103 protein-coding genes, 4 tRNA genes, 1 other RNA gene, 2 pseudogenes and 1 riboswitch are annotated in these 106,731 nt (G+C 66.5%); of the genes and pseudogenes, 58 read left to right on the top strand and 52 right to left on the bottom strand.

The features are described from left to right. Nucleotides 1-119: 119 nt before the first annotated feature. Both ACWRN3_RS17340 and ACWRN3_RS17335 read right to left on the bottom strand, forming a co-directional pair. On the bottom strand, nucleotides 120-548 hold the full coding sequence (locus ACWRN3_RS17340) for a metallopeptidase family protein (RefSeq protein ID WP_255174272.1): 429 nt from the start codon (nucleotides 546-548) through the stop codon (nucleotides 120-122). Between the two features lie 9 nt (nucleotides 549-557). Further along, nucleotides 558-1,529, bottom strand: a complete 972-nt coding sequence (locus tag ACWRN3_RS17335) for a DMT family transporter (protein ID WP_476741400.1) — start codon at nucleotides 1,527-1,529, stop codon at nucleotides 558-560. A gap of 70 nt (nucleotides 1,530-1,599) precedes the next feature. On the opposite strand from ACWRN3_RS17335, the gene ACWRN3_RS17330 reads away from it, so the two are divergent. Next, nucleotides 1,600-2,292, top strand: coding sequence for a DsbA family protein (locus tag ACWRN3_RS17330; RefSeq protein WP_476741399.1), 693 nt, complete (start codon nucleotides 1,600-1,602; stop codon nucleotides 2,290-2,292). Nucleotides 2,293-2,332: 40 nt separating this feature from the next. Here ACWRN3_RS17330 and ACWRN3_RS17325 read toward each other — a convergent pair whose 3' ends face one another. Continuing rightward, the gene (locus ACWRN3_RS17325; protein WP_476741398.1) at nucleotides 2,333-3,349 is read right to left on the bottom strand and encodes a PHP domain-containing protein; all 1,017 of its coding nucleotides are present in this window, start codon (nucleotides 3,347-3,349) and stop codon (nucleotides 2,333-2,335) included. A 164-nt stretch (nucleotides 3,350-3,513) separates the two neighbouring features. Between ACWRN3_RS17325 and ACWRN3_RS17320 the strand changes: the two genes are divergently transcribed. The 9 genes from ACWRN3_RS17320 to ACWRN3_RS17280 all read left to right on the top strand — a co-directional run bounded on the left by ACWRN3_RS17320 (nucleotide 3,514) and on the right by ACWRN3_RS17280 (nucleotide 8,475). Beyond that, nucleotides 3,514-3,586 (top strand) — tRNA-Glu (locus tag ACWRN3_RS17320). A 91-nt stretch (nucleotides 3,587-3,677) separates the two neighbouring features. Further along, nucleotides 3,678-3,751: transfer RNA gene (locus ACWRN3_RS17315), tRNA-Asp, on the top strand. A 48-nt stretch (nucleotides 3,752-3,799) separates the two neighbouring features. Then, nucleotides 3,800-3,875: transfer RNA gene (locus ACWRN3_RS17310), tRNA-Phe, on the top strand. 551 nt (nucleotides 3,876-4,426) lie between these two features. Further along, on the top strand, nucleotides 4,427-6,019 hold the full coding sequence (locus tag ACWRN3_RS17305; RefSeq protein WP_476741397.1) for a glycoside hydrolase family 68 protein: 1,593 nt from the start codon (nucleotides 4,427-4,429) through the stop codon (nucleotides 6,017-6,019). A 198-nt stretch (nucleotides 6,020-6,217) separates the two neighbouring features. Next, nucleotides 6,218-6,667, top strand: a complete 450-nt coding sequence (locus ACWRN3_RS17300; RefSeq protein WP_255174277.1) for an Asp23/Gls24 family envelope stress response protein — start codon at nucleotides 6,218-6,220, stop codon at nucleotides 6,665-6,667. Continuing rightward, nucleotides 6,664-6,855: a hypothetical protein gene (locus ACWRN3_RS17295; protein ID WP_159633655.1), complete on the top strand. Its 192-nt coding sequence runs from the start codon at nucleotides 6,664-6,666 to the stop codon at nucleotides 6,853-6,855. Before ACWRN3_RS17300 ends, ACWRN3_RS17295 begins: the two co-directional genes overlap by 4 nt. Beyond that, complete coding sequence (locus ACWRN3_RS17290) at nucleotides 6,852-7,232, top strand: hypothetical protein (protein WP_476741396.1); 381 nt, start codon at nucleotides 6,852-6,854, stop codon at nucleotides 7,230-7,232. The genes ACWRN3_RS17295 and ACWRN3_RS17290 overlap by 4 nt, the downstream gene beginning before the upstream one ends. Further along, complete coding sequence (locus tag ACWRN3_RS17285) at nucleotides 7,229-7,867, top strand: hypothetical protein (protein WP_476741395.1); 639 nt, start codon at nucleotides 7,229-7,231, stop codon at nucleotides 7,865-7,867. Before ACWRN3_RS17290 ends, ACWRN3_RS17285 begins: the two co-directional genes overlap by 4 nt. Then, a complete protein-coding gene (locus ACWRN3_RS17280) occupies nucleotides 7,864-8,475 on the top strand; it encodes a hypothetical protein (RefSeq protein ID WP_476741394.1) in 612 nt (203 codons plus the stop codon). Before ACWRN3_RS17285 ends, ACWRN3_RS17280 begins: the two co-directional genes overlap by 4 nt. A 34-nt stretch (nucleotides 8,476-8,509) precedes the next feature. Here ACWRN3_RS17280 and ACWRN3_RS17275 read toward each other — a convergent pair whose 3' ends face one another. Beyond that, the gene (locus tag ACWRN3_RS17275; RefSeq protein ID WP_476741393.1) at nucleotides 8,510-10,318 is read right to left on the bottom strand and encodes a glycoside hydrolase family 13 protein; all 1,809 of its coding nucleotides are present in this window, start codon (nucleotides 10,316-10,318) and stop codon (nucleotides 8,510-8,512) included. A gap of 140 nt (nucleotides 10,319-10,458) precedes the next feature. Between ACWRN3_RS17275 and ACWRN3_RS17270 the strand changes: the two genes are divergently transcribed. The 5 genes from ACWRN3_RS17270 to ACWRN3_RS17250 all read left to right on the top strand — a co-directional run bounded on the left by ACWRN3_RS17270 (nucleotide 10,459) and on the right by ACWRN3_RS17250 (nucleotide 15,145). After that, a complete protein-coding gene (locus tag ACWRN3_RS17270) occupies nucleotides 10,459-11,748 on the top strand; it encodes an ABC transporter substrate-binding protein (protein ID WP_476741392.1) in 1,290 nt (429 codons plus the stop codon). 7 nt (nucleotides 11,749-11,755) lie between these two features. Then, complete coding sequence (locus ACWRN3_RS17265) at nucleotides 11,756-12,793, top strand: carbohydrate ABC transporter permease (RefSeq protein WP_476741391.1); 1,038 nt, start codon at nucleotides 11,756-11,758, stop codon at nucleotides 12,791-12,793. Continuing rightward, nucleotides 12,790-13,689, top strand: coding sequence for a carbohydrate ABC transporter permease (locus ACWRN3_RS17260; RefSeq protein ID WP_476741390.1), 900 nt, complete (start codon nucleotides 12,790-12,792; stop codon nucleotides 13,687-13,689). Before ACWRN3_RS17265 ends, ACWRN3_RS17260 begins: the two co-directional genes overlap by 4 nt. Beyond that, nucleotides 13,686-13,934: a hypothetical protein gene (locus tag ACWRN3_RS17255; protein ID WP_307431160.1), complete on the top strand. Its 249-nt coding sequence runs from the start codon at nucleotides 13,686-13,688 to the stop codon at nucleotides 13,932-13,934. Before ACWRN3_RS17260 ends, ACWRN3_RS17255 begins: the two co-directional genes overlap by 4 nt. Nucleotides 13,935-14,089: 155 nt before the next feature. After that, on the top strand, nucleotides 14,090-15,145 hold the full coding sequence (locus tag ACWRN3_RS17250; protein ID WP_324643989.1) for a LacI family DNA-binding transcriptional regulator: 1,056 nt from the start codon (nucleotides 14,090-14,092) through the stop codon (nucleotides 15,143-15,145). A gap of 20 nt (nucleotides 15,146-15,165) precedes the next feature. Here ACWRN3_RS17250 and ACWRN3_RS17245 read toward each other — a convergent pair whose 3' ends face one another. Next, nucleotides 15,166-16,050 carry a DUF8083 family protein gene (locus tag ACWRN3_RS17245; protein ID WP_255174285.1) on the bottom strand — a complete coding sequence of 295 codons (885 nt, stop codon included), beginning with the start codon at nucleotides 16,048-16,050 and terminating at the stop codon, nucleotides 15,166-15,168. Nucleotides 16,051-16,084: 34 nt separating this feature from the next. Further along, nucleotides 16,085-16,891 carry an exodeoxyribonuclease III gene (locus ACWRN3_RS17240; RefSeq protein WP_324643990.1) on the bottom strand — a complete coding sequence of 269 codons (807 nt, stop codon included), beginning with the start codon at nucleotides 16,889-16,891 and terminating at the stop codon, nucleotides 16,085-16,087. A gap of 160 nt (nucleotides 16,892-17,051) precedes the next feature. Here ACWRN3_RS17240 and ACWRN3_RS17235 point away from each other — a divergent pair, with 160 nt between their 5' ends. From ACWRN3_RS17235 to ACWRN3_RS17220, 4 genes are all read left to right on the top strand, one after another. Next, nucleotides 17,052-18,176, top strand: coding sequence for an enoyl-CoA hydratase/isomerase family protein (locus ACWRN3_RS17235; RefSeq protein ID WP_476741389.1), 1,125 nt, complete (start codon nucleotides 17,052-17,054; stop codon nucleotides 18,174-18,176). Then, nucleotides 18,169-19,194: a 3-hydroxyisobutyrate dehydrogenase gene (mmsB, locus tag ACWRN3_RS17230; RefSeq protein WP_476741388.1), complete on the top strand. Its 1,026-nt coding sequence runs from the start codon at nucleotides 18,169-18,171 to the stop codon at nucleotides 19,192-19,194. The genes ACWRN3_RS17235 and mmsB overlap by 8 nt, the downstream gene beginning before the upstream one ends. Beyond that, on the top strand, nucleotides 19,191-19,967 hold the full coding sequence (locus tag ACWRN3_RS17225; protein WP_476741387.1) for an enoyl-CoA hydratase: 777 nt from the start codon (nucleotides 19,191-19,193) through the stop codon (nucleotides 19,965-19,967). Before mmsB ends, ACWRN3_RS17225 begins: the two co-directional genes overlap by 4 nt. A 119-nt stretch (nucleotides 19,968-20,086) precedes the next feature. Beyond that, the gene (locus ACWRN3_RS17220) at nucleotides 20,087-20,755 is read left to right on the top strand and encodes a DedA family protein (RefSeq protein WP_255174290.1); all 669 of its coding nucleotides are present in this window, start codon (nucleotides 20,087-20,089) and stop codon (nucleotides 20,753-20,755) included. A gap of 17 nt (nucleotides 20,756-20,772) precedes the next feature. On the opposite strand, the gene ACWRN3_RS17215 is transcribed toward ACWRN3_RS17220, so the two are convergent. The 5 genes and pseudogenes from ACWRN3_RS17215 to ACWRN3_RS17195 all read right to left on the bottom strand — a co-directional run bounded on the left by ACWRN3_RS17215 (nucleotide 20,773) and on the right by ACWRN3_RS17195 (nucleotide 24,276). Next, complete coding sequence (locus tag ACWRN3_RS17215; protein WP_255174291.1) at nucleotides 20,773-21,558, bottom strand: MerR family transcriptional regulator; 786 nt, start codon at nucleotides 21,556-21,558, stop codon at nucleotides 20,773-20,775. A gap of 68 nt (nucleotides 21,559-21,626) precedes the next feature. Further along, nucleotides 21,627-21,962, bottom strand: coding sequence for a hypothetical protein (locus tag ACWRN3_RS17210; protein ID WP_476741386.1), 336 nt, complete (start codon nucleotides 21,960-21,962; stop codon nucleotides 21,627-21,629). Between the two features lie 121 nt (nucleotides 21,963-22,083). Further along, entirely contained in the window at nucleotides 22,084-22,287 is a 204-nt protein-coding gene (locus tag ACWRN3_RS17205; RefSeq protein ID WP_013599688.1) for a cold-shock protein, read from the bottom strand. Between the two features lie 132 nt (nucleotides 22,288-22,419). Then, a complete protein-coding gene (locus ACWRN3_RS17200) occupies nucleotides 22,420-23,046 on the bottom strand; it encodes a response regulator (RefSeq protein ID WP_255174292.1) in 627 nt (208 codons plus the stop codon). Continuing rightward, a pseudogene (locus ACWRN3_RS17195) lies at nucleotides 23,043-24,276 on the bottom strand (sensor histidine kinase). Before ACWRN3_RS17195 ends, ACWRN3_RS17200 begins: the two are co-directional and overlap by 4 nt. 197 nt (nucleotides 24,277-24,473) lie before the next feature. Between ACWRN3_RS17195 and ACWRN3_RS17190 the strand changes: the two are divergent. Both ACWRN3_RS17190 and ACWRN3_RS17185 read left to right on the top strand, forming a co-directional pair. Next, nucleotides 24,474-25,046 (top strand): GlcG/HbpS family heme-binding protein, encoded by a 573-nt coding sequence (locus ACWRN3_RS17190; protein ID WP_476741385.1) that lies wholly within the window; start codon nucleotides 24,474-24,476, stop codon nucleotides 25,044-25,046. A gap of 9 nt (nucleotides 25,047-25,055) precedes the next feature. Continuing rightward, nucleotides 25,056-25,745, top strand: a complete 690-nt coding sequence (locus ACWRN3_RS17185) for an ankyrin repeat domain-containing protein (RefSeq protein WP_476741384.1) — start codon at nucleotides 25,056-25,058, stop codon at nucleotides 25,743-25,745. 126 nt (nucleotides 25,746-25,871) lie between these two features. Here ACWRN3_RS17185 and ACWRN3_RS17180 read toward each other — a convergent pair whose 3' ends face one another. The 4 genes from ACWRN3_RS17180 to ACWRN3_RS17165 are packed head-to-tail and all read right to left on the bottom strand — an operon-like array spanning nucleotide 25,872 to nucleotide 29,971. Further along, nucleotides 25,872-27,056: an acetyl-CoA acetyltransferase gene (locus tag ACWRN3_RS17180; RefSeq protein ID WP_476741383.1), complete on the bottom strand. Its 1,185-nt coding sequence runs from the start codon at nucleotides 27,054-27,056 to the stop codon at nucleotides 25,872-25,874. Beyond that, nucleotides 27,053-27,724, bottom strand: a complete 672-nt coding sequence (locus ACWRN3_RS17175; RefSeq protein WP_476741382.1) for a CoA transferase subunit B — start codon at nucleotides 27,722-27,724, stop codon at nucleotides 27,053-27,055. The genes ACWRN3_RS17180 and ACWRN3_RS17175 overlap by 4 nt, the downstream gene beginning before the upstream one ends. A gap of 37 nt (nucleotides 27,725-27,761) precedes the next feature. Then, a complete protein-coding gene (locus tag ACWRN3_RS17170) occupies nucleotides 27,762-29,201 on the bottom strand; it encodes a short-chain fatty acid transporter (RefSeq protein WP_476741381.1) in 1,440 nt (479 codons plus the stop codon). Between the two features lie 53 nt (nucleotides 29,202-29,254). Further along, the gene (locus tag ACWRN3_RS17165; RefSeq protein WP_324643998.1) at nucleotides 29,255-29,971 is read right to left on the bottom strand and encodes a CoA transferase subunit A; all 717 of its coding nucleotides are present in this window, start codon (nucleotides 29,969-29,971) and stop codon (nucleotides 29,255-29,257) included. A 161-nt stretch (nucleotides 29,972-30,132) separates the two neighbouring features. On the opposite strand from ACWRN3_RS17165, the gene ACWRN3_RS17160 reads away from it, so the two are divergent. Next, a complete protein-coding gene (locus ACWRN3_RS17160; protein WP_324643999.1) occupies nucleotides 30,133-30,930 on the top strand; it encodes an IclR family transcriptional regulator in 798 nt (265 codons plus the stop codon). A 103-nt stretch (nucleotides 30,931-31,033) separates the two neighbouring features. Here ACWRN3_RS17160 and nadE read toward each other — a convergent pair whose 3' ends face one another. Further along, the gene (nadE, locus tag ACWRN3_RS17155; protein WP_324644000.1) at nucleotides 31,034-31,888 is read right to left on the bottom strand and encodes an ammonia-dependent NAD(+) synthetase; all 855 of its coding nucleotides are present in this window, start codon (nucleotides 31,886-31,888) and stop codon (nucleotides 31,034-31,036) included. A gap of 75 nt (nucleotides 31,889-31,963) precedes the next feature. Between nadE and ACWRN3_RS17150 the strand changes: the two are divergent. From ACWRN3_RS17150 to ACWRN3_RS17130, 5 genes and pseudogenes are all read left to right on the top strand, one after another. Further along, nucleotides 31,964-33,223: pseudogene (locus ACWRN3_RS17150) on the top strand (FAD-dependent oxidoreductase); the annotation flags it as partial. Between the two features lie 48 nt (nucleotides 33,224-33,271). After that, a complete protein-coding gene (gene pyrE / locus ACWRN3_RS17145; RefSeq protein ID WP_200830744.1) occupies nucleotides 33,272-33,856 on the top strand; it encodes an orotate phosphoribosyltransferase in 585 nt (194 codons plus the stop codon). A 143-nt stretch (nucleotides 33,857-33,999) separates the two neighbouring features. Then, nucleotides 34,000-34,746, top strand: a complete 747-nt coding sequence (locus ACWRN3_RS17140; RefSeq protein WP_476741380.1) for a GAF and ANTAR domain-containing protein — start codon at nucleotides 34,000-34,002, stop codon at nucleotides 34,744-34,746. Nucleotides 34,747-34,828: 82 nt separating this feature from the next. Then, complete coding sequence (locus ACWRN3_RS17135; protein WP_255174303.1) at nucleotides 34,829-35,449, top strand: hypothetical protein; 621 nt, start codon at nucleotides 34,829-34,831, stop codon at nucleotides 35,447-35,449. A gap of 69 nt (nucleotides 35,450-35,518) precedes the next feature. Next, nucleotides 35,519-36,559, top strand: a complete 1,041-nt coding sequence (locus ACWRN3_RS17130) for a thioesterase domain-containing protein (RefSeq protein ID WP_476741379.1) — start codon at nucleotides 35,519-35,521, stop codon at nucleotides 36,557-36,559. On the opposite strand, the gene ACWRN3_RS17125 is transcribed toward ACWRN3_RS17130, so the two are convergent. After that, entirely contained in the window at nucleotides 36,556-37,392 is an 837-nt protein-coding gene (locus tag ACWRN3_RS17125) for an HAD-IIA family hydrolase (protein ID WP_255174305.1), read from the bottom strand. The two genes, ACWRN3_RS17130 and ACWRN3_RS17125, sit on opposite strands and share 4 nt — an antisense overlap. Nucleotides 37,393-37,463: 71 nt before the next feature. Between ACWRN3_RS17125 and ACWRN3_RS17120 the strand changes: the two genes are divergently transcribed. From ACWRN3_RS17120 to ACWRN3_RS17110, 3 genes are all read left to right on the top strand, one after another. Continuing rightward, nucleotides 37,464-38,120: a TrmH family RNA methyltransferase gene (locus ACWRN3_RS17120; RefSeq protein WP_210411303.1), complete on the top strand. Its 657-nt coding sequence runs from the start codon at nucleotides 37,464-37,466 to the stop codon at nucleotides 38,118-38,120. A 189-nt stretch (nucleotides 38,121-38,309) separates the two neighbouring features. Next, nucleotides 38,310-39,329 carry a class II fructose-bisphosphate aldolase gene (gene fbaA / locus ACWRN3_RS17115; protein ID WP_476741378.1) on the top strand — a complete coding sequence of 340 codons (1,020 nt, stop codon included), beginning with the start codon at nucleotides 38,310-38,312 and terminating at the stop codon, nucleotides 39,327-39,329. Next, nucleotides 39,330-39,752, top strand: a complete 423-nt coding sequence (locus tag ACWRN3_RS17110) for a DUF3151 domain-containing protein (protein WP_255174307.1) — start codon at nucleotides 39,330-39,332, stop codon at nucleotides 39,750-39,752. It abuts the gene before it with no gap. Between the two features lie 123 nt (nucleotides 39,753-39,875). Here the strand turns inward: ACWRN3_RS17110 and ACWRN3_RS17105 are convergent, their stop codons facing one another. After that, the gene (locus ACWRN3_RS17105; RefSeq protein WP_476741377.1) at nucleotides 39,876-40,505 is read right to left on the bottom strand and encodes a uracil-DNA glycosylase family protein; all 630 of its coding nucleotides are present in this window, start codon (nucleotides 40,503-40,505) and stop codon (nucleotides 39,876-39,878) included. Between the two features lie 211 nt (nucleotides 40,506-40,716). After that, nucleotides 40,717-41,925 carry a cobalamin-independent methionine synthase II family protein gene (locus tag ACWRN3_RS17100; RefSeq protein ID WP_476741376.1) on the bottom strand — a complete coding sequence of 403 codons (1,209 nt, stop codon included), beginning with the start codon at nucleotides 41,923-41,925 and terminating at the stop codon, nucleotides 40,717-40,719. Between the two features lie 13 nt (nucleotides 41,926-41,938). Then, a riboswitch (SAM riboswitch) is annotated at nucleotides 41,939-42,043 on the bottom strand. Nucleotides 42,044-42,261: 218 nt separating this feature from the next. On the opposite strand from ACWRN3_RS17100, the gene ACWRN3_RS17095 reads away from it, so the two are divergent. The 5 genes from ACWRN3_RS17095 (at nucleotide 42,262) to ACWRN3_RS17075 (ending at nucleotide 47,224) form a co-directional block, all read left to right on the top strand. Continuing rightward, on the top strand, nucleotides 42,262-43,326 hold the full coding sequence (locus ACWRN3_RS17095) for a M14 family zinc carboxypeptidase (protein ID WP_476741375.1): 1,065 nt from the start codon (nucleotides 42,262-42,264) through the stop codon (nucleotides 43,324-43,326). A gap of 234 nt (nucleotides 43,327-43,560) precedes the next feature. Continuing rightward, nucleotides 43,561-44,850 carry an adenylosuccinate synthase gene (locus ACWRN3_RS17090; RefSeq protein ID WP_476741374.1) on the top strand — a complete coding sequence of 430 codons (1,290 nt, stop codon included), beginning with the start codon at nucleotides 43,561-43,563 and terminating at the stop codon, nucleotides 44,848-44,850. A 191-nt stretch (nucleotides 44,851-45,041) separates the two neighbouring features. After that, a complete protein-coding gene (locus tag ACWRN3_RS17085; protein WP_476741373.1) occupies nucleotides 45,042-45,413 on the top strand; it encodes a YegP family protein in 372 nt (123 codons plus the stop codon). A gap of 294 nt (nucleotides 45,414-45,707) precedes the next feature. Next, complete coding sequence (locus ACWRN3_RS17080; RefSeq protein ID WP_255174312.1) at nucleotides 45,708-46,259, top strand: RNA polymerase sigma factor; 552 nt, start codon at nucleotides 45,708-45,710, stop codon at nucleotides 46,257-46,259. Beyond that, on the top strand, nucleotides 46,256-47,224 hold the full coding sequence (locus tag ACWRN3_RS17075; RefSeq protein ID WP_476741372.1) for a hypothetical protein: 969 nt from the start codon (nucleotides 46,256-46,258) through the stop codon (nucleotides 47,222-47,224). Before ACWRN3_RS17080 ends, ACWRN3_RS17075 begins: the two co-directional genes overlap by 4 nt. Before the next feature lie 61 nt (nucleotides 47,225-47,285). On the opposite strand, the gene ACWRN3_RS17070 is transcribed toward ACWRN3_RS17075, so the two are convergent. From ACWRN3_RS17070 to ACWRN3_RS17040, 7 genes are all read right to left on the bottom strand, one after another. Next, entirely contained in the window at nucleotides 47,286-47,780 is a 495-nt protein-coding gene (locus ACWRN3_RS17070; RefSeq protein WP_476741371.1) for a CoA-binding protein, read from the bottom strand. Next, entirely contained in the window at nucleotides 47,777-49,129 is a 1,353-nt protein-coding gene (locus ACWRN3_RS17065) for an O-acetylhomoserine aminocarboxypropyltransferase/cysteine synthase family protein (protein WP_476741370.1), read from the bottom strand. The genes ACWRN3_RS17070 and ACWRN3_RS17065 overlap by 4 nt, the downstream gene beginning before the upstream one ends. Beyond that, nucleotides 49,129-50,319 (bottom strand): dimethylsulfone monooxygenase SfnG, encoded by a 1,191-nt coding sequence (gene sfnG, locus ACWRN3_RS17060; protein ID WP_324644012.1) that lies wholly within the window; start codon nucleotides 50,317-50,319, stop codon nucleotides 49,129-49,131. Before sfnG ends, ACWRN3_RS17065 begins: the two co-directional genes overlap by 1 nt. Next, a complete protein-coding gene (acs, locus tag ACWRN3_RS17055) occupies nucleotides 50,316-52,268 on the bottom strand; it encodes an acetate--CoA ligase (RefSeq protein WP_476741401.1) in 1,953 nt (650 codons plus the stop codon). Before acs ends, sfnG begins: the two co-directional genes overlap by 4 nt. Then, the gene (locus ACWRN3_RS17050; RefSeq protein ID WP_255174317.1) at nucleotides 52,259-53,161 is read right to left on the bottom strand and encodes an ABC transporter permease; all 903 of its coding nucleotides are present in this window, start codon (nucleotides 53,159-53,161) and stop codon (nucleotides 52,259-52,261) included. The genes acs and ACWRN3_RS17050 overlap by 10 nt, the downstream gene beginning before the upstream one ends. Continuing rightward, nucleotides 53,161-54,210, bottom strand: coding sequence for an aliphatic sulfonate ABC transporter substrate-binding protein (locus tag ACWRN3_RS17045; protein ID WP_476741369.1), 1,050 nt, complete (start codon nucleotides 54,208-54,210; stop codon nucleotides 53,161-53,163). Before ACWRN3_RS17045 ends, ACWRN3_RS17050 begins: the two co-directional genes overlap by 1 nt. A gap of 137 nt (nucleotides 54,211-54,347) precedes the next feature. Beyond that, the gene (locus ACWRN3_RS17040) at nucleotides 54,348-55,163 is read right to left on the bottom strand and encodes an ABC transporter ATP-binding protein (protein ID WP_324644015.1); all 816 of its coding nucleotides are present in this window, start codon (nucleotides 55,161-55,163) and stop codon (nucleotides 54,348-54,350) included. A gap of 317 nt (nucleotides 55,164-55,480) precedes the next feature. Between ACWRN3_RS17040 and ACWRN3_RS17035 the strand changes: the two genes are divergently transcribed. Then, entirely contained in the window at nucleotides 55,481-55,906 is a 426-nt protein-coding gene (locus tag ACWRN3_RS17035; RefSeq protein WP_255174320.1) for a CoA-binding protein, read from the top strand. A 24-nt stretch (nucleotides 55,907-55,930) separates the two neighbouring features. On the opposite strand, the gene ACWRN3_RS17030 is transcribed toward ACWRN3_RS17035, so the two are convergent. Beyond that, nucleotides 55,931-56,965: an isopenicillin N synthase family dioxygenase gene (locus tag ACWRN3_RS17030; protein ID WP_476741368.1), complete on the bottom strand. Its 1,035-nt coding sequence runs from the start codon at nucleotides 56,963-56,965 to the stop codon at nucleotides 55,931-55,933. A gap of 45 nt (nucleotides 56,966-57,010) precedes the next feature. Between ACWRN3_RS17030 and ACWRN3_RS17025 the strand changes: the two genes are divergently transcribed. The 5 genes from ACWRN3_RS17025 (at nucleotide 57,011) to ACWRN3_RS17005 (ending at nucleotide 59,651) form a co-directional block, all read left to right on the top strand. Continuing rightward, nucleotides 57,011-57,424, top strand: a complete 414-nt coding sequence (locus tag ACWRN3_RS17025) for an MmcQ/YjbR family DNA-binding protein (RefSeq protein ID WP_476741367.1) — start codon at nucleotides 57,011-57,013, stop codon at nucleotides 57,422-57,424. Then, a complete protein-coding gene (locus ACWRN3_RS17020) occupies nucleotides 57,417-57,965 on the top strand; it encodes a DUF1990 family protein (RefSeq protein ID WP_476741366.1) in 549 nt (182 codons plus the stop codon). The genes ACWRN3_RS17025 and ACWRN3_RS17020 overlap by 8 nt, the downstream gene beginning before the upstream one ends. Continuing rightward, complete coding sequence (locus tag ACWRN3_RS17015) at nucleotides 57,962-58,282, top strand: putative quinol monooxygenase (RefSeq protein ID WP_255174324.1); 321 nt, start codon at nucleotides 57,962-57,964, stop codon at nucleotides 58,280-58,282. The genes ACWRN3_RS17020 and ACWRN3_RS17015 overlap by 4 nt, the downstream gene beginning before the upstream one ends. 15 nt (nucleotides 58,283-58,297) lie before the next feature. Further along, nucleotides 58,298-58,591, top strand: a complete 294-nt coding sequence (locus tag ACWRN3_RS17010; protein WP_159633515.1) for a DUF503 domain-containing protein — start codon at nucleotides 58,298-58,300, stop codon at nucleotides 58,589-58,591. A gap of 208 nt (nucleotides 58,592-58,799) precedes the next feature. After that, nucleotides 58,800-59,651 (top strand): hypothetical protein, encoded by an 852-nt coding sequence (locus ACWRN3_RS17005; RefSeq protein ID WP_476741365.1) that lies wholly within the window; start codon nucleotides 58,800-58,802, stop codon nucleotides 59,649-59,651. Between the two features lie 77 nt (nucleotides 59,652-59,728). Here ACWRN3_RS17005 and purL read toward each other — a convergent pair whose 3' ends face one another. From purL to purS, 3 genes are read right to left on the bottom strand one after another with little or no spacing between them, the layout of a single operon-like run. Next, nucleotides 59,729-62,038 carry a phosphoribosylformylglycinamidine synthase subunit PurL gene (gene purL / locus ACWRN3_RS17000; protein ID WP_476741364.1) on the bottom strand — a complete coding sequence of 770 codons (2,310 nt, stop codon included), beginning with the start codon at nucleotides 62,036-62,038 and terminating at the stop codon, nucleotides 59,729-59,731. Continuing rightward, a complete protein-coding gene (gene purQ / locus ACWRN3_RS16995; RefSeq protein WP_159633509.1) occupies nucleotides 62,035-62,808 on the bottom strand; it encodes a phosphoribosylformylglycinamidine synthase subunit PurQ in 774 nt (257 codons plus the stop codon). The genes purL and purQ overlap by 4 nt, the downstream gene beginning before the upstream one ends. Nucleotide 62,809: 1 nt before the next feature. Beyond that, on the bottom strand, nucleotides 62,810-63,061 hold the full coding sequence (gene purS / locus ACWRN3_RS16990) for a phosphoribosylformylglycinamidine synthase subunit PurS (protein ID WP_015935902.1): 252 nt from the start codon (nucleotides 63,059-63,061) through the stop codon (nucleotides 62,810-62,812). A gap of 269 nt (nucleotides 63,062-63,330) precedes the next feature. Here purS and ACWRN3_RS16985 point away from each other — a divergent pair, with 269 nt between their 5' ends. Together ACWRN3_RS16985 and ACWRN3_RS16980 are read left to right on the top strand one after the other, a co-directional pair. Continuing rightward, the gene (locus tag ACWRN3_RS16985) at nucleotides 63,331-63,516 is read left to right on the top strand and encodes a hypothetical protein (RefSeq protein ID WP_159633506.1); all 186 of its coding nucleotides are present in this window, start codon (nucleotides 63,331-63,333) and stop codon (nucleotides 63,514-63,516) included. A 249-nt stretch (nucleotides 63,517-63,765) separates the two neighbouring features. Continuing rightward, nucleotides 63,766-66,897 (top strand): S8 family serine peptidase, encoded by a 3,132-nt coding sequence (locus tag ACWRN3_RS16980; protein ID WP_476741363.1) that lies wholly within the window; start codon nucleotides 63,766-63,768, stop codon nucleotides 66,895-66,897. 90 nt (nucleotides 66,898-66,987) lie between these two features. Here ACWRN3_RS16980 and ACWRN3_RS16975 read toward each other — a convergent pair whose 3' ends face one another. The 4 genes from ACWRN3_RS16975 to ACWRN3_RS16960 all read right to left on the bottom strand — a co-directional run bounded on the left by ACWRN3_RS16975 (nucleotide 66,988) and on the right by ACWRN3_RS16960 (nucleotide 69,351). After that, the gene (locus tag ACWRN3_RS16975) at nucleotides 66,988-67,320 is read right to left on the bottom strand and encodes a subtilase-type protease inhibitor (RefSeq protein WP_476741362.1); all 333 of its coding nucleotides are present in this window, start codon (nucleotides 67,318-67,320) and stop codon (nucleotides 66,988-66,990) included. Further along, nucleotides 67,317-68,240, bottom strand: coding sequence for a 3-methyladenine DNA glycosylase (locus ACWRN3_RS16970; protein WP_476741361.1), 924 nt, complete (start codon nucleotides 68,238-68,240; stop codon nucleotides 67,317-67,319). The genes ACWRN3_RS16975 and ACWRN3_RS16970 overlap by 4 nt, the downstream gene beginning before the upstream one ends. Beyond that, nucleotides 68,227-68,802, bottom strand: coding sequence for a serine protease inhibitor (locus ACWRN3_RS16965; RefSeq protein ID WP_476741360.1), 576 nt, complete (start codon nucleotides 68,800-68,802; stop codon nucleotides 68,227-68,229). Before ACWRN3_RS16965 ends, ACWRN3_RS16970 begins: the two co-directional genes overlap by 14 nt. A gap of 75 nt (nucleotides 68,803-68,877) precedes the next feature. Further along, the gene (locus ACWRN3_RS16960) at nucleotides 68,878-69,351 is read right to left on the bottom strand and encodes a MarR family winged helix-turn-helix transcriptional regulator (RefSeq protein WP_324644022.1); all 474 of its coding nucleotides are present in this window, start codon (nucleotides 69,349-69,351) and stop codon (nucleotides 68,878-68,880) included. A gap of 78 nt (nucleotides 69,352-69,429) precedes the next feature. Here ACWRN3_RS16960 and ACWRN3_RS16955 point away from each other — a divergent pair, with 78 nt between their 5' ends. Continuing rightward, nucleotides 69,430-69,666 carry a hypothetical protein gene (locus ACWRN3_RS16955; protein WP_255174332.1) on the top strand — a complete coding sequence of 79 codons (237 nt, stop codon included), beginning with the start codon at nucleotides 69,430-69,432 and terminating at the stop codon, nucleotides 69,664-69,666. A gap of 117 nt (nucleotides 69,667-69,783) precedes the next feature. Next, nucleotides 69,784-69,999, top strand: a complete 216-nt coding sequence (locus ACWRN3_RS16950; protein WP_159633488.1) for a hypothetical protein — start codon at nucleotides 69,784-69,786, stop codon at nucleotides 69,997-69,999. Between the two features lie 83 nt (nucleotides 70,000-70,082). Here the strand turns inward: ACWRN3_RS16950 and ACWRN3_RS16945 are convergent, their stop codons facing one another. From ACWRN3_RS16945 to ffs, 4 genes are all read right to left on the bottom strand, one after another. Beyond that, entirely contained in the window at nucleotides 70,083-71,441 is a 1,359-nt protein-coding gene (locus tag ACWRN3_RS16945; protein ID WP_224024744.1) for an aspartate kinase, read from the bottom strand. A gap of 221 nt (nucleotides 71,442-71,662) precedes the next feature. Continuing rightward, nucleotides 71,663-72,262, bottom strand: coding sequence for a recombination mediator RecR (gene recR, locus ACWRN3_RS16940; RefSeq protein WP_141158226.1), 600 nt, complete (start codon nucleotides 72,260-72,262; stop codon nucleotides 71,663-71,665). 73 nt (nucleotides 72,263-72,335) lie between these two features. Next, nucleotides 72,336-76,121, bottom strand: coding sequence for a DNA polymerase III subunit gamma and tau (locus ACWRN3_RS16935; RefSeq protein ID WP_476741359.1), 3,786 nt, complete (start codon nucleotides 76,119-76,121; stop codon nucleotides 72,336-72,338). Between the two features lie 21 nt (nucleotides 76,122-76,142). Further along, nucleotides 76,143-76,239: signal recognition particle sRNA small type (gene ffs / locus ACWRN3_RS16930), an RNA gene on the bottom strand. Nucleotides 76,240-76,631: 392 nt separating this feature from the next. On the opposite strand from ffs, the gene ACWRN3_RS16925 reads away from it, so the two are divergent. Continuing rightward, nucleotides 76,632-76,716 (top strand) — tRNA-Ser (locus ACWRN3_RS16925). A gap of 78 nt (nucleotides 76,717-76,794) precedes the next feature. Here the strand turns inward: ACWRN3_RS16925 and ACWRN3_RS16920 are convergent. Beyond that, nucleotides 76,795-77,730, bottom strand: a complete 936-nt coding sequence (locus ACWRN3_RS16920) for an oxygenase MpaB family protein (RefSeq protein WP_476741358.1) — start codon at nucleotides 77,728-77,730, stop codon at nucleotides 76,795-76,797. A 185-nt stretch (nucleotides 77,731-77,915) separates the two neighbouring features. Between ACWRN3_RS16920 and ACWRN3_RS16915 the strand changes: the two genes are divergently transcribed. From ACWRN3_RS16915 to ACWRN3_RS16905, 3 genes are all read left to right on the top strand, one after another. Then, nucleotides 77,916-79,550 carry a M23 family metallopeptidase gene (locus ACWRN3_RS16915; RefSeq protein WP_476741357.1) on the top strand — a complete coding sequence of 545 codons (1,635 nt, stop codon included), beginning with the start codon at nucleotides 77,916-77,918 and terminating at the stop codon, nucleotides 79,548-79,550. A gap of 52 nt (nucleotides 79,551-79,602) precedes the next feature. Continuing rightward, the gene (locus ACWRN3_RS16910; protein ID WP_476741356.1) at nucleotides 79,603-80,115 is read left to right on the top strand and encodes a glutathione peroxidase; all 513 of its coding nucleotides are present in this window, start codon (nucleotides 79,603-79,605) and stop codon (nucleotides 80,113-80,115) included. 159 nt (nucleotides 80,116-80,274) lie between these two features. Further along, nucleotides 80,275-81,204 (top strand): phosphodiesterase, encoded by a 930-nt coding sequence (locus tag ACWRN3_RS16905; RefSeq protein ID WP_255174335.1) that lies wholly within the window; start codon nucleotides 80,275-80,277, stop codon nucleotides 81,202-81,204. An 85-nt stretch (nucleotides 81,205-81,289) separates the two neighbouring features. On the opposite strand, the gene ACWRN3_RS16900 is transcribed toward ACWRN3_RS16905, so the two are convergent. Then, complete coding sequence (locus tag ACWRN3_RS16900; protein WP_476741355.1) at nucleotides 81,290-82,927, bottom strand: stealth family protein; 1,638 nt, start codon at nucleotides 82,925-82,927, stop codon at nucleotides 81,290-81,292. A gap of 76 nt (nucleotides 82,928-83,003) precedes the next feature. After that, nucleotides 83,004-83,933: a hypothetical protein gene (locus tag ACWRN3_RS16895; RefSeq protein WP_476741354.1), complete on the bottom strand. Its 930-nt coding sequence runs from the start codon at nucleotides 83,931-83,933 to the stop codon at nucleotides 83,004-83,006. Nucleotides 83,934-84,081: 148 nt separating this feature from the next. On the opposite strand from ACWRN3_RS16895, the gene ACWRN3_RS16890 reads away from it, so the two are divergent. Beyond that, complete coding sequence (locus ACWRN3_RS16890; RefSeq protein WP_026264985.1) at nucleotides 84,082-84,381, top strand: type II toxin-antitoxin system VapB family antitoxin; 300 nt, start codon at nucleotides 84,082-84,084, stop codon at nucleotides 84,379-84,381. After that, the gene (locus tag ACWRN3_RS16885) at nucleotides 84,374-85,048 is read left to right on the top strand and encodes a LytR C-terminal domain-containing protein (protein ID WP_476741353.1); all 675 of its coding nucleotides are present in this window, start codon (nucleotides 84,374-84,376) and stop codon (nucleotides 85,046-85,048) included. The genes ACWRN3_RS16890 and ACWRN3_RS16885 overlap by 8 nt, the downstream gene beginning before the upstream one ends. A gap of 9 nt (nucleotides 85,049-85,057) precedes the next feature. On the opposite strand, the gene ACWRN3_RS16880 is transcribed toward ACWRN3_RS16885, so the two are convergent. Together ACWRN3_RS16880 and ACWRN3_RS16875 are read right to left on the bottom strand one after the other, a co-directional pair. After that, nucleotides 85,058-85,708, bottom strand: a complete 651-nt coding sequence (locus ACWRN3_RS16880; protein ID WP_159633458.1) for a TetR/AcrR family transcriptional regulator — start codon at nucleotides 85,706-85,708, stop codon at nucleotides 85,058-85,060. A 35-nt stretch (nucleotides 85,709-85,743) separates the two neighbouring features. Next, complete coding sequence (locus ACWRN3_RS16875) at nucleotides 85,744-86,442, bottom strand: DsbA family oxidoreductase (RefSeq protein ID WP_476741352.1); 699 nt, start codon at nucleotides 86,440-86,442, stop codon at nucleotides 85,744-85,746. Nucleotides 86,443-86,656: 214 nt separating this feature from the next. Here ACWRN3_RS16875 and ACWRN3_RS16870 point away from each other — a divergent pair, with 214 nt between their 5' ends. Both ACWRN3_RS16870 and ACWRN3_RS16865 read left to right on the top strand, forming a co-directional pair. Next, nucleotides 86,657-87,718 carry a glycosyltransferase family 4 protein gene (locus ACWRN3_RS16870; protein ID WP_476741351.1) on the top strand — a complete coding sequence of 354 codons (1,062 nt, stop codon included), beginning with the start codon at nucleotides 86,657-86,659 and terminating at the stop codon, nucleotides 87,716-87,718. Between the two features lie 57 nt (nucleotides 87,719-87,775). After that, the gene (locus tag ACWRN3_RS16865; RefSeq protein ID WP_324644031.1) at nucleotides 87,776-89,956 is read left to right on the top strand and encodes an amylo-alpha-1,6-glucosidase; all 2,181 of its coding nucleotides are present in this window, start codon (nucleotides 87,776-87,778) and stop codon (nucleotides 89,954-89,956) included. Between the two features lie 4 nt (nucleotides 89,957-89,960). Here the strand turns inward: ACWRN3_RS16865 and ACWRN3_RS16860 are convergent, their stop codons facing one another. Both ACWRN3_RS16860 and ACWRN3_RS16855 read right to left on the bottom strand, forming a co-directional pair. Beyond that, a complete protein-coding gene (locus tag ACWRN3_RS16860; RefSeq protein ID WP_476741350.1) occupies nucleotides 89,961-90,494 on the bottom strand; it encodes an N-acetyltransferase family protein in 534 nt (177 codons plus the stop codon). Nucleotides 90,495-90,519: 25 nt separating this feature from the next. Further along, complete coding sequence (locus ACWRN3_RS16855) at nucleotides 90,520-91,479, bottom strand: D-2-hydroxyacid dehydrogenase family protein (protein WP_324644033.1); 960 nt, start codon at nucleotides 91,477-91,479, stop codon at nucleotides 90,520-90,522. Nucleotides 91,480-91,624: 145 nt separating this feature from the next. Here ACWRN3_RS16855 and ACWRN3_RS16850 point away from each other — a divergent pair, with 145 nt between their 5' ends. After that, a complete protein-coding gene (locus ACWRN3_RS16850; RefSeq protein ID WP_476741349.1) occupies nucleotides 91,625-92,818 on the top strand; it encodes an MFS transporter in 1,194 nt (397 codons plus the stop codon). 194 nt (nucleotides 92,819-93,012) lie between these two features. Here ACWRN3_RS16850 and aceB read toward each other — a convergent pair whose 3' ends face one another. Both aceB and aceA read right to left on the bottom strand, forming a co-directional pair. Then, complete coding sequence (aceB, locus tag ACWRN3_RS16845; RefSeq protein ID WP_476741348.1) at nucleotides 93,013-94,665, bottom strand: malate synthase A; 1,653 nt, start codon at nucleotides 94,663-94,665, stop codon at nucleotides 93,013-93,015. Nucleotides 94,666-94,766: 101 nt separating this feature from the next. Continuing rightward, a complete protein-coding gene (aceA, locus tag ACWRN3_RS16840) occupies nucleotides 94,767-96,083 on the bottom strand; it encodes an isocitrate lyase (RefSeq protein ID WP_476741347.1) in 1,317 nt (438 codons plus the stop codon). Nucleotides 96,084-96,232: 149 nt separating this feature from the next. Between aceA and ACWRN3_RS16835 the strand changes: the two genes are divergently transcribed. Then, nucleotides 96,233-97,744 (top strand): helix-turn-helix domain-containing protein, encoded by a 1,512-nt coding sequence (locus tag ACWRN3_RS16835; RefSeq protein ID WP_324644036.1) that lies wholly within the window; start codon nucleotides 96,233-96,235, stop codon nucleotides 97,742-97,744. A 138-nt stretch (nucleotides 97,745-97,882) separates the two neighbouring features. On the opposite strand, the gene ACWRN3_RS16830 is transcribed toward ACWRN3_RS16835, so the two are convergent. From ACWRN3_RS16830 to ACWRN3_RS16820, 3 genes are read right to left on the bottom strand one after another with little or no spacing between them, the layout of a single operon-like run. Beyond that, nucleotides 97,883-98,893 (bottom strand): TAXI family TRAP transporter solute-binding subunit, encoded by a 1,011-nt coding sequence (locus ACWRN3_RS16830; protein ID WP_476741346.1) that lies wholly within the window; start codon nucleotides 98,891-98,893, stop codon nucleotides 97,883-97,885. Continuing rightward, nucleotides 98,886-100,337, bottom strand: coding sequence for a HAMP domain-containing sensor histidine kinase (locus tag ACWRN3_RS16825; protein ID WP_476741345.1), 1,452 nt, complete (start codon nucleotides 100,335-100,337; stop codon nucleotides 98,886-98,888). Before ACWRN3_RS16825 ends, ACWRN3_RS16830 begins: the two co-directional genes overlap by 8 nt. Next, complete coding sequence (locus ACWRN3_RS16820) at nucleotides 100,334-101,005, bottom strand: response regulator transcription factor (protein ID WP_255174350.1); 672 nt, start codon at nucleotides 101,003-101,005, stop codon at nucleotides 100,334-100,336. Before ACWRN3_RS16820 ends, ACWRN3_RS16825 begins: the two co-directional genes overlap by 4 nt. 264 nt (nucleotides 101,006-101,269) lie before the next feature. On the opposite strand from ACWRN3_RS16820, the gene ACWRN3_RS16815 reads away from it, so the two are divergent. Next, nucleotides 101,270-102,664 (top strand): MFS transporter, encoded by a 1,395-nt coding sequence (locus ACWRN3_RS16815; RefSeq protein WP_255174351.1) that lies wholly within the window; start codon nucleotides 101,270-101,272, stop codon nucleotides 102,662-102,664. 97 nt (nucleotides 102,665-102,761) lie between these two features. On the opposite strand, the gene ACWRN3_RS16810 is transcribed toward ACWRN3_RS16815, so the two are convergent. Then, nucleotides 102,762-103,076 carry a putative antibiotic biosynthesis monooxygenase gene (locus ACWRN3_RS16810; protein ID WP_324644040.1) on the bottom strand — a complete coding sequence of 105 codons (315 nt, stop codon included), beginning with the start codon at nucleotides 103,074-103,076 and terminating at the stop codon, nucleotides 102,762-102,764. Nucleotides 103,077-103,174: 98 nt separating this feature from the next. Between ACWRN3_RS16810 and ACWRN3_RS16805 the strand changes: the two genes are divergently transcribed. Then, on the top strand, nucleotides 103,175-103,798 hold the full coding sequence (locus ACWRN3_RS16805; RefSeq protein WP_255174353.1) for a TetR/AcrR family transcriptional regulator: 624 nt from the start codon (nucleotides 103,175-103,177) through the stop codon (nucleotides 103,796-103,798). 84 nt (nucleotides 103,799-103,882) lie between these two features. Then, on the top strand, nucleotides 103,883-105,631 hold the full coding sequence (locus tag ACWRN3_RS16800; RefSeq protein WP_255174354.1) for a pyruvate dehydrogenase: 1,749 nt from the start codon (nucleotides 103,883-103,885) through the stop codon (nucleotides 105,629-105,631). 137 nt (nucleotides 105,632-105,768) lie between these two features. On the opposite strand, the gene ACWRN3_RS16795 is transcribed toward ACWRN3_RS16800, so the two are convergent. Beyond that, nucleotides 105,769-106,626, bottom strand: coding sequence for a hydroxymethylpyrimidine/phosphomethylpyrimidine kinase (locus tag ACWRN3_RS16795; protein ID WP_324644041.1), 858 nt, complete (start codon nucleotides 106,624-106,626; stop codon nucleotides 105,769-105,771). Nucleotides 106,627-106,731: the final 105 nt, after the last annotated feature.

The raw sequence follows: 106,731 nt of genomic DNA, 5'->3' as shown, positions 1-106,731 counted from the left end.
CCGGCGTCCACCGCGGCAGACACCTCCATGATCTGCCCAAAACCTCATCCCCGGCCAGAGCCCGGGGCGAGGCAGCCGCAAACTTTCTCCGAACACGGCGCGCCAGCGACGCTAGACCGCTAGCCCCAGCCCAGCTCGTGCAGCCGGTCATCGGAAATGCCGAAATGGTGCGCGATTTCGTGGACCACCGTGACGGCCACTTCGTGGATCACGTCCTCCCGGGAGGCGCAGATCTCCAGGATGGGCTCGCGGAAGATGGTGATCCGGTCGGGAAGGGAACCGGCGTCCCACCACGAATCGCGTTCGGTCAGCGGGACGCCTTCGTACAGCCCCAGCAGGACGGTGTCCGGATCTTCCCCCGGACCGGGCACGTAGTCGTCGTCGATGAAGACTGCCACGTTGTCCATGGCACGGGCCAGCCGGTCCGGGATACTGGCCAGGGCATCCTCGACGGCCACCTCGAATTCGTCAGCAGACATGGTGAATGGGGACGATTCGTGCGGGCCGTCGGGAACGATGGGCAGTCCCGGCGGGAGGCTGGCTGGCATACCCCGACTCTAGTGCCCGGGCCGCTGCCCGGGTGCCCGCGTCCTGCGCCGGGTCAGCCCTACGCCCACCAGGCACACCAGCCCGCCCACCAGTCCCCAGGCGGTGGGGATCTCACCGAGCAGCAGCCAGGAGATGAGGACCGTGGTCCCGGGCACCATGTAGGTGGTGGCGGCCAGCTTCCCGGCGTCCACCAGGGACAGTGCGTAGGCCCAGGTGGTAAAGGCAATGGCCGTGGGGAAAACGCCCAGGTACACCAGCGCCCAGGTGGCCTGCGGGGGAGCGGCCTGCACTTCGGACGCCAACTGCCCGGCGAACGGCAGGCAGCACAGTGCTCCCACCATGATGCCGAACCAGGTGGCCTGTGCCGCGGGGAACTTCCGCACCACTGGCTTCTGGATGATGACGCTGACTGCGGCGAGCACTGCCGCAAGGAGGCAAAGCGCCACGCCTGCCAGGTCCGTCGTCGAACTTTCCCCGGTGCTGCGCGCCTGTCCGGAACCCAGGGCGATCAGTGCAACACCGGCGAACGCCACCGTGCTGCCGATGAGCAGCCAGCGGGGAAAGCCCTCTTTGAGGAAAATGCCGGCCATGATGGCCACCAGGATCGGGTTGACGTTGATCAGCAGGGCGCTGGTACCGGCATCAAGGATGTGTTCGGCGGCGTTCAGGGCAACGTTGTAGCCGCCGAACCACATCACGCCATAGGCGAGGATGGGCAGCCATTCGCGCCCCCTGGGCAACACCCGGCTCCTGAGCAGCTGCGGCACCACCAGGAAGGCCAGCACGACGGCGGCGACCGCCAGCCTGCCGAGCGTCAGGGAGCCGGGGGAGAAGTGCGGCCCAATGGCGCGGATGCCGACGAACGCGGAGGCCCACAGCACCACCGTGACCACCATGGCCGCCACGCCAAGGGCCTTTACGGGCGTGGGTGCTGCAGCGGGGGAAGGCAGGGGCCGGCGGGCGCGGCTGGTGGAAGGCATGAGTCAAATGTACGGCTGCTGCAGGCACCGAACTGGCGGAAATCGGCCATGTGGGTGGCCGCGGGCTAGGATGCGGACCATGGCCTCTCCTTCGGTTCCCGCCCGTGACACCCCGCGCCTTGTCAGGAAAATCATCTGGATTGCGCTGGCTGCCATCGTCCTGGGCGGCGTTGCCTGGTACGCCATCTTTACCGCAACGAAGCCCCAGCAGGTGGCGTCTCCGGCCGCCGGTGCTGAACAACTCGTTCGTGCCGACAGCCACCGCCTCACTGCGCCTGCCGAGGAGAAGGCCCAGCTGGTGGAATTCCTGGACTTCGAGTGCCCGTCCTGCGCCGCCGTCCATCCTTTCGTGGAGGAGCTCAAGGCGGAGTTCGGGGACAGGATCACCTTCGTCAACAGGTACTTCCCGCTGTCCGCCCACCCCAATTCCGGCCAGGCCGCCCTGGCGGCGGAAGCAGCGGCGCAGCAGGGCCAGTACCAGCAGATGGCCGCCAAGCTGTTCGAAAACCAGTCCCAGTGGGCCGGCAGCCAGCAGTCGCAGGCACCCCTGTTCCGCACCTACGCCGGGCAGTTGGGGCTGGACCTGGCGCAGTTCGATGCCGTCGTGGCCGACCAGAAGACCGAGGACCGCATCCTGGCCGACATCGCGGACGGCAACGCCCTTGGGGTCAACGGCACGCCCACCTTCTTCCTCAACGGCGAGAAGCTCACGCTGTCCACCAAGGCGGACTTCCGCCAGAAGCTGGCAGACGCCCTCAAGTAGCGGCGCTCAGTCCCGCTGACGCGGCCGGGACAACACCGCCCTACTTTGTGCCGGCCCACGCAAGCAGCTTGTCCACCGGCCAGGTGGTGATGATCCGCTCGGGCGGCACGTTATTTCGGGCTGCCCGCTCGGCGCCGTACTGCAGGAAGTCCAGTTGTCCCGGTGCGTGGGCGTCACTGTCGATCGAGAACAGGCACCCAGCCTCCAATGCCAGCTGGATCAGGGCGTCGGGCGGGTCCTGCCGCTCCGGGCGGGAATTGATCTCCACGGCAACGTTGTGTTCCGCGCACGCTGCGAAGACTTCCTTGGCGTCGAATTCCGACGGCGGCCGCGTCCCGCGCGAACCTTCAACGAGCCGTCCCGTGCAATGGCCAAGGACGTTGGTTTGCGGAGACCGGATGCCCCCGAGCATCCGGGTGGTCATGGTTTTCCGATCCGCACGGAGCTTCGAGTGGACGCTGGCCACCACGATGTCCAGGCGGTCCAGCAGCTCCGGTTCCTGGTCCAGGCTGCCGGATTCCAGGATGTCCACCTCGATGCCCGTCAGCAGCCGGGTGGTCCCGCCGTTGCTGTTGATGCCCGCCACCACGTCCAGCTGCTCCCGCAGGCGCCCGGCGGACAGCCCGTTGGCGATGGTGAGGTTGGGGGAGTGGTCGGTCAGGGCCAGGTATTCTCGGCCCAGCACCTCAGCGGCCGCCACCATCAGCTCAATGGGGGAGCCGCCGTCGGACCATTCGCTGTGGCTGTGCAGGTCGCCACGGAGCGCCGCTTGGAGCTCCGTCCCGCCTGATGCCAGCGGCTGGGCACCCTTCTCCCTGAGGTCTGCCAGGTAGTCAGGGACCTGTCCGTCCACGGCCTGCCGGATCACGGCGTAGGTCCGGTCGCCGATTCCCTTCATGGATTTGAGCCGGCCGCTCCGGGCGCGTTCGGCTACTTCCGCGGGGCCGAGGGGCCTAATGGCGGCGGCTGCCTTCCGGAAGGCCTGGACCTTGAACGTGGCCGCGCGTCCGCGCTCCAGCCAGAAAGCGATCTCATTGAGCGCGTCGACGGCATCCATCCGTCCATCTTCACCTGCGCAGCTGCCAAACGGCGGGGTTTTTCGCCAATTTTGGAATATTCCCGGTTAGCCCCTATAGTTTTAGAGTCCAGTTCGGAGAAACACAGAGGACAAAGACGGAAAGCCCCGCTTGACGCCTTTTATTTTGTTCCGAACGGGTTCTGGCCCCCATCGTCTAGCGGCCTAGGACACCGCCCTTTCACGGCGGCGGCACGGGTTCGAATCCCGTTGGGGGTACGCAAGGAACTGGTCAAGCAGGCTAAAAAAGTCTGGTAGGCTGGAAGCCTTGAAAAAAGCGGTAGAGATACTGCAAAAGCAAGAAACGCAAGGCCCTGTAGCGCAGTTGGTTAGCGCGCCGCCCTGTCACGGCGGAGGTCGCGGGTTCAAGTCCCGTCAGGGTCGCTCTGATTGTTGGAAGAAATTCCGGCTGTCATGGTGACTAGTCACCTAGGCTCTGTAGCTCAGTTGGTAGAGCGTTCGACTGAAAATCGAAAGGTCACCGGATCGACGCCGGTCGGAGCCACCACTGGGAAGCATCAGTTCTTCGGAACTGGTGCTTTTCTTCATTTAAGGCCCTGCATCGAATTGCGTGCACGTGGCCCCGCACCCAGTCCCTATACCCGAAGCGGCACTGAAGCGGCCGCCAGGTCCCTGGCGCCTGGCGCTGCCCCACGACGGCCGCCCGGCTGCAGGGGGCGCGGACGTGGTGCACGCAACAACGCATCCCGCGCTGAAAAAATTTTCGGGGGCCTGACGAAACATTTGACCCCTGCTGACGGGATGTGGCACGCGCGCGCGATGACTTGCGTAAGCGCTTGCACTCTACTGGGCAGTAACCAGTTCCGGCTACCGAAACAGGGTTTGAAGTGCTCCCTCCACCCCGTCTACGGTTGAGCGCGGCCGAAGGACAGCACGCTTTCCATCGGCCAGGCAGGCCCTACCCAGGCCTGGAACCCCCACAACACAACGGCGTCCCGGATGACGCCAGAGGTGTTGCCGGGGCCGCGGTTGGTTTCGGGGTCATGGGCACTCGCCCGCCTTCCACGAATAGTTACAACTCCGCGAGAAGAGCAAGACATGCACAAGCACCCCCAACACCGGCTGCTGCGGTGGCGCACCGGCGCCGCGGCGCTGGCGGCAACCCTGGCTGCCTCGGCCTTCCTGGCCGTCCCCGCGGCACAGGCCAACGAGCCTTCCGACCCGCCTGCCGTCCAGCAGATGCCGGCCCCCGCCCCGGGCTTCCCCCTGCCCACGCAACACACGCAGCAGGCCTTCGACCCGGCGTCGGACTTCACCTCCAAGTGGACCCGCGCAGACGCACGCCAGATCATGGCGCAGAGCGACTCCACGGTCTCCCCGGGCGCCAACTCCATGAGCCCGGACGTCACCATGCCGGAAATCCCGCAGGACTTCCCCGCCATGAACGACGACGTCTGGGTTTGGGACACCTGGTCCCTGACGGACGAAAACGCCAACCAGATCAGCTACAAGGGCTGGGACGTCATCTTCTCCCTGGTCGCTGACCGGCACGCCGGATACGGCTTCGACCAGCGCCACTGGAACGCCCGGATCGGCTACTTCTTCCGGAAGACCAACGCGGACCCGGCCAAGGACAAGTGGAACTACGGTGGACACCTGTTCCTGGACAACACCTCCATCGGCAACACCGAATGGTCCGGTTCCACGCGCCTGATGCAGGGCAACCACGTGAACGTCTTCTACACGGCCACTACCTTCTACGATGTGGCTGAGCGGAACGCCGGCGGCGGTGGAATCGCCCCGGACGCTGTGATTGCCAAGGCGCTGGGAAACATCCATGCCGACCAGAACGGCGTCACGTTCGACGGGTTCCAGCACACCAAGCTGCTGGAACCGGACGGAAAGATGTACCAGACCAAGGCGCAGAACGCCGGATTCGCATTCCGCGACCCCTACACGTTCGTGGACCCGGCCCACCCCGGGAAGACGTACATGGTGTTCGAAGGCAACACAGCAGCAAAGCGCGGCGACTACCAGTGCAAGGCCGAGGACCTGGGCTACCGGCCCGGTGACCCCCATGCGGAGAGCGTTACCGACGTCCAGAACAGCGGCGCCTACTTCCAGACAGCCAACGTGGGGCTGGCAGTGGCGGACAACAAGGACCTGACCAAGTGGTCCTTCCTTCCGCCCATCCTTTCCGGCAACTGCGTGAACGACCAGACCGAGCGTCCGCAGATCTTCATCCAGAATGAAAACGGCAAGAACAAGTACTACCTGTTCACCATCAGCCACCAGTTCACCTACGCTGCGGGCATGCGCGGTCCCGACGGCGTGTACGGCTTCGTGGGCGACGGCATCCGCTCGGACTACCAGCCGATGAACAACAGCGGCCTGGCCTTGGGTTCGCCCACGGACCTGAACCTTCCGTCCGAGTCCCCGGAAGCACCCACCCCGAACCAGAACGGCCGGCAGTTCCAGGCATATTCGCACTATGTGCAGCCCGGCGGCCTGGTGCAGTCCTTCATCGACAACGTCAACGGCGTCCGTGGCGGCTCCCTGTCACCGACGGTGAAGATCAACTTCCGCAACGGTGTGTCCCAGGTGGACAGGAACTTTGGCCGGAACGGCCTGGGCCCGTTCGGCTACCTGCCCACCAATGTAAGGGTTGGCGGCGAAGGCCTCTACAAGTAGGTCCTCACGCACCAGCGGCTGGTCGCCGCACGTGAACCAGGCGGGGAGCCCCCACGGGCTTCCCGCCTGGTTCCTTTTAACCCGGCACGGAAATCCCCGGCACGGAACGCCTTCTGCGGTGCGGCCCGCGCGGGGGTTTTCCAGCACATGTGCCGCAGCCTGGTTATAGGGTGGAACCAACAGAAGGGGGAGTGCCTGATGGAATACCAGAACCCGCACCCCGTGGTGCCAAGCCGTCCTGCCGCCAGTCCGGCTCCTGGTCCGGGACGGACCGTAATTTCCGAGACCGCCGTGGCAAAAGTCGCGGGGATCGCCGCGCGGTCGGTCCCCGGCGTCTACTCCCTGGGTTCGGGCCCGTCCCGTGCCCTGGGCGCCATCCGTGACGCAGTCGGAAGTTCCGATCATGCCGCCGGCGTCCACGCGGAAGTGGGCGAAACACAGGTAGCCGTGGATATCACCCTGGTGGCCAGCTACGGAACGCCCCTGCATGCACTGGCCAATGACGTCCGGGCCGCCGTTTACCGCGCGGTCGAAGAACTCGTGGGGCTGCAGGTCATCGAGGTGAACGTCGAAATCACGGATGTCTACGTGCCGCCGCCCGTCAAGACAACCGCGCCGGTTGCTCCCGAACGGGAGGCGCTGCTGTGAACCTCACCGTAGCAGGCACGGCCATGGGCGCGTTCGTGGCATTCATGTCCCTGCAGTTCGGCCTGTGGGGCTTTCTCGTTTCCCTTCTTTTCATGGCCATCGGGGCGCTCCTGGGCCGTGCCGCCGAAGGAAAGCTGGACCTGCGCGGCATATTCGACGCCATCACCGGCCGGCGCTCCTCCTCATGAGCTCGCCCGCGCCCGTTGTGCGTGGGCAGGCGCTCAGCGGCCATAACCGGATCAGCACCCAGGCGCTGACCAGCCTTGCCAAGGCAGCTGCGGCGCAGGCGCTGGGGGTCGACGCCCAGGACGTGCGCGCGGACTGGACGGACGACGACGGCCTGCTGGCCTTGTCCCTCGTCACCCCCATCAGCATCCCGCCTTTGCAGTCCGTGGTGCTGGACCCTGCCAGGGTCGAGATCGCGGGCGGATCCATCTGGGACCGCACGGTGAAGGCCAAGGAAAGCATCCTGGCAAGGGTCTCGGAACTGAGCGGCTCGCAGTTGAGCCGGGTGGACATCCGCGTCAGCGGGGCAAAGATCAGCACAGGAGGGCGGGTACGGTGAGCAGCAGCGTGGAAAGCCGCCGGGCCAACAGCGGATCCCGGAGAAACAACGGCCCGGACATGCACAGGGTGGTTTACCGCGAAACCCATTCCTCCAGGGCCGTGGTGTCGGTCGTGGGCGCCGTCCTGGTCCTGGTGCTGGCCGGCTACGGCGTCCTCGAGTCCGGAGTGCATGCCGTGGGGCAGCCGGCCTGGTTGATCGAGCCGCAGGTGGCTGCCCAGCGCATCGTCGACCTGCCTGCCGGAATCCCCCCGCTGCTGCTGGCGGCGATCGGTGCTGTGCTGGCGATGCTGGGACTGGTTTTCCTGCTCAACGGAATCCTTCCCGGGAAACGTGCCCGCCATCTCCTGGCCGGCGCCCCGGGCGAGGGACTTCCGGCCGTGGTGGTGGATGACGAGGTCGTCGCATCCTCGATCGCCCGGCGCGCGCGGCTGGCGGCCAATGTCACCCCCGACCAGGTCATGGTGGTCGTCTCCCAGCGCCAGGTGCTGGTGAACGTCCGGCCTACCTCCGGTGTGCCCGTGGACCCGGACCGTGTCCTGGAGGCCGTGCGGGACGAGCTGGAGCAGATGCTGCTGGAGCCGGCGCCGGTTCCGCGCATCAATGTGACCCCATCCGGGGTGATCGGAGCATGAACAGCACCCCGGCACTGCTCAACCGCATCCTGCTCACCGTGCTGGGCCTGATCCTGCTGGGCACCGGACTCCTCCTGGTGCTGCTGGCAACCGTGCCCCCGGTGGGCTCCTGGTGGCATTCCTGGTCCGCCGGAGCCTGGGACGGTGTCAGCCGGCTGTTCGACTCCACCCGGTTCCCGGGCCGGCCGGAGAGCTGGCTCTGGATCGTCGTGGCGCTGGCGCTCCTGGCACTGATGGGGCTCATGGTTGCCTGGATCGCCCAGCAAGGCAAGGGCCGGTCAAACCTGCTGGCCGTGGAATACGATCCCGGAGAGACTCCCGGCGACGTCCGGATCGGCGGCGGGGTGGCCGAGCAGGCCCTCCGGCAGGCCCTTGAAGGACGGCCGGACCTGGCAGGCGCCACCGTCACCACCTACGACGTGAAAGGTTCCCCGGCGCTGAAGGTCCGGCTCCTGCCACGCCAAGGGGTGGCCCCGCACCTCCTCGCAGCCGAGGTCTCCGGGCTCCTGGATGCCCTGGAGTCTGTTGTGGGCAAGGAGATTCCCGTCCTCATCCACATCGGGGCCGGGGCGCGGACACGCTTCAGCCGGGCAGAGCGCGTCCGCTGAACTGCCTCTGCATTGGCGGCCCGGCCCCTTGCTGCTACCGGCCGCCCAGAAGGTACACGGTGCTGTCCACGGGCACCTCCCGCATCCCGGCCCATTCATCGACCGGCTCGGGACCGCTTGAGAGCACCACGGTGTAGCCCTCCGGCACAGGGGCGGAGGCGAAACCCAGGTTGGACAGGACCACCACATCCCCGTTCCGGAACGCCAGCAGTCCGCTGTCCGGCGCGTGTTCATCAGTCCATTCCACACTGCCGCTGCCCAGCTGCTGTGCTGACCTGAAGGCCAGGGCTGCCCGGTACAGCTCAAGGGTTGAGCCCTCCTCGCCATCCTGCTGGTCGGCGGCCAAGGGGCCAAAGCTTTCGGGCTGGGGAAGCCAGGGCCCGGACGCCTTGGCGGAGAGTGCCCCGGAGAATCCGAACCCGGGCTGGTCCTGGGCCCACGGCAGCGGGACACGGCAGCCGTCACGCCCGATTTCAGCCCCATGCGTCCGGAAGAACGTGGGGTCCTGCCTGGCGGAGTCGGGAAGCGCAGTGTGCTCGGGAAGCCCCAGTTCCTCGCCCTGGTAGAGGTAGGCGGAACCAGGCAGTGCCAGCTCAACCAACGTGGCGGCACGGGCGCGGGCAAGGCCCAGTGCTGGGTCGGGCTGTTCGTCGGCGGGGCCGATGCCTTTCGGAAACGTCGTGGGATCCTTGAGTCCAAACCGGGTGGTGTGCCGTACGGTGTCGTGGTTGCTGAGCACCCACGTACACGGGGCCCCCACTGATGCTGCCGCTGCCAGGGATGCGTCGATGGCGTCCGCCATCCGTTCTGCATCCCACCCCGCCAGCAGGAAATCGAAGTTGAAGGCCTGCTGCATTTCGTCGGGCCGGACATAGCGGGCCAGGCGCTCGGCCGGCTCCACCCAGGCCTCGGCCACCATCATGCGGTCCCCGCCGTATCCGGCCAGGACGCGGTTCCAGTCCCGGTAGATGGCGTGGACCCCGTCCTGGTCGAAGAAGGGCGACGGCGGATACATGGGGGACACTGCCCTGTGGGGTTCCTCGGCATCGGTGTGGGCGTGCGGAGCGTCACCGGGCAGGTGGCTTTCCCGGTGGGGAGCGGAGGTTCCCTCCACCATGGCTGCAACACCATCCCAATCCGGAAGCCCTGCCTCCTTCACCAATCCGTGGGCGACGTCCACCCGGAAGCCGTCGGCGCCGCGGTCCAGCCAGAAGCGCAGCACTGAACGCATCTCCTCCTGGACTTCCGGGTTGTCCCAATTCAGGTCCGGTTGCCGGGTGTCAAAGAGGTGGAGGTACCACTGGCCCGGTGTCCCGTCGGCTTCATTCACGCGGCTCCAGGCCGGCCCGCCAAAGATGGATTTCCAGTTGTTGGGAGCCCGGTTGCCGTCGCCGGATCCTGGCACGTCGTCCTTGCCGTCCCTGAAGATATACCGGTCCCGTGCAGGACTTCCCGGGGCGGACGCCAGCGCCTCCTGGAACCATGCATGTTCATCCGAGGTGTGGTTGGGAACCAGGTCCACGATGACCTTCAGGCCGAGGCGGTGGGCTTCCTGCAACATGGCGTCAAAGTCAGCCAGCGAGCCGAAGAGGGGGTCCACCTGGCGGTAGTCCGCCACGTCGTAACCGCCGTCTGCCTGGGGCGACTTGTAGAAGGGTGACAGCCAGATTGCGTCCACCCCGAGGGCCTGAAGGTAGGGAAGCCTTCCCGTGACGCCGCCCAGGTCGCCCATCCCGTCGCCGTTGCCATCGGCGAACGAACGGGGGTAGATCTGGTAGACCACGGCGTCGGCCCACCACGCAGGGGAGGCTGGACGCGGCGCGGGAACGGACGGATCTGTCATTTGGTTCCCCCCTGATAACTTTTTGATGTAAACGCTTGCATTGCAGACAGCAACCTTACTAGTGTGATGGTCACCACATCAACCTCACCTAGCAAGCGCACTGTCGACTTACTTGTCACTCAGCGAGGAGCTTCAAGCTAATGAAAACCCCGAGATTCCTGCTTCCGGCTGCCACTGCCGGCATTCTGGCCCTTACGTTGTCCGCCTGCGGCGGCGGAGGTGGAGGGGGCACCACGGGCGGTGGGGGCAGCGACGCTGACGCCAACCTCGACGGCCGCGGCCCCATCACGTATGTACAGGGCAAGGACAACAACAACGTGGTTCGGCCGTTCATTGAAAAATGGAACGCCGCACACCCCGACGAGAAGGTCACTTTCAAAGAGCAGACAGACCAGGCCGACCAGCAGCACGATGACCTTGTCCAGCACTTCCAGGCCAAGCAGTCCGACTATGACGTGGTCAGCGTAGACGTTGTCTGGACCGCGGAATTCGCCGCCAAGGGTTGGCTGCAGCCGTTGAAGGACAAGATGGCGATCGACACTTCCAAGATGCTCAAGGCACCGGTGGAAGCAGCATCCTACAAGGGCACGCTCTACGCCGCGCCCAAGGATTCCGACGGCGGTATCCTCTTCTACCGCAAGGACCTGGTTCCCACCCCACCCAAGACCTGGGACGAGATGATGGGCATGTGCTCCATCGCCAAGCAGAACAACATCGGGTGCTACGCAGGCCAGTACAGCAAGTACGAAGGCCTCACGGTGAACGCTTCCGAGGCCATCAACTCAGCGGGCGGCTCGGTCCTGAACAAGGACGGCAAGCCCAACCTGAACACCCCCGAGGCCAAGGCCGGCTTGGAGAACCTGGCGAAGGCCTACGCTGACGGCAACATCCCCAAGGAGGCCATCACTTATAAGGAAGAGGACAGCCGCCAGGCGTTCCAGAGCGGCAAGCTCCTGTTCCTCCGCAACTGGCCCTATGTCTACAGCCTGATGAGCACTGAGGGTTCCTCTGCCGTCAAGGACAAGTTCGGCATGGCACCCCTCCCAGGTAAGGACGGCCCCGGGGCTTCCGCCCTTGGTGGCCACAATGCAGCCATCAGTGTGTATTCCAAGAACAAGGCCACTGCGCTGGACTTCATCAAGTTCATCGAAACCGAGGAAAATCAGAAGTTCTTTGCGAACCAGGCCTCCCTGGCGCCGATCCTGACGTCACTGTACGAAGACCAGGCACTCGTGGCCAAGCTGCCTTATCTGTCTGTTCTCCAGACCTCGATCCAGAACGCAGTGCCGCGTCCCGTAACGCCGTTCTACCCGGCCGTGACCAAAGCAATCCAAGATAACGCATACCCCGCTCTCAAGGGAGAAAAGTCAGTGGAAAGCGCACTTTCGGACATGCAGAAGTCCATCGAATCCGCTGGTGCAGGATCGTAGGTCTGCCATGTCGACCGAACTAAACCCGACGCCGGTCAAGTCACCGGCGTCGGGCGGTACCCCTGTCCATCACGCGCCCAAGGGCGTGGGGGAGGACAACAGGATTGCAACCCAGGGGCGCTGGGCGGCCTGGTTGCTCGCACCCACCGTCGTCGCCCTGGCCGTGGTGATCGTCTATCCCATCGTTAGCGCCATCGTTATGTCCTTCCAGAAGGACGCGGGCCTGGATCCCGCCACGGGCCTCTTCACCCAGGGCGGCTCCGCAGGCGTCCAGAACTATGTGAACTGGCTGGCGCAGCAGTGTTCGGCGCCGGGCGGCGGAACCGTCGCCTGCCCGCCGGGCACCCTGGGCGGCCAGTTCTGGTCCGCCACGGCCACCACATTCTTCTTCACTGTGGTGACGGTGGCACTGGAGACCGTCCTCGGTTTCTGGATGGCCATGATCATGGCCCGCACGTTCCGCGGACGCAGCCTGGTCCGCGCCGCCGTGCTGGTGCCCTGGGCCATCCCTACCGCTGTGACGGCCAAGCTCTGGTTCTTCATCTTCGCCTTCGAAGGCATCGCCAACAAGCTGTTCAATACCACCATCCTGTGGACAGGCAGTGAGTGGCCGGCCAAGTGGGCCGTGATCATTGCGGACGTTTGGAAGACCACACCGTTCATGGCTTTGCTGATCCTTGCCGGCCTGCAGATGATTCCGGCGGAAGTCTACGAAGCCGCAAAGGTGGACGGCACTACTGCCTGGCAGCGGTTCCGCCTGATCACCCTGCCGCTGGTCAAGCCGGCGCTCATGGTGGCCATCCTCTTCCGCACGCTGGACGCACTACGCATGTTCGACCTGCCGTACATCCTGACCGGCGGTGCGAACAACACCACCACCTTGTCCATCCTGGTGATCAACCAGATCAGGCAAGGCTTCAATGCGGCGGCCGCACTGTCCACCATCACGTTCATCATCATCTTCCTCGTCGCCTTCATCTTTGTCCGCTTCCTTGGGGCAAATGTGGTTGAACAGAGCGGCGCCTCAGGAAAGGGGAAGAAATGACCACGGCAACAGCAGACGCCACAGCCCTCCGGGCACGCCAGGACAAGGGCCGCAAGGCTGCCCAGAACCGCGAGAAATGGGCGCAGGGGCGCACGTACATCAGCGCTGCGATCATCCTGCTCTGGTGCCTGGCGCCGGCGTACTGGATGGTGGTGACCGCGTTCCGCGAGGTCGGATTCACCTACGACACGTCCATCCTGCCCACCCACGTAACCCTGGACAACTTCAAGACCGCCTTTGACACGTCCTTTGGCAACAGGTTCGGCCAGGCACTGTTGAACAGTGTGTTCATTGGTGGCGTGGTTACGGTGGTGTCGCTGCTGATCGGCGTGTTCGCCGCCTACGCCCTTGCCCGGCTGAACTTCAAGGGCAAGTTCCTGGTACTGGGCTTCATCCTGGGGGCCTCCATGTTCCCCGGCGTTGCCCTCATCACCCCGTTGTTCCAGCTGTTCACCAACATCGGCTGGATGGGTTCGTACCAGGCGCTGATTATCCCGAATATCTCCTTCGTGCTCCCGCTGACGGTCTACACCATGACTTCGTTCTTCCGGGAAATGCCCTGGGAGCTCGAGGAATCGGCCCGCGTGGACGGCTGCACCCAGGGACAGGCCTTCCGCAAGGTCATCATGCCCCTGGCTGCACCGGCGATCTTCACCACGGCAATCCTGGCATTCATTTCCTCGTGGAATGAGTTCCTGATTGCCAGCCAGCTGTCCAGCGACGCAACCCAGCCGGTAACGGTGGCAATCGCCAACTTCGCCGGTGCACAGCCCAACCAGATCCCGTACACGGCCATCATGGCCGCAGGCACCATTGTCACCATCCCGCTGGTGATCCTGGTGCTGGTCTTCCAGCGCAAGATTGTCGCCGGCCTCACGGCAGGTGCAGTCAAGTGACGGACCACGGTTCCCGCCCCCGCACGCCGGGGGCGGGAAACCGCAGCCGGTTGGTTCGCTCGGGCGAGGACTTCGACATCATCATTGGTTTCCTCGCCTTCTGGGCGCTGGTCCTCCTGGTGGTCACGGTGTGGATGGAAGTCACTGCCCAGCCCGCCCTTGGATGGGCACTGGGGCTCCTGGCAACTCTGCTGGCCCTGTATGGCATGGTGCGGCTGCGCCGGAAACTTCCAGCCCGCAGGTAGGAATGCGGACGGCGCCGGGCCGCAGCCGCAGCGGTGGTCAGAGCGGAGTCACGGGGCCGGTTATCACTGCCCGCCCGTGGAGTGGAAAAATCAGGGCCGGGGTAAACGCAGGGCCGGCCGGCCCTACGCCGCAAAGGAGTTAAAGAGGGGACACGGTGGCACGGACAACGGAAAGGTCCCAGCGGGGCGGCCATAACGGCGTCAGCATCGAGGACGTGGCGGCTGCCGCCGGAGTCTCAACCGCCACGGTCTCCCGGGCAGTCCGCGGATTGCCGCGGGTTTCGCCGGCCACCAGGAAAAAAATCCTGGAAGTGGCAGGGGACCTGGGCTATGTGGCTTCTTCTTCGGCCTCCGGCCTGGCCACCGGACGCACCAAGACCATTGGTGTCCTGGCCCCGTTCGTCAGCCGGTGGTTCTTCTCCAAGGCCATCGAGGGTGCCGACCGGGAACTGCATGCCCGCCACTACAATCTTTCGCTGTTCAACCTTGGCGGCCATGGCAGCAACCGGGAACGGCTTTTCAGCAAGACCATGGTCTACAAGCAGATCGACGCCCTGCTGGTCCTGTGTATGGCGCTCAGCCACGAAGAGATCGAGCACCTGCAGAAGATCGATATCCCGCTGATTGTGGTGGGAGGGCACGTTGAGGAATGCCCTTACATCGGCATTGACGATTATGCTGCCGCGTCCACCGCGGTCCGGCACCTGATCGACCTCGGACACCGGGACATTGCCCTGTTGCATGGCGACGACGAGACCGACTTGAATTTCGACGTCCCCCGGGTGCGCATCCTGGCGTTCAAGGACGTGATGGCGGCCGCCGGCCTGCCGACCCGGCCGGAATGGGATGAGTGGGGGGACTTCACCGTCCGCAGCGGCCAGGAAGCCTTGCGCCGGCTGTGGTCCCGGCCGGGGCAGAAGCCCACCGCCATCTTTTGCGCCTCGGATGAAATGGCCATGGGGGTCATTTTTGAGGCCAACCGCATGGGCGTCAGCGTCCCCGGCGAACTGTCCGTGGTGGGCATCGACAACCACGACTTTGCCGATGCCATAGGCCTGACCACCGTGGGGCAACGCCCGGACGAGCAGGCCGAACTGGCCACCAAGATGTTGCTGGACGAGCTGGATGGCGAGGCCGGAGCGGTCCGTTCCGCCGTCGCCCCCCACGAACTGATCATTCGGCGCACCACTGCGCCTCCCCAAAACCCCTAACAGCAGGAAGCCGGGGACCGTTACGACGCGCGGGCCAGCTGCCGGATGGGAATCCAGCGCGAGGCCAGCCGCCGGTAGGCCGCGGCGGCGCCCGTCATGTCACCCTCGGCCAGGCATTCGATGCCCAGCCTGATGTCCATGGGGGATTCGTCCGGGTACACCTTGTCTGCCACGGCGCCGTAGTCCAGCTCCACCATGGAGTTCACGTGGAACAGCTCAAGCCATTCCGTCAGCTGCGCCAGGTCATCGAGCATGTCCAGGTCCGGGGCGGCGAGGGCCAGGTTGGCCACCGCGTAGCGGGCCCGCTCCAGGGCGTCGGTGATGGGCGCCCAGACGCGGACGGTGAGGATGCGCCCCGCGGCTTCCACCACATCCTTGCGGTCGGATTCCATGAACAATGAGAACCAGCTGAACGGAATGCCCCAGGTTGACGCCCGGGTGTGGACGCGGACGGAACCGTCACGGGCCTTCACCAGGTCGATCCGCTCCTGGTGCCGGTCCCGCTGCTCCTCCGGAATCAGCAGTTCGGCCAGCGGGCCGTGGATTCCCTCCATCAGGGCGTTCGCAGCCAGACCGGCGCGCAGGACAAGCTGGCTGGGGCAATACAGGAGGACTGGCTCAGTGCCGGCGTCAGCACCGTCGTCGGCCGTTCCGCTTTCCGGCGCCGTGGTGACGCGCACCAGGTCGGTCCGGCCCGTGGGGAACGGATCGCCGCCCGTGCGGGTGATACGTCCCAGCGACGCCAGCAGTTCCGCATTTTCGACGGCGGCGCGGGACATGGCCTGCGCGCCGGCGGCCTTGATGGCCGGGCGTTGTTCCTCCGGAAAGGCTTCCAGGGGTTCGTAGACGCGCAGGGTGGAGGAAAATGGCAGGCCGGCCTGGCCCCGGTAGAGGTTCCCCGTCATCACGGTCTCCTTGGAAGGGTCCAGGGTGCAGTCATCAGTCCGCCAGTTCCACCAGCACGGGAGCGTGGTCAGAGGCGCCCTTGCCCTTGCGTTCCTCGCGGTCGATCGAGGCGCCGGTGACGCGGGCCGCCAGCGCGGGGGAGGCCAGGACGAAGTCGATCCGCATGCCCTCTTTCTTGGGGAACCGCAGCTGGGTGTAGTCCCAGTAGGTGTAGACGCCCGGGCCGGGGGTGTAGGGGCGCACCACGTCGGTGTAGCCGGCCGCCTCGAACGCGTGGAACGCCTCCCGCTCCGGAGGGCTGACGTGCGTGGACCGGTTGGCGATGAACAGGTCGATGTCCCAGACGTCGTCGTCAAAAGGCGCGATGTTCCAGTCACCCATCAAGGCCACCTGCGCCTGCGGGTTGTCCGTGACCAGGGCCTGGGCGTGCGTCTTGAGGCTTTCCAGCCACTTGAGCTTGTACGGCATGTGTTCGTCGTCCAGGGAGCGGCCGTTGGGGACGTAGAGGCTCCAGACACGGATGCCGCCGCACGTGGCAGCCATGGCCCGGGCTTCCTGGACGGGATCCTTGCCGGCCTTGCCGAACGAGGGCTGGTCCAGGAACGTCCGTTCCACGTCCTCAAGCCCCACCCGGGAGGCGATAGCCACGCCGTTCCACTGGTTCACCCCGAAGTGGGCCACCTCGTAGCCCATCCGTTCAAAGAGTTCCCACGGAAAGTTGTCGTCCTTGCACTTTGTCTCCTGGATGGCCAGGACGTCGCAGTCGCTGCGCTGGAGCCAGGCTTCAACGCGGTCGGCGCGGGCACGGAGCGAGTTCACATTCCAGGTAGCTATCTTCACGGTTCCTAACTTACCTTGGCAGCCGCGCGGCAGGTAAAGACCTCGAAGGGCCCCGCCCGCGGCGCGGGCACGGTTGGTCCCGGTCAGCAGTCGGCGGGTATATTCGCACCAGAATGACCTGGATCACACGTCCGGCCACCATGCGAAGGAGCACCAGCCGATGACGGCAGCTACGGGCAACATCACGGACAGCACGGCAGGGAACGGAACCGCGGAAGTGCTTTTTGACCGCCGAGGCCAACTCGGCGTGATCACCCTCAACAGGCCACGGGCGGTCAATGCGCTCACCGCCGGAATGGTGGACCTGCTCCTGCGGCAGCTCACCGCATGGGCAGGGAACGACGGCGTGGCCGCCGTCCTGGTGCAGGGCGCCGGGGAGCGGGGCCTGTGCGCGGGCGGAGACATCGTGGCCATCTACAAGGACATGCTGCACGGCGGAGACCGGACCGCCGGCTTCTGGCAGACCGAGTACCGCGTGAACTCGCTCATTGCCCGGTACCCAAAGCCCTATGTTGCCCTTATGGACGGCCTGGTCCTTGGCGGCGGCGTGGGTGTCTCGGCGCATGGGAATGTCCGCGTGGTCACCGAGCGGACCAGGATGGGGATGCCGGAAACAACCATCGGGTTCGCCCCCGACGTCGGCGGCACCTTCCTGCTGTCCCGCGCGCCGGGCCAAACGGGAACCCACGCGGCCCTGACCGGGGCACACCTTGACGCCGGCGATGCCTTGTTCCTGGGCCTTGCCGATCATTACGTCCCGTCACACGCGCTGCCCCGGCTGGTGGCGGCGCTGGAGGACGAAAGCCCGGAAGCCGCCGTCGCCCGCTGCGCCGAACAGCCTCCGGCCTCAGCCCTGTCCGGGCACCGGGAGTGGATCGATGCCTGCTATGCCAGCGACGATGCCGGGGAAATTGTTGCCCGGCTCCGGGCCTGGACCGGGCCTGGCCGGGAAGATGCCACGGAAGCGGCGGACACCATCGAAGCCAAGTCGCCCACCTCGGTCAAGGTCACCCTGGCGTCCTTGCGCCGGGCCGCAAACCTGACCCTTGATGAGGCCCTGGCCCAGGAATACCGGGTAGGAATCCGCCTCCTGGCCGGACCTGATTTCCGCGAGGGAATCCGCGCCCAGGTAGTGGACAAGGACAGGAACCCGCAGTGGAAACCGGCCGCGCTGGCCGAGGTGCTGCCCGCGCAGGTGGACAGGTTCTTCCAGCCGCTGGACGGCGGGGAACTGGACCTGCAGCCCGGGCCGGACCTGGACGTGAAGGAAGCGGACCATGCCTGAAACGGGCGTTGTGGCCTTTCTGGGCCTTGGACACATGGGCGGTCCCATGGCCCTGAACCTGGTCCGTGCCGGTTACCGCGTGACCGGGTTCGACGTGGTGCCCGCAGCCGTGGAGGCTGCCCGGGCACAGGGTGTTCCGGTGGCAACCAGCGCGGTGGATGCGCTGGCGGGCGCCGACGTGGTGCTGACCATGTTTCCCAGCGGCCGGCACGTCCTGGACGCCTACCGGGGCGGCGCTGGACATTCTGGACAACCGGAGGAACCAGGGCTGCTGGCTGCCGCGCGGCCCGGGACCATGTTCCTGGACTGCTCAACCATCAATGTGGAAGAGGCGCGGGAAGCCGCGCGCCTGGCCACCGAAGCGGGCCACCGTTCCGTTGACGCCCCCGTTTCCGGCGGCGTGGTGGGAGCGGAGGCAGGCACCCTGACCTTCATGTCCGGCGGTGAAGCGGAGGACTTCGAGGCAGTGCGGCCGCTCCTGGAGGTGATGGGCAAGCGGGCGGTGCACTGTGGTGCCCACGGAGCGGGACAGGCCGCCAAAATCTGCAACAACATGATCCTGGGCGTCTCGATGATCGCGGTCAGCGAGGCCTTCGTGCTGGGGGAAAAGCTGGGCCTGACCCACCAGGCCCTGTTCGACGTCGCCTCCGCCGCGTCAGGGCAGTGCTGGGCGCTGACCACCAACTGCCCCGTGCCCGGGCCGGTCCCCACCAGCCCCGCCAACAGGGACTACCAGCCGGGCTTCGCCTCGGCCCTCATGGCCAAGGACCTCAACCTGGCCGTCAACGCGCTCGACAGTACCGGGGTGGCAGGGCAGATGGGAGCGCTCGCCGCCCGGATCTACGATAGGTTTGCCGCGGAGGGCGGCGCGGGCCGCGACTTCTCCGCCATCATCACCGAAATCCGCGGCGCCTCGGAGCGGCAGGCCGGCGACGGTCCCGCAGCCGAGCACAGCGGCACGGAGTTGCCGGACCAGCGCAGGGCCACAACAGCACACGACGACGGGAGTCCCGAATGACGGAGTACGCCAACATCCTGGTGGAGCAGCAGGGCAGGGTAGGGCTGGTGACCCTCAACAGGCCCTCGGCACTGAACGCACTGAACAAGGCCACCATGGAAGAGCTGGTGGCCGCCGTCACCGCCATGGATTCCGATCCCGGGGTCGGTGCCGTCGTGGTCACCGGCTCCGGCAAGGCCTTCGCTGCGGGCGCCGACATCAAGGAAATGGCGGACCAGGGCTACATGGACATGTACGTGGCGGACTGGTTCCGGGGCTGGGAAGACTTCACCCGCCTGCGGATCCCCACCATCGCCGCGGTATCCGGCTTTGCCCTGGGCGGCGGCTGCGAACTGGCCATGATGTGCGACCTGATCATCGCGGGGGACAACGCCAAGTTCGGGCAGCCGGAAATCAACCTGGGCGTGCTCCCGGGCATGGGCGGCTCGCAGCGCCTCACGCGGGCCGTGGGCAAGGCCAAGGCCATGGACATGATCCTCACCGGCCGGTTCATCGACGCTGAGGAAGCAGAGCGGTGCGGGCTGGTCTCCCGGGTGGTTCCGGCGGCAGACGTGGTGTCCGAGGCACTCAAGGCAGCCGGGGTGATCGCCGCGAAGTCAAAGCCTGCGGCGATGGCAGCGAAGGAAGCCGTGAATGCTGCCTTCGAAACCGGGCTGGCCCAGGGGGTGGTGTTTGAACGGCGGCTCTTCCACTCCCTGTTCGCCACGGAGGACCAGAAGGAAGGCATGGCGGCGTTCACCGGGAAGCGCCAGCCGGAATTCAAGCACCGCTAGTCCGGGCCCTTGCATGCCCTGCCGGGCGGGGCCGGCACGGCATGCGTCCGCCGGTCCCCGTAAGGTAGGGAGTACGGGCCAGCACGCGGCCACGGCATGCAGCGGAACGGGGTAAGCGTATGTGGACGATGATGACCGGTGCAGCCAGTCCCACCGAGGGACTTACGGGAATCGTGGGCTTTGCCGCGAGGTCCATCGACGCCCTGGGGGAGTGGGGCGTGGGGGCGTTTACCCTCGCGGAGACTGTGGTGCCGCCTATCCCCAGCGAGGTGATCCTCCCGCTTGCGGGGTATCTTGCCAAGCAGGGCTCCCTGAATCTCTTCCTCGTCTTTGCCACGAGTACCCTTGGTGCGTATTTGGGGGCGTTGTTGCTCTACCTGCTGGGGGCCAAGTTAGGGCTGGACCGGTCCATCCGGGGGTTGTCCAAGCTGCCACTGGTGGACCGGGAAGACTTCGAGCACGCGGCGGGCTGGTTCCGGCGGCACGGCAGGTCGTCCATTTTCTTCGGCCGCCTGCTGCCCGGGGTCCGCAGCCTGATCTCCCTGCCGGCGGGCGCGGCGGCCATGCCGCTGGGAACATTCACCCTCTTCACCCTTGCCGGCAGCGGGCTGTGGAACGGTGCCCTCATTGGGCTGGGCTATCTCCTGGGCACCCAGTACCGGCTCATAGAGGAGTACTCCAGGTTCCTGAACTACGCGGTCTATGGCGCATTGGCCGTTGCGGTGGTGCTGCTCGTCCTCCGGCGGACCAAGCGGGCCAGGGCCCAACGGGTGGACGTAGGCCGCTGAGGCAGCCTCCCGGTGCCCTAGAGGTACTTCTCCGCGAAGCTGTGCAGGGCGGCCCGGACGAAGCGTGCCCCCTCCGGGCCGCCGTAGTTGGCGGCGAAACGGGGGTCTTCCACGTACATGTCCGCCAGCCCGGTGACGTATCTCCTGATATCCCCGCCGCTTTGGGCCGCAGGTGTTCCGGGGATGGACTTCAGCCATGCCACGTGCCGCCCTGCCAGCTCCCGCGCTTCCGGCCCGTCGGCAGCAAGCCTGGCTCCCGCAGCCGCCGTCCAGTCCCGGGCAAGGCCCTCTGCCATGGACTTCCACTCCCGCTTTTCCGCTGCCGCCATTCCGCGCCACCATGAGTCGGATGTGGCGTAGGCGTCCTTGCCCCAGCGCTCCTCGACTTCATCCTTGTATTCGGTGTGGTCGAAGCCCTGGAACATGTTCTCTGCCATCAGCTGGCCTCCTGCCTTTACTGTTTCGATTGTTTGCCGGACTGATTCGGCCTGCAGGGCCAGCCGCTCCTGCTCCCGGCCGAGCCAGTCGAGATGGCGGCTGAGTGCCGCCACGGGATCCGCCCGGCGCTGGAGGAGCTCCCCGATCGCCGGCAGGCCCAGGCCCAGTTCCCGCAGCAAAAGGATGCGCTGGAGCTGGAGGAGGGCGGCGCCGTCGTAATACCGGTAGCCGTTGTGGCCCACCCGGCTGGGCGTCAGGAGGCCAATCTCGTCATAGTGCCGGAGCGTGCGGCTGGTGGTGCCGGCGATCCTGGCCACGTCCTGGATGGACCAGTCCCTGCCGCCGGCGTCGGGGAAATCCTGCATGCTCCGAGCCTAGGCATTGACGCTGCGTCAAGGTCAAGGTCAAGGTCAAGGTCAAGGGCGGCTGACCGTCACCCAACCCGCCGGCCGTGGGGCCTGCGGCGCCTGGCCTGGGCCACCAAGCGCGTGAAGGCGAAAACAAAGATGGCCTCGATGAACAGCATGAGGCCCAGCAGCAGCCACTGCTGCCGGCTGATGAAGACGACGCATCCGGTCAGGGCCAGGATGGTCCCCAAGGCCAGCGCGTAGACGGCGAAGCCGACGGCGACCCGGGCGCTGCGGACCCCCGTCCGGAAACCGAAGCCGTGCGGCTCCCCGCCGGGCTGTCCGGGGACACGGTCCGGTGCTGCGGGGCCAAGGGAGTCAAACTCCTCCCAGGGATCCCTGTCCTGGTCCTGTCCGGTCATGAATCAATTATCCCAAATACGGAAACCCAGAGACGCTGCGCACAAAAACAGCGGTTCCTCCAACCTGGGTTGGAGGAACCGCTGGATGGGGTCCCGGCGTATACCGGAGGCCGCCGAAGACTTAGAGCGGGCGGATGTTCTCTGCCTGCGGGCCCTTGGGACCCTGGGTCACATCGAATTCGACCTTCTGGTTCTCGTCCAGTGAGCGGTAGCCGCTGCTGGCGATTGCCGAGTAGTGGGCGAATACGTCAGCGGACCCGTCATCGGGGGCAATGAAGCCAAAACCCTTTTCGGCGTTGAACCATTTAACTGTGCCTGTTGCCATGGCTGCATTCCTTCATGTGACTCTGATTCTCTCCCCGGGGAACGTCCCGGAGTGTGCGGGAGTTAGTCCCCCACAGACCCCAACGTACGGGGCTCAGGCTCTGGGTGCAAGGGTAGGCGCCATAAAGTGCCGTCAGCGCATGCCTTCGCGGCGGATCGCGGTGGCGATGGCGGCCGCCCTGGTGTCCACGCCGAGCTTGGCATAGATGTGCGCCAAATGGGTTTTGACCGTGGCCTCGGAGATAAAGAGTCGCCGGCCGAGTTCGCGGTTGCTGAGGCCCTCGGTGAGGAGGCCCAACAGCTCGGCCTCCCGTGGCGTCAGGACTTCGTCGGGATTGCGGAGCTGCTGGAACAACCGGGATGCCACCGGCGGGCTCATCACGCTCCTGCCCACGGCCGCACCCCTGATGGCCGCAAAAATCTCCTCCGGGGCAGCGTCCTTCAACAGGTAGCCCATGGCGCCGGCATCCACGGCGCGGACGATATCGGCATCGGAGTCGTACGTGGTGAACACCAGGATGGCCTGCCGGCCGTTGAGGTCCCTGATCCGCCTGATGGCTTCGAGCCCATCCATGCCCGGCCCCATGGCAAGGTCCATCACCACCACCGAGGGGGAGAGAGCCTGGGCCAGGTGCAGGGCATCCTCGCCGGATGCGGCTTCGGCCACCACCTCGATATCCGGCTCCGTGCTGAGCAGTGCACGCAGTCCGCTCCTGACCACCAGGTGGTCGTCCACCAGCAGGACGGTGATGCCGTTCATCTGCCTGCCTCCACCGGCAGCTGCGCCGCCACGATTGTTCCGTCGCCGGGGGCGCTCTGCACGGAGAATGTTCCGCCCAGCTGCTCCACCCGCTGCCGCATGGCCCGCAGCCCATAGCCTCCCGCGTGCGACGGCGGAGCTGCCGCCGCCGGATCGAAGCCGTCGCCGTCGTCGTAAATGTCCAAAGTCACGGCGTCCGGCAGGAAGCCCAGGGTTACCGTGGCCGCCGACGCGGCCGCGTGGAGCAGGATGTTCGACGCAGCGCTTTGCACTACGCGCAGCAGGGCGTGGCGAACGTCAGCGGAGACCGGCCGCAGCTCACCAGTCACCAGCAGCGTGGTCCCGGGAACGTACTGGCAGGCGGTGGCCAGCAGTGCCTCCGGCAATGGAACCGATTCCAAACCGGGCGAGGCCAGCTCATGGACCAGGCTCCGGGTCTCCGCCAGGTTCGCGCGGAGCAGGCTGGTGGCCTGGAGAAGGCCGTCACGGGCTGCTGCACTGGGCCATCCGCGGCCGGCGGCCTCGAGCAGGAGCAGGCTGCTGGCGAGGCCCTGGGTGACAGTGTCGTGGATTTCCCGCGACACCCGCTCCCGTTCGGCAATGGTGCCCGCCCGGCGCTCACTGGCGGCCAGCTGGCCCTGGGCCAGGGAAATGTCCGCATGCAGGCGGCGCTGCTCCTCGGCGTCGTGCTGTATCCGGTCGTAAATCAGTGTCAGCATGGCGCCCACGGCCAAGGGCCCCAAAAACATGGCCAGGTCGGTGCCGTTGCCCAGCCGGAACAGGCCGGCGGCGGTGGCGAGTGTGATGGCGCCCGCCAGGACGTAGGACGCGGCACCGCGCAGGGCGCTCCTGCAGAGGAAGAAAAGAGCGAAGGAACACCACGCGAAACTCGGCGCAGCCACGACCAGGACCGCCCAGACAGTCACCAGGGCCACCATCCACGGGGTTCCGGGGCGGTCCTGCACCGAGAAGCAGGGCCACGACGGCGTAGAGCACGCAGGCGGCAGCGGCGAGTCCCAGGACCAGGAGATTGTCGGCCGGGGTATGCCGCATGACGTACCGCACCACCGAGGCCACCAGGAGGACGGCGAAGCCCAGGTGGACGGCTGCCTCGATGCTGCCCGGCCGGCCTTTGGCGCTGGGAGGCACGGGACGGCGGGAGCACGCGGCGCCCTGACCGGCGACGGCTTGGGCTGGCCCGGTGTGCTGGGGGGTGTCTCTGGCGGGCATGCTGGATCCGGATCTGGTGGCGGGAAGTGCTGCCTTCCATGCTAGGGCTCACCGGTTGTCCGGTGCCTCAGCCTTTTGGCTGATACGGCTGGCCTTTCGTCGGAGCCGGGACCAGACGAAGGCCCGATGGCAGGGCCGGTGTTTCCCGGAAACATGGAAAGCGGCAACACGATCCCTCCCTGACCTAAGGAAATACCTTGAAGAAGTCCACCAAAGCCCTCGCCGCTGCCGCAGCCGGAGCCCTCCTGATAACTGCCGGAGCAACGGCTGCCGCCAACGCCGGTACCGCGGGCACTACGGAAGCACCCGTCGTCGTACCCGCCGTTGATGTCCAGCCGGCTCCGGAAACCGTGGTGCAGCAAAACCGCATAGCAGCCGGCGCCTCCGCCCAGGCCGTCGCTGCTGCGCTCGCAAAGTGCCAGGCCGACAAGCTGCCGTTCGTCACGGTGGCCCTCGTTGACCGCTTTGGTACGGTCCAGGCTTTGCTCCGGGGTGACAACGCCGCCGCCCACACCATCGAAGCGGCAAAGCAGAAGGCCTATACGGCAGCCGCGTTCGGTGCCCCCACCAGCGAGTTGGCCAAGCGGGTCAACGGCAACGGTCCCTCAATCGCGGACCTGCCGGGCACCCTGTTCCTCGCAGGCGGTGTCCCACTGAAGGTCAACGGTGTCTCCGTGGCCGGCATCGGCGTCGGCGGGGCCCCCGACGGCGCCCTGGACGAAGCCTGCGCGGCGGCCGGCGCGGAAGCCATCGCCGGCCCCGCGAAATAGGCAGGACGCATGAGGCCTGGCAGCACTGCAGCACTCATGACCGTGGCCGCGCTGGGGTTGCTCCTTGCCGCGTGCCAGGCCAGTCCCGGCCAGCCGCAGGGAGTGGATACCCCTCCATCCGCTGCCTCGGTCAGTCCCGGCGCCGGTGCCGGGACTCCGACGCCACCTTCCACTGCGTCCCCACCCGCGCTGTCTCCCGCGGACCAGGCACGGCTGGACCAGGACCTCATTGCAGCCGCCAAAGCCAACAACGCCCCGTTGGTGGCCGAACTCATCGGCCGGGGTGGCAATGTCAACGCCAAAGACCCGATCCAGGACTCCGCGTTCCTGTACGCCGGGGCGGAGGGGCTCAACGAGGTACTGCAGCTGACGCTGGCCGCCGGCGCAGACGTCACCAGCATCAACCGCTACGGCGGGACGGCGTTGATCCCGGCCAGCGAGCACGGACACGTGGAAACGGTGAAGGTCCTCATTGCGGCGGGAGTTCCTGTCAACCATGTCAACAACCTTGGCTGGACCGCCATGCAGGAGGCCATCCTGCTCAACAACGGCGGGCCGCGCCAGCAGGAGGTGGTGCGGCTGCTGCTGGCGGCCGGCGCAGACCCCGGAATCCGCGATCCGGAAGGCCGGACGGCGCTGCAGAACGCTGAGCGGCTCGGTTTTTCGGAGATTGCCGCTTCGATCCGGGGCCGTGGTTAGCCCGTCCGCGTGCCGAGGCGCCGAGCCTGCCCACCTTTGCCGGATAACGACGGCGGCGCCCCGCACTTTCGGTGCGACGCGCCGCCGTCGGGCTTGGAAGCCGGGGAAATTCAGCAGTCCCTCAGCTCAGACGGCCTCAAGCACGCTGACATAGTTCGCGATGCCCACGCCGCCCATGTTCTGCACAGCCGCCCGCCGTGGCGCCGGGAGCTGCATGTCGCCCGCAGTACCGGTGAGCTGCATGGCGGCGATGACGTGCTGCGAAACGCCGGTGGCACCCACCGGGTGGCCCTTGGCCTTGAGGCCGCCGGAGACGTTGATGGGAAGCTTGCCGTCCTTGAAGACCCAGCCTTCCTTCACCGCCGTGGCACCCTGGCCGGGTTCGGCCAGGCCGATGGCCTCGTACATGAGCAGCTCCGCGATGGTGAAGCAGTCATGCACCTCCGCGAAGTCCAGGTCCGCCAGGCCGACGCCGGCCATCGCCATGGCGCGCTGCCAGGAAGCGCGGGTGGCTGCGAAAGCGGTGGGGTCCCGGCGCTCGGCGGGGAAAAAGTCGTTGGCCTGGCCGAAGCCCGCGAGCCGGACCGGGGCGGTGGTGCCGCCGGTGGGGGAGACGGACAGCACGACGGCGGCCGCCCCGTCGGAGACGGGCGAACAGTCAGTGCGCCGCAGCGGGTCCGCCACCATGGGGTTCTTGTCCGAGACGGTCCGGCAGAACTCCTCCCCAAGATCCTTGCGGAGCTGGGCGTAGGGGTTGTCGACGCCGTGGCGGTGGTTCTTCGCCGCGATGCTGCCCAGCACATCGGAAACGGGTCCGTACCGCTTTTCGTAGTGCTTCGCGACCTCGGCGAAAAGACCGGTGAAGCCGGTGGTGGAGGGCTTGCCGGCCATGTCATAGTCAGCGCCGAGCAGGGCGGCACCCACCACGTCTGCACCGGCGTGGGTCATCTTCTCGGCGCCGATCACCAGGACCGTCTTCGCCGTGCCGGCCAGCAGCGACTTGGTGCCCTGCTGGAAAGCGGCCGACCCGGAGGCGCAGGCGTTTTCCACCCGTGTGGAGGGCACGTTGGCCAGTGCCGGGGAGACCTGCAGGGCCAGTGAGGACGGGAAAGCCAGCGGCATCATGCCCGAATTGAACTGGCCCACGTAGATCTCGTCGATCTGCCCGGGGTCGATTCCGGCATTGCCGATCGCTTCGGTGGCCACCTGGACGATCAGGGACTCGAGGGTCTCCTCCGTCAGCTTGCCGAACCGGCTGTGTCCCCAGCCGGTGAGCAGGACGTCCTTCCCGAACTGTTCCTTCAGGCTCATGCCGCCACTTCCTTGGTCTCAAGCCGGACGTCGAATCCGGCCTCGGTCTTCTCGCGGATCTCCTCTTCGGTGACCCCCGGTGCCAGGCGGGTCAGCGTGAGCTGCCGCCCGCCGTCGTCCGTTTTGTAAAGGTCAAAGACGGCGAGGTCGCTGATGATCCGGTCCACGCAGCTGAGCCCGGTCAGCGGCAGCGTGCACTCGCGCACAATCTTTGCGGTGCCGTCCTTGGCGTTGTGCTCGGTGAGGACCACCACGCGCGGCGTTCCGGCCACCAGGTCCATGGCGCCGCCCATGCCCTTGACCATCTTGCCCGGGATGGTCCAGTTGGCCAGGTCGCCATTGCCGGAGACCTGCATGGCGCCCAGGATGGCCACCTTGACGTGGCCGCCGCGGATCATGCCGAAGGAGGTGGCGGAGTCGAAGATGCTGCCGCCGGGCAGGACCGTCACGGTCTGTTTGCCGGCGTTGATCAGGTCCGCGTCCTCTTCGCCCTCAAAGGGGAACGGGCCCATGCCCAGCAGGCCGTTTTCGCTCTGCAGGACCACCCGCACGCCCTCGGGCAGGTTGTTGGCCACCAGCGTGGGGATGCCGATCCCCAGGTTCACGTAGTCGCCGTCGTTCAGTTCCTCGGCCGCGATGGCAGCCATTTCATCCCTGGTCCATCCCATGGGGTTTCTCCTTGGTCTTCTAGCTGTTCCCGTTGACTTAGTTGGGTATTACCGGCGGCACGAACTCGAACGTCATGCCCAGCAGCCACGCGAGCAGCAGCACCACCGGCAGGTGGAACAGGAACTGCTGGAACGTGAAGCCCACCAGGTCCCGGGCCCGCAGGCCCAGCACCGCCAGCAGCGGGAGCATGAAGAACGGGTTGACGAGGTTGGGCAGGGCCTCGGCCATGTTGTAGATCTGCACGGTCCAGCCAAGGTTCATGTTCACGTCCGTGGCGGACTGCATGACGTAGGGCGCCTCCACCAGCCACTTTCCGCCGCCGGACGGGACGAACATGCCCAGGATGGCCGTGTAGATGGCGATGATGACGGCGAACGCCCCGTTGCCGCCGATGCTGGTGAAAAAGTGTGCCAGGTGCTCGGACACCGACAGGCCACCGGCCCCCGGGGCCTTGGTCAGGATGGCGGCCATCGCTGCATACAGCGGAAACTGCACCAGGATTCCTGCCGTGGCGGGTACGGCCTTGGTGACCGACTGCAGGAATTTGCGCGGGGTGCCGTGCAGCACCAGCCCCAGCATCAGGAAGACCAGAAGGTATCCGTTGAGCGAACTGACCACGCTGAGGATGGGCAGGGTCAGCAGCTGGGACACCAGCCAGCCCAGGGTCAGCACGCCGGCCAGGATGGGCAGGATCCGGCTGTATTCCAGCCATTCGCCGGGCCGGGACTTTTCGGCCGGCGGTTCAGGCTGGTCATCGAGGTCGACGCCGAGATCGGCCGCCGTCTTCACACCGGCTCCCGTCGGGGCCGAGAAGTGCGCGATGACCGTGGTCAGGAGCATCAGGATGGCCAGGGTCAGCAGGGACTGCCAGGTGAAGATGGTGGTCCCGAAATCCAGGACGCCGGTGATCTTCAGCAGCGCCGGCGGTATGGAGGCCTTGGTCGCCTGGAGCTGGGCGGCGGAGGAGGACATGCCCAGGGCCCACACAGCACCCAGCCCCATGAAGGCCGCGGCGCCGAGGGCCCGGTAATCGACGTGGAGGTCCTTGCGCCGGGCCACGGCCCGCGCCAGGAGGCCGCCGAAGATCAGGCTCAGGCCCCAGTTCACGAACGAGACGGACATGGACAGGACGGCCACGAAGCTGACGGCGGAGCGGGCGGAGCCGGGAACCTGAGCCAGCCGGTCAATCAGCCTGGCCACGGGCGGTGAGGTCGCCACGACGTAGCCGGTCAGTACCACCATGGCCATCTGCAGCGTGAAGGCCGTGAGGTCCCAGAACCCGTTGCCGAACGAATCGACCACCGCCTTGGGGGAGGCGCCGATGGCCAGGGCCGCGATGGCTACCAGCAGCACGCCCGCCAGGGCAAAGATGTAGGCGTCCGGAAACCACTTCTGCGTCCACCCGGCCAGCGTTTCAGCCATCCGGGCCAAACCCTTCTGGCGGACGTCCTGGTGGGTGAGCTGCGTGCTGGTCATGAGGGTGTTTCTCTCCGTTGAGTGCTGTGATTCAGGGGCAGGCGTGGGTTCGGTCAGGCCGGGACAAGGCCGGTGCGCTGCCGGACGGTGCGCTGCTCGATGTCCTTGACCCGGTCCGTGGCCTGCACCAGCCGCTGGACAAAGACGCCGGGGGTGGCGATGTGGTTGGGGTCCAGGTCGCCCGGCTCAACGATGACCTCCGCCTCGGCAACGGTCAGGATCCCGGCCGTGGCCACCACCGGGTTGAAGTTGCGGGCCGTGTAGCGGTAGGCGAGGTTGCCGTCCGTGTCGGCGGTGTGGGCGTGGACCAGTGCGACGTCGGCGCGGATGGCCCGCTCCTGGACGTACGTTTCGCCGTCGAACACTTCGTGCGGCTTGCCTTCGGCAACCAGGGTGCCCACCCCGGTCTTGGTATAGAAGGCCGGGATTCCGGCGCCGCCGGCGCGGAGGCGCTCAGCCAGGGTGCCCTGCGGGGTGAACTCCACCTCCAGCTTGCCGGCGAGGTACTGCTCGGCGAACAGCTTGTTTTCGCCGACGTAGGAGGCGATCACCTTGCGGACCTGGCCCGCCTCGATGAGGATGCCCAGTCCTTTGCCGTCCACGCCCATGTTGTTGGAGACCACGGTGAGGTCCCGCACGCCGGAATCCCGGACGGCTTCGATAAGGTCGGCCGGGATGCCGCTCAAGCCAAACCCGCCGACGGCGAGGGTGATGCCGTCCTGCAGGGACCCTTCCAGGGCCGTGGCGGCAGAAGCCTGGAGTTTCTTCATGACGTCTCCTCGTTGAGCGCGGTAGTCCACTTAGTGGACGGTTGGGATCTGAGTTTGGAGACTACGGGGGCCTCGAAGAACGTGTCAAGAATCACTGGCGAGTGCCTTACAGTATGGACAGTAGGCTCAAAAGCATCCATATTGTGGACAAAGGGGAAGTGATGGCATCGACGCCGGTGCAGGGCGCCCAGGTGGTGGCACGGATCGCCGAACTGCTGCGGCTGGTGGGCCGCGGCGCGGAGGGGATGCCCCTCGCGGCCCTGGTCCGGGAGTCGGGCCTCACCCGCCCAACGGCCCACCGGCTCCTGACATCGCTCGCCGCGGAGGGCTTGCTGGACCACGATCCCGTTACGGGCAACTGGGTCCTGGGTCCCGAAATCCTCCTGATGGGATCGGTGGCCTCGGCACGGTTTCCCATGGAGGACATCGCGCGGCCCAGCCTGCGCCGGCTGGCCCAGGCCACGGGGGAGAGTGCCTTCTTCTCCATCCGGCGAGGCAGTGAGACGGTTTGCCTCCTGCGTGAGGAGGGCAGCTTCCCTGTCCGGTCCTTTGTCCTGCACGAGGGCGTCCGCTTCCCGCTGGGCGTCGCGTCAGCCGGGACGGCCATCCTGGCCTTCCTGCCAACGAATGAGCAGGAGGAGTTGCTGGGCCGGTGGCCGGAGCATGCGGGCGCCTTCGCGGCGAACCACACTGTTGACCTGGTCCGGAAGAACCTGTCCCGCACCAGGCTGGCCGGCTACTCGGTGAACCCGGGGCTGGTCCTGGAGGGAAGCTGGGGGATGGGCGCTGCGGTGTTCGACCGTTCAGGGCGGCCCGCCTGGGCGTTGTCGCTGACCGGCATCGAACCGCGGTTCAAGGCCGAACGGCAGGAGGAACTGGGCGGCCTGCTGATGGCGGAGGCCCATCGGATTACGCAGCAGCTGGGCGGCGGCCCCGACGGCGGGCGCCGGACCCGCTGAGCCTCCACTGCTGTCCCCGGATACGACGACGGCGCGCCGCGCTGTCAGGTGCGGCGCGCCGTCGTGCGTTTCCGGAGAGGGGTGATTCGGCGCAGGTGGGTTTCTATAGTCCAGCGCGGGGCTGTTCGGGACCTTCGCCCTTCCACCACGTGTCAAAGATGGTCACCGGCACGGTGCGCTTGTGGCGGGTCCGGAGATACTTCTGTTCAATCGACTCGGCAACGGCGTCCGGAACGTTGCGGCCTTCGAGGTAGTCGTCGATCTGGTCGTAGCTGATACCCAGCTCGTCCTCGTCCGTGCGCCCCGGCCGGTCATCGAGGAGGTCGGCGGTGGGCACCTTTTCCCACACCCGCGCCGGTGCCCCAAGCTCAGCCAGCAAGGCCCGGTTCTGCCGCTTGTTGAGGCCGAACAGGGGAAGGATGTCAGCCCCGCCGTCGCCGTACTTGGTGAAGAAGCCCGTGACGGACTCCGCGCCGTGGTCGGTGCCGAGCACCAGGTAGTTGAACTCGCCGGCCAGTGCATACTGGGCGATCATCCGGGTGCGGGCCTTGGTGTTTCCCTTGTGGAAGTCGGAGATCTCCGAACCTACGGTCTTCTCGAACTCGTCCTCGAAGCCGTCCACCGCTGCCGAGATGTTGAACGTCCATTCCGTCTTGGCCTTGATGAAGTCCAGTGCTGCCTGGGCGTCTTCCTCATCGTGCTGCACGCCGTAGGGCAGGCGGACTGCAACGAAGTTGGCCTCTACGCCCTCGGCCTCAAGCTCATCAACCGCCAGCTGGGCAAGCTTTCCGGCGAGCGAGGAATCAAGTCCGCCGGAGATGCCCAGGACAAAACCTTTGGTGTGGGTGGCCTTCAAGTATTCCTTGAGGAATGTGACGCGTTTGCGCACCTCCCCTGCGGGATCGATCCGGGGCTGAACGCCCATTTCTTCAATGATCTTGGCCTGGAGTTCGCGCATGTTGTCCAGCCTAGCCAGCGCTGTCAACAACCCTCAACTGTTCCGGGCGGGCCCTGCGCGGCGTAGCTTTAGTGCATGGAGCGGACGGGATGCGCCGTGGTGGGCGGGGGGCCGGCAGGGATGATGCTGGGTCTTCTGCTGGCACGGGCCGGAGTGCAGGTGGCGGTCCTGGAGAAGCACCGTGATTTCCTGCGGGATTTCCGTGGCGACACCGTGCATGCGTCCACTATCCGGCTGATTGACGAACTCGGCCTGGGCGCCGGATTCCGGGCCCTGCCGCAAAGCCGGCTGAGCAACGTCGCCGTCCCGGTCCCCGGAACCGGGCTTGTCACGCTGGCGGCTTTTGACTCCTTGAAACCCCCGTACAACTACGTGGCCATGATGCCCCAGTGGGACTTCCTGGATTTCCTCGCCGCGGCCGCCGCCGCGGAACCGACGTTCACCCTGCTCATGGAAACGGAGGCCACCGGCCTGGAGTTCGACGGCGGACGCGTCACCGGAGTGCGCTACCGGTCCACCGCCGGCGGCGCGGAGGGCCAGGAACAGGTGCTGCACGCCGACGTCGTGGTGGCCGCGGACGGCAGGCATTCAGTACTGCGCCAGGCGGCAGGGATGCGGGCAAAGGAGTATCCGGTGCCTTTTGACACCTGGTGGTTCAAGATCCCGCGCCACTCCTCGGAGCGCGGCGAGGTTGCCGGAGTGGTGCCTTCGCTGGGCGATCGGGATGCCATGATTGCGCTCAACCGCACCGACTATTACCAGATGGGCTACCTCGCCCCCAAGGGCTCAGATGCCAGGATCCGGGAGGGCGGCGTGGAACGGTTCCGCCAACGGGTGGCAGCACTCCGGCCTGACCTCGCCGACCGCGTTGATTCCATCCACAGCCTGGCGGACCTGCACTGGCTGGACGTCAGGCTGAACCGGCTGCGGCGCTGGTACGTGGACGGTTTCCTCTGCATTGGAGACGCCGCGCACGCGATGTCCCCCGCGGGCGGGGTGGGCATCAACCTGGCCATCCAGGACGCAGTGGCAGCCGCGGAACGCCTGGCGCCTGATTTGCGCCAAGGGCGCGTACGGACCAGGACCCTTGCTTCGATCCAGCGCCGCCGCCGCATGCCCACGGTGCTGGTCCAGACCGTGCAGCGGATCATGCACCGGGCGGTGTTCGTTCCACTCTTCGCGGGCACATTGTCCGGCGACGTGCTGGCCCGCGTGGGGGACCGGACACCGTTCTCCATCCAGCGCCTGCTTTTCTTCATCCTGCGCCACAACCCCGTGGTCAAGCGTGTCCTGCCCCGGGTCATTGCGATCGGGCCACGCCCCGAGCACGCGCCCGGCTTCGCCCGCCCGCTCACCGTCCCGCCACCCACTAAACTTGGGGCCATGACTTCGCCCACTGACACTGCGGTAGACACCGCGGCTGCCCGCGCCCGACTGCTCGAACTGATCAAGGAACTTGCCGTGGTCCGCGGCAAGGTGATCCTCTCCAGCGGAGCCGAGGCCGATTACTACATCGACCTGCGCCGCATCACCCTGCACCATGAGGCGTCCAAGCTGGTGGGCCAGGTAATGCTGGCACTGGCGGACGACGCCGGCATCGACTTCGAGTGCGCAGGCGGGCTCACCATGGGTGCCGACCCCGTTGGCACTGCGGTGATGCACGCTGCCGCTGACGCCGGCCGGACGGTTGACGCGTTCGTGGTCCGGAAGGCCCAGAAGTCCTACGGCATGGGCCGCCAGGTGGAAGGCCCGTCCGTTGAGGGCCGCAAGGTGCTGGTCCTGGAAGACACGTCCACCACGGGCGGCTCTGCGCTGACCGCAGTGGAAGGCGTCCGGAAGGCGGGCGGCAACGTCGTGGCAGTAGCGGTGATCGTGGACCGCGATACCGGCGCCAAGGAAAAGATCGAAGCCGAGACCGGTGTTCCCTACCTGTTCGCCTTCGGCAAGGACGAGCTGGGGCTGGACTAGTCCTGGACGGGGCCGGCCCCGGCGGCCGGCCCCGGGACGCATGGGGACCAGTGTTGGCCTGCCGCTGGTGGCTGATTTATTATTTGCGTTAACACCTTTCAGTTGCTTGGAGATCCTGCATTTTGCTCCCCCCACAACAGCCGTTGAGCGCAACGGACCAAGTCCAGAACCTCATCCTGGAAAGCGCCGATTTCGAGGACTTCCTCAACGAGTTGGCGCGCTTCTCCGCGCACCAGATGGCAGGCGACGGCGATGACGCCCTGTGCGGCATCACGTTGCTCCGCGACCGGAAGGCAGCCACCATCGGCTGGAGCAGCGAAACGGCACGGGAAGTGGATGAAATCCAGTATTCCCTCGCCCAGGGACCGTGCCTGTCCGCGGCAAAGGAAGAACGGGAAGTGTACGTCCCGGACCTTCTGCAGGAGGACCGGTGGGGTCCGGACTATGCGGCCGCCGTTGCCTCCCACGGGTTGCGTTCGGTGCTTTCCCTGCCGTTCAACCTGCAGGGGGAGGCCAAAGCCGCACTGAACCTCTACTCCGACGCCCCAAACAAGTTTGACGGCCGGGCGGCGGACAGGGCGCGGGACTTCACCCGGGAAATTTCCGAAGCACTGCGGCTGGCTGTCCGGTTCTCGCTGCACGCAGACAGCGCAACAAACCTTCGGGCCACGCTTGAGTCGCGGACCATCATCGACATCGCCATCGGCATCGTCATGGCGCAGAACCGGTGCAGCCAGGAAGCCGCCGTCGAAATCCTCACCGAGGCATCCAGTAACAGCAATATCAAACTCCGGGACATCGCCAAGTCGCTGGTGGATTCGGTGGGCGGTACCGGTGCGCGTACCCACTACCAGGAACCGGGCAAGGTCAGCCAGGGTCCCAGGGCCTGATCGGGAGGTTGTGCGGAGGCCCGGTGAGGGTTAGGCTTGCGGAGGTTGAGCCGTCGGCCATAGAACCTCTTTTGGAGTACCTATGGACCGCGCGCTAGACGCACTCGTTAACCTCGATGTCCCCGCGGACATCGTCCGGATTGAAGTCCGGGGAGCCCTTCACCACGACTCCCGTGCTGAACTGGGCCACATCATCCGCCGCGTCCGGAGGATGGGCATACGTTGCCGTATCTGCGTCGATCTTTCGCAGGCTGAACTTGTCGAATCATCCGCGCTGGCAGGTCTTCGCAGCGACCTCAACGCCATGGACACCACGTCCCTGCTGGGCGTTCCCTCCGCCGGGGTGTCCCTTCAGCTCACGCCCGCTGCGTACGACTGGGCGCAATGGGACGCTTCCAGCCGCCGGCCGCTTCTGATGGATGATGACGTCAGGGAGCTTTTCCCCGGCGGTGAGTTCGCAGGAGAATACCCCCAGTTGCCGGTGATGTGGATCGAAGAGCTGTACGGCCGTCCGCTGACCGAATACACGGAGCAGGAACTGCTGCACGCCAGCGACTCCGCCTTTGCCCTGCTGGACAACCCGGACGCACCCGACGGTGCTGACCTGCTGGGCCGTTATAACGACATTGGCCTGGAGATCCTCCGCCGGCAGCAGGAACCGCAGGCGCCATTCCCGGCCACGGAGGGGCAGGCCGCCAGCTGACGCGCAGCGTCACCGAACGTTAACATCCGCGGTTGCCGTGGTGACTTTCCCGGGGCTTACGGTAGGAGTGTGCCGTATGAGGGGGAAGTTAATCCACAGAGCCGGCGCGGGGTCTCCGATGCCCGGCTGCTGGCGGAAGCGGCTGCCCTCAAACGCTTCTCGCGGCGTGCGTTCCTGGCAGGGGCCGGCGCCTCCGGGCTGCTGGCCGCGGACATGCTGATGACCCGTGAAGTGCAGTCGCAGCGCCGGAGCACCAGGATCCTGACCGTTGCGGATAGCTTCGCCGATGTTTACTACCCGGACGCCAGCTGGTTCCTGTTCCCCGGGTACAAGACCAGCTGGGAAGAGGCGCAGTGGATCCTGAACACGCTCAGGGGCGCACTGAACAAGCGCGCCCGGCTCGCCGCCGTCGGATATTCCAACCTGGGGCTGAACATCACCGAGGTGGTCAACGCGATCACCGACTACATCACTGCTGAGAAGATCACCAAGCTCTTCTTTTACGGGCACAGTTTCGGCGGCATGCTCGCCACCCAGGTGGCAGCCCGGCTCCTGGCCCTGCAGGGCGTCCAGGTGCAGTTCATTCTCCTGGACTCCAGCCCCTACAGCGCCCACGACGTCCTGGACCAAAGCTGGTTCGACGGCGTGGTGTTCCTCTACGAGAGCGGCGTCAGGTTCCCCTCCACCCTGCGCGGCGGGTATGAACTGGGGGAGCGGATCATCCACAAGGACGAACGGAGCTGGCGCCAGATCCTGAACCAGACGCTGGAGCAGCTCTCACCCATTGCCCCGTCCAACGTCCTGGTCCAAACGGAGTCCGCCTACATCTACCACTTCGAGGGAAGCCAGTTCGCCGGCCACCTCGGCACGGCCAAGATGGCCTACATCGGCAACCGCAAAGACGGGACTGTTGACTATGAGACCGCGGCCGAAACCTGGGCGGTGGTGTTCAAGGACAACATGGTCTCCAGCAACCTGCAGACTACGGGGGCGGCGCCCGCCCACGCCAGCCCCGGCTGGAACCCGCAGATCTACCGGCCCCTGGTCACGGAACTGCTGGACGAGTACTTCCCCCTGCCCCGGGGCGGCTCCCGGGTCAGTATCTTCTAGATCTGGTTTTTCAGGTCCGCCACGGAATTCAGCACCTGGTTGGGCCGGAAGGGGTACGCGGCGATGTCGTCCTTGTGCGTGATGCCGCTGAGGACCAGGACGGTGTGCAGGCCTGCCTCCATGCCGGCGATGATGTCCGTGTCCATCCGGTCACCGATCATGGCGGTGGTCTCGGAGTGTGCATCGATCTGGTTCATGGCCGACCGGAACATCATGGGGTTCGGCTTGCCCACAATGTACGGTTCGCGGCCGGTGGCCTTGGTGATCAGGGCCGCGATGGCACCTGTGGCCGGCATGGGGCCATCCTTGGAGGGGCCGGTGGCATCCGGGTTGGTGGCGATGAACCGCGCACCGGCGAGGATCAGGCGGATGGCCGTGGTGATTGCCTCGAAAGAGTACGTCCGCGTCTCGCCGAGCACCACGAAGTCCGGGCTCTGGTCGGTGAGAATGAAGCCTGCCTCGTGCAGCGCCGTCGTCAGCCCTGCCTCGCCGATGGTGTAGGCGCGGTTGCCCGATTCCGATCCTCCCGCGGACACCTGGTCCTTCAGGAACTGGGCGGTGGCCAGCGCGGAAGTCCAGATGTTCTCCTCGGGGATCTCCAGCCCGGAAGCGCGCAGGCGGGCGGCGAGGTCGCGGGGCGTGAAGATGGAGTTGTTGGTCAACACCAGGAAGCGCCTGGACGTATCCACCCAGCGCTGGATGAGCTCCGCCGCCCCGGGGATGGGCTGGTTTTCATGCACCAGGACACCGTCCATGTCCGTCAGCCAGCACTCAATCTCCTGGCCGCTCCGGTATACCGCCGGGTTGCCTGCTACCTGGTCCTCGTCTGCCATGCCCTGCCTCCGCCTGTGATGTTTGCCCGAAGAGTCCAGTCTAGTGTTGAAGGGTGAACCAAACGCCCGGCATGACAGACGAACCCGACCACCAGCCCGGGGAGGCCGAACCCGCGAAGGCGGAGGTCGGCGTCGGGCCCTGGGAGGGGGAACTGCCGGAAGGCGACCACTGGGACCCTGACCTGCTGGCGGACGGCGACCGGCGCAACGTCCTGGACAAATACCGCTACTGGAAGCACGAGGCGATCGTGGCGGAGCTGGACTCCCGGCGGCACAATTTCCACGTGGCCATCGAAAACTGGCAGCACGATCTCAACATTGGCACCGTGGTTCGTACTGCCAACGCCTTCCTCGCCAAGGAGGTGCACATCATCGGTCGACGGCGTTGGAACCGGCGCGGGGCCATGGTCACCGACCGCTACCAGCACGTCCGCCACCACCCCACCGTGGAGGACTTCGTCCAGTGGGCGCAGGGGGAGGGGCTGGCGATCATCGGGATCGACATCTTCCCGGACTCGGTGCCCCTGGAGACGTACGAACTGCCGCGCGACTGCGTGCTGGTGTTCGGGCAGGAGGGCCCGGGCCTGACCCCGGAAGTCCACCAGGCCGCCGCCGCCACCCTGTCCATCGAGCAGTTCGGCTCCACCCGGTCCATCAACGCCGCCTCCGCCGCGGCTATTGCCATGCACGCCTGGATCCGCCGGCACGTCTTCAACCAGCACGTGTAGCCCAGACCTGCGGGTGGCGGGCCCACGCCCGCGGGGTTCCCTGGCCGAGCTTGCGAGGCTAGGGTGCGGGTGCGGGTGGGGCGTAACCCAGAGCACTCCGGGCCCGGGAATGGCTAGGATGGTGCCAAGCCGTAAGCGGTCTATTTGAGGGTCATCCACCCACAGACGAAACTCAGCAGAGGAGCCAGCATGCCCATTGCAACCCCAGAGATCTACGCCGAGATGATCGACCGCGCAAAGGCGGGCGGATTCGCCTTCCCGGCCGTCAACGTCACGTCCTCGCAGACGCTGAACGCGGCACTGCGCGGCTTCGCGGAGGCAGAGTCCGACGGCATCGTGCAGGTCTCCACCGGCGGTGCCGCCTACTGGTCCGGCGCCTCCACCAAGGACATGGTTGCCGGTTCCCTGGGCTTTGCGGCTTTTGCCCGCGAGGTGGCCAAGAACTACGGCGTGAACATCGCCCTGCACACCGACCACTGCCCCAAGGACAAGCTGGACGGTTTTGTCCTGCCCCTGCTGGCGGCCTCCGAAGCTGAGGTCAAGGCCGGCCGCAACCCGCTGTTCAACTCCCACATGTGGGACGGCTCGGCAGAGACCCTGCAGGAGAACCTGAAGATTGCCCGCGACCTGCTCCAGCGCACCGCCGCTGCCAAGATGATCCTCGAGGTGGAGATCGGCACGGTCGGCGGCGAGGAAGACGGCGTGGAGAACGCCATCAACGACAAGCTCTACACCACGGTGGAGGACGCCCTCGCCACCATCGACGCCCTCGGCGCCGGTGAAAACGGCCGCTACATCACCGCCCTGACCTTCGGCAACGTGCACGGCGTGTACAAGCCCGGCGGCGTTAAGCTCCGCCCGGAGATCCTCAAGGACATCCAGGCGCAGGTGGGTGCCAAGATCGGCAAGGACAACCCGTTCGACCTGGTGTTCCACGGCGGCTCCGGCTCCTCCGACCAGGAAATCGCTGACGCCGTCTCCTACGGCGTGATCAAGATGAACATCGACACCGACACCCAGTACGCCTACACGCGTCCGGTGGCTGACCACATGTTCAAGAACTACGACGGCGTCCTGAAGGTCGACGGCGAAGTGGGCAACAAGAAGACCTACGACCCCCGTGTCTGGGGCGCCTCCGCCGAAGCCGGCCTGGCAGCCCGCGTGGTGGAAGCCACCAAGCAGCTCGGTTCGGCCGGAAAGACCTTCTAGATGTCGGACGAGTTCCGCCGGAACCTGATGGGGCCGGAGCCCACGCTCCTGCCTGCCGAAACCGAGGTGTACGGGCAGCTGGATGCCGGTCACGAGGCATTGGACCTGGTGGCCAAGCACCCCACGTCCTCGCTGCTGTGGGCCGTGCTCGCCGAGGAGGCGTGGGCGGAGGGCCGGGTCATCGACTCCTACGCCTACTCCCGCGTCGGCTACCACCGCGGCCTGGACTCGCTGCGCCGCAACGGCTGGCGCGGCGTCGGGCCCATCCCGTGGGAGCACGAGCCCAACCGCGGATTCCTGCGGGCCCTCTACTCCCTGGGCAGGGCTTCGTCTGCCATCGGCGAGGCTGACGAGCCGGAGCGGATCGAAAAGTTCCTCAACGACTCGGACCCCACGGCGAAGGCAGCCATCGAGGGCAAGTAACTCCCTAACGCCTCCCTGGCTTCGCTTCGCTGAGCCATTGAGCCCTCGGCGGCGGAGGCCCCTGGATACGACGACGGCGGGTGGTTACCTTTCCTGGAAAGGTGACCACCCGCCGTCGGTCGTTTAAGGCTTGGCGATTCCGGTGCGTGCCATGGCGTCGGCGTAGGCCGCACGCATGTCCTCGAGGTACTCCTCCTGGCGCGCCGGGGAACCGGCGAAGGCGCGGCCGCTCAGTGACCTGACCTTGTAGGTCTTCAGGCCGCGGCGCCACAGCAGGGGCACTTCGGTCTTCAGCAGCAGGTTGGCCAGGCGGTTGGCCTCGGTGCCGTGCGCCACGATGACCGAGGCACGGGGCACCAGTGCCAGGAACTTCAGCAGCGGCTTCAGGCCTGCCTGGATCTGGTCGGGAGTGAACTTTCCGTTGGCCTCACCGGGGACGTGCCACGGGTGGACGTTCCACGGCATCACGTACTCGGGGCGCAGGCCCAGCTTCCACTGCAGGCCAAGCATGCGGGTCGCGGCATCCTGGTCCCCGGCGGTGATGAACCCGGACGGGTCCGCCTCGCCAATGTTGGAGAACAGGCTGATGATGCGGCATTCCTCCACGTCGTGCATGGGATCCACGTAGGGGACCACGGTTCCGGGCTTGGTCTCCCGAAGGGAATCACACAGCTCGTTAACGGCAGCAACGCTGGGGTCGTAGCGGCGGCTCATGAGCTGTTCGTGGAATGTTTCGGGTGCCAGGGCTGTCATGAAGTGCTGGTTCTCCTGCGGGGATTGGCGTTGCTGCCGCCACGGAAATGGGCACGCGGGGGCGCGACACATCAGCGGCGGTTGATTGGGGTGGGCCGATTCCTGGTCGGCCTTACCCAGTTTAGCAAGCCCCGGGAAACGAAACGCCGGTCCCGTGCACCTGATTCAGCCAGGGCACGGAACCGGCGGGTTTTTGCTTCGCCTCCCGCAGCTACCAGAGGCGGCTGGTGGCCCGGCGGGCGCCCTCCCCGAGGGCCTCCAGCTTGGCGAAGGCGATCTGCGGGTGGACCCGGCCGCCCAGGCCGCAGTCGGTGGAGGCGATGACATTCTCGCGGCCCACGACGTCGGCAAAGCGGACAATGCGGTCTGCCACCAGGTCCGGGTGTTCCACCACATTGGTGGCGTGCGAGACGACGCCCGGGATGATCACCTTGCCCTCGGGGAGCTTGGTGTCCTCCCATACCCGCCATTCGTGTTCGTGGCGGACGTTGGCCGCTTCGAAGGAGTAAGCGCCGGCGTTGACCTGCAGCACCGAGCCGATGATGTCGGCGAACGGGATGTCCGTGGTGTGCGGGCCGTGCCAGGAACCCCAGCAGACGTGCAGCCGGATCTGTTCCTGGGGCAGGTCGCGGAGGGCCCAGTTGGTGGCCTCGACGCGCAGTTGGATGAACTTCAGGTAGTCCTCCAGGGATGGCTCGGGATTGATCTGGTCCCAGCTCTCGGCCAGGGACGGATCATCGAGCTGCACCGTGAGGCCGGCATCGATGATCGCCTTGTATTCCTCCCGCATGGCATCCGCGCACGCGTAGACGAGTTCCTCATCCGACGTGTAGTACTCGTTGGCCACACGGGCGCAGGAGCCGGGGGAGAGGGACGCTACGAAGCCGTCCGACAACCCGGCGGCGGCGAGGCCGGTCTTCAGGTTCCTGATGTCCGACGCCACCAGGTCCTGGCCCGTGTAGGTCAGGGGTCCGGCGATCTTGGGCTGCGTGACGCTCTTGCGGTGGGACAGGATGCCCGACGAGGGATCGTTGTAGGCCTCGTTGAACGCCTGCCGGTCCCGCCGGTCCGGGAAGGAGGTCAGGACGATGTTGCCGGGGGAAGAGCGGTGCACCTGCGCATCGGCCCAGCGGTCCACATTCGTCGGCTCCAGGCCGCCCAGCCGTGCGAAGGAGTAGTTCCACCAGGCACCGTAGTCCACGGAACTGGACATCGTGTGCCCGTATTCGCCGTCGTTGGGAATGTCGATGCCGAGGTCCTTCTGGCGCTGGACCACCTCCACCACGGAGGCCTCCAGGAGTTCCAGGAACTCAGGGGTGACGCCGTCGGTTTCCTTGGCGGCGTTGGCCGCGATGAGTTCCGGGGTGCGGGGCAACGATCCTGCGTGGGTGACGCGGATGTGGTCGGTGTTCAGGGACATGCTGGAATCTTCCTTTCCATCGGTCCTGGCAGTAGCACCTTCGGCCGGCAGGAATCCTGCGGGACCGTGGTTGCTGCGGCGTCATCGAGCCAGGTCTCTCGGCCGCTCCGGATGGTTCACTCTCACATAAATCCAGATGGGCCTGCCCCGGGGCAAGTCTGCTCCGCTTTATGTCGCGACAGGTCGCGTCTGAAGCTTCCCTGCCGAAAACATGCTTACAGCCTTTGTTCAGGTTATTGACAGGTTTCGTTAAGCTTGGTTGGCTGAGGTCACATGCCGCTGCCCGCGACGGAGCTGGCCGGCGCACCCCGATGCACTCGAAAGAGGTAACGCACTGTGAAGAAATCCCTGGCAAATTTCGGGACCTTCGCCGTCTCCGGCGCCCTGGCGCTGGCCGTCGTCGCAGGACCCGCCCCGCTGGCACACGCGGTAGGCGAAGGCCCCAACTACGACGGCAACGGCCAGATCACCACGTCCAAGCTCGCCACGTACAAACAGATGGTCTCGTTCCTGAAGGACCAGGACGCGCGCCAGCCGGCAATGGAGCTGGAGGTCATCGGGCAGACGATCAAGGGGCGCGACATCCACCTGGTCAAGTACATTTCGGACCCGGCCAAGCCCACCATCCTGTACCTGACCCAGCAGCATGGAAACGAGCAGCTCACCACCGAGGGCGCCATGGAGTTCATCAAGCACCTGGCGACCGGCAAATCCGCGGACATCCTCAAAGGTGTGAACATCCTGGTGGTGCCCATGCTCAATGCGGACGGCGCCATGGGGGACGTGAACTTCTCCCTGGACAATTACCTTGCCAAAGGGGACCGCCACCTCACCCGCTACAACGCCGAGGGCGTGGACCTGAACCGCGACCATGTGGCCAAGATCCAGCCGGAGACCCAGGCGCTGCACAACAACGTCATGCGCAAATACCGGATCGACTACATGATCGACCTGCACCACCAGGGCACCCGGGCGGAGCGTGACGGCAAGCTGGTATCCGGTTCCATCCTGTACCCCACCACCCCCAACGCCGACCCCGCCGTCGTCGAAAAATCCAAGCAGCTCGGCGCGGTGGTCTTCAACAACGTCGACTCCACCGGCTGGGGACACCTGGGCAAGTACCAGGGCGGCAGTACCGAAACCATCAGCCGCAACGGCATCTCCGTGGAGTACGGCATCGCCACCCTGCTCTTCGAGATGCGCGGCATGTCGGACCACTATTTGGACGGCTATGCACTCGGGCAGCGCAGCAACGGCTACCTGATCAAGCAGACCGTCACCACGCTGACCTCCACGGCCGCGGCCATCGCGGACGGGTCCATTGCCGACGCCGACACCTCCTTCTGGAACACGCTCGCCGAACAGACGTCCCGGCCCGCCGGGGAGGCTGAGGACGAGTAGACGGCACCGGCCGCCGCGGCCTTTTGGCAGAAAGGGCCGCGGCGGGCCACAACAGTGGACAAAGTGCCCTATCGGCTAAACTTGGGTGGTAAGAGCCCCGGAACTCTTGCTTCGCTGCGCCGTGCTGCGGCTGTGCGAAGGCCGGTATGTTCGGGGCATTCTCATGAACGGCGCTGCATGGGCCCGCCACCTGGTGGCAGGACCGGGCAGTCCGAACGAATGGGGGAGGATCCCATGCCAGCAATTGTGATCGTAGGAGCCCAGTGGGGCGACGAAGGAAAAGGCAAGGCCACCGACCTGCTGGGCGGCCGTGTTGACTACGTCGTCAAGCCCAACGGCGGCAACAACGCCGGGCACACCGTCGTCGTAGGCGGTGAAAAGTACGAACTCAAGCTGCTGCCGGCCGGCATTCTCAGCCCCAACGCTGTTCCCATCATCGGCAACGGCTGCGTGGTGAACCTTGAGGCCCTCTTCCAAGAAATCGACGGACTCCAGGCGCGCGGCGCCGACACCTCAAAACTGCGGGTCTCCGCCAACGCCCACCTGGTGGCCCCGTACCACCAGGTGCTGGACAAGGTGACCGAACGCTTCCTCGGCAGCCGCGCCATCGGCACCACCGGCCGCGGCATCGGCCCCGCCTACATGGACAAGGTGGCACGGCTGGGCATCCGCGTCCAGGACGTCTTCGACGAATCCATCCTCCGCCAGAAGGTGGAAGGCTCGCTGCGCCAGAAGAACGAACTCCTGGTCAAGGTCTACAACCGCCGCAGCGTTGTGGTGGACGAGATCGTGGAGTACTTCCTGTCCTTCGCCGAGCGGCTCCGCCCCCTGGTCATCGACAGCACCCTGGTCCTGAACTCCGCGCTGGACGAGGGCAAGGTAGTCCTGATGGAGGGCGGCCAGGCAACGTTCCTGGACGTCGACCACGGCACCTACCCGTTCGTGACCTCCTCCAACCCGACCGCCGGCGGCGCGTCGGTGGGTTCCGGCATCGGGCCCACCCGCATCTCCCGCTCCATCGGCATCATCAAGGCCTACACCACCCGCGTTGGTGCCGGCCCGTTCCCCACGGAGCTTTTCGATGAGATGGGCATGTACCTGCAGAAGACCGGCGGCGAATTCGGCGTCAACACCGGCCGCCCGCGCCGCTGCGGCTGGTACGACGCCGTCCTGGCACGTCACGCTTCCCGCGTCAACGGCTTCACGGACTACTTCGTCACCAAGCTGGACGTCCTGACCGGCATCGAGCAGATCCCGGTGTGCGTGGCCTACGACGTCGACGGCGTGCGCCACGACGAGATGCCCATGACGCAAACCGAGTTCCACCACGCCAAACCCATCTTCGAGTACTTCGATGGCTGGAACGAGGACATCACGGGAGCCCGGACGCTGGCGGACCTTCCCGAGAACGCCCGCAACTATGTGCTGGCCCTGGAGAAGCTCTCCGGAACCCGGTTCTCGGCCATCGGCGTTGGCCCGGACCGCGACCAGACCATCGTGGTGAACGACCTCATCAACGACTGACTTGTGGGCCCCGCCTGCTAGGGAGCGGGTGGGGATTACGACGGCGGCAGGCCACCTTTTGCAGGTGGCCTGCCGCTTGTTTTTGCTGGCGGAAAGCGAATTTACACAGGCTTAACGCGCGCGGTCTTGTGAGGCTTCCGGTGCCGCGGCCAGACTCGTCTGTACAACCTGGTGCCCAAGGAAGGATCGTCATGGCCGGAAAATTTGAAGCATTCATCGACGCTGATTCGTTTTTCCGGTTCCGTCTCCTGGCTCCGGACGGGGCCGTTATCGCCGTCTCCGGCCCCTTCGAGGACAAAGCCGCTGTGGCGGCAGGGATCGCCGCGGTGCGTGAATGTGCCGGGACCGGCCTGGTCACCGACCTGTGCCCCGCCGGAACCGTAGCCCGTCCCGCGCCTGCACCCGCTGCGGCTGCTGCCGCTGTTCCGGCCGGGCTGTCCGCCGCCGTCGTGCCCGTGTGCGGAGAGGAACGCGCGCCCTCCACGCGGCACGCCTTTGCACTGGCCAATACGCCGCGCCGGCATGCCACGGCCCCCCGGTGGACCAGGACAGCAACCCGCTGACGGACGGGGAAGAAAGTTTTCAAAAGTTTTTTTGAAAGCGCGTAACCCTTTGGGGTGCCCCAGCGATTACCCCTATGAAGTGCCGGTCTGGAACCTGTCCCCCATCACGTTCCAGGCCGGCTCTTTTGTCTTTTCGCAAGGGTGGCCGCACCGCCTGGCCCGGCACTGGCCCTGTTTCCGGCGCCGTGGCGGTTCCGGCGGGGTGGTTACCGGAGGGTAAAGTAAGGGCAGCGTTCCGGATGTACTGAACGCCCGCCTTGCCAACACCCTTCTTTGACGGAAAGCACCACGTCAGTGACCGATGCACAGACAGACGAGGCTCCGGACCAGCCGCTTTCCGGGACTGCCGCCTTCAACCTTGTCTACAAGACCTACGCATCACAGGTGCTGGGCTACCTCACAGCCCGGGGAGTCGAGGATCCGGAGGCCGCCATGCAGGAAGTGTTCCTTTCCGTGCTGCCCCGCCTCCACACCGTGCACGGCGGCGAACCCGGCCTGAGGACCTTTATCTTCTCCGTCGCCCACGCCCGCATGGTGGATGACCACCGCCGGCAAAGCCGGACCCCGGTCAAGCTGCCTTTCGAGCCCGAGCTCGACCAGCGGGTAGACACCTCAGCGGAAAAGGAAGCCCTGCAGCGCCTGTCGCCCCAGGAGGTCCTTAGGCTGCTGGACGGGCTGCCGCAGGACCAGCGGGACGTGCTGTCGCTGCGCCTGGTAGGAGGCCTCACGGTGGAACAGACAGCGGAGGCCATGGAAAAGAGCGCTGGTTCGGTGAAACAGCTTCAGCGGCGCGCATTGTTGAAACTCCGGGAACTCGCCGCAGTGAAGGAGTACCTCGCGCCATGACACCCGCCCCGGAAAACCGCGCCGCCCTTGTTGATGACATGCTGCTGGACGCCGGCTGCCACCTGGATGCAGACCTTCGCAACGCCCTGCTGTCGCTGGGCACCCTGGCGTCGCTGCCCGCGCCTGCACCCAGCGGTGAGCTTGCCGCACTGCTTACGGCCGGGGGACCTTCACCGTTGGAAGGCCCGGCACCGGCCGGGGAGCCGGCGGGGGAACCGGGCGAGGAAGCAGCTGAAGAGGCACCCGAACAGCCCGGTGGACAGCCCGATGCGCAGCCTGGGGACGAACTGGCGCGCCGCCGCCGCCGGCACCGCCCCACCGCGCTGGGCCTGGTGCTGGTGGCCGGGATGGGGCTGGGCGTGGGCGGGGTAGCCGCCAGCTCCAGCACTTCCGGGACCAGTCCCGTGGAGCACCTGCTGGAGGATTGGGCGCCCTGGAAAGGTACAGCCGGGGAACCGTCCGCAGCCGGTTACAGCTACCGGGGCCCCCACGTGGCTTCCGACGGGGACCTTGCCGCTGCCGGCCCACCGGCACCGGGTGCGGCCACCGATGCCGCGTATCTTTCCTCCAGCCTACTTCGGGATCCTGCCGGCTCCTCCCGCCACACGGGACGGGCGCACACTGGGTTCCCGCCGTGCGTGGGTCCGGTCAAACACGAGGCCGGCGCCGGCGCCGAAGCGTGCACGTCCGCGGCGCCCGGGACTTTCTTGCAGGGCAATGGAACCGGCAGGGGCAAAGAGAATCCCGGCGCTGCGACGGGCGGGATGCCGGCGGAGCCAGGGGCTGCCGGGGCCGCGAAGGCCGGACTCCCGGCGGCCAACACCGGGCCGTCAGCCGGGGGTGCAGCCGCGGAAGCACAGAAGGCGGCGGGCTCCGCGGCCAACGCAACGCCGGCGCAGGGCCAAACAGGCTCCCAGGCGGCAGGACAGGGAACCCGGCCCAAGCCCACGTCTCCGGCGAAATAGCCCAAACACAGCAACAGCGGGCCCGTCGGACGGACCCGCTGTCGCCTTATTCAGTCGCCGGTCAGGCCATGACCTGGCGCTTGGAGGAAATCACGCCGGTATCGAAGCCGGCCAGGTGGAGTCCACCGTGGAAGCGCGCGTGCTCGATCTTCACGCAGCGGTCCATCACCACGTTGAGCCCCGCGGCTTCCGCGCCTGCCGCGACGCCTTCGTGCCAGGAACCCAGCTGCAGCCAGAGTGTTTTGGCGCCGGCGGCCACGGCCTCTTCCAGGACGCCCGGAAGGTCGTCGTGCTTGCGGAACACGTCAACGATGTCCGGGCTCTCCGGCAGGTCCGCCAGGGACGCATACGCGGGCTGGCCCAGGATCTCCTTGACCACCGGGTTCACGAAGTACACCTTGTAGCGGGTGGAGGACAGCAGATAGGTGGCCACGAAGTAGCTGGCCCGCGACGGCTTGTCAGAGGCTCCAACAATGGCAATGGATTTCGCCTGCCGGAGCAGGGCCAGCCGCTCAGCTGCCGACGGGCCGGACCAGGTACGTTCGGCGGTACTCATGCGTTTGCTCCGATCGTGCAGGCGTCTGCGGGTTCTTCCAGGACGGCGGCGTCCTGGGCCGCTGCGTTGGAGGCCTCGGTGAGTGCCTGGTCCAGGTCCCACAGGATGTCCTCGATGTCCTCGAGGCCCACCGAGATGCGGACCAGGTCCTCCGGCACGCCCGCGGATTCCAGCTGGGCTGCGCTGAGCTGCTGGTGCGTGGTGGAGCCGGGGTGGATCACCAGGGTCCGGGAGTCACCCACGTTGGCCAGGTGGGAGGCCAGCTGCAGGGATTCGATGAACTTCTGTCCTGCGGCGCGCCCACCCTTGACCCCGAAGGAGAAGACCGATCCGGGGCCCAGCGGCAAGTACTTCCGTGCCCTGTCGTAGTGCGGGTGGGAGGGCAGCCCGGAGTAGTTGACGTAAGCCACCCTGTCATCGTTTTCCAGCCACTCGGCCACAGCCCGCGCGTTCTTCAGGTGCTCGTCCAGCCGCTGCGGCAGGGTTTCGACGCCCTGGAGCAGCTGGAACGCCGACTGCGGCGAGAGGGCCGGGCCGATGTCGCGCAGCTGCTCGCTGCGCAGCTTGGTGAGGAAGCCATACTCACCGAAGTTGCCCCACCAGGAGACGTTGCCGTAGGAAGCCACGGGCTCGGTCATGGTGGGGAACTTGCCGTTGCCCCAGTTGAACCGGCCGCTTTCCACCACCACGCCACCGAGTGTGGTGCCGTGGCCGCCCAGGAACTTCGTGGCGGAGTGGATCACGATATCCGCCCCGTGCTCGATGGGCCGCACCAGGTACGGCGTGCTCAAGGTGGCATCGACCACCAAGGGGATGCCGGCGTCGTGCGCCACCTTTGCCAGCCCCGCCAGGTCCTGGACCTCCGACGACGGGTTGGCCACCACCTCCACGAAGATGGCCTTGGTGTTGTCCCGGACCGCCGCGGCGTAGTCGGCAGGGTCGGTTCCGGGCACGAACGTGGTGTCCACGCCGAACCGGCGCAGGGTCACGTCCAGCTGGGTCACCGTGCCGCCGTACAGCTGGGAGGCTGCCACGATGTGGTCGCCTGCCTGCGTCAGGGCGGCGAAGGTGATGAACTCCGCTGCCATGCCCGACGCCGTCGCGACCGCTCCGATGCCGCCCTCGAGGGACGCGATACGCTCCTCGAACGCCGCAACGGTGGGGTTGCCGATGCGGGAGTAGATGTTGCCGTACTTCTGCAGCGCGAACAGGTTGGCGGCGTCGTTGGTGTCTTTGAAGACGAAGGACGTGGTCTGGTAGATGGGAACGGCACGGGCGCCGTGTTCGGCGTCAGGGGTGCCGCCGGCGTGCAGGGCGCGGGTGCGGAAACCGAAAGTACGCTCAGCCATCAGACACCCACTGCCTGGGCGGCGGGAGTGGTTGAGAGGTCGAGCTCTGTGCCGTGCTTGCGGGCCAGGTCCGCCTCAAGCTCCCGGACGATCGGCAGGATGTCCCGGCCGAATGCGGCCACCTCCTCCTGGAAGTGCAGGTAGCAGGTGAGGAACAGGTTCACGCCGATCTTCTTGTATTCGACGATCCGTTCGGCGATCTGCTCCGGGGTGCCGATCAGCTGGGTCTTGAAGCCGTCGTTGTACTGGATCAGGTCCTCGAACGTGGAATCCGCCCACATGCCCTTGCCGTCCTTGGTGGCGGCACCGGCCTCCTGCACCGCGTCCCGGAACCCCTGGACGGCGGGCTTGTGCGCCTTTTCCACGATCTCGCGCAGGGTGTCCCGGGCCTCCTTCTCCGAGTCGCGCGCAATGACGAAGCCGTTCAGCCCGAAACGGGGAGCGGCCAACTGGCCGGCAGTGCCGCGGCGGGCCTCGCCGGCAGAGGCGACGACGCCGGCGATGTTGTCCTTGAAACCCTCAAGGTCCTTGCCGTTGGAGAAGTACCAGTCCGCCACGCGGCCCGCGGTGGCCTGGGCCGCCGTCGAGTTTCCACCGAAGAAGATCTCGGGGTGGGCGCGGCCGGGGACGTCCACCGGGGCGGGGTTCAGGGTGAAGTCGGTGATGTTGTAGTACTTGCCGGACTGGCTGTAGTCCTTTTCGGTCCACAGGCCGCGCAGGACGTTGATGAATTCCTCCGTGCGGACATAGCGCTCGTCGTGCTCCAGCCACTCCAGGCCGAAGTTGGTGAACTCGCTCTTCAGCCAGCCGGAGACGATGTTCACGGCAGCGCGGCCATTGGAGATGTGGTCCGCGGTGATGATGTACTTTGCCAGCACGCCCGGGTGCCACATCCCGGGGTGAACAGCGGCAATCACCTTGAGGCGCTCCGTGGCGGCCAACAGGGCCAGGCTGAACGACGTCGCCTCGTGCTGCTTGTCCGCGCCGTAGGAGGCGGCGTAGCGCGTCTGCGTCAGGGCATATTCGAAGCCGGACTCCTCGGCGATGCGCGCCAGTTTTTTGTTGTAGTCGAAGTCCCAGCCGGTGCGCTGTTCGATGGTGGATACCACCAGGCCGCCGGAGACGTTGGGCACCCAGTAGGCGAACTTGAGCGGTTCGGAGAGTCGTGCGACGTTGCTGATCTCGGTCATGAATTTTCCTTCGGTAGGGCCCGCTGGCGCAGGACGTCCTGGATACCGGCGATGGCCGGTTCGTTCTGGAGGGAGGTTGTGTCGCCCAGCGCAGTTCCCTCGAACAGCTGGGTGAGCAGCCGGCGCATGATCTTGCCGCTGCGGGTCTTGGGGACATCGGGAACCACGACGACGTCGCGTGGCTTGGCGATGGGGCCGATCTCCTTGGCCACGTGGTTCCGGAGTTCGTCGATACAGTCGGCCGGGGACCCGGCCTTCAGCACGACGAAGGCAACCACCGCATGGCCGGTCTTCGGGTCCGCCACTGGGCAGACCCCGGCCTCCACTACGTTGGGGTGCGACACCAGCGCGGACTCGATCTCGATGGTGGAGAGCAGGTGGCCGGAGACGTTCAGGGTGTCATCAACGCGGCCCAGGATCCAGATGTCGCCGTCGGCATCGTATTTGGCGCCGTCGCCGGCGAGGAACCAGCCCTGGTCCGCGTACTTGCTCCAGTAGGAGTCGAAGTAGCGGCGCGGGTTGCCCCAGACGGTACGGGCGATGGCGGGCCCGGGGGAGTCAACCACGATGTATCCCTGGACGCCCGGCGCAACTGTTGTGCCGGCGTCGTCAACGATCCTGGTGCTGACTCCCGGCAGGGGACGCGCCGCGCAGCCGGGCTTGAAGCTGCTGTCCGTCGGCGCGGGGGAGAGGATGGTGGCGCCGGTTTCGGACTGCCACCACGTGTCCACCACCGGTGCGGTGCCGGCGCCCACGTTGTCCCGCAGCCAGCGCCAGGCCTCCGGGTTGACCGCTTCTCCCACAGTCCCCAGCAGGCGGATGGAGGACAGGTCATAGGTGGCCGGGACGCCGTCCGGGAACCAGCCCATGAGGGACCGGACCAGGGTGGGCGCCGTGTAGTACTGCGTCACGCCGTAGCGTTCGATGACCTCAAAATGCCGGCCCGGATGCGGAGTGTTGGGCGTGCCCTCGAAAATCACCTGGGTGACCCCGTTGGACAGCGGGCCATAGATCTCGTAGGTGTGCGCCGTGACCCAGGCGAGGTCCGCGGTGCACCAGTGCACGTCCTGGTCGCGCAGGGCCGGATCCGGGTTGCTGAACAGGTGCTCGAAGCTCCAGGACGCCTGCGTCAGGTAGCCGCCGGAGGTATGCACCAGCCCCTTGGGCTTTCCGGTGGTCCCGGACGTGTACATGATGAACAGCGGCGTCTCGGCGTCGAACGCCTCCGGCTCGTGGACGTCAGAGGCGCTTCCGACGACGTCATGCCACCACACATCGCGGCCTGCGGTCATGGGGACGGCAGCCAGGTTGTTGGCAGGGGTGGTGCGGTTGACCACCAGGACGTGCTCGATGGCATTGTCCCCGGCGACGGCGGCGTCCGCGTTGTCCTTCACGGGAACCGCCACGCCGCGGCGGAACTGGCCGTCGGTCGTGACCAGGAGCTTGGCGCCGGTGTCCTCCACCCGGAACTTCAGCGCTTCCGCGGAGAACCCGCCGAACACCAGGGAATGGATGGCACCGATGCGGGCCACGGCCAGCGTGATGATGACCGTCTCGGGGATGACCGGGAGGTAGATGACTACGCGGTCGCCCTTGGTGATGCCCAGGGCCAGGAGCGCATTGGCCGCCTTGGCCACCTCGCGCTGGAGTTCGGCGTATGTGATGGACCTGCGGTCGCCCGGCTCGCCTTCGAAGTGGAGGGCCACCTTGGCGCCGCGGCCGGCCGCGACGTGGCGGTCCACGCAGTTGGCGGCCACGTTGAGCTTTCCGCCTTCAAACCAGGTGATGCCCGGCCCGCGGCCCGCTTCACGGTCCGCCGGATTCCAGCGGTGCGCCGTGTGCCACGGGGTGTCCCAGTCCAGGCGCAGCGCCTGCTGCTCCCAGAAGGCAACGTTGTCCGGGTGCACCCCCGCGTTCAGGTCCATCGTCTCGGTGGTGCTCACGCCCATCGTTTCACCGCCCATTTTTCAGCCAGGCCCAGCAGGGCATCGGTAATTTTTCCAATAACGGCCAGCATCACGATGGCCAGGAGCAGACGGTCGGTTCGGCCGTTGTTCTGCGAATCGATCAACAGGAAGCCCAGGCCCATGGAGGAGGCGATCAGCTCAGCGGCCACCAGGAAAAGCCAGGCCTGGGCCAGGGCCAGGCGCAGCCCCGAGAACACTGCGGGGACCACCGCGGGAAGCTGCACGGTGGTCAGCAGCCGCACCCCCTTCAGGCCGAAAGCGCGGGCGGCTTCCACCAGGTTCCGGTCCACGTGGCGCAGCGCCAGGGACACGGTGGTGAACACCGGGAAGAACGCGCCGATGATGATGAGGGTGACCTTGGAGTCCTCGCCGATCTTCATCCACAGGATCAGCAGCGGCACCCAGGCGAGCGATGGCACCGCGCGCAGTGCGCCGATGGTGGGTGCCAGCAGGGCGTCGGCCAGTTTGGACAGGCCCACGGTGGCGCCCAGGACCAGGCCCAGGACGGCTCCCACCAGGAACCCGATGAGGACCCGCTGGGTGGAGATGGCGATGTGGGTGCCCAGCTCGCCGCGTTCCACGAGCTCGCCGGCAGCAGCCAGCACCATGGCGGGCGGAGGCAGCTGGACCACGGTGAACATACCGTTCGTGGAGGCCACCTGCCATGCTGCCAGCAGCGCAACGGGAATGATGAGGCCAAGGGGCAGACGCGCCCAGTTCCTGGAACGGACTCCGGCGGGAGACCATCCCGGTGCCGGAGCGGATGCCGTAGCGGCGCCCGTCTGGGCGGCGTCTGCCGCGGTTGCGGCGGCGGCTGCAGCACGCCCGTCCGCAACACTGCCGCTGGTGGTCTTCGGCTCTCCTGGGTAGCTCATCAGGAGGCCTTGATGGCTGACGGATCAGCCTTCTTCACCAGCGAGTCGTCGAGAAGGGAGCCCACGGCGTCGTCAATCTGCTTCTGCGTTTTGACGTCACCTGTTTCCACGAAGGTGGGGCCGATCTTCTCCAATACTTTGCGCTGCGCGTCACCGGGCGCGGGGTCCACGTCCAGGTTGCTTCGCTCCAGGACCACGGTCTTGGCCACGGCGAGGTCCAGTCCGGCTACGTCGGCCAGGATCTGGGCGGTCTGGTCCGGGTTCTGCGCCGCCCAGGCGCGCGCCTTTTCATAGGCGTTCACCACGGCCTGGGCCAGCTCAGGTTTGTTCTTGAGGAACGATTCGGTGGCGTTCAGGAAGCCGTAGGTGTTGAAGTCCAGGTTGCGGTAGAACAGCTTGGCGCCCTTCTGCTCCGCCCCGGCCATGATGGGGTCCAGCCCGGACCAGGCCTGGACCGAGCCGTTTTCCAGGGCGGTGCGGCCGTCCGCGTGCTGCAGGTTCTGGACGGTCACGTCACCGGGCTTGAGGCCGGCCTGCTCGAGTGCCTGGAGCAGGAAGAAATAGGGGTCGGTGCCCTTGGTGGCGGCCACGGACTTGCCCTTGAGGTCGGCCACGGAGGTGATGTCCGAGCCGGCGGGTGCCACCAGGGCCGCCCACTCGGGCTGCGAATAGATGTCGATGGTCTTGATTTCCGAGCCGTTGGCCCGGGCCAGCAGCGCTGCGGATCCGGCGGTGGAACCCACGTCGATGGCGCCGGAGCGGAGGGCTTCGTTGGCTTTGTTGGAGCCCGCGGACTGCACCCAGTTCACGGTGACGCCCTGGTCCTTGAGGCTGGCCTCGAGCCAGCCCTGCTTCTTGATGACCAGGCTCAGCGGGTTGTAGGTGGCGAAGTCGATGTTGAGCGTTCCGCCCTTGCTGCTGCCGGCCGCCGCCGCGCTGCCGGAGGAGCCTTCCCCGGCGACGCAGCCGGTGAGTGCCAGGACCGCGGAGGCAGCAAGGGCTGCTGCGCCAAGGACTGAACGGCGGGTGATGGGCAATGCGTGCGGCATGGGTTTCCTTTGGAAGCGGGTGATGGAACGGTGCGGAGAAGGGGTGGGCGGCCGGGTGCCGGGGAGGGGAGCGTGAAGTACGACGGCGGCAGGCGCCAACCGGCGCGGGTGGCGGTCCCGGAGGTGTCAGGGGGCGCTTAGTGCCCGTCGACGCCCAGCGTCGCCAGCAGCGAACTGCGCATGAGCGCGAGTTCGGCGGAGGCACGCTCGCGCGGCCGGCTGCCGGGCACCTCGATGGTCCTGACGATGGTGGCGCCTGGGCCTGCCGCATCAGGGCCAAGGACGATGATGCGGTCGGCGAGCTGAAGGGCTTCGTCAACGTCATGGGTCACCAGCAGGACGGTGGTGGGCTCTTCCCGGTGGATGTCCAGGAGCAGGTCCTGCATCTTGATGCGGGTGAGGGCGTCCAGCGCGCCGAAGGGTTCGTCGAGCAGCAGGACGCCGGGGTTCCGGGCCAGGGCCCGGGCAAGCGACGTGCGCTGTGCCATGCCGCCGGACACCTCACGGGGACGGTGTTTGGCGAAGTCCTGGAGCCCTACGAGTTCCAGGAGCCGCGCCACCTTGGCTTTGCCTTCTTTCGCGCTGGTTCCGGCAGGCAGTCCGATGGCGACGTTGGCCTGCAGGGTGTGCCAGGGAAGCAGCCGGGGCTCCTGGAAGGCAAAGGCGCACCGGGGATCGATGCCGTGCACGGGGGTGTCCTCGATGACCACCGACCCCGCGCTTGGATAATCCAGGCCGGCGGTGGCGCGCAGGAGGGTGGACTTTCCGCAACCGGAGGGTCCCAGGATGGCCAGCACCTCGCCCGCTGCCACGTCGAAGGTGACGTCCCGGAGGACGGTGTGGGCAGCGGAACCGGTACCGAATGTGCGGCGCAGGCCCCGGAAGGACACAGGAAGGGCTGGGGCGTGGGCGGTGCCCGCCCCGGCAGGCAGGGGCGACAAAACTGCGGTCATAGGATCACTCCATCGGTCCTGGCAGTAGCACCCTACGGAGCCAGCCGTCCGGAGTGGTTAGTTCCGGATACCCGCGGCTGCGGTCCTTGCTATCGCCGGGGCGTTGGGGCGCGTCCGGCGACCAGGGTTGCTGCGGCGTCATCGATCCAGGTCTCTCGGCCGCTCGGGATGGTCAGAGACCACTACACAGCAATGAATCGGCGAGAGCAAACTCTCGCGTGGGCCGCGTAATATTCGTTCACGCGGCCGTCTGCGAGTGGAGATCGTTCTTTTATTCGACGCTCCCCGAGTCCGGGCATGGCGCGTAGGCTGATCCCATGGGCCACACGAACGATCCTGCAGTCATTGAACGCCTCATGCGAACCAAGGGCCGCTGGGCCATCGTCGGCCTCACCACCAATGAGTGGCGCGCAGCCTACGATGTTTCGCTCTTTATCCGCGACAAGCTTGGCATGGACATCATTCCCGTCAACCTGCCCGGCGATGCTGTCCACGGCGAAACCGGGTACCCAACCCTGGCCGACATCCCGGCGGAAAAGCAGCCCATCGACGTCGTGGATTGCTTTGTGAATTCGCAGAAGGTGGGCAGCGTGGTTGACCAGGCCATAGCCGTGGGGGCCAAAGCGGTGTGGCTGCAGCTGGGCGTCATCGATGAAGCGGCGGCGGAGCGCGCCGAGGCGGCCGGCCTCGATGTGGTGATGAACGCCTGCCCGGCGCAGCTCGCCTGGAAGTACAAGCTGTAGCGCTTCAGCGGCCCCGGCACTTCATCAGCTGCGGCCCTGCATCAAGTGGGGATAATGCCGCTCTGTAACGTCAGGGTGCGCGCGCATACGGCCTTTGAGCATGTTCAGGCCGAAGGAAGCCAGCAGCGGGTTGGCGGGATCGTCCGTGATGCCGCGGGCCGCCGCCTTCAGCCCGGGAGCCAGCGGAACCGGTTCGATGACTGCATCGAGCCGGGGCGACCAGAAGAACGGTACCGAGTAGCGGTCCACACCCGGCGGCGGGGCCTGGACGCGGTGGATGGTGGCTGCGAGGTATCCCTCCGTGGCTACTTCCAGCATCTCCCCAAGGTTCACCACCAGGGCTCCCGGAAGGGGCTCCACGGGCAACCACTGGCTGGTGCCGGGCGGCAGTACCTCCAGGCCGCCCACGCCGTCCTGGAGCAGGAGGGTCACGAACCCGTAGTCGGCGTGCGAACCGACGCCCTGGTCACCGGCGGCTTCCACCACGCCGCCCACGTAGTGCACCAGCTTGCCCATCCACGCCGGGCTGTCCCGGAACGGTTCATCGAAGTAGTCCTCCGGCAGCTGCAGCGACACCGCGATGGCCCGCAGCAGCTCCATCCCTACCTCCGACATGAGTTCGGCCCATTCCATGGCGGCAGGCCTAAGCCCGGGGAACGCTTCGTCCGGCCAGAGGTTGGGCCCCTGCAGCAGCCAGAAGGGCTGGTCCTCCGGATAGTCCTTCACCGGCTCACGTTCCGGGGAGTAGTCGATCTGCTCCCTGGCGTCCGCCCGGCCCTGGGTCACTTCGGTGCCCATCCGGGTGTAGCCGCGGAAGTGCGGGGACAGCCTGTTGTCCAGCTTCATCCGTTCCTCAAGCGGCAGGCTGAAGAAGCGCCTGAGGAGGTCCAGCAGCTCTTCTGCCTGGCCAGGGCGGCCCCCGTAGCCGGTGATTTGGAAAAAGCCCACATCGTGGGTGGCATGCCGCAGCTGCTCGATGAACTCCGGGCTGAAGGGCCCGTAGGGCTGCCGTGCGGTACTCAGATCCAGAACAGGTATGGCTCCCTGGTCGCGTGACATCCTCGCAGACTAGCACCGTGCAGGCCTGCTTTATAGGCTTCCTTCATGGACCCAAACGCGCTGCGGACGATCTGCCTTTCGTTTCCGGGAGCCTACGAGGATTTTCCGTTCGGACCGGAAACATCGGTCTTCAAGGTCCGGGCCCACATTGCCGGCGGCGCCCGCCATGAGGCCAAGCTGTTTGCCCTGTCATCCATGGATGAGGACGACTTCTACGTGAACCTGAAGTGCGAACCGGCGCTCGCGGTTCAGTTGCGGGCGGTGCACCCGGCGATTACCGGTGCGTGGCACATGAACAAGGCCCACTGGAATGGTGTCCGCCTTGACGGTTCGCTGCCGGACACGATGATCAGGGACATGGTGGAGGACTCCTACGACCTTGTGGTGTCAGGCTTGAGTCGGAAGCAGCAGGAACAACTGGGGTGGGCCCGCCCCGGGAAGGAAGGCAGCATTGACTGACAAAGCAGCGGCCAGGCTGGACTACCCGGGAGTCGGAGGCACGGAACAAGGCACCGCTCCCGAGGGGTACGGCCGTGTCCTGGAGGAGGCGCGGCTGGGGACCGGACTGGACGTTTACCGTCGCGTGGCGAACGGCATCCTCGCCTGGGAGCTGCAGCGGCGGGCGGGGCTGCGCGTCCGCGCAGATTCGCCGAAGGCTGTCCCCGGCGCACGCGTGGTGAGCGGATTCGGCGTCGGGCCCTTCCGCCTGCCGGCCCCCTGCCAGGTGGTGTGGGTCCATGAGCCGACGCCGGACGGTGTTCCGCAATCGGCGGGTTTTGGCTACGGGACGCTGCCCGGACACCCTGCCCGCGGGGAAGAATCCTTTGAAGTGGAGATTAACAACCAGGGGGAGGTATGGCTGCGGATCCGGGCGTTCAGCAGGCCTGCCAACTGGTTCTACGCGGCCGGCGGCGTGGTCACCCGTGCGGCGCAGCGCTACGTTACTTCCCGGTACATTGAAGGGGCACGCAGTCTCGCCGCGGAAGGAAAATCCCAGTGATCTTTATTGTCGTCAAGTTCAAGGTCAAGCCCGAGTGGTCCGAGCGCTGGCCTGCCCTCGTGGCGGACTTCACCGAAGCCACCCGGAAGGAATCCGGCAACCTCTGGTTCGACTGGTCCCGCAGCCTGGACGACCCCAACGAATACGTCCTGGTGGAGGCCTTCAAGGACGACGCCGCCGGCGACCACGTCAACAGCGACCACTTCAAGAAGGCCATGGCGGACATGCCGCAGGCCCTCGCCGAAACGCCAAGGATCGTCAGCCGGCAGCTCGACGGCGATGGCTGGGACCGGATGGGCGAGCTCACCATCGACTAGGGGAGGTCCGGAGCCATGTGGATTGGCTGGATCGAGTTCGACATCCTCCTTGGCGACGTGCACAGCCTGAAGGAGAAACGGTCAGTCGTCAGACCGCTCCTGGCCGAGCTCAAACGCCGCTTTGAGGTGTCGGTCGCCGAGGTGGGGGATCACAGCCAGTACCGGCGCACGCAGCTCGGCGTCGGCCTGGTGGCAGCGGACCGGCCACACCTCATGGAGGTGCTTGCCGCCGTCGAACGCTTTGTGGCCGGCCGGCCCGAGATCGAGCTGCTCAGCGCCCGCCAGCGCGAGCTCCACAGCGAGGACTGACCCCGCCGATTGCTGAGTAAACGCCCTTTTGGCGCCTCAAAAGGGCGTTTACGGAGCAGTCGATGGAGGATGTGGATAACTTCTGCGGACATGCGGCTCCTTCTGCTCTGATGTAGCAATGAAGACTGCACGTCCGCTTCCTGAAGTACTTGAGGGCAGGCCCTTCACTGCGGCTGAGGCGGCAAGGGCGGGGGTCTCAGCCAAGCGCTTGAGGCATCGTTCCCTCAGCAGGCTTGGTAAGGGCATCAGAGCAGACGGCCCGACGGCGGAGCTTGCGTTGGCCATGCGGGTGCGGCCCTTCATCGAAGTCAACGAGCTGTGTGCTGCCTCGCACGTTACGGCCGCGGAGCTTCATTCGCTGCCGCAGCGGCGCCGGGACGACGCCTTCGACGCTTTCCACCTCATCCGTCCCGAGGGCGCAGCCCACCTGGACCGGCCCCACGTCATCGTGCACCGCATGAAGCTGTACGGGGACGAAGTCGCAACGATGGACGGGATTCCGGTGACAACGCCGGAGCGGACGTGGCTCGACATGGCGGAGCTGCTGTCCATCGATGAAATCGTGGCCATGGGGGATGCCTGCGTTCGCGTTCCGCGCCTCGAATTCGAGGGCCGAAGCATGCCGCTGTGCAGCATGTGGGATCTGCAGCGGACGATTGACAGGCACCGGGGAAAGCGGGGACTCCGGAAGGCCAAGGAGGCCCTGGAACTCATCCGCGTCGGATCGGATTCGGCCCAGGAAACCATGCTCCGGCTCGCGATTGTCCGCGCGGGCCTGCCCGAACCGGAGTTGAATGTGCCGATCATTACTGAGGACGGCGTCAGGCATCATGAGCCGGACCTGTCGTACCGCAAATACAGGATCGGAATCGAGTACGAGGGCGAGCACCACGGCGAGGACAGCCAGATCGCCAGGGACATAGCGCGCTCTGAACGGTACGCCGACTTGGGGTGGACGGAGGTCAGGATCTCCAAACGCCACATGGTCAACGATGCGAAACCGGCCGCGGCCAAAGTCCTTGTTGCTTTGGCCGCGGCCGGCTGGCGAAGGGGTTCTTAAAAACGATTGCTCCGCAACCGCCGTTTTGAGGGTTCAAAAGGGCGGTTACGGAGCAGTCGATGGAGGGTGTCGGGGGATTAGCCGAAGTACTTCGGCAGGGTTCCCTCGTGGGCTTCGCGGAGGGCGTCAAGGGAGAGGCTCTCCACGCCGTTGATCTCCAGCTTGCCGCTGGCAGCGTCCACTACGCCGATGCGCGTGTGCGCGAAGCCGCGGGCGGTGCACATGTCGGTGAAGCGGACTTCCTCGGACCGCGGGACGCCCACAATGGCGCGGCCCTGGGACTCGGAGAAGAGCGCCGTGAACAGGTCCACGCCGTCCCGGTCCATGATGTCCTGCAACGCGATCCGGGCGCCCACGCCGTAGCGCAGCGAGGACTCAACCAGCGCTGCAGCCAGGCCGCCCTCGGAGAGGTCGTGCGCGGAGTCGATCATGCCGTCGCGCGAAGCGTTGATCAGGATCTCGCCCAGGGCACGTTCTGCCTCAAGGTCGACCTTCGGCGGCTGGCCGCCCAGGTGGCCACGCATGTTGGCCCACTCGGAACCGTCCAGCTCGGCGCCTGTGGTGCCCAGCATGTAGATGGCCTGGCCGTCTTCACGCCAGCCCGACGGCGTGCGGCGCGCGACGTCGTCGAGCTTGCCCAGGACTGCCACCACGGGGGAGGGGTGGATGGGCGTGGTGCCCGTCTGGTTGTACAGCGAGACGTTGCCGCCGGTGACCGGGATGCCAAGCACCATGCAGGCGTCGGACAGGCCGCGGATGGCCTCTGCCAGCTGCCACATGACGTCCGGATCCTCCGGGGAACCGAAGTTCAGGCAGTCGCTGACGGCCATGGGAATGCCGCCCGCGGTGGCGACGTTGCGGTAGGCCTCGGCCAGTGCCAGCTGCGCGCCGTGGTACGGGTCCAGGTAGGTGTAGCGGCCGTTGGCGTCGGTGGCCAGGGCCACGCCCAGGCCGGATTCCTCGTCAACGCGGACCACGCCGGCGTCGTCGGGGAAGGCCATGGAGGTGTTGCCGCCCACGTACCGGTCGTACTGGTTGGTGATCCAGGACTTGGAGCACATGTTCGGCGACGCCACAAGCTCCGTCACGGCCGCAGCCAGCTCAGCCGGAGCGGCCGGGCGGCCGGCATCCTGCACCGAACCGGTGAAGGTGTCAGCCTGGACGGAATCCTGCCACTCGGGACGGGCGAACGGGCGGTCGTAGACCGGGCCGTCGTGCGCCACGGTGCGGGGATCGACGTCGACAATCACGTCGCCTTCCCAGGTGATGATGAGGCGCCCGGTGTCAGTGACCTCGCCCAGCCAGGAGTACTCCACGGCCCACTTGTCCATGACGGACTCGAACGCTTCCACGTTCTCCGGGGTGACCACGGCCATCATGCGTTCCTGCGACTCGGACATCAGGATTTCGCCCGGGGTCAACGTGGGGTCGCGCAGCAGGACGGAGGTCAGCTCAACCTGCATGCCGCCGTCGCCATTGGAGGCAAGCTCGGACGTGGCGCAGGAGATGCCCGCAGCGCCAAGGTCCTGGATGCCTTCCACCAGGGAGCCCTTGAACAGCTCCAGGCAGCACTCGATGAGGACCTTCTCCGCGAAGGGGTCGCCCACCTGCACCGCGGGGCGCTTGGAGGGCTTGGTGTCGTCAAAGGATTCGGAGGCCAGCACCGAGGCGCCGCCGATGCCGTCACCGCCGGTGCGTGCACCGAACAGGACCACCTTGTTGCCCTTGCCGGAGGCGTTGGCCAGGCGGATGTCCTCGTGGCGCATGACGCCCACTGCGAGGGCATTGACCAGCGGGTTGCCCTGGTAGACGGAGTCGAACACCATTTCGCCGCCGATGTTGGGCAGGCCCAGGGAGTTGCCGTAGCCGCCGATGCCGGCCACGGCGCCGTGCATGACGCGCGCCGTGTCCGGGTGGTCGATGGCGCCAAAGCGCAGCGGGTCCATGACGGCCACCGGACGGGCACCCATGGAGATGATGTCGCGGACAATGCCGCCGATGCCGGTCGCCGCACCCTGGTAGGGCTCAACGAACGACGGCGAGTTATGCGATTCGATCTTGAAGGTCACGGCCCAGCCGTCCCCCAGGTTGGTCACGCCGGCGTTTTCGCCGATGCCCACCAGCATGTCCTTCTTCATTTCCTCGGTGACCTTCTGGCCGAACTGGCGCAGGTGGTTCTTGGAGGACTTGTAGGAGCAGTGCTCGCTCCACATGACGGAGTACATGGCCAGCTCGGCGCCGGTGGGGCGGCGGCCCAGGACCTTGACGATCTCATCGAACTCGTTCTGCTTCAGGCCCAGCTCGGCCCAGGGCAGCTCGGTGTCCGGAGTCTTCGCAGCGTTCTCGACGGTGTCGATGTTGAATTTCTTGGTGGTTTCGGTGGTCACTTGTCGCCTCCCACAATCTTGTTCAGTACGGAGGTGAAGAAACCGAGTCCGTCGGTGTCGGACCCGCCGATGCCGTCCAGCGACTCGGGGCCGAAGCCCGGTTCCACGGCGTGCTCCGGGTGCGGCATGAGGCCTACCACGTTGCCTGCGGCGTTCGAGATACCGGCGATGTCGCGGCGCGAGCCGTTCGGGTTGAAGCCCACGTAGCGGAAGACGACGCGGCCCTCGGCCTCAAGGGCGTCCAGGGTTTTTTCGTCGGCGATGTACTGGCCGTCCTGGTTCTTCAGCGGGATGGTGATCTCCTGGCCCGCCTCATAGTCCAGGGTCCACGCCGTGTTGCTGTTCTCAACCCGCAGTACCTGGTCGCGGCACAGGAACTTGAGGTGGTCGTTCTTGATCATCGACCCGGGCAGCAAGTGCGATTCGGTGAGGATCTGGAAGCCGTTGCAGATGCCCAGGACGGGCAGCTTGGCGTCGGAGTTGGCGGCGTCGATGATTTTGGACATCAGCGGCGCAAAGCGGGCAATGGCGCCGGCACGCAGGTAGTCTCCGTAGGAGAAACCGCCGGGGATGACCACAGCGTCCACGTCACCGAGCCCGGTGTCGCCGTGCCAGAGTTCGACGGCGGTGGCACCGGCCAGGCGCACGGCGCGGGCGGCGTCCCGGTCGTCAAGGGTGCCGGGGAAGGTAACGACGCCGATCCGGGCGCCGGCGAGGCGCGGCTCCGCCGCGACGGCGACAGCCTCGCCAATCAGGGGAAGTTCAGTCATCTCAGGCCTCGACGACCTCGACGTTGACGACGTCCTCGATCACCGGGTTGGACAGGAGGGTTTCGGCGGCGTCGCGGGCCTGGGCCAGGATTTCCTCCGTCACCTCGCCGTCGACCGTCAGTTCGAAACGCTTGCCCTGGCGGACAGAGCTGAAGCTGGTGAAGCCCAGCCGGGGGAGAGCGCCAACGATTGCCTTCCCCTGCGGGTCCAGAATCTCGGGCTTGGGCATGACGTCAACAACGATCCGGGGCATCCGGCAACTCCTGTGCGTGAGCTTGGGTAAGGGCGCAGCGGAGTGGTGCCGTCTCACGCCGTACCGGGGGTGTCGGGGACAAAGGTCACCTGCGTTGGTTCACCATGAGGTCGGGCGCTCCGCGAGCTTGCTTTACCATTCTACCGGCCCGGGCGCATCCCTTTGAATCGCAGGGGCCCGTGCAGCGGAACCGCGCAAAACGCCGGGGCCGCAGGGCCGTTCTTTGGCTGGTTCTGGAGTTGCCGGGAGGCCTTCACTAGGATTGCTGGATGGCTGAGAATTCGAAGTCCGTGCTGTTGCCGGTGGTTGCCGCTGCCGTGTTCGCCGGTCTGGGCCGGATGGTGTTCCAGAAGGTGAAAGCGGACCGGCTGGCCCGCGAGACCCGGGTTGCCGGACCTGTGGATGAAAAGACCAGGCAATGGATCAGTGATGTGGTGCGCACTCCCCGGCAGTAGCGCGGGCAGGCTTCCTCCGCTCCTTGCAGGGCGTCCTTCGGGGCGCCCTTTTTTAGTTCCCTAATCCTTCAGGGGTCCCCGTATGACAAGCGAAATTTTCCTGAATGTGCCCTATGTCATATCGCGCTATCAGTCTGTACCCTGTGAACAGTCTGGTCGCGGCAAATTACAAAACCTGTAATTCCCTCTGCAGTGCCAGTCATTGGGGCGCCCACCAAGTATGGGCCGCACATCGTGAAAGGGTTGCACGTGAAATCAACTGGAAAGAGCCCTTCGCGGGCTGGGGGACTCCGGAAGGCGGCCGCGCTGGCCGTCGGGCTGCCCCTGATCCTCAGCTCGCTGGCCGTGGCTCCCGCTTCGGCGGCGCCTGGCGTCCAAGGCCCGGGAAGTGTTTCCTCCAGCGCAAAGGACAGTCAGTTCAAGGACGGCCGGTACATCGTGGTACTCGCCGGCCCGGCCGCCGCGGCATACGAAGGGGGAGCTGCAGGGCTTGGTGCGACCAAGCCCCAGCTGGGCAGGAAGCTCGACGCCGGCAGTCCCAACTACAAGGCGTACGACGCCCACCTGCGCAACCAGCAGCGGGACGTTGCAGCGGCCCAGGGCGTCACCCCCGCCAAGCAGTACACCGCAGCCCTTAACGGGTTCACAGCGGAACTGACCGCGGTGCAGGCCGCCGCACTGTCCAAGGACAGCAGGGTCCTGGCCGTGGCACCGGACGTCGAGAACAAGCCCGACTACAGCACCACCGACTTCCTCAAGCTCACCGGCCCCGACGGCGCCTGGGCCCAGCAGTTCGGCGGCGAAGCCAAAGCCGGCAAAGGCGTCGTGGTGGGCGTCATCGACTCCGGCTACGCGCCGGACAACCCCTTCCTCCAGGGCGAACCGCTGAAGCCGCTGCAGGGCGACCCTCAGGTCGGCGTTCCCTATCGCACCGGTGACGGCAGGATAGCCATGCTTAAGGCGGACGGCACCACCTTCGAGGGCGAATGCCAAAAAGGCCAGGGGACCGGGGCATCCTTTGACGGATCCCTCTGCAATTCCAAGGTCATCGGCGCCCGCTATTTCGCGGATTCCTTCCTTCAGTACGTGCCCCCGGCAGAGCGTGCCCCGGAAGAGCAGATCTCCCCGGTGGACGTGGGCAGCCACGGCACGCACACCGCCACCACGGCCGCCGGCAACGCCAACATCGAACAGGTGATCGACGGAGCCAGCTTCGGAAAGAGCTCCGGCATAGCCCCCGCCGCCAAGGTTTCGGTCTATAAGGTCTGCTGGGAGGATACGAACCCGGACACCGGCGGCTGCTACTCCTCGGCGTCGGTTGAGGCCGTGGACGCAGCCATCAAGGACGGCGTCGACGTCCTGAACTATTCCATTTCGGGCAACAACAACAGCACCACCGACCCCGTGGCACTGGCATTCCTGAACGCTGCGGCCGCCGGGATCTTTGTCTCGGCCTCCGCGGGAAACTCCGGCCCCACGGCCTCCACGGTGAACCACGCGTCCCCGTGGCTGACCACGGTTGCTGCGTCCACCTTCCCCAGTGACCTCCTGGGAACGGTCAAGGTGTCCGACGGGTCGCTGTACCGCGGCGCGTCGATCATGAAGTCCGAAGTGGCGGACAAGCCCGTTGTCGTAGCTGCTGCTGCGGCCGCCCCCGGCGCGGCCAACCCCAACCTCTGCGGTCCGGGAACCCTTGACGCCGGCAAAGTGGCCGGCAAGGTAGTCGTCTGCGACCGCGGCGTGGTGGACCGGACCGCCAAGAGCCAGGAAGTCCTGGCCAAGGGCGGCGTGGGCATGATCCTGGTCAACCTCACCAGCAGCTCCGAGGACGCCGACAACCACGTCATTCCCACCGTCCACGTCAACGCCCCCAAGAGCCTGGAACTGAAATCCAAGCTGGAAGCCAACCCGGCGCTGACCGTCAGCCTGGTCAAGGGCGACCTCACCGGCCTGCCCCCGGCAGCCGCACCCCAGATCGCCGGCTTCTCATCCCGCGGACCCACCCTGGCATCCGGCGGTGACCTGCTGAAGCCGGACATCTCTGCCCCCGGCGTGAACGTCCTGGCCGGCGTCTCCACCATCGGCAACCACGGCGCCCAGTTCGGATTCATGTCCGGTACTTCCATGGCAGCCCCGCACATCTCCGGTTTCGGCGCCCTGGTGCTGGGCAAGCAGCCCAAATGGACCCCCGCCAGGGTGAAGTCCGCCATGATGACCACCGCCTATCCGCTGGTCAACGCCGATGGCACCCCCAACACGGATCCCTTCCAGGGGGGCGCCGGCCACATCGATTCCACCCGGGTGCTTGATCCCGGACTGGTCTACGACTCCGGCATCCAGGACTGGCTTGGCTTCCTGAACGGACAAGGGGTGCAAACCGGGGCGCCACAGGCAGGCACCATTGCTGCCCGCGACCTCAACCTGCCCTCGATCGCCCTGGGCAGCCTGGTTGGAGAGGTCCAGGTGAAGCGCAAGGTGACCGCCCTGGTGCCGGGCATGTACCGTCCAGAGGTAAACATGCCGGGCTTCAACGTCAACGTCGAACCCAAGGCCCTGAACTTCGCCAAGGCCGGCCAGACCCGTGACGTAACCCTGACCATCCGGAACGTCAGCGCACCAATGGGCAAATTCAGCACCGGAAGCCTCACCTGGAAGGGTCCCCGGACGGTGACGTCACCAATCGCCATCCGTCCCGTCGACGCCCAGATCGCCCCGTCCTTCTCCTTCAGCTCGGCTACGGGCACCGGCAGCGGCACCATGGAGCTTGTCTCCGGCTCGGACAACCCCATCGCCGTAGGCGTGGAAGGGCTGGCGCCGCTGGGCCAGACCGCCATCACCAAGACCCCGGGCGCGTATGCCCCGACGAATGATGCGCACAACGCCCTGGTCCAGGTAAACGTGCCGGCCGGCACGTCGTTTGCCCGGCTCGGCATCCAGGCGCAGTCGAACGACGTCGACTGGGACATGGTGGTTTACGCGCCGAACGGAGCGGGTGGCCTCACGGCCACCCAGGTGGCAACGGCATCCGCCAGTGAGTTCCTGGACCTGGAATCACCCCGTCCCGGAACCTACTACGTGGTGGCCAACCTGTATGCCACACCTGACAACGGCCCCGCCACTGCCTCCGTCCAGGCCGTGACATTTGCGGGGGACGCGGGCAATCTCACGGTGAACCCGAACCCCATCGTGGCGCCGAACGGAACCGCCACCTCGGCGACGCTGAACTGGACCGGCCTTGCTGAGGGTTCCTACCTCTCACGGTTGAGCCTTGGCAGCAACGGCATCAAGACGTGGGTGAACGTGCAGGTGGGACCGGGCTCCGCGCCCGCCCCGGCCGGCGCTCCCCAGCTTGGCCTGGCGCAGGCGGTACCCGCCACCTGACCGGGAAGACATGGGGGGGAGGTCCCGGGTGGTCGTCAGGCTACCCGGGACCTTTTTCGTTCCGGCCGCTTTCGTTCCTGCCGCAGGACGCTACGTGGCCGTCCCGCCCAGCAGGGGGCCCATGGCCTTCCAGCGTGCGATTTCGCAGCCGTCGGTACGGGAGAAGGTCGATTGGACGGCACGCCCACGGTACATACCCGTGACCACGGCAACCTGCGGGCCACCGTACTGCTGCGTGCACAGTTTGGGCGGCCCCGGCTTGGGGAAAAAGATGTCTTCGCCGAACCGCTCCACGGCGGCAATGGCCGCCACGGGCTCGGGCAGGGTGGTCCCGGCAGCCGGGTGCCCGTCCTTTGATACCAGCCGGAACACGTGTTCGGGAGCGTCGGGGTGGTCACGGATGCTGATGGTCAGGTCTATCACCGTGGCGCTCCTTCCGCGATGACCCCGAGCTCCGCTGCCAGCCGTTCCCGCAGGGCACCCGCTTCCGCTGCGAAAGAGCGTTGGTGCTCAACATAGGCGGCCTTGCCATGGTGCGTCTCAATGGGGATGGCGGGATACCCCCAGTCGGCCAGGTCGTACGGGGATGCCTGCATATCCATGGCCCTGATCCGCCACGACAGTTCGAAGCAGTCCATCACCAGCTCGCTGGGCAGCGCCGGCAGCAGTTTGTAGGCCCATTTGTAGAGGTCCATGTTGGCATGCAGGCATCCCGGCTGCTCCATGTGCCGCTGCGATTCCCGGCTGGGTGAATGCTCGTTGAGCGGGATGGCGTCCGGGGTGTAGAACCGGAACGCGTCGAAGTGGGTGCAGCGGATCCTGTTGTCCTCCACCACCTTGTCCGTACCGGCCGCACCCAGCCGCAGCTGCAGGTATTCATGGCGGAGGTCGAACTTGTCCTGCCGGTAGACCATGGCCCACTCGTGCAGGCCGAAGCAGCTAAACTGCGCCGGCCGGGCGGCGGTCCCGCGGAGGATCGTGCCGGCGAAGGCCACTGCATCCCTGCGGTCGGCCAAAAAGGCGTGCCGGTCGAAGGTGACCGCGGTGCTTCCTGCAGGCAGCCCCAAGGAGGCAAGCTCGCCGTCGTCGAGCGTCCGGTAATGCTTCCAGCCGAGCCGCCCGGCTGCCTGGGCGCCGGTGAGGACTGCGCCGGCACCGGGGTGCCAGCGCTTCAGCTGGCCGGGTTTCTGGGTGTAGTAGGTGAAGAGGAAGTCCTCCACCGGGTGTTTCTGTCCCGCGGACCGCCGGGCCAGGTATGGATCGGCATAGCGGCTGACGCGCTGCAGGTGGGCCTTTTCCCTTGCCTGCGCACTGTCCGCCGCCAGGAGCTTAAGAGGCTCCACCGGATGCGCCCAATACGTCCTTGGCAGCGTCCCATGCGCTGATCTCGCATCCGTTGGTCCGCGAAAACTTTGAATCCACGGCGATGCCGTCCACCATGCCCGTGACGGCGGCCGTCTGGGGGCCGCCATACTGCTGGGTGCACGGCTGCGAGGTTCCCGGTGCGGCCGGAGCCGCGATGGCCGGATTGGCTTTCAGGGCCGCGCAGGCGGCAGCTGCGTTGGGATGGCTGCTTTCCGCGGCCGGCCCGCCTGAGGAGCAGACCAGGGTGTAGTTGACTTCGGGCGCGCCCGGGGACGGCACCAGGGTGATGGCGAGTTCAGCGTTCCCCTGCCCCGGGCCATTGCCAGGCCGTGACGTGTCGGGCGCAGGAGCCGGCACTGACGTTTCGGTGTCGGGGGAGGGGGCTGCGGAGCCCGCGGGAGAGCTTCCCGGGGCCGTGGAGGTTGAAGCGGAGGAAGGCGCTGTTGCCGTGGACGTGCCGCTGTCAGGAGTGCCGCTGCAACCGGAGACCAGCCCAGCACCGACCGCCAGGAATGCCGCGAGCATCCGAAATTTCCGCATCAGGCCACCTCTCCTTCGTCCAGTAATTCTAGTCGCTTGGCGTACGGCGGCAGGTTTCCGTTTGGCCGCAATCATTCACTGGGAGGTGGCGGCGATCAGTCCCATCATTGACGCGTGCAGTTCGGTGACCTGCCCGCGGGTCAACCCCAGACGCTCCATCATGGTCCCCGGCACCTGGAGCGCCTGCTCCCGCAGGGCGGCGCCTTTGGGTGTCAGTTCGACGGCGAGTGCGCGCTCATTGCCGTCCGCACGGCGCCGGGTGATGAGTTCCGCTGCTTCCAGCCGGCGCAGAAGCGGGGAGATGGTGGCCGGTTCCTGGGCCAGGGCTTCACTGATGTTCCGGACAGTGCGGGGGCTGTCTTCCCAAAGGCAGAGCATTACCAGGTACTGCGGGTGGGTGAGGTTGAGCTTCTCGAGCACGGGCTTGTAGGCGCCCACCACGCTGCGGGCAGCCACGGTAAGCGCAAAGCAGAGCTGATGCTCGAGCAGCAGGTCTTCCTCGTGGGCTGAGTCGGTTTCTTTTGAGTCCGTTGCCGCTGTGGCAGTCATTGGTCCTCCGATTGTTAGTGCACTAATGATTAGTGTACATTGGTGTTAGGTTGGATAGTGAGTGGAAGGAACCTCTTCATGGGCAGGTCCGCGGACAAGGGCAACGCCTCCCAGCGCTTCATGCGCGCCACCGGGAAGTTGAGGGCCGTATTCGGTCCCGCCAGCCGCACCGCGCTGGCGCATGACATGACGGACGAGAACCGCCGTCTGCTGGCCCAGCGCCAGGCGGAGACCCAACAGTGGGAGACCATCACCAGGCCGGACGGCAGCACCTATGTAGTGCCGCGGAATCCTGAAGACCGCTCCCTGCGGTAGCGATTCCTTCGCTTTACGCCGGAGCCTTTTCCGCGTCCCGGGCATAAAATGGGGGCACTGGCTCCTGCCGGGGCCGGCTGCACTTTCGCCCGATGGTCGGGAAGGGGGTGGAAAACAGTGGCACATGTCCTTACCAGTTTCATGGGCCTGACTGACAGGCTGCGCTTCGTCTTTGGTCCTGCCACCCGACTGGACGCCGACGCGCCCGTGGTGCACAAACACGACGAATTCGAGCAGGCCTCCGAAGAGGACCTTTCGCATTTCGTGGTGGAAACCGACTCAACCGGCCACCACTACGCGGTACGCCGCGAAGATTTGGAACGCGAAACCTGATTCATCCTGGATGCTTCCAGAGACAGAAAAGCCGGGCTGCCTTCTCCTTTTGGGGAAAGGGCAGCCCGGCTTTTCGTTGGCGATCAGCGGCCGGTGCCGCCGTATACCGTCGCTTCGCTTTCGGTGTCGAGCCCGAATGCCTTGTGGATGACCCGCACGGCCTCGTCCAGCAGATCGGCGTGCGTGACCACCGAGATGCGGATTTCCGAGGTGGAGATCATGTTGATGTTGATGCCGGCGTCGGAGAGTGCCTTAAAGAACGTGGCGGAGACACCGGGGTGGGACCGCATGCCGGCGCCGATCAGGGACAGCTTGCCGATCTGCTCGTTGTATTCGATGGCCTCGAAACCGATCTGGTCCTGCGCGGCGTGAAGGGCGGCCAGGGCATCGGCGCCTTCAACGATGGGCAGGGTGAAGGAGATGTCGGTCTTGCCCGTGCCGTGGGTGGACACGTTCTGGACGATCATGTCGATGTTCGAGTGCGCGTCGGCGATGACCTGGAAGATTGCGGCGGCCTTGCCGGGGATGTCGGGGACGCCGACTACGGTGACCTTCGCTTCGGAACGGTCATGCGCAACGCCGGAGATGATTGGCTGCTCCAAGGCAACTCCCTCTTGAGTGGTGATCTTGTCGTCGGCGCTGGGGATGACCCAGGTGCCTTCATGCTGGCTGAATGAGGAGCGGACGTGGAGCGGGACGCCGAAGCGGCGGGCATATTCCACGCAGCGCAGGTGGAGGATCTTGGCGCCGGAGGCCGCGAGTTCCAGCATCTCCTCGCTGGAGATCGTGTCGATTTTCTGGGCTGACGGGACCACGCGCGGATCGGCGGTGAAGATGCCGTCCACGTCGGTGTAGATCTCGCAGACATCCGCTTCGAGGGCTGCCGCGAGTGCCACGGCCGTGGTGTCGGAACCGCCGCGGCCCAGCGTGGTGATTTCGTTGGTGGCCCGGGTCATGCCCTGGAAGCCTGCCACGATGGCGATGTTGCCCTTGTCCAGGGCGGTGCGGATGCGGTGGGGGTCGACGTCGATGATCCGCGCCTTGCCGTGGATGCCGTCGGTAATCATGCCGGCCTGGGACCCGGTGAAGGACTGGGCGGAGGCGCCGAGCTTGTTGATGGCCATGGCCAGCAGCGCCATGGAAATGCGCTCGCCGGCAGACAGGAGCATGTCCATTTCGCGGGCGGGGGCGGAGTCGGTCACCTGTGCGGCGAGGTCCAGGAGCTCGTCGGTAGTGTCGCCCATTGCCGAGACGACCACCACGACCTCGTTGCCGGCCTGCTGGGCATCAACGACGCGCTTTGCAACGCGCTTGATGCCGTCAGCGTCCGCGACGGAGGAGCCGCCGAACTTCTGCACAATGAGTTGTTTGGTCACCGCGCCGGAGGCGGGTGCCGCCAGCGGCTGTGTTGCGTTGTGCACTTCGGTGGTGGGCGTACTCATGCGCGTACCTTCATCGGATCAATTGGAGTTCTGGAGGCCAGGCAGCCTGACGCTGGACGGCGCGGCTTTCCTCCACAGTTTATCGCCGCCCCCGGAGGGACGTTGAATTGTGACCACATTCCGGCCATGGGGTGCCGCGCCAGCCGCGGACAGGGCTGTGGACAGGGCCGCGGCACGTCCGGCCCGGCGAGGAGTACGACGGCGGGAGGCCGCCGGGTGCCTCAGCCCAGGGCGTTCCGGCGTCCTTCGAAGGCGCGGCCCAACGTGACCTCGTCGGCATACTCCAGGTCGCCGCCCACGGGAAGCCCGGAGGCAAGGCGGGTCACTGCGATGCCGATCGTCTTAAGCATCCGGGCCAGGTAGGTGGCCGTTGCCTCACCCTCCAGGTTGGGGTCGGTGGCGATGATGACTTCCTGGATCTCACCGTCGTTAAGCCGGGTGAGCAGTTCGCGGATCCGCAGCTGCTCCGGTCCCACACCCGCGATGGGATTGATGGCCCCGCCCAGCACATGGTACCGGCCACGGAATGAACGGGTGCGCTCCACCGCCAGGACGTCCTTTGACTCCTCCACGACGCAGATCACGGCGGGGTCGCGGCGGGGATCGCGGCAGATGTTGCACAGCTCCTGCTCCGTGACGTTGCCGCAGACGGTGCAGAACTTCACCCGTTCCTTGACGGTGGTGATGGCCTCAACCAGCCGCTTCATGTCCTGGGGGTCGGCTTCAAGAATGTGGAATGCCAGCCGCTGTGCGGACTTGGGCCCCACGCCCGGAAGGCGTCCAAGCTCATCGATCAGCTCCTGGACAGCACCTTCGTACACGTTTCCCTCTTTAGCTTGGTGTGAATAGCGGATGGATCAGTCAAATGGCAATGCCCGGCGGCAGGCCGGGCCGTCAATAGCGTGGCGTAACCGGGCTTCCGTCCAGGGACCGCTCCTCGATCAGTTTCCCGCCCAGGATGCGTTCGACGGCGGCCCGGCCGAAGACACCTGACTCCTCGATGGTTTCATCGTCGGCGCTTGGTATGTCCTGGACGTAGGCACTCGGGGTGGCGGCGGCCCTGGCCGGCGCCTTGGCGCGTCCTGCCTCAGCTTCGGGGCTGTTGGACAGCCGCTGGTACAGGCTTTGCCGCGTTTCCGTTCGTCCGGCCGCCGGTGCAGAAGTCCCTGCAGAAGCCGGCGCGGCATTTCCTGGCTGTGGCCGGGAGGGTACGGCCGGTGCCTGCGTAACGGAGGCATGCGCCACCGCCGCCTGTGCACCCGGTGCCTGGGAAGCGGTTGCCTGTGTAACCGGTGCCTGAGCAACAGTGGCCTGGGCAGCGGAAGCATGTGTGACCGGTGCAGGTGCGGCGGCCGCCATGGCGAATTCGGGTACCGGAGCGTGGTCCGGGGACTGGGCCTGATACGCACCCGCAGCCGGCTCCGTCCGGCCGGAGCCGAAAACTGCCCCCGCGGCCCAGTCTGGCCCCGCTGCCGCAGCAGCCGTGGCCGTCGAGGCCACGGGAATGGAGGGCGGCACCTGGGCGGTTGCGGGCTCGTAATGGGGGACGGCGGCGGACGCCCCAATGTTGTCATTCGCGGATGCAGGTGTTGGCTTGGCGCCGACGTTGCTCTTGTCTCCCACTACCCATATGCCGGGTGCCTGTTCCACGGCCCGGGTCCAGGGATCGTGGGCGGCACCAGCATGCTGGGAAGCCGGTTGGCCAGCGGGTTGGGAAGCGGTGCTAGAGCCTGGCCCGCCGGGCGCAGTCCCCTGGGGGCGCGCGGCAGCTGCAGGGTGGGCGCCGTCTGCCGCCTGGTCGATGCCAGTGGCAGGGGAGGGTGGTGCCGTCCGGTTGCCCGGACGCGCGGAGGGCTCCCAGTCCATGGGGGGTTCCTCATCCAGCGGGGGAGCGTCCTCATCCCGCGGCGGTCCCCAATCGTCATCAGAGTAGGAGTAGTCGCCTCCGGCAGGCGGGTACGCGGGGTGTGCGGAATTCGTGCCGGAGGTGTCGGCAGCGGTTCCTGCAGCCCGGGCGCTGGCACCGGCGGTGGCACTGGGGCCAGACCCCGCAGGATCCATGCCGTGGTTGCCCCGCGCGTTGGCGTCGGCCGCCGGGCGTGCCCCCGGAGAGGTGGCAGCCGGAGAGGTTGCGCCCGGAGAGGTGGCACCTGCAGGGGCGGCCGTGGGTGCGGCCGAAGGGCTTGCGGCGACAGCGGAACTTCCCGAACTGCCGTAAGGGGCGGTGCTTCGCGCGGCGGGGGTGCTGCCGGCAGCGGCCGGGCTTCCGGAACTACCGCTCAGCGGCATTCCGGTGCCCGCCGCTGCTGCGGGTACGTGAACCGCTGGGGATGCCTGGGCTGGGGCTTGGGCCGGAGCAGGAGCCAGGCCCCAGGCAACGTCAGCTGAGGTGGCCGGAACCACCGGGCTGGCGGGAACTTTTGGGTTTGGCTCAGAGCTCGCTTGGCTGGCGCCGCCGGCAACCGCCTGGATCTGGCAGTCGATGCCGACGGTCTTGTGGATGGCCTGGCGCAGGTTGTCCGAATGGTCCGCCCTGCCGAAGGCGCCGGCAAGCCCGGACGTGGTGAAGGACAGGGTCAGGACACTGCCGTCGAACGCCTGGACCTGCGCATTGGGTTCAACGAGGGCCCAGGTGCTGCGCTTGATTTTGGACAGTGCCTGCAGGACATCCGGCCAGGCCCTGCGAAGGACCTCCACGTCGCCCATGGCCGGGGGGTTGGCTGGGGCGGACCCGCCGGGTGCTTGGTGGTGCGCTGCGGGAGCCTGATGGACAGGGGCCTGCGGTCCTGGCACCTGCTGGCCTGGCATTTGAGCGCCGGGGGAGTTGCTGCCGGGCCCGTGGGTGGCAGGCACCTGGTCGCTTTGGGCCTGCGGCCGGTCCGGGACGCGGGGCGCAGCGGACTGGCTGGGCGCTGGCCGGTCTTCCTGTCCCCGCGGCGCTGCATTGTCGTGGCCCTGCGGCGCTGAGTTGTCCTGGCCCTGCGGCACTGCCTTGTTTTGCGGCGCTGAAGAGGCCCGCTCGGCGGGGTTGATGGTCCCCGCGCCTGCGGCAGAACCTTGGGAGCCCTGTGGTGTCCGGGGCCGGGACGGTTCCTCGACGGGCCAGTCGCTGGTGCTGACCCGAGGTGGTGTCAGGGGACTGCGGGCGCCGTCAGAGGCGGGAGCACCCTGTCCGTCCCCGGAACCGGGCATAGCGGGAGCCGCCGGTCCGTCCCCGGAACCGGGCATAGCGGGAGCCGCCGGTCCGGCCTGGGCCGACGCGGATTGGGCAGGGGCAGCCTGGGCGGCGGAAGAGTGGGCCGCAGCAGTATTGGCAGAAGGCTCCGGGGCGGCGGAGCCGTGCGCGCGCTGGGAATCCAGCGGGGAACCGGCGGGAGTGGCAGCTGGTGCCGTTGGCTGGACTGCCGCCGCTGGTACCGTCGCCGCTGGTACCTCCGCCGATGCCGGCGTAGCCGTGGCGGGAGCGCCGACGTCGTTTCCGGCGTAGTTCAACCGCCGTTCCACCCGGTCGATCCGGGCTGCCATGCCGCGCTCATTCTGTTCAGCGCTGGGCAGCAGGATCCGGGCGCACAAAAGTTCCAGGTGCAGCCGGGGGGACGTGGCCCCGGTCATTTCGGTCAGGGCCGTGTTGGTAACATCAGCGGCCCGGGAAAGCTCCGCCGCGCCAAGGTTATGGGCCTGGTTCTGCAGCCGCGCGATCTGGTCCTCCGGCATCCCGCGCAGGATGGCGTGGGCGCTCTCGGGCATGGCCTGCACGATGATCAGGTCGCGGAAGCGCTCCAACAGGTCCTCTACAAACCGGCGGGGATCGTGGCCGGTCTGGATGACCCGGTCCACCGCGCGGAAAACGGTGGCGGCATCGGAAGCAGCCACGGCTTCCACGACGTCGTCCAGCAGTGAAGCATGGGTGTAGCCGAGCAGGGCCACGGCGAGCTCATAGTCCAGCCCGTTGGGTCCGGCGCCTGCCATGAGCTGGTCCAGGACGGAGAGCGAATCGCGGACGGAGCCGCCGCCGGCGCGGATGACCAGAGACAGGACGCCAGGGGCGACGGGAACGTTTTCCTGGCGGCACAGGAGCTCCAGGTACGCCATCAGGGGCTCAGGCGGCACCAGCCGGAACGGGTAGTGGTGCGTCCGGGAACGGATGGTTCCAATGACCTTGTCCGGCTCCGTGGTGGCGAAGATGAACTTGATGTGTTCCGGCGGCTCTTCCACGATCTTCAGCAGGGCGTTGAACCCGGCGGAGGTGACCATGTGGGCTTCGTCGATGATGAAGATCTTGTAGCGGTCCCGCACCGGGGCGTAGGTGGCGCGCTCGCGGAGGTCCCTGGCGTCGTCAACACCGCCATGGCTCGCGGCGTCAATCTCGATGACATCAAGGGAACCTGAACCGCCACGGGCCAGTTCAACGCAACTGGGGCAGGTCCCGCAGGGGGTGTCCGTGGGCCCTTGGGCGCAGTTAAGGCAGCGGGCCAGGATGCGGGCGGACGTGGTCTTGCCGCAGCCCCTGGGGCCGGAGAAAAGGTAGGCGTGGTTGACGCGGTTTTTCCGCAAAGCCGTCATCAGCGGCTCGGTGACATGCTCCTGGCCAATAACGTCAGCGAACGAGTCGGGACGGTATCTGCGGTACAGGGCGGTAGTAACTGTCACAGAGAAAACCCTACCAATCCGGGCTGACATCATGCCGCCCTGTGGGGGAATAGTAAAGACCCCCCATGCACCCGCCAGAGCCCGTCTACCCTTGCTACCTTCCGGTCCTGGGGGAGTTCAACAGGATGACGCCACATGAGGGGCCGTCAGATACTTTACCCGAACATTCGGTCCGACTCGAATCGGACCGGGCGCCGCCGGCGGAGGCCCTGGCACGTTGCCTGCACCCTGCCCGTGGATGCCCGGCTACGGTTTCCATTGCTTATCCCCGCCCCAGCCGGGATCATGGCTATGTACACCGATTGGGGCAATCTCAAGGTTGTGAGCTGCGTGGCCTGGCTTAACGGGGCTGGACCCGGCAGCTCAACGGTGCAACAGGGAATGGGCGCATTGGGGGCGTCCATTTTCAGGTTAAGGCAACCATCGCCGTACCCCTTTGAGGCGGGATGCGGCCGGCAAAAAACCGATGCCGGATGGGCCAATTGGGCGATGCGGAAAACTTCAGGTAATCTAGTACCTGCTTTTGATTCAGAAGCAGTTGGAGAATTCGCCTAGCGGCCTATGGCGCACGCCTGGAACGCGTGTTGGGTTAACGCCCTCGGGGGTTCAAATCCCCCATTCTCCGCCGGTCAAGAACCCGGCCCCGGTAACCCGGGGCCGGGTTCTTGCTTTTCCGCCTCCGTTACGGCCTTCTGGTTGGTGGTCAGGCCAGATCTGCCAGCGGTTCACCAAGCCGCCTCAGGCGCTGCCTCGCTGCTGTTTCGCTGGGACCCATCCCCCTCCGGGGACCGCCCAGGGCCAGGTGGACGACGCCGAGCACCACCTTTGTGGTTAACCGCACGGGCAGGGGAAACGGGCCCAGCCGTGGAAGAGAGAGCCCCAGCATCTGGCGGTACCGGGGTTCCAGGCTGTAGACCGCAGCGGCAAACAGGATCCGGTAGCCAGGCTTCAGCAGCGGATGCAGGGGCGCATTGCGGATGAACTCCACCGTTTCCTTGACGCGGCCGTCCGCCCGCAGCTCGCCCTGCGCGTACCAGCGTTCCAGTTGGCTGCGCATCTGCGCTTCCGTCAGCGGCGAGTCTTCCACACCCATCAGCCGCCCGGCCTGGGCCCACTCCCGCACGTAGGCGTCCTGGCCGCCTGGGATGGGGCTGCCCCAAATTCTGTGGGCTGCGAGGAAGCCGTCCGTGAAGGCCAGGTGGATCCAGTTGGCCAACCCGGGATCGTTGGCACTGTAGGTGCGCACTTCGCCGTCGTTGTCCTTGTAGTTGCCCTGGACAGGCTCATGCAGGCGGCGGACGCGCCGTGTTGCCTCCTCCGCGGCGTCCGTGGATCCATAGGTCACCGTAAAGATCCAGCGGATGGTGTTGGCCAGCCGGCGCAGGGGATCGTCACGGAAGTTGGAGTGCTCGTGCACCCCCGCCAGCGCGCCGGGATGGAGCGACTGCATGAGCAGCGTGCGGATTCCACCCACGATCGGCGTCATGGAGCCGTGCACCGCCCACACTGCCGAGCCGGGCAGGTGGTAGCCCACGTCTTCGCCCTCGGCCAGCTTGAGCGTCCAGTCCGGCGGGGCGTCGGCCCTGCCCGAGAAGGTCTTCTTGATTTCGTCCTGCCAGGTACGAAGGACATTGCGCATGAGACATTGTTGCCCATTTGCGCCACGCACGGCTGGATCCGGCAGAGACGCGCAGCTCCGCCCCCTAACGACCCACAAAAAACCCGCATTGTCCGGCTACGGGGTTTCCACGCCTGCGGTCCTGTGGTCCCATGGGACATACCGTCGAGACACCGTGCGGCAGGCCACGTCGTGGAGTCAGTCAATTGGGCAAGAATTCCGTGCCCGGCAACAGCAAGCCGGACCAGCGTACCCTTCCCCCCGTTGCCCGGGCCGTTGCTGCTGCCGGCGTGCTGGCGGCGTCCGTCTGCGCCGTCAACCTTTCCGCCGGCTCCGCTGAACCGCCACAGTTGGCGCGATCGGTTGCCGGAACCGGCACCACTCAGGGCAGTGCCGCCCCGTACGGAACGTCCGGAACGGCGAAGCTCCGGGAAGGGCACAGCGAACCAGCCCCCACGGCAACAGACCAGCTTGGCGCCGCTGCCCTTCCGCCGGCCATCTTCTCCAATCCACCTGTGGCATTGGCCTTCCCGCACACGTCCATTGGCGGCGTCGACCAGAGCGCCAGGGCGGCCCTCACGCTGGGCCCGGCCGGTGCCGGCAGGCCCTTGCCCGGCTTCCTCATGGCGCCCCTGCAGCTTCTGGACCCGAGCTCGCCGTTCGGGTTCCGGGTCAGCCCGATCAGCGGGGCAGCGGGAGACTTCCACCTGGGCCAGGATTACGCAGCCCCCTGCGGAACTCCCGTCTACGCCGCTGACTCCGGTGTTGTGCGGGCGGCCGGCTGGCACCCCTGGGGCGGCGGCAACCGGATTGAGATTGACCACGGCGACGGGCTCATCACCACCTACAACCACCTCGAATCCATTGGTGTGCACACCGGCGACCAGGTGCGGGTGGGCCAGGTCATCGCGCGCGTTGGGACCACCGGATGGTCCACGGGCTGCCACCTGCATTTCGAGGCAATCCTGAATGGCCGCTACACCAACCCCTTGAGATGGAACTTCCTCCAGCTCCGTGCAATGGACCAGGCCCTTCCGGCTGAGATGGTTTCGTACGTGCCCGGCACGGGGTTGTCCGGCGGCAGGATCAGCTGGACCATCCCCCTCCAGGTTGACCCGGGAGACGGACTCCCCGCAGCCGGGCTTCAGGTTTCACCCTTCCCGCCGCTTTTCGTACCAGGCCCGGCACCCTCGCCATCCCAGGCAACGGGCATCGTGCTGCCCGCTCCGAACGTGCAGTTGACGACGACGGGGCCGCCGGCCGCTGAACCGTCGGTAAGTGCCGCGCCGCCTTCGCCCGCGGCGGCGCCCAGCGATCCGTCGACCATCCCTGCAAGCCCAACGCTGGCTCCGTCACCGACCGAGCCATCGCCGTCGCCCGCTTCGCCAACCCCTACGTCACCAAGTCCCACGCCGACGCCCACTTCGCCAACCCCTACGTCACCAAGTCCCACGCCGACGCCTTCGCCGTCTCCCACTGACCCTGCCAGCCCAACGCCCACGCCGACGCCCACGACTTCACCGACTCCCGTCCAGCCCACACCCACCGAACCGGCTCCGGCGCCATCGCCGGTTGAGCCTGCGCCCGCTCCGGCCCCCGCTCCGGCCCCCGCACCCGAACCCGCCCCGGCTCCTGCTCCGATTGAGACCGCACCTGCGCCCGCCCCGGCCCCCGCTCCCGCCCCCGAACCGGTGCCAGCACCGGTTGAGCCCGCCCCGGCACCCACCACTGCCGCCCCGGCGCCTGCCCCCACCCTCCCGCCCGCGGAGCCTGCCCCAACGCCGACCCCAACCCACACCCCTACGTCGACTGAACCAGTACCGACGGCGCCCCCGGCCTAGGGAATTTGCACCCGGAACCCGTACGGCGCCCCGCCGGCACCGAATCCCTTGCATGAACATCTCTCCTCTGACACGCAGCCAGCGACCCCTCTATCCGATCCCGCTGATCCTGAACGATGGCACCAGGACAAATTTCGGCCAGTTCAAGGGAAAAGTGGTGTTGGTGGTCAACGTGGCGTCCAACTGCGGCTTCACGCGGCAGTACGCCGCCCTGGAGGCCCTCTACGGCAAGTTCCGCGACCGGGGGTTCGAGGTCCTGGGCGTTCCGTGCAACCAGTTCGCAGGGCAGGAGCCCGGGACCGACAGCGACATTGCGGACTTCTGCGAACGGAATTTCGGTGTCACGTTCACGTTGACGGCCAAGGCAGAGGTCCGCGGCAGAAACCAGCACCTGCTCTATTCAGAGCTCACCAAGTTCAAGACCGGGCTGCTGCCGGGGCTGGTGAAGTGGAATTTCGAGAAGTTCCTGGTCAACCGCGAGGGGGACGTGGTGGCGCGGTTCGCCCCCACGGTCGAGCCCGACTCGGCAGAGATCCTCGACGCCATCGAGCAAGCGCTCGGATAAAGGGTGGCCGGCCGAATTTGCCCTGCAAAAGCGCAGTTCTTTTAACTTTTTCCACATCAGCGGCGGAGATTTACCCCATGTTTGCCAAATGTCTGATTGGATAAATATTACTGAAGGGTACAAGGGAAGAACGGCTTCCCACCGACCATAGAGGTAGCAATGGAGCACATCGAGGCCGAACATCCCCGGCCACGCCACTTCCTACTCCACCTGAGTGATCCCCACCTGTTGGGAGGTCCAGAACCCCTCTACGGAACCGTCGACAGCGAAGCCAGGCTCGCCCAGCTCTTCGATGAAGTCAAAGCGTCCGGGGCCAGGCCGGAGGCCGTGATCTTCACGGGCGACCTTGCCGACAAGGGCGATGCCGGGGCGTACGTGAAGCTTCGGGCCATCGTTGAGCCGGCCTGCAAGGAAATGGGCGCCCAGGTCATCTGGGCCATGGGAAACCATGACGACCGGGCCAACTTCCGCAGGGGACTCCTTGACCAGCCGGGCAGTGACGAGCCGGTGGACCACAGCTACTTCATCAACGGGCTGCGGGTCATCACCCTGGACACCACGGTCCCGGGTTTCCATCATGGCGAGCTGAGCCCGGCGCAGCTGGAGTGGCTGGCCCGCCAGCTGGAAACTCCTGCCCCGGACGGCACCATCCTGGCCCTCCACCACCCTCCGGTCCCGTCAGTGCTGGACCTCTCGGTGCTGGTTGAACTGCGCGACCAGGCGTCCCTGGCCGCAGTGGTGCGTAATTCGGATGTCCGCACCATCCTTGCGGGCCACCTGCACTACTCCACGACGGCGAGCTTCGCCGGCGTTCCCGTCTCGGTGGCGTCGGCTTCCTGCTACACCCAGGACCTGAACGTACCTGTGGGCGGGACCCGCGGCCAGGACGGCGGCCAGGCGTTCAACCTGGTGCACGTGTATGAACACACCATCGTGCACTCCGTGGTGCCGATGGGCAGTGCCCCCACCGTTGGCGAGTATGTGTCTCCCGAAGAGACCGCCCGGCGGCTGGAGGCTGCCGGGATCCGGATCCCGGAAACCACCAAGCAACGCGGCAGCACCAAGCTCGGGGTGCCTACCAGGCGGTAGCACCCCTCCACACAGCACTGGGGCCGGCTCCGTCAGGGAGCCGGCCCCAGTGCTTTGGGCTTGCGGGGGTCGACGCGCGGCCGGCCTACTTCTCCCAGGGTGCCTTGATGGGGAAGTACCTTTCCAGGAAGTCCGTCACCACTTCGGCGCGCTCGTCCGCGCTGACCTCAGGAAAGCTGCCGTCGTTCAGGCAGAAGAAATCCATGTTCCGCTTTGCGAGCAGCTTGGGCAGGTACTTCAGGCCCGAGCGCATGGTGGTGTCCACGTAGCGCACCTTCGCGGCAGTCTGCGTTACGGCGCGGCCGGTCAGCAGGGCGTAGTAGTGGTAGAAGGAATTGGTCACGGAGATGTTGTCCGCTGCACGGAACCGGCTGGCCGCCGTCTTGCGGAACTCCTCCGGGAACTCCTCCTCCATCTGGCCCACCACGCTCCGCCGCAGGGGCGCAGCGGTGTGCTCCAGGTGGCGGGTGGTGATCCGGCCGAACCGGTTCCACAGGAGCTTGCGGTTCACCCGGGCGGCGTTCTCGAACCCGCTGCGCTCGGCGTCGTTCTCGCCCAGGCCAATCCTGGTTTCCGCCTCGATGAACTTGGTGATGCCGCCGGGGGTGAAGAACATGTCCGGGCCCACCGGCCGGCCAAAAAACATGTCGTCGTTGGAGTAGAGGAAGTGCTCGGACAGCCCCTCGATGTGCTGCAGCTGGCACTCCACGGCCTGTGAATTGTGCGTGGGCAGCACCGAGGGATCGGAAAAGAACTCCTCGCTCCGGACGATGCTGACGGAAGGGTGCTCCGCCAGCCAGGAAGGTGCGGGGGAGTCCGTGGCGATGAAGATCCGGCGGATCCAGGGCGCGAACATGTACACGGACCGCAGTGCGTACTTGAGTTCATTGATCTGCCGGAACCGGGCTTCATGGTCGTCGCCTTCGCCCAGGACATGTCCCTTTTGCTGGGCGCGGCGGGCCGCGATGTATTCGGGGGAGCTGCCGTCGACCCAGGAGAACACGATGTCGATGTCGAAGCTGATGTCGCTGGCATGGTCGGCAAACATGTTCTCGATGGTGGGCCACGTGTGTCCGTAGCGTTCCACGGTGCCCCGGACCGCATCCTGGCGCAGCAGCGTCCTGCGGGTCAGGGAGTTCTCGATCGGAAGAATGAGCTGTTCTCCCTGGAAGGACCACAGCTCAATCTGGACGCCGGCGGAAGCGCCGAACTCGAAACCGCCCACCGGCTCCACCCGCGGCCGGTACAGACGGAAGATGCGTCCCTGCCGGTTGGGGGACAGCTCGCCGTCCGCCACCAGGACGGACGTCTTTTTCTTCGCGTCCACGGTCATGGAGTAGAAGGGCTCGTCCCGGCACGCCTCCACCAGGGCAGCCCGGAGTTTCTTCCGGTCTTTCCAGTCCAGGGCCAGCACGGGGCGGTCATTGTTGCCGCGGACCAGGAGGTACGCCAGGCCGGCGTTTGCCAGGACGTTCCGCAGGAACAGCAGGTCTTCCACCATGGCCTGGTATGGGGTCCTGGTGTCGTTGATCAGGGCATAGCGGCCCTTGTGCCGGACGACGTCGGCCCGGTGGCTCAGCCGCCGTTCTGCCGCCGCCGATGTGATCTCGGCGTGAAATTGTTCTTCCACTGACGCCTGGGCGCCGTAGTAGACCTCGTCCTGGACCGGTGCTTCTGTAATGGTTGTCTCCGTGCTGGTGGAAGTGGGCATTCTTACCTGCATGATAGTCCTGCCTGGGTAACGGAAGGTTTCGCGGCGTTATTGCGACGGCGCGGGGAATTCCCGGCCCGGCAGGGGCTCAGGCGTCCAGCGCCTCCCGCCAGGCCCGCAGGAAGGCGCCGCCGGCGTCGTCGTGGATCACCGTGGACTCCAGCCCCAGGTCCGCTGCCGTCAGCACGGGGTAGGGCTTGCTGGGCACACCGTCCGCGGGCCGGACGTCCACGTGCTTCACGGGATGGTCGTTGTGGTGCAGCCAGTCCGCCATGGCGTAATCGGTGCGGGAATCGCCCACGGTCCGCCACGCCTGCGGGGTGATGCCCTGCGCCGCGAGGAGCTCCACCGCACGGCTGGCGCCCAGGTCCTTTCCCAGCCGCACGGACTCAATGTCCGTGGAAATAATGGTGGGATCGACGCGGTAGTCCACCTCGTCGTCGGAATTTGGCACGTGATGGTCAAGCCGGACAACGCCCAGCCCGTGGCGTGCCATGAGTTCCATCGCCTCGGCGTCGAACAGCTTCTGCTCCGCCAGGTAGTCAGCGCTGGGCACATCGATGTGCTGCTCCACTGACACCATGGCGCGCTTGGTCTCGTCAAAGAACATGTGGGCGGCATAGTCCTCGGCCACCAGCCGGCGGATGTCATCCCCGTACGCTGCCGGGACGGCGAGTTCCCGGTCCACGTGGATGGGCCCGGGGCCTGCGGAGGTATAGCTGAACCAGACCGCGCCCTTTTCGCAGACGGCGTGGATAACGGTTCCCGCCGGGATGCCGGCCGCGATCATGGGTTCCATGACCTGTTCGCGGATAAAGGCGTCGGAACGGCCGGTGTTGAAAATGACAGGAATCCCGGCTGCTGCGAGGGCCACCAGGTCCAGGATGATGCCGGGCTTTACGTCCCGTGTCACCGGGCTGGCCACCGGCCCGTCCACGTCCAGCAGGAGCGCCAGCGGTGGTGCGGACGGCAGGCGGATTCCGGGTGCGGACACGGCAGGGGACTCGGATACTGTCATGGGTCCATTCTGTCAGCAGGACCGCCGCCGCCCCGTGCGTGCGCCCGCCGACCCGGCCGTGTGGCGGTATGGTCACTGTTTGGCTACAACCTGGCGCGGGCCAGCCCTGCTACTTTCGCTGGGGCACCACGGTGCCTACTGTGGCATGGTGATATTCAAAGCTGTGGGCGAGGGCCGCCCTTACCCCGACCATGGTTACAGCACTCCCAAGCAGTGGGCATCGCTGCCGCCGCGGCCGGTGCGGCTGGACGAACTGGTGACCACCAAGCGCACCCTGGACCTGGAAGCGTTGCTGGCGGAAGACTCCACATTTTTCGGTGACCTGTTCCCGCACGTGGTGCAGTACCAAGGGACCCTCTACCTGGAGGATGGCCTCCACCGCGCAGTCCGGACCGCCCTGCACCAGCGCACCGCGATCCACGCCCGGGTCCTGGTGCTCGATGGCTAGCAAGCGGCCCAAGGACCCCGGCATCCTGCATGGCCACCACGTCGTTTCCGGACCGGAGCTGCGCGCCGCCATGGAAGCGGCACGGGACGCCGACGAGACCGTCCGGGTCCGCCGCCGCGTGCTGCACGGAGTGGTGCTGGTCCTGCTGATCGGAGTGATCGCCGCAGGCATCATCGTTGCCCTGGCCATCATCAACGGCCGGCTGAAGCTGCCCTCGGCCGAGCCCGCCCCGACCCCGGTGTCATCCTGTCCGGCCTCAATGTTCGATTACACGCCCACCGACAAGATCAACCTCAACGTCTACAACTCCACCAGCCGGCCCGGCCTTGCCCGCTCCGTTGCGGACGAACTGCTGGCACGCAAGTTCGTGGTGGGAAACGTATCGAATGTCAACGCCGGCTACCGGGGCGTGGCCGCGGTGGTGTCAGGCGCCGCAGGCCAGGCGGCGGCGTTCACGGTGCAGCGCCATGTGCCCGGATCCGATTACTTCCAGGACGGCAGGACAGACGCCAGCGTGGACGTCATCCTGGCGCAGGATTACAAAGCGCTGGTCCCACCGGAACTGGTGGACCAGACACCGGGAAAGCTCAGCTGCCCGCGGGAGAACCGGCGCACGGCGGACACGGACAAGCTGCCCGTCATGCCCGCCGTCGCTCCTACGCCCTGACCGCCGGACTCAGCCGGCCACAGCCGGGAGCTGTCCGACGCGCACGGGCCGGCCGCCGTCGTCGAACCTGGCGCCAGCGCCCAACTGGATGAAGCGCACGGTCCGTGCCACGCGCGCCTCCAGTTCCGCCGGCTCGTCGCTGCCCCTCGCGGCACTTGAGGACAAGGTGCCCAGGATCAGCTGGGACTGCTGGCCCACGTCCGCCACCGGCAGGTAGCCCTGCTCCATGCCGTCACGCAGGATGCCCTGCAGCAGGACGCTGAGCTCGCCCACATGGTCGGAGAGCTTGGCAAAGGACGACGGCGACAGCACCGCCCCCATGGCAGGCCCCGGCGGGAGGTGGCGGCGGCTGAGGTCAACCACCTGGGCGCGGACGTACAGCGCCAGCCGCTCCACCGGGTTCTCCAAACGGTTCAGCGATTCGCGCAGGTCGGAGAGGAACTTCTCGGTCTCGTCCAGGGCATAGGAGATCAGCAGTTCTTCGATGTCCGCGTAGTAGTTGTACACGGCGGTGCGGCCCACACCTGCGTGCCGGGCCACATCCGTCATGGTCAACCCCGGAAGGCCGTGGGTGAAAAGGAGCTCGCCGAAAGCGGTGAGGATGCGGCGCTGGGTGTCCGCGCGTTGTTCGGCGTTGCTGGCCGCTGAAATCCTGGGCATGCAGACACTTTACCGCGATGTGTCAGTAAAAGATGCTAAACGGCGCAGCCGTCCGGGCCGCACGCGTCAGCTTCCGAGGAATTGACCAGGACCAGCGGGTTGGCGTCCTGCCAGGCCTGGTTAAGGGCAGTGGTGAACGTCTCCGTGGGCTGGGCGCCGGACAATCCGAACTTCCGGTCGATTACGAAGAAGGGAACGCCGCTGATCCCGAGGCCTTGGGCCTCCTGGAAGTCGAACCGGACCTCGTCCGAGTACTTGTCGGTGGTGAAGAGTTCCTCCACCTCGTTGGCCGGCAGGCCCAGGTCCGCGCCCAAGGACGTGAGGTAATCCCGGCTGCCAATGTCCTTGCCGTGCTCAAAGTGGTCGCTGAGCAGGCGCTCCTTGGCCGCATCCTGCCTGCCGTGGGCTGCCGCGAGGTGGATCAGGCGGTGGGCGGTGAAACTGTTGGCCACCACAACCTTGTCGAACCGGTAGTCCAGGCCTTCACCCTTGGCCTGCTGGGCCACGTGCTCGAACATCTGCGAGACCTGCGGCGCGGGCATTCCCTTGCGGCTGCTCAGGTACTCCAGTTCGGTCCCGTCGTAGTGCTCCGGCAGTGTTGGGTCCAGCTGGTAGCTGCGCCACACCACGTCGACGGCTTCACGGTGGGGAAACGCTGCCAAGGCAGCTTCGAACCGGCGCTTGCCGATGAAACACCAGGGGCAGGCAACGTCCGACCAGATCTCAATCTTCATGTCCTGCATAACCCGGCCGCCCGGACAGCCATTCCGGCGCTTGCCGTGAGATGGGCCACATTCAACCCTTGTGGCCGGGGCATTCGTGGGCAATAGTTCTGAAGTAGGTGAAGCAGACGCCATGGAAATGTCGAACACCGCGGGGCAGGCATGCCCGGCGGCGGCAGGTGCCTTGCGGCTGGGGAGCTCGGGCCTCGTCATCTGGAGGCCAGATATGCGTATCGGAGTTATTGCAGGACCGTGGATTCCCATTCCACCGGGTACCTATGGCGGCATTGAAAGAGTGGTGGACACCCTGGCGCGCGGGTTCGTCGCCGCCGGCCATGAGGTGTTGCTGGCGGCCCCTTCCGAAAGTACCTGCCCTGTACCGAAGGTACCGGGGATGCGGCCAGCATCCCGGGATGAGCTGGGCTTCACGATGTCCGAGCTCAGCCATGTCATCCGCGCGTACAAGGGACTCCAGGATGTGGACATCATCCATGACCACACACTGGCCGGGCCCCTTTACGCGCACAGGCCTCCTAAGGTGCCGGTGGTAACCACCATCCACGGCCCGCTCCACCAAGACGCCGAAGACCTGTACCGGGCCATGGCCCGGGACGTCGCCATCGTGGCGATATCGCGGGACCAGGCGTCCCATGCCCCGGAAGTCCCCGTCACGCAGGTGATCCATCACGGCATGGACGTTTCAGCCGTCCCGATCGGAAGCGGGCGTGGCGGTTACCTGTGCTTCGTGGGCCGAGCATGCGAGGACAAGGGGCTGCTGGAGGCAATAACCATCGCACGGCAGGCAGGTGTGCACCTGAAGATCGCTGTGAAAATGCGGGAGCCCGAGGAGATCCGCTACTTCCGGGAGGTTATTGAGCCGATACTTGGCCCCAACGAGGATTTTGTGGGGGAGGTGGATGACGCCGCCAAGTACCGGCTGATGGGTGAGGCGCTGGCCTTCCTGAACCCCATCCAGTGGTCCGAGCCTTTCGGCCTGGTCATGATCGAGGCGATGGCCACCGGAACTCCCGTCATCGGCACGCGCATCGGCTCGGCCCCGGAAATTGTTGAGCACGGCCGCACCGGCTTCTTGGGGGATACCCAGCAGTTGAGCGGCTTCATTGAAGCGGCCGCCGGCTTGAGCAGGGAACGGTGCCGGGCATCAGTGGAGGAGCGGTTCAGTGCCCAGCGGATGGTGGCACAGCATCTCAGGCTCTTTGATGACCTGCTGACCGGGAGATTGCCGGGAGGGGTTCCGGTTACCACGCCTGTGCACCAAAATCGATAAGGGGGCGGGCGGCCATTCGGCTCCCGGCAGCAATCCGCCTGAGAAGGGAGTCCTTCCATGACCGCCTGGAACGAAGATAATGAGGCCTCGGGCTCCGACGTGGGTGCCGTCACCGTTCTGGAAGGTTCTTCGTTTTGTATTTCGGCGGGGACCGGCGACATCAGTCACGACGGGGGCACGAACGGGGCGTTCTACCAGGACACCCGGATCGTTTCGCGCTGGGTGCTGCGCATCAACGGCTCGCGGCGCGAACCATTGTCAGCCCAAAAGCCGCAGCCTTTCGAGGCGACATTTGTTGGCCGCGCCACCTGGCCGGGAGGCCGGTTCGACAGTCCCCTGGTAGTCCGCCATGTCCGCCACATCGGGCCGGGCCTGCAGGACGACATCACCCTGCAGAACTACGCTGCGGAACCCGTTGAGTGTGCCATCGAACTTCTCGTGGACGCAGACCAGGCCGACCTCTTCGACGTGAAAGGCGGCCGGACAACAGGCCCCGATGACACAACCCGCACCGTGGTGGATGGAAAGCTCATCATTGAAGCATCCCGGCACGGCCAGCAGCGGGGTTCCGCCATCGGGGCCCGGGGTGCTGAGGTGGAGACCGACGGGCTACGGTTCAACGTCACCGTTCCGGCCCGCGGCAAATGGAGCACCAGCGTCATCGTGGTGCCGCTGGTCAATGGGGAAGCCCCGGAAAAGCCCTTCACCGAAGGCCAACTCCCGCACCACCGTGAGGGCGTTCGGCGCCACCTGGCGTGGGAGGAGAACGTTCCGCGGATCAGCATCGAGGACACCAGCTTCCAGAACGTGCTCAACCGCAGCCAAAGTGACCTTGGTGCACTCCGGATTTTCGATGCCCGCCATCCCAACCGCGCCGCGGTCGCAGCGGGGGCGCCCTGGTTCATGGCGCTGTTCGGGCGGGACTCGCTGCTCACGTCTTACATGAGCATGATGGTCAACCCCAATCTTGCCCTGGGCACGCTGCAGACCCTGGCCGGTATCCAGGGGAAGAAGGTGGACGTGGACTCCGAGGAGGAACCGGGCCGCATTCCCCATGAGGTGCGCTTGGGCGTCACTGCCGGCCTGTCGCTGGGCGGCACCGCGTACTACGGCACGGCCGACGCCACCCCGCTCTTCGTATCCACCCTGGGCGAGTTAAGCCGGTGGGGGTTGTCACGGGATGCGATCCAGCCGCTGCTGGCGCACGCGGACCGCGCCCTGGAATGGATTGAAAGGTACGGCGACCGCGACGGCGACGGCTTCGTTGAATACCTGCGGCCAAACGACCATGGCCTGGTCAACCAAGGCTGGAAGGACTCCTGGGACGGCATTAATTTCGCGGACGGGACCATCGCGGAAGCCCCGATCGCGCTCTGCGAAGTCCAGGCCTATGTCTACTCCGCCTACCTTGGCAGGTCGCTGCTGGCCCACTGGACCGGAGATTCGGACCTGGAAAAGCACTGGGCCGACAAGGCGGCAGCCTTCAAGGAGGAGTTCAACAAGAAGTTTTGGCTTCCTGACAAGGGCTATTTTGCGGTGGCGCTGGACAAGGACAAACGGCACGTCGATGCGCTGACGTCGAACATCGGCCACTGCCTGTGGACGGGTATCGTGGACGAGGACAAAGCAACGTCCGTCATGGAAAACCTGATGTCCCCGCAGATGTTCACAGGCTGGGGTATCCGCACCCTCGCCTCCGACATGGGCGCCTACAACCCCGTCAGCTACCACAACGGCTCGGTGTGGCCGCACGACACTGCGCTGGTAGCCACGGGGTTGATGCGTTATGGGTTCGTGGACGAGGCCAAGAGGGTGGCCCTGGGCATCCTCGATGCTGCCCAGCATTTTGACGGCCGGCTGCCGGAGCTGTTCTGCGGGTTCGACCGCGGCGAGTTGCCGGGCCCCGTTCCCTATCCCACCGCATGCTCACCGCAGGCCTGGGCCGCGGCCGCACCGGTGCAGCTTGCACGGATCCTGTTGCGTTTCGACCCTGTGTTCACCCGCGGGGTGGTGCACTTGGCGCCGATCCTGCCGGAGTCCGTGGGTTCGTTCAGGGCCGAAAATGTCCTGCTGGACACCAGCCGGGTGACCATCAGCGCCACCGGATCGAGCGGCACCATCGAGGGCCTCCCGCCTGGGCTGAAGCTCCTGGCCGAACCGCGGCCGCCGCTGGCCTACCCGTTGGAGGAACCTCTGGCAGGCCCAGGCATCCGAAGGCTGCATCAACCGGGAACGTGAGCGGTTATGGCAGGGGACGCTCCAGGACGAAGTCGTGCTCCACGGTGCTGCCCAGCCGGAACGATTTGGTACCCACCTTCCGGAATCCGGACTTCCCGTAGAAGCGGATGGCGCGGGCATTCTGGCTGTTCACACCCAGCCAGGCCCCGGCGCCGCCGGATGCTGCGGCCGCCTGGAGGCTTGCGTGCATGAGTTCTGCGGCCGCGCCCAGCCCGTGATAGTCGGGGTGGGCATAGCATTTGCTGATTTCCACGGACGGCAGCAGCGTCAGCACGGAAGCCACGTCCGGGTCCGCTGCCGGCCTGTCCACCAGGAGGCTGTAGCCGCAGAGCTGCCCGTTGGCGTCGATGACCAGGACGGTGATGTCCGGGTCCGCGAGGTAGCCCTTGAAGTGCTCCTCGCTGAGCGTGTTGGCCAGATGGGCGGCAATGTCGGCAGGTGACGACGACGGCGGGCAGGCCAGCGGAAAGGTGACGGCCGCCAGCCCGGCGAGGGGGCCGGCGTCGTCCGTTGTTGCCGTGCGGATGATGTGGGTCATTCGGTTGCTCCGGTAGTAAAAAGGGTCAGGCCGTGAGGGTTCGGATGGGGGAGCCGGCAAGCCAGGCGGTGACGTCCTCCAGGGCGCCGCCGTAGAACTGGCGGTAGCTTTCCTGCGTGACATAGCCCAGGTGGGGGGACAGCACGGTGTTCGGGGCGGCCAGGAGCGGGTGGCCGGCCCGCAGGGGTTCCTGGTCGAAGACGTCCAGGGCGGCGCCGCGGATCCATCCTTCGTTCAATGCCCTGATCAGGGCTTCCTGGTCAACGAGTGGCCCCCGGGCGGTGTTGACGAGGATGCCCTCCGGTCCCAGCAGCCGCAGCTCGGCCTCGCCCACGGTGTTTTCCGACCGCGGGGAGAGCCTCAGATGGAGGGTGGCGACGTCGGCCACCGTGAAGAGCTCCTCCTTGGACACCAGCCGGGCCCCGGCCTCTTTGGCCGTCTCCGCCGTGAGGTTCTGGCTCCACGCCACGACGTCCATCCCGAAAGCCTGCCCGTAAGCGGCCACCCGCCGGCCGATTTTGCCCAGTCCCACGATGCCCAGCGTCTTGCCGGCCAGCTCAAAGCCCACCGTTGACTGCCAGGTACCCGCCCGGAGGGAGCTTTCCTCGGCAGGAAGGTGCCGGGCGATGGCCAGCAGGAGGGCCCAGGTCAGTTCGGGCGCGGCCGTGGGTGAGCCGGGCGTGCCGCACACCGTCACCCCGTGCTCGGCCGCCGCCGCCACGTCGATGGCGGCATTCGCCATCCCCGTGGTGACCAGCAGCTCAAGCGCCGGCAGTTTCTCGAACACTTCGCGGGGGAACGCCGTCCGCTCCCGCATCGCGATCACCATGGTGGTGTCCGCCAGCGCCGAAACCAGCGCGTCGCCGGAAGCAAAAGGCTCCCGGTAGGACGTCACCGTGACCCCTTCGGCCTCCAACGCCGTGAAGTCGGCGAAGCCGTGGGCCACGTCCTGGTAGTCATCGAGGATGGCAAGGCGGTGCGTCATCGGTGTCCTTCGCAGTGTGTCCTACGTCCTTGGGTCACGTTCATCGTATGGCAGGGCCGTCCGGGAGGGTGCCTGAAACTCCAGCACCGCGGAGCGTGATAGCAATGGGAGTGATGAATCCACGCCCATTCCCGATTTTGACCCTGTGAGCAGCCGCGTCCTGTCCCGCGTCCCGAAGAGCTGGGTCCTGCTGGCCTGCATCGGCCTGCTGGCGCTGAACCTCCGTGGCCCGTTCGTGGCCGTTGCGCCCCTGGTGGACCTCATGCAGGCGGAACTGCACTTTTCGCCGGTCATGCTGGGGCTGCTGACCAGCATCCCTGTGCTCTGCTTCTCGCTCGCGGCTCCGCTGGCGTCCCTGGCCGCCCGGAAGTTCGGTGCCGAGTTCGCCGTGACGCTGACCATCCTGGGGGTCCTGGCCGGCGTGCTGCTCCGCTCCGCGGGAGGACCGGTCCTGGTGGTGGCCGGCACGGTGGTCATCGGGGTGGCCATCACCATCGGCAACATCGCGGTGCCATTGATCATCCGCCGCGATTTCGCTCCCCGACGGCAGGGGACCGCGATGGGAATCTACACCGCAGCCCTGAATATCGGGTCCTTCCTGACCTCGGTGATCATGGCCCCGCTCGCGGCAGTGACCGGGTGGCGGCTGGCCTTGGGTGCCGTCGCCGTCCTGGCCGTCGCCGCGGTGGTGGTGTGGGTGCTGGCAGTGGGGCCCCGGACGGCTTTCCTGGCCGAGGCCGAAGACGGCGGGGACACGCCCCGGGCCCCGGCAAGCCGTTCCGGCTGGACTACCGCCGGGCTCACGGCCGGCTTCGGCGGCCAGGCGTTCTCCTATTACGGCGTCACGGCATGGCTGCCGAGCTACCTGCACGACGAACTGGGAATGAACGCAGCCCAGGCCGGCGCCGCGTCCTCAATCTTCCAGATCCTGGCCATCGTGGGCGGACTCGGCGTGCCTTTCGCGGCCAAATACATGAATACGACGGCGGTGGCGGTCACCCTGGGTACGTTGTGGCTTGCCGTTCCGGTGGGGCTGCTTTTCCTGCCGCAGCTGTGGTGGCTGTGGTCCACCTCCGGCGGGATCGCCCAGGGCGGCGGCATCACCCTGATCTTCATCGCCATCATCAAGCTGGCCCGCGACCAGGCCTCGGCCGGCCGGATGTCCGCCACTGTCCAGGGCCTGGGATACTGCCTCGCCGCCGTCGCGCCGCCGCTGGTGGGCTTCGTCCACGACAGCTCCGCATCGTGGACGCCGGCCCTGCTGGTCATCCTCGTGTCGGTGCTGACCTTCCTCGTCAGCACCACCCTGTCCGTGCGGCAGGTGCCGAAGGGGCGCTAAGGCGAGGCCCGTCGTCGGACGTTCCCTTAGACGCCCGCTCACCTATTGCAGCAAACAAGGCAACGCCCGCCCACTCTCCCTGGGGAAAGTGGGCGGGCGTCATACGGGTGCTCCGTTGCCGGACCGGCGCCCCGGATTTCGGGGGGCCTGTTGCGAAGGGCGTGCCGGCCCGGCAGACGGAAGTACTGGTGGGGTCAGGCCGCGGTGAGCTCCTCGACGGTGGCCTTTTCACGGGCCTCGGTCAGGTAGCGGGCGTAGGCCGGCAGGGTGAGGAAGGACGGGAACTCACGGCTGAGCGTGACCTCCTCGAAAATGTCGCGGGCGTCCTCGAACCGGTCGCCGTCGAAGCGTTCCAGCCGGGCGAATTCCTCGTCCAGCAGTTCCTCCACCCATTCGTGGCTGATGATCTCGCCGTGGTCCGTGATGGCCCGGGCGTAGATCCACTGCCAGAGCTGGGACCGGGAAATCTCGGCGGTGGCGGCGTCCTCCATGAGGTTGTGGATGGCCACTGCGCCGTTGCCGCGGAGCCAGGATTCGATGTAGCGGATGCCCACCTCGATGTTGTTCCGGATGCCCTGTTCGGTGATGGTGCCGGTGGTGGCGGCAACGTCGATCAGGGCGCGGTCGTCCGGGGTGACGTCCTCGCGGAGCCGGTCCAGCTGGTTCGGCTTGCTGCCCAGGACGCCGTCGAACACTTCGCGGCACACGGGCACCAGGTCGGGGTGGGCCACCCAGGAGCCGTCGAAGCCGTCGTTGGCCTCGCGGGTCTTGTCTGCGCGGACCTTCTCCAAAGCGTTGGCGTTGGCTTCGGGGTCCTTGCGGTTGGGGACGGCTGCTGCCATGCCGCCGATGGCCATGGCGCCGCGCTTGTGGCAGGCGCGGACCAGCTGTTCGGTGTAGGCGCGCATGAAGGGCTGGGTCATGGTGACCTGGCCGCGGTCCGGCAGGACGAAGCGGGGGCCGCGGGTGCGGAAGTTCTTGATCAGGGAGAAGATGTAGTCCCAGCGGCCGGCGTTCAGGCCTGCGGCGTGGTCGCGCAGTTCGTAGAGGATCTCCTCCATTTCGAAGGCTGCGGTGATGGTCTCGATCAGCACCGTGGCGCGGATGGTGCCCTGCGGGATCCCGAGCAGGTCCTGGGCCAGAATGAAGATGTCGTTCCACAGCCGGGCCTCGAGGTGGTTCTCGATCTTGGGCAGGTAGAAGTACGGTCCCTTGCCCTGGGCCAGCAGGCGGCGGGCGTTGTGGAAGAAGAACAGGCCGAAGTCCACGATGCCGCCGGCGATGGGCTGGCCGTCGACGAGCATGTGCTTTTCCGGCAGGTGCCAGCCGCGGGGCCGGACCACAATGGTGGGCAGCTCGCCGGCCGGGCGGAGCTTGTATTCCTTGCCCTCCTCGGACGTGAAGTCGATCCGGCGCTCCAGGGCGTCGGTGAGGTTCAGCTGGCCCTTGATGACGTTCCGCCACGTGGGGGTGGAGGAGTCCTCCATGTCAGCCAGCCACACCTTGGCACCCGAGTTCAGGGCGTTGATGGTCATCTTCTTGTCCACCGGCCCCGTGATTTCGACGCGGCGGTCATCCAGGCCGGGTGCCGGGGGAGCGACCCGCCAGGACGGGTCATTGCGGATGTGCTCGGTCTCCCGAAGGAAACGGGGGTCCGCTCCGGCGGCGATGTCAGCCCGCCGTGTGCGCCGTGCCTGCAGCAGCTCCTGCCGCCGCTCGGCGGTGGCCCGGTGCAGCTTCGCAATAAAGGAGAGTGCATCCGGCGTCAGCACCTCGTCCTGCCGGCAAATCGGCTGCGCGGTCAAGGTAATGCCGTTGATCGTAAAGCTATCGGTGAAGCTGTTCATGGGAATCTCCTGGTAACCCCGGTTGCTCCATCACTTTTGGTTGCCAAGGCGGCCTGTTAGGGGCCAAAAGTGATAGAGCAACGAGCGGGAAAGGCTGGGTTTTAGTGGAACTGTCCCTCTTCGGTCGATCCGACCAGTGCGAGGGTGGACGCGTTCGGGTTGAGCGCCGTGGAGATGGTGTCGAAGTAGCCGGTGCCGACTTCGCGCTGGTGCTTGGTTGCGGTGTAGCCGCGGGACTCGGAGGCGAATTCCTTTTCCTGGAGTTCGACGTAGGCGCTCATGCCTTCACGGGCGTAGCCGTGGGCGAGATCGAACATCGAGTAGTTCAGGGCGTGGAAGCCGGCCAGGGTGATGAACTGGAACGTGAAGCCCATGGCGCCGAGTTCACGCTGGAACTTGGCGATGGTGTCGTCGTCCAGGTGCTTGCGCCAGTTGAACGACGGCGAGCAGTTGTAGGAGAGCATCTGGTCCGGGAACTCGGCCTTGACGGATTCGGCGAACTTGCGGGCCAGCTCCAGGTCCGGCGTGCCGGTTTCCATCCAGATGAGGTCGGAGTACGGGGCGTAGGCCTTGGCGCGGGCGATGCAGGGTTCGATGCCGTTGCGGACCTTGTAGAAGCCCTCGGCGGTGCGCTCGCCGGTGATGAATTCCTGGTCGCGCTCGTCGACGTCGGAGGTGATCAGGGTGGCGGCCTCGGCGTCGGTGCGGGCGATGACGACGGTGGGGGTGCCGGCGACGTCGGCTGCCAGGCGGGCCGCGTTCAGCGTGCGGACGTGCTGCTGGGTGGGAATCAGCACCTTGCCGCCGAGGTGGCCGCACTTCTTCTCCGAGGCGAGCTGGTCCTCCCAGTGAACACCGGATGCGCCGGCCTGGATCATGGACTTCATGAGTTCGTAGGCGTTCAGCGGGCCGCCGAAACCGGCTTCGGCGTCGGCAACGATCGGGACCAGCCAGTCCTCGACCGTCTGGACGCCTTCAGAGAATTCGATCTGGTCTGCCCGGAGCAGGGCATTGTTGATCCGGCGGACCACAGTGGGGACCGAGTTGGCGGGGTAGAGGGACTGGTCCGGGTAGGTGTGGCCGGAGTTGTTGGCGTCCGCGGCGACCTGCCAGCCGGAGAGGTAGATGGCGCGGAGTCCGGCCTTGACCTGCTGCACGGCCTGGTTGCCGGTGAGGGCGCCCAGGGCGTTGGTGTAGCCGCCGGTCTTGTGCTCTTCGGTGAGCTGCTTCCACAGCTTCTCCGAACCCCGGCGGGCCAGGGTGTGCTCTTCGGAGACGCGGCCGCGGAGGCGGACGACGTCGGAGGCTGAGTAGTCCCGGGTCACACCTTCCCAGCGGGGGTTGGCGGCCCACTCGAGCTCCAGGGCGGCGGCCTGCTCTTCGGGCGTCTGCTGGGTGGGCTCAAATGCTGCAGTCATCGTTGATCTCCTTGATTGAGCTCCGGACGGGGTAGGTGGGAACCGCGTCGTTGAGGTTCCCACCGGCTTATCCGGTGCGGTGTTTCTTTCCGTGACAACTACTTTTCAGCACTTTCAACCCCCTTTCTAGATAAAAAGTATGGAAAGAAATGCACTTCTTCACGTATTCTTCAGAAATGTCGCCTTCAAGCTGGAACAGGGACGTTTCCCAGCCACCGTCAGCCGCCGCAGCGGAACTGGACGTCATCGCGCTGGGCCGCCGCGTCCGCCATCTCCGCAAACAAGCCGGGCTCACGCTCGATGACCTGAGCGCCGCCGTCGGCACCGCTCCCAGCCAGCTAAGCCTGATTGAAAACGGCAAACGCGAGCCCAAACTGACGCTGCTCCAGCACCTCGCGGGCGCACTGAACGTCAGCATCGACCAGCTGCTTGGGGCCGAGCCGCCCAGCCGCCGGGCCGCCCTCGAAATCGAGCTGGAACGCTACCAGCGCGGGCCGCTGTACGAATCGCTGAACCTGCCCAAAATCCGCATCAGTTCGCGGCTTCCAGTGGACGTGCTCGAGGCCCAGGTGGGGCTGCTGCACGAGCTGGAACGGAAGATGAACGAGCAGGTGGCCACCCCGGAGGAAGCCCGGCGCGCCAACGGCGAGCTGCGGGCCATGATGCGGGAGCGCGGCAACTATTTCCCGGAGTACGAGGCAGAGGCGCAGAAGGTCCTCAAGGAGGTGGGTTACACCACCGGCCCACTCAGCCAGCACGTCATCGCGGACATCGCCGAGCACCTCGGTTTCACCCTGCACCACGTGGGGGATTTGCCGCATTCCACCCGCTCCGTGACGGACTTGAAGAACCGCAAAATTTACCTGACGCAGAGCCAGCGGCAGGACCACGACCCCCGCTCGGTGCTGCTGCAGGCCCTGGGCCACTACGTCCTGGGCCATGAAACGCCCAAGAACTACGGTGACTTCCTGGCCCAGCGGGTGGCCACCAACTATTTCGCCGCCGCCCTGCTGCTGCCCGAGCAGGCAACCGTCGAATTTCTGCAGAAAGCCAAAGCGGCCAAGGAAATCGCGGTGGAGGACATCCGGGACGCCTTCGCCGTGTCCTATGAGACCGCGGCGCACCGCTTCACCAACCTGGCCACCAAGCACCTGGGCATCACCACGCACTTCCAGAAGACGCACCAGAGCGGCATCATCTACAAGGCGTACGAGAACGACGGCGTGAACTTCCCCCAGGACCACACCGGAGCCATCGAGGGCCAGCCGTCGTGCAAGGCCTGGACCTCCCGGGCCGTGTTCGATGTGCCGGACAAGTTCAGTGCCTACAGCCAGTACACCGATACGCCGTCCGGCACGTACTGGTGCACCGCCCGCACCGAGCGGTCCGCCAGCGGCGAGTTCTCGCTCAGCATTGGCGTGCCGTACCAGCACGTGAAGTGGTTCCGCGGGCGGGAGACCACCGCCCGCGCCAGGTCCAACTGTCCGGATCCCAATTGCTGCAAGCGGCCGCCTGCCGAACTGACCAACCAGTGGGCCGGGAACGCCTGGCCGTCCGCCCGGGCCCACTCGCACCTGCTGGCCGCGATGCCTCCGGGAGCCTTCCCCGGCGTGGATGAGACCGAGGTGTACAGCTTCCTGCAGGCGCACTCCGGCTCCTAGGAACGCCCCACCACTTCCGGCCGGTTTCCTCTGGACGCCCCACCACTTTCCTGACGAAAGTGATGGGGCGTTTGGCTTTGTGCCGCCAAAGGTGATGGGGCGTTTGGGTTCAAGCGGCAAATGGTGATGGGGCGTTGGTCAGCCGTGCAGGGTCCGGTACGCTGCCGCGGCGGCGGGGTGCAGCGGGATCCCGGCGGTGTTGATGAGGCTCTCCGCGCTGAGGAACTGCACTCCCAGGGTGGACTGGGGGATGAGTTCGCCGGCGTTGTGCACCAGCAGCTGGACGGTGTGCTCCACGGTGGCGCTGTCCAGGTCCCTGCGGCAGAGCAGCAGGTTGGGAGCACCCACCGTCCACACCGCCGGTATGCCGGGGTAGCTGCCTTCCGGTATCAGGACCCGGTCGTACATCCCGCCGTACCTCCGCCGCAGTTCCGGCAGCAGCGCGGACAAATCCAGCAGTCCGAGCGCCACGTCCTGCTGCGCGGTGGCGATGGCCGCAGTGGGCACGCCACCGGACCAGAACAGGGCATCCACGGTCCCCGCCTTGAGTGCCGCGATGCCGTCATTCAGGCCAAGATGTTCGACGGCGGCAGTTCCGGCGGAGGGCGGCGCGGCATCCGCGGAGGTGCCCAGGCCCGCTGCTTCGAGCAGCCGGGGAGTGGTAAGCGAGGTGCCCGACCCCGGCTGGCCCACGGCAACCCGCCGCCCCGCCAGCCCGGAAATGTCCCGGATCCCGCTGTCCTTCCGTACCACGCAGTGGACGTAGTTTTCGTAGACCTTCCCGATGGCGGCGATCTCAGCTCCGTCCCCGCCCGCCTGGCCGGCGGCATCGGCCAGGGCCACGGCAAAGTCCGCCCGGCCCGCCCGCAGTTCCGCGATGTTGTCCAGGCTTCCGCCGGTGGCCACGGCCCGGGCATGGCCGGCTACGCCGTGCCGTTCAAGCGCCGCGGCCAGCAGCGTCGAGAACTCGAGGTAGAAGCCGCCCGGTTCGCCGCCGGCCACCACCAGGTTCTCCGGCCGGTCGCCTCCAGTGCACGCACTGAGGGCAGGCGGCAGGCAGGCTGCGAGTCCGACGGCGAAGGCCCACTTAAGCACGGACCGTCGCGGCGGCAGGGAGACAGGGCGCCCCGGGGCAAGTGGTTCACGCATTGGCATCACCACTCCTGGTGCCCGGAAGCACCTGATCAGAAGCTGGAGCGGGAAACTCGAGCCGGGCCGCGAGCCCATGCGGGGCCGCTTCGCCCAGCACCAGGCGCCCACCGTTGGCCGCGGCAAGCTGGCCCACGATCGTCATGCCCAGCCCGGTTCCCGGAACCGACGAATGCTGCGGGGACCGCCAGAATCTGGTGGCAGCCGCGGCCCGCTCCGGGGCAGGAAGCCCTGGACCGTCGTCGGAAATCTCCACCACCATCGTGCGGCCCTCCAGCTGGGCCGCGGCCGTCACGGTGGCACCGGGGGCGTACTTGATGGCGTTGTTGAGGAGCTCGGCCGCCATCTGGGCCAGCTCCGCCGGGTGGCAGGCAACCAGTGCCGGCGGCTGCGGCGCCGGAGCAAGGACCAGCCTGCAGCCTGCCTGTTCTGCCAGCGGTGCTGCCCGCTCGATTTCACCCTGGAGGACCGGGAAAGGGTCCACCGGATCCGGCGCAGGGAGGCTTTGCAGGCTGCCGGCAGCCCGGAGGTACCCCTCGGATGCACGGTGCTCTGCGGCGGCGAGTTTCAGGACCCCGTCCAGGATCTCCTCAACCCGCTCCAACTCCGCCATGGCCCGTTCGGCGGCGTCGTGTTCACGGGCCGTCTTCAGTTCCAGCTGCAGCAGGTCCAGCCGAAGCCGAAGCGCCCCCACCGGGTTGCGCAGCTGGTGCGACGTGTCCGCAATCAGCTGCCGCTGCGCTGCCATGCTGGCGCTCACGGTCCGGGCCATCACGGTGAAGGACCGGCTCAGTTCCCGCAGCTCGGGCGGCCCGTCATCCGGAAGGCGTCCCGCGCGGCCGGTACTTTCCAGTTCGTGCACCGCCGAGTTCAGCCGTTGGACGGGCCGGAGGACCCATCCGGTGACCCGGGCCGCGCCCAGCAGGAGCACGGCGGCAAGGGCAAGCGCCGCCACCCCCACCGCGAGCCACCGTTCCCGGAGCTTCTGCTGCGCGGTGCCGGCGTCCACGTCCAGCACCACGGCGCCCAGGACCTGGCTGGCGCTGCCGAAGGGCCGGAAGATCACCCGGGAGCCGGAACCGAAAGGTTCCAGTGGTTCCAGGGCGGTGTTGCTGACGTTTAACCGTGCCAGGGACAGCGCTTCCTGCACGTCAAACCGCCCGGCATCAAGATTTCCGGACTGAAGGGTGGCCTGCTGGACACGCACCACGATCCCTTCCCCGTACAGCCCGGAGTACGTGTCCATCTCCCGCTGCAGCCGTGCCGTGTCCCCGTCGGCGGAGGCATCGAACGCCACCTGGGCGAGCCGGTTCAGGGACGCCGCCCGGTTGATCTGCAGCTCCTGGGTCAGCTCGCGGGAAGCTGAGGTGAGGATGGTGCCCGAGATCAGGAAGACCACCACCAGGCAGAGCACGCTGAGGACGCCCAGCACCCGCAGCCTCATCCGGAAGCCGCCTCCACCCGGTACCCCACGCCACGGACGTTGATGATGAAGCCGGGTTTCTGCAGTTTTGCCCGCAGACCGGTGAGGTGGACGTCCAGGGACCGGGAGGAAGCCAGGAAGGCGTCGCCCCACAGCGCGTCAAGGATTTGTTCCCGGGTGACCACCGAGCCGGCATGGCGTGCCAGCAGCGCGAGGAGTTCGAACTCCGTGGCGGTCAGGGCGAGCGGCGAACCGGCTTTGGAAGCAGTGCGGCGGTTCAGGTCGATCGCCAGGTCATCCAGCACGATGACGTGCTCCTGCGGGGTGCCGCCGCCGCGGCCGGCCCGCCGCGTCACCGCTTCGATCCGCGCCAGCAGCTCCACCAGCTTGACGGGTTTGACCAGGTAGTCGTCCGCGCCGGAACGCAGCCCGAGCACCACGCTGCGTTCGTCGTCCCGGGCGGTCAGGATCAGGATGGGGACATCGGTGACCTGGCGCAGTTTGCGCAGCACCTCCAGCCCGTCCATGTCCGGCAGGCCGAGGTCCAGGAGGATCACCTGGAAGTTCCGGTGGGACAGCAGCGCATCAGCGCCCCGCGCCAGCCGCTGCGGGTGGTGTCCGGCGCTTTCGACGGCGGCGGTGAGGGCACCGGCCATGGCGTCGTCGTCCTCGACGATCAGCACGTCCATTGCCATCTTCCTTGCGTTGTGCGGTCTCCCGGATCATCCCCCGCATTTGGAGACTACCGCGTGCTGAAGGGTTTTGCCCGACGGCGGTGGGAGCCAGGCGGGGCCGACGGCGGCCGGCAGCCGGGCGGGGCCGGCGGCGCGGGCAAAACCTAAGGAAGTGTTAGGAAATGCCCCGCCACGTTGGCTGTGCGGTGGATCACCCATACCGTGGATGAGGCCCTCCGGCGTTGGAGGACGCACGTCACCACAAGGAGGAACTCACCGATGAGCACCCAACAAACCGCGCCCCTGACGGAGGCCGCCCAGACCCGGCGGGCCGTGGGCAACATCCTGAAGGGTTCCGCCGGCAACCTGGTGGAGTGGTACGACCTCTACGTCTACACCGTTTTCGCCGCCTACTTCCAGTCGCACTTCTTCAATTCCAAGGACGACCTGCAGGCGGGCCTTGAGGCCATGGCCGTCTTCTCGACGTCGTTCCTCATGCGTCCCATCGGTGCCTGGTTCTTCGGCCGCTACGCCGACCGCAAGGGGCGCAAGGCCGCGTTGACGCTGAGCGTGACCCTGATGTCCGCAGGCTCCTTCGCAATCGCCATCCTGCCCACACAGCAGCAAATTGGGCTGTGGGCCATGATCCTGCTGGTGCTGGTCCGCGTCATCCAGGGCTTCTCCGTTGGTGGCGAGTACGGCACCAGCGCAACCTATATGTCCGAGGCCGCAACCTCCAAGCGCCGCGGCTTCTTCTCCAGCTTCCAGTACGTCACCCTGATCGGCGGCCAGATGCTCGCCCTGTTGGTCCTGGTGATCCTGCAGAACGTCATGCCCAAGGGCGACCTGGGTGAGTGGGGCTGGCGCATCCCGTTCGCCATCGGCGGCGTAGCTGCCCTGGTGGTGCTGTGGCTCCGCCGCTCCATGGAGGAGACCGTTTCCGCCGAGCAGATCGAGGCCGCGAAGACTCCCGCGGTTGCCGGACAGGCCCAGCCGGGCACCATGAAGCTGCTGTTCACGAGCTACTGGAAGCCGCTGCTGGTCTGCATCGGCATCACCCTTGGCGGCACCGTGGCGTTCTACACCTACACCAACTTCATCCTGAAGTTCATGAACGATACCTCCGGCATCGCCAAGACCGACACCTCCGTGATCAACTTCTGGGCCCTGTTCATCTTCATGCTGCTCCAGCCCGTCTACGGCATCATCTCGGACAAGGTTGGCCGCAAGCCGCTGCTGCTCTGGTTCGGCATCACCGGCGTCCTCTTCACCTGGCCGCTGCTCTCCACCCTGGCCGGCACCAAGGACCCATTCACCGCGTTCCTGCTCATGATGGGTGGCCTGGTGATTGTCGGCGGCTACACCTCGATCAATGCCCTGGTGAAGGCCGAACTGTTCCCCGCCTCCATCCGCGCGCTCGGCGTGGGCCTGGGCTATGCAATCGCCAACTCGCTGTTCGGCGGCACCGTGCCCCTGATCGGCGCGGCCTTCCAGAAGGCGGAGCGGGAGGACCTGTTCTTCACCTACGTGACCATCGCCATCGCCATCTCGCTGGTGGTCTACATCTTCGCCCTGAAGAACAAGAAGGCCACGCACCTGGACGACGAACAGGGCCACGCCTGGGAGCAGGCGCCGCAGGGTGGCGGCAAGGACAAGGACGCGCTCGGCGTTTAGCGCCGGAGACACCAAAGTACCTGATCCGTAAGGAGGCGTACGACGGCGGCTGCCGGGCCGCCGTCGTACGCCTCCGTTTTGCGCTGCGGGGGGAGTCCTAGCGGCGGATGCTCCGCCTGGCGGCCAGGGCGCCGTGAAGGGCGAACAGGCGCGGGAGCACGAGATAGACCGCGGTGGGAACCACCACCATAGTCAATCCCATGGCGCGGAAGATGGGGTGCCACGTTTCCATGAGGGGAGCGGCCGCCATCATGCCGATGGCCACAAGCGGAAAAATTGCCAGCCAAGTGATGGCCGCGCGGACATGGATGGACGGCGGGCCGGCGACCGCTACAGGCGCTGCAGCCTGGACGCCGGTGGACGGCGCGGGCTCGGCAGTGGAGGGGGAAGCGGGTGATGAAAGCGTGGCCATGAAAATCTCCAACTAGTTGGTTGCTTTTGCTTGCATCGACAATAAGTGTGCCCGGACGCAATTGCAACTACCTGGTTGGAATTGCGTAGACTTGTGTCATGGCATGGAACACGGAGCGGACCAAGGAGTTGCTGCTGGCGGCTGCAACGGAGGAGTTCAGCGTCAAGGGCCTGGCCGGCGCGCGGGTGGACCGGATCGCAACGGCCGCCGGCGTGAACAAGGAACGCATCTACCAGTACTTCGGCAAGAAGGATGAGCTGTTCGACGCCGTCCTGGCTGCCGAAATGGTCCGGGTAATGACCGAGGTGCCCATCACCGGCAGCGGACCGAAGGCGTTCGGTGACTACGCCGGCCGCCTCTTCGACCGGCACACCACTGATGGGGTCCTGCCCAGGCTCCTGTTTTGGGAAGGCCTGGAGCGGGGCGGGGAAACTGTCAGCCGCGCCACCCGGTCCGACCACTGCGCCGTCAAGGTGGGCCAGGTCCTGGACGTCCTGCCCGGGATCGACCGGACTGACGCCGCGGACCTGCTGATCACCGTCATCACCCTTTGCGACGGCTGGCCCGTCCTGCCCCAGATCGACACGCTCCTGGCGGGCAGCAGTGCGGACCGGACCACCCGTCGTCGGGCGTTCATTGTGCGGACCGCAACCCTGCTCGCTGAAGCCCTCGCCGCCGAGGTGCGGGCGGCACCCGAAGCTGCCCTGGACCACGCGGGCTAGCAGGCCTGCCAGGGAAGCCGGCCGGGTGGGCGGACTATATTGGGCCATGTCAGCACACCACCACCATCGCGGGAGTCTGCACCCATGGCCAAGGAACTTGCCACCCAGCTCATCGAACAACTCCAGGCTGCCGGCGTGCAGCGGATCTACGGGATTGTGGGCGACAGCCTCAACCCGATCGTGGACGCCGTCCGCCAGACCGGCGGCTCCGCGAAGGGCGGCATTGACTGGATCCACGTCCGCCACGAGGAAGCTGCCGCCTTTGCCGCCGCAGCCGAAGCCCAGCTCACCGGCAAGCTTGCCGTGTGCGCGGGTTCCTGCGGCCCCGGAAACCTGCACCTGATCAACGGCCTGTATGACGCCAACCGCTCCGGCGCTCCGGTGCTGGCCATCGCCTCCCACATTCCCAGCAAGCAGATCGGCAGCAGCTTCTTCCAGGAGACCCACCCGGACCGCCTGTTCAACGAATGCTCGGTGTACTCGGAACTGGTCAGCACCGCAGAGCAGGCTCCCCGGGTGATGCACAGCGCCATCCAGCACGCGCTGGGGCTTGGGGGAGTGGCCGTCGTGACCCTGCCGGGCGACATCGCCGGGCTGGAGGCTGCCGGCCCCACCCCGCTGCCTGCCACCTTCCGGCCCGCCAGCCTGGTCCCGGACCCTGCCAGCGTCCAAGCCCTCGCGGACGCTATCAACGACGCCGGCAAGGTGGCCATCTTCGCCGGCGCCGGCGTGGAAGGGGCACACAGCGAGCTGATGGCGCTCGCCGACCTGGCCAAGGCGCCGGTGGGGCACTCGCTGCGCGGCAAGGACTTCGTCCAGTACGACAACCCGTTCGATATCGGTATGACCGGGTTGCTGGGCTACGGGGCCGCGGCCGAAGGCATTGAGGACGCCGACCTGCTGATCCTCCTGGGCACGGACTTCCCGTATGACCAGTTCCTGCCGGACACCCGCACCGCGCAGGTGGACCGGGTGGCCCACCGGCTGGGCCGCCGGACCGACGTCGACATTGCCGTCCACGGCGACGTGCTGCCCACCCTGCGCGCGCTCCTGCCGCTGGTGAAGGCGAAGAAGAGCCGCCGGTTCCTGGACCAGATGCTCAAAAAGCACGACCGGCTGATGAACAAGGCCGTGGGCGCGTACACCCGGAAGGTGGAGAAGAAGCAGCCCATCCACCCCGAGTACGCGGCATCGCTGCTGGACCAGGTGGCCGCAGAGGACGCCATCTTCACCGCGGACACGGGCATGTGTAATGTCTGGACCGCGCGGTACATCAACCCGCTGGGCACCCGCCGGCTGATCGGGTCCTTCCTGCACGGCTCCATGGCCAACGCCCTGCCGCACGCCATCGGCGCCCAGTTGGCGTACCCCGGGCGGCAGGTCATCTCGGTGTCCGGCGACGGCGGGCTGTCCATGCTGCTGGGCGAGCTCATCACCGCCGCCGCCTACCAATTGCCGGTGAACGTGGTGGTGTTCAACAACTCCACCCTGGGCATGGTCAAGCTTGAGATGCTGGTGGACGGACTGCCCGATTTCGGCGTGGATGTCCCCGACGCCAACTATGCGGCCGTGGCACAGGCCCTGGGCTTCCACGCGGTGCGGGTCACGGATCCGGCGCAGATCGAGGCAGCGTACCGGGAAGCGTTCGCGCACCCCGGCCCGTCACTGGTGGAGCTCATCACCGACCCCAAGGCGCTGTCCATTCCGCCGAAGATCTCCGGCTCCCAGGTGATCGGATTCGCCACGGCCATGTCCAAGGTGGTCCTGAACCGCGGGGCGGGCGAGGCCGTGAGCATGGCACGCAGCAACCTGCGCAACATCCCGCGGCGCTGACCGGGTCCAGACCCGCCATCAGATCCTGCCCTTAAATCCGGAACGCGTCTGCATAAAGTGCAGACGCGTTCCGGGTTTTCCTGCGAAAAGTGATGGGGCGTTTGGGGTTAGGCGTCGAAAAGCGATGGGGCGTTTGGTCAGCGGGCGCCGCCCTGCCACAGGGCATCGAACGGGGCGCCGGAGGCAAGGCGGTTGCGGATGCCGGCGGTGACGAAGTCCTTGGCGGTCCGGGCGGCCTCCAGCGGGCTGGCACCCTTGGCCAGTTCTGCCGTCACGGCCGCGGCGAGCGAGCAGCCGGCGCCGGAGACGGCCACCTCGCCCACCTTCGGGGCGCTCAGGACTTCCAGGGTCTCACCGTCGTAGAAGACGTCGACGGCGTCCGGGCCTTCCAGCCGCACCCCGCCCTTGGCCAGCACTGCAGCGCCGCTGAGCTCATGAATGCGGACGGCAGCGGCTTTGAGGGACTCAACGTCAGTGATCTCGAGGCCGGACAGGGACTCCGCCTCAAAGTGGTTGGGCGTAACGAACGTGGCCAGCGGCAGGATCTGCGCCTTCAGGGCCTGGTCCGTGTCCAGCGCGTGGCCCGGCTCCTGGCCCTTGCAGATCAGCACCGGGTCCAGCACCACATTGGTGAAGCTGTTCTCCTGCAGGGCACCGGCCACCGTGTTGATCGTCGCCGGGCTGCCCAGCATGCCGATCTTCACCGTGTCCAAAGCCGAAGGGGCGCCCGACGCCGGACCATAAGCCGCCGTCGTTGCCTCCAGCTGGTCTGCGATCACCTGCTGGTCCACCGGCACGAAGCGGTGGTTCCAGCTGTCCTTCGGGTCGAAGGACACGATGCAGGTGAGGTTTGCGATGCCGAAGACGCCCAGTTCCTGGAAGGTCTTCAGGTCAGCCTGCGCGCCGGCACCGCCGGTGGCTTCTGACCCGGCGATGGTGAGGACAACGGCGGGACTTGCGGCGGGCAGCGTTGCGTCAGGGGTAGCGGAAGTCATGCACCCATCCTGCCACCCGGCGTCGGACGCCTGCCAAACCGGTGCCCCAAGTCCCCACACGCCGGAAAGGTGCCGGATCGCCGGAAAAAACCGGCGATCCGGCAC

Source organism: Pseudarthrobacter sp. rb (genome assembly GCF_056389225.1).
Note: the sequence above shows the minus strand (reverse complement) of the source record. Positions and strands in the feature narration are given on the sequence as shown.

Coding starts and splice junctions, on each gene's coding strand:
- ACWRN3_RS17215 (WP_255174291.1), bottom strand. CDS start 21,558: ATGCAGGATTTCCCCGACGCCGGCGGCAGGGACTGGTCCATCCAGGAC.
- ACWRN3_RS16880 (WP_159633458.1), bottom strand. CDS start 85,708: ATGCCCAGGATTTCAGCGGCCAGCAACGCCGAACAACGCGCGGACACC.
- ACWRN3_RS17160 (WP_324643999.1), top strand. CDS start 30,133: ATGGCATCGACGCCGGTGCAGGGCGCCCAGGTGGTGGCACGGATCGCC.
- ACWRN3_RS17330 (WP_476741399.1), top strand. CDS start 1,600: ATGCGGACCATGGCCTCTCCTTCGGTTCCCGCCCGTGACACCCCGCGC.
- ACWRN3_RS16815 (WP_255174351.1), top strand. CDS start 101,270: ATGAGCACCCAACAAACCGCGCCCCTGACGGAGGCCGCCCAGACCCGG.
- ACWRN3_RS16935 (WP_476741359.1), bottom strand. CDS start 76,121: ATGTCAGCCCGGATTGGTAGGGTTTTCTCTGTGACAGTTACTACCGCC.
- ACWRN3_RS17105 (WP_476741377.1), bottom strand. CDS start 40,505: ATGACAGCCCTGGCACCCGAAACATTCCACGAACAGCTCATGAGCCGC.
- ACWRN3_RS16910 (WP_476741356.1), top strand. CDS start 79,603: ATGAACATCTCTCCTCTGACACGCAGCCAGCGACCCCTCTATCCGATC.
- ACWRN3_RS16985 (WP_159633506.1), top strand. CDS start 63,331: ATGGCTGAGAATTCGAAGTCCGTGCTGTTGCCGGTGGTTGCCGCTGCC.
- ACWRN3_RS16895 (WP_476741354.1), bottom strand. CDS start 83,933: ATGACAGTATCCGAGTCCCCTGCCGTGTCCGCACCCGGAATCCGCCTG.
- ACWRN3_RS17075 (WP_476741372.1), top strand. CDS start 46,256: ATGACACCCGCCCCGGAAAACCGCGCCGCCCTTGTTGATGACATGCTG.
- ACWRN3_RS17035 (WP_255174320.1), top strand. CDS start 55,481: ATGGGCCACACGAACGATCCTGCAGTCATTGAACGCCTCATGCGAACC.
- sfnG (WP_324644012.1), bottom strand. CDS start 50,319: ATGACCGAGATCAGCAACGTCGCACGACTCTCCGAACCGCTCAAGTTC.
- ACWRN3_RS17245 (WP_255174285.1), bottom strand. CDS start 16,050: ATGACGGGGAACCTCTACCGGGGCCAGGCCGGCCTGCCATTTTCCTCC.
- ACWRN3_RS16945 (WP_224024744.1), bottom strand. CDS start 71,441: ATGAGTACGCCCACCACCGAAGTGCACAACGCAACACAGCCGCTGGCG.
- aceA (WP_476741347.1), bottom strand. CDS start 96,083: ATGACTGCAGCATTTGAGCCCACCCAGCAGACGCCCGAAGAGCAGGCC.
- aceB (WP_476741348.1), bottom strand. CDS start 94,665: ATGAACAGCTTCACCGATAGCTTTACGATCAACGGCATTACCTTGACC.
- ACWRN3_RS17125 (WP_255174305.1), bottom strand. CDS start 37,392: ATGGCAGACGAGGACCAGGTAGCAGGCAACCCGGCGGTATACCGGAGC.
- ACWRN3_RS17260 (WP_476741390.1), top strand. CDS start 12,790: ATGACCACGGCAACAGCAGACGCCACAGCCCTCCGGGCACGCCAGGAC.
- ACWRN3_RS16820 (WP_255174350.1), bottom strand. CDS start 101,005: ATGGACGTGCTGATCGTCGAGGACGACGACGCCATGGCCGGTGCCCTC.
- ACWRN3_RS17210 (WP_476741386.1), bottom strand. CDS start 21,962: ATGACCGGACAGGACCAGGACAGGGATCCCTGGGAGGAGTTTGACTCC.
- ACWRN3_RS17235 (WP_476741389.1), top strand. CDS start 17,052: ATGACGGCAGCTACGGGCAACATCACGGACAGCACGGCAGGGAACGGA.
- ACWRN3_RS16960 (WP_324644022.1), bottom strand. CDS start 69,351: ATGACTGCCACAGCGGCAACGGACTCAAAAGAAACCGACTCAGCCCAC.
- ACWRN3_RS17010 (WP_159633515.1), top strand. CDS start 58,298: ATGTGGATTGGCTGGATCGAGTTCGACATCCTCCTTGGCGACGTGCAC.
- ACWRN3_RS17110 (WP_255174307.1), top strand. CDS start 39,330: ATGTCGGACGAGTTCCGCCGGAACCTGATGGGGCCGGAGCCCACGCTC.
- ACWRN3_RS16875 (WP_476741352.1), bottom strand. CDS start 86,442: ATGAAGATTGAGATCTGGTCGGACGTTGCCTGCCCCTGGTGTTTCATC.
- ACWRN3_RS17050 (WP_255174317.1), bottom strand. CDS start 53,161: ATGAGCTACCCAGGAGAGCCGAAGACCACCAGCGGCAGTGTTGCGGAC.
- ACWRN3_RS17040 (WP_324644015.1), bottom strand. CDS start 55,163: ATGACCGCAGTTTTGTCGCCCCTGCCTGCCGGGGCGGGCACCGCCCAC.
- ACWRN3_RS17090 (WP_476741374.1), top strand. CDS start 43,561: ATGCCAGCAATTGTGATCGTAGGAGCCCAGTGGGGCGACGAAGGAAAA.
- mmsB (WP_476741388.1), top strand. CDS start 18,169: ATGCCTGAAACGGGCGTTGTGGCCTTTCTGGGCCTTGGACACATGGGC.
- ACWRN3_RS17275 (WP_476741393.1), bottom strand. CDS start 10,318: ATGACAGATCCGTCCGTTCCCGCGCCGCGTCCAGCCTCCCCTGCGTGG.
- pyrE (WP_200830744.1), top strand. CDS start 33,272: ATGACTTCGCCCACTGACACTGCGGTAGACACCGCGGCTGCCCGCGCC.
- ACWRN3_RS17025 (WP_476741367.1), top strand. CDS start 57,011: ATGGACCCAAACGCGCTGCGGACGATCTGCCTTTCGTTTCCGGGAGCC.
- ACWRN3_RS16835 (WP_324644036.1), top strand. CDS start 96,233: ATGCACTTCTTCACGTATTCTTCAGAAATGTCGCCTTCAAGCTGGAAC.
- ACWRN3_RS17045 (WP_476741369.1), bottom strand. CDS start 54,210: ATGCCGCACGCATTGCCCATCACCCGCCGTTCAGTCCTTGGCGCAGCA.
- purS (WP_015935902.1), bottom strand. CDS start 63,061: ATGCCCCGGATCGTTGTTGACGTCATGCCCAAGCCCGAGATTCTGGAC.
- ACWRN3_RS17085 (WP_476741373.1), top strand. CDS start 45,042: ATGGCCGGAAAATTTGAAGCATTCATCGACGCTGATTCGTTTTTCCGG.
- ACWRN3_RS17065 (WP_476741370.1), bottom strand. CDS start 49,129: ATGGCTGAGCGTACTTTCGGTTTCCGCACCCGCGCCCTGCACGCCGGC.
- purQ (WP_159633509.1), bottom strand. CDS start 62,808: ATGACTGAACTTCCCCTGATTGGCGAGGCTGTCGCCGTCGCGGCGGAG.
- ACWRN3_RS16885 (WP_476741353.1), top strand. CDS start 84,374: ATGGCTAGCAAGCGGCCCAAGGACCCCGGCATCCTGCATGGCCACCAC.
- ACWRN3_RS17265 (WP_476741391.1), top strand. CDS start 11,756: ATGTCGACCGAACTAAACCCGACGCCGGTCAAGTCACCGGCGTCGGGC.
- ACWRN3_RS17170 (WP_476741381.1), bottom strand. CDS start 29,201: ATGACCAGCACGCAGCTCACCCACCAGGACGTCCGCCAGAAGGGTTTG.
- ACWRN3_RS17290 (WP_476741396.1), top strand. CDS start 6,852: ATGAGCTCGCCCGCGCCCGTTGTGCGTGGGCAGGCGCTCAGCGGCCAT.
- ACWRN3_RS16965 (WP_476741360.1), bottom strand. CDS start 68,802: ATGCGGAAATTTCGGATGCTCGCGGCATTCCTGGCGGTCGGTGCTGGG.
- ACWRN3_RS17135 (WP_255174303.1), top strand. CDS start 34,829: ATGGACCGCGCGCTAGACGCACTCGTTAACCTCGATGTCCCCGCGGAC.
- ACWRN3_RS17185 (WP_476741384.1), top strand. CDS start 25,056: ATGAGGCCTGGCAGCACTGCAGCACTCATGACCGTGGCCGCGCTGGGG.
- ACWRN3_RS16825 (WP_476741345.1), bottom strand. CDS start 100,337: ATGAGGCTGCGGGTGCTGGGCGTCCTCAGCGTGCTCTGCCTGGTGGTG.
- ACWRN3_RS17180 (WP_476741383.1), bottom strand. CDS start 27,056: ATGAGCCTGAAGGAACAGTTCGGGAAGGACGTCCTGCTCACCGGCTGG.
- ACWRN3_RS17175 (WP_476741382.1), bottom strand. CDS start 27,724: ATGGGATGGACCAGGGATGAAATGGCTGCCATCGCGGCCGAGGAACTG.
- ACWRN3_RS16795 (WP_324644041.1), bottom strand. CDS start 106,626: ATGACTTCCGCTACCCCTGACGCAACGCTGCCCGCCGCAAGTCCCGCC.
- ACWRN3_RS16870 (WP_476741351.1), top strand. CDS start 86,657: ATGCGTATCGGAGTTATTGCAGGACCGTGGATTCCCATTCCACCGGGT.
- ACWRN3_RS16865 (WP_324644031.1), top strand. CDS start 87,776: ATGACCGCCTGGAACGAAGATAATGAGGCCTCGGGCTCCGACGTGGGT.
- ACWRN3_RS16810 (WP_324644040.1), bottom strand. CDS start 103,076: ATGGCCACGCTTTCATCACCCGCTTCCCCCTCCACTGCCGAGCCCGCG.
- ACWRN3_RS17300 (WP_255174277.1), top strand. CDS start 6,218: ATGGAATACCAGAACCCGCACCCCGTGGTGCCAAGCCGTCCTGCCGCC.
- ACWRN3_RS17325 (WP_476741398.1), bottom strand. CDS start 3,349: ATGGATGCCGTCGACGCGCTCAATGAGATCGCTTTCTGGCTGGAGCGC.
- ACWRN3_RS17280 (WP_476741394.1), top strand. CDS start 7,864: ATGAACAGCACCCCGGCACTGCTCAACCGCATCCTGCTCACCGTGCTG.
- ACWRN3_RS16830 (WP_476741346.1), bottom strand. CDS start 98,893: ATGCGTGAACCACTTGCCCCGGGGCGCCCTGTCTCCCTGCCGCCGCGA.
- ACWRN3_RS17335 (WP_476741400.1), bottom strand. CDS start 1,529: ATGCCTTCCACCAGCCGCGCCCGCCGGCCCCTGCCTTCCCCCGCTGCA.
- ACWRN3_RS17070 (WP_476741371.1), bottom strand. CDS start 47,780: ATGAGTACCGCCGAACGTACCTGGTCCGGCCCGTCGGCAGCTGAGCGG.
- ACWRN3_RS17205 (WP_013599688.1), bottom strand. CDS start 22,287: ATGGCAACAGGCACAGTTAAATGGTTCAACGCCGAAAAGGGTTTTGGC.
- ACWRN3_RS16805 (WP_255174353.1), top strand. CDS start 103,175: ATGGCATGGAACACGGAGCGGACCAAGGAGTTGCTGCTGGCGGCTGCA.
- ACWRN3_RS16955 (WP_255174332.1), top strand. CDS start 69,430: ATGGGCAGGTCCGCGGACAAGGGCAACGCCTCCCAGCGCTTCATGCGC.
- ACWRN3_RS16855 (WP_324644033.1), bottom strand. CDS start 91,479: ATGACGCACCGCCTTGCCATCCTCGATGACTACCAGGACGTGGCCCAC.
- ACWRN3_RS17030 (WP_476741368.1), bottom strand. CDS start 56,965: ATGTCACGCGACCAGGGAGCCATACCTGTTCTGGATCTGAGTACCGCA.
- ACWRN3_RS16900 (WP_476741355.1), bottom strand. CDS start 82,927: ATGCAGGTAAGAATGCCCACTTCCACCAGCACGGAGACAACCATTACA.
- ACWRN3_RS17120 (WP_210411303.1), top strand. CDS start 37,464: ATGACAGACGAACCCGACCACCAGCCCGGGGAGGCCGAACCCGCGAAG.
- ACWRN3_RS17225 (WP_476741387.1), top strand. CDS start 19,191: ATGACGGAGTACGCCAACATCCTGGTGGAGCAGCAGGGCAGGGTAGGG.
- ACWRN3_RS17270 (WP_476741392.1), top strand. CDS start 10,459: ATGAAAACCCCGAGATTCCTGCTTCCGGCTGCCACTGCCGGCATTCTG.
- ACWRN3_RS17340 (WP_255174272.1), bottom strand. CDS start 548: ATGCCAGCCAGCCTCCCGCCGGGACTGCCCATCGTTCCCGACGGCCCG.
- ACWRN3_RS17165 (WP_324643998.1), bottom strand. CDS start 29,971: ATGAAGAAACTCCAGGCTTCTGCCGCCACGGCCCTGGAAGGGTCCCTG.
- ACWRN3_RS16860 (WP_476741350.1), bottom strand. CDS start 90,494: ATGACCCACATCATCCGCACGGCAACAACGGACGACGCCGGCCCCCTC.
- fbaA (WP_476741378.1), top strand. CDS start 38,310: ATGCCCATTGCAACCCCAGAGATCTACGCCGAGATGATCGACCGCGCA.
- ACWRN3_RS17200 (WP_255174292.1), bottom strand. CDS start 23,046: ATGAACGGCATCACCGTCCTGCTGGTGGACGACCACCTGGTGGTCAGG.
- ACWRN3_RS16800 (WP_255174354.1), top strand. CDS start 103,883: ATGGCCAAGGAACTTGCCACCCAGCTCATCGAACAACTCCAGGCTGCC.
- ACWRN3_RS16905 (WP_255174335.1), top strand. CDS start 80,275: ATGGAGCACATCGAGGCCGAACATCCCCGGCCACGCCACTTCCTACTC.
- ACWRN3_RS17220 (WP_255174290.1), top strand. CDS start 20,087: ATGTGGACGATGATGACCGGTGCAGCCAGTCCCACCGAGGGACTTACG.
- ACWRN3_RS17100 (WP_476741376.1), bottom strand. CDS start 41,925: ATGTCCCTGAACACCGACCACATCCGCGTCACCCACGCAGGATCGTTG.
- acs (WP_476741401.1), bottom strand. CDS start 52,268: ATGGGCGTGAGCACCACCGAGACGATGGACCTGAACGCGGGGGTGCAC.
- ACWRN3_RS16920 (WP_476741358.1), bottom strand. CDS start 77,730: ATGCGCAATGTCCTTCGTACCTGGCAGGACGAAATCAAGAAGACCTTC.
- nadE (WP_324644000.1), bottom strand. CDS start 31,888: ATGCGCGAACTCCAGGCCAAGATCATTGAAGAAATGGGCGTTCAGCCC.
- ACWRN3_RS17305 (WP_476741397.1), top strand. CDS start 4,427: ATGCACAAGCACCCCCAACACCGGCTGCTGCGGTGGCGCACCGGCGCC.